The 112,018-nt window shown below is 62.5% G+C and carries 111 protein-coding genes and 3 pseudogenes (2 of these 114 only partly in view); 67 read left to right on the forward strand and 47 right to left on the reverse strand.

Annotated elements, in window-relative coordinates; all coding sequences use genetic code 11:
- The 4 genes in view from hpaD to QEH68_RS19785 are tightly spaced (at most 37 nt apart) and all read right to left on the reverse strand, a layout consistent with a single transcriptional unit that may run on beyond the window.
- A protein-coding gene (hpaD, locus tag QEH68_RS19770) for a 3,4-dihydroxyphenylacetate 2,3-dioxygenase (protein ID WP_280624449.1) crosses the window boundary here: on the reverse strand, nucleotides 1-479 show its 5' end (the start). 613 nt of this gene lie to the left of the window's left edge; the window shows 479 of its 1,092 coding nt (coding positions 1-479); the start codon lies at nucleotides 477-479; its stop codon lies beyond the left edge, outside the window.
- 37 nt (nucleotides 480-516) lie between these two features.
- Nucleotides 517-2,028, reverse strand: coding sequence for a 5-carboxymethyl-2-hydroxymuconate semialdehyde dehydrogenase (hpaE, locus tag QEH68_RS19775; protein WP_207595374.1), 1,512 nt, complete (start codon nucleotides 2,026-2,028; stop codon nucleotides 517-519).
- 35 nt (nucleotides 2,029-2,063) lie between these two features.
- Entirely contained in the window at nucleotides 2,064-2,750 is a 687-nt protein-coding gene (locus QEH68_RS19780) for a GntR family transcriptional regulator (protein WP_207595375.1), read from the reverse strand.
- On the reverse strand, nucleotides 2,743-4,215 hold the full coding sequence (locus tag QEH68_RS19785) for a fumarylacetoacetate hydrolase family protein (protein ID WP_280628054.1): 1,473 nt from the start codon (nucleotides 4,213-4,215) through the stop codon (nucleotides 2,743-2,745). Before QEH68_RS19785 ends, QEH68_RS19780 begins: the two co-directional genes overlap by 8 nt.
- A 231-nt stretch (nucleotides 4,216-4,446) precedes the next feature.
- On the opposite strand from QEH68_RS19785, the gene QEH68_RS19790 reads away from it, so the two are divergent.
- Nucleotides 4,447-5,175 carry an alpha/beta hydrolase gene (locus QEH68_RS19790; RefSeq protein WP_207595377.1) on the forward strand — a complete coding sequence of 243 codons (729 nt, stop codon included), beginning with the start codon at nucleotides 4,447-4,449 and terminating at the stop codon, nucleotides 5,173-5,175.
- Nucleotides 5,176-5,231: 56 nt separating this feature from the next.
- On the opposite strand, the gene QEH68_RS19795 is transcribed toward QEH68_RS19790, so the two are convergent.
- Nucleotides 5,232-5,678, reverse strand: coding sequence for a hypothetical protein (locus QEH68_RS19795; RefSeq protein ID WP_207595378.1), 447 nt, complete (start codon nucleotides 5,676-5,678; stop codon nucleotides 5,232-5,234).
- 583 nt (nucleotides 5,679-6,261) lie between these two features.
- On the opposite strand from QEH68_RS19795, the gene QEH68_RS19800 reads away from it, so the two are divergent.
- The 3 genes from QEH68_RS19800 to QEH68_RS19810 all read left to right on the forward strand — a co-directional run bounded on the left by QEH68_RS19800 (nucleotide 6,262) and on the right by QEH68_RS19810 (nucleotide 7,948).
- Nucleotides 6,262-6,531, forward strand: coding sequence for a GlsB/YeaQ/YmgE family stress response membrane protein (locus QEH68_RS19800; RefSeq protein ID WP_089596629.1), 270 nt, complete (start codon nucleotides 6,262-6,264; stop codon nucleotides 6,529-6,531).
- Nucleotides 6,524-6,784, forward strand: a complete 261-nt coding sequence (locus QEH68_RS19805) for a hypothetical protein (protein ID WP_207595379.1) — start codon at nucleotides 6,524-6,526, stop codon at nucleotides 6,782-6,784. Before QEH68_RS19800 ends, QEH68_RS19805 begins: the two co-directional genes overlap by 8 nt.
- Before the next feature lie 294 nt (nucleotides 6,785-7,078).
- Complete coding sequence (locus QEH68_RS19810; protein WP_280624461.1) at nucleotides 7,079-7,948, forward strand: AraC family transcriptional regulator; 870 nt, start codon at nucleotides 7,079-7,081, stop codon at nucleotides 7,946-7,948.
- On the opposite strand, the gene QEH68_RS19815 is transcribed toward QEH68_RS19810, so the two are convergent.
- The 6 genes from QEH68_RS19815 to QEH68_RS19840 all read right to left on the reverse strand — a co-directional run bounded on the left by QEH68_RS19815 (nucleotide 7,945) and on the right by QEH68_RS19840 (nucleotide 13,092).
- Nucleotides 7,945-8,514, reverse strand: coding sequence for an isochorismatase family cysteine hydrolase (locus QEH68_RS19815; protein ID WP_207595381.1), 570 nt, complete (start codon nucleotides 8,512-8,514; stop codon nucleotides 7,945-7,947). The genes QEH68_RS19810 and QEH68_RS19815 overlap by 4 nt on opposite strands.
- Before the next feature lie 22 nt (nucleotides 8,515-8,536).
- Nucleotides 8,537-9,463 (reverse strand): SDR family oxidoreductase, encoded by a 927-nt coding sequence (locus QEH68_RS19820; protein ID WP_089596635.1) that lies wholly within the window; start codon nucleotides 9,461-9,463, stop codon nucleotides 8,537-8,539.
- A gap of 104 nt (nucleotides 9,464-9,567) precedes the next feature.
- The gene (locus QEH68_RS19825) at nucleotides 9,568-10,368 is read right to left on the reverse strand and encodes a DUF1206 domain-containing protein (protein WP_280624465.1); all 801 of its coding nucleotides are present in this window, start codon (nucleotides 10,366-10,368) and stop codon (nucleotides 9,568-9,570) included.
- A 138-nt stretch (nucleotides 10,369-10,506) separates the two neighbouring features.
- Nucleotides 10,507-10,695 carry a hypothetical protein gene (locus QEH68_RS19830; RefSeq protein ID WP_280624467.1) on the reverse strand — a complete coding sequence of 63 codons (189 nt, stop codon included), beginning with the start codon at nucleotides 10,693-10,695 and terminating at the stop codon, nucleotides 10,507-10,509.
- 119 nt (nucleotides 10,696-10,814) lie between these two features.
- A complete protein-coding gene (locus QEH68_RS19835; protein ID WP_280624469.1) occupies nucleotides 10,815-12,716 on the reverse strand; it encodes a DUF2264 domain-containing protein in 1,902 nt (633 codons plus the stop codon).
- A gap of 97 nt (nucleotides 12,717-12,813) precedes the next feature.
- Nucleotides 12,814-13,092, reverse strand: coding sequence for a hypothetical protein (locus tag QEH68_RS19840; protein WP_280624472.1), 279 nt, complete (start codon nucleotides 13,090-13,092; stop codon nucleotides 12,814-12,816).
- Between the two features lie 186 nt (nucleotides 13,093-13,278).
- Between QEH68_RS19840 and QEH68_RS19845 the strand changes: the two genes are divergently transcribed.
- From QEH68_RS19845 to QEH68_RS19910, 14 genes and pseudogenes are all read left to right on the forward strand, one after another.
- Nucleotides 13,279-13,779: an Asp23/Gls24 family envelope stress response protein gene (locus QEH68_RS19845; RefSeq protein WP_280624474.1), complete on the forward strand. Its 501-nt coding sequence runs from the start codon at nucleotides 13,279-13,281 to the stop codon at nucleotides 13,777-13,779.
- Entirely contained in the window at nucleotides 13,776-13,967 is a 192-nt protein-coding gene (locus QEH68_RS19850) for a DUF2273 domain-containing protein (protein ID WP_207595387.1), read from the forward strand. The genes QEH68_RS19845 and QEH68_RS19850 overlap by 4 nt, the downstream gene beginning before the upstream one ends.
- Nucleotides 13,964-14,341 (forward strand): hypothetical protein, encoded by a 378-nt coding sequence (locus QEH68_RS19855; RefSeq protein ID WP_280624477.1) that lies wholly within the window; start codon nucleotides 13,964-13,966, stop codon nucleotides 14,339-14,341. The genes QEH68_RS19850 and QEH68_RS19855 overlap by 4 nt, the downstream gene beginning before the upstream one ends.
- The gene (locus QEH68_RS19860) at nucleotides 14,338-14,919 is read left to right on the forward strand and encodes a hypothetical protein (protein WP_280624479.1); all 582 of its coding nucleotides are present in this window, start codon (nucleotides 14,338-14,340) and stop codon (nucleotides 14,917-14,919) included. The genes QEH68_RS19855 and QEH68_RS19860 overlap by 4 nt, the downstream gene beginning before the upstream one ends.
- Entirely contained in the window at nucleotides 14,916-15,557 is a 642-nt protein-coding gene (locus QEH68_RS19865) for a hypothetical protein (protein WP_280624481.1), read from the forward strand. Before QEH68_RS19860 ends, QEH68_RS19865 begins: the two co-directional genes overlap by 4 nt.
- A 78-nt stretch (nucleotides 15,558-15,635) precedes the next feature.
- Nucleotides 15,636-15,866: a CsbD family protein gene (locus QEH68_RS19870; protein WP_280624483.1), complete on the forward strand. Its 231-nt coding sequence runs from the start codon at nucleotides 15,636-15,638 to the stop codon at nucleotides 15,864-15,866.
- A gap of 82 nt (nucleotides 15,867-15,948) precedes the next feature.
- Nucleotides 15,949-16,532 (forward strand): annotated as a pseudogene (locus QEH68_RS19875) (RNA polymerase sigma factor).
- The gene (locus tag QEH68_RS19880; RefSeq protein ID WP_280624485.1) at nucleotides 16,529-17,164 is read left to right on the forward strand and encodes an Asp23/Gls24 family envelope stress response protein; all 636 of its coding nucleotides are present in this window, start codon (nucleotides 16,529-16,531) and stop codon (nucleotides 17,162-17,164) included. Before QEH68_RS19875 ends, QEH68_RS19880 begins: the two are co-directional and overlap by 4 nt.
- Nucleotides 17,161-17,523 carry a hypothetical protein gene (locus QEH68_RS19885; protein WP_280624487.1) on the forward strand — a complete coding sequence of 121 codons (363 nt, stop codon included), beginning with the start codon at nucleotides 17,161-17,163 and terminating at the stop codon, nucleotides 17,521-17,523. Before QEH68_RS19880 ends, QEH68_RS19885 begins: the two co-directional genes overlap by 4 nt.
- A gap of 79 nt (nucleotides 17,524-17,602) precedes the next feature.
- Complete coding sequence (locus QEH68_RS19890; RefSeq protein WP_280624489.1) at nucleotides 17,603-18,706, forward strand: substrate-binding domain-containing protein; 1,104 nt, start codon at nucleotides 17,603-17,605, stop codon at nucleotides 18,704-18,706.
- A gap of 141 nt (nucleotides 18,707-18,847) precedes the next feature.
- Nucleotides 18,848-20,161, forward strand: a complete 1,314-nt coding sequence (locus QEH68_RS19895; protein WP_280624491.1) for a sugar ABC transporter substrate-binding protein — start codon at nucleotides 18,848-18,850, stop codon at nucleotides 20,159-20,161.
- Nucleotides 20,162-20,221: 60 nt separating this feature from the next.
- The gene (locus QEH68_RS19900; protein ID WP_280624493.1) at nucleotides 20,222-21,202 is read left to right on the forward strand and encodes a sugar ABC transporter permease; all 981 of its coding nucleotides are present in this window, start codon (nucleotides 20,222-20,224) and stop codon (nucleotides 21,200-21,202) included.
- On the forward strand, nucleotides 21,199-22,110 hold the full coding sequence (locus QEH68_RS19905; protein ID WP_280624495.1) for a carbohydrate ABC transporter permease: 912 nt from the start codon (nucleotides 21,199-21,201) through the stop codon (nucleotides 22,108-22,110). Before QEH68_RS19900 ends, QEH68_RS19905 begins: the two co-directional genes overlap by 4 nt.
- Complete coding sequence (locus QEH68_RS19910; protein WP_280624497.1) at nucleotides 22,107-23,111, forward strand: hydroxyacid dehydrogenase; 1,005 nt, start codon at nucleotides 22,107-22,109, stop codon at nucleotides 23,109-23,111. The genes QEH68_RS19905 and QEH68_RS19910 overlap by 4 nt, the downstream gene beginning before the upstream one ends.
- A 116-nt stretch (nucleotides 23,112-23,227) precedes the next feature.
- Here QEH68_RS19910 and QEH68_RS19915 read toward each other — a convergent pair whose 3' ends face one another.
- Both QEH68_RS19915 and QEH68_RS19920 read right to left on the reverse strand, forming a co-directional pair.
- A complete protein-coding gene (locus tag QEH68_RS19915; protein ID WP_280624500.1) occupies nucleotides 23,228-23,605 on the reverse strand; it encodes an STAS/SEC14 domain-containing protein in 378 nt (125 codons plus the stop codon).
- A 150-nt stretch (nucleotides 23,606-23,755) separates the two neighbouring features.
- Nucleotides 23,756-25,165, reverse strand: coding sequence for an MFS transporter (locus QEH68_RS19920; protein WP_280624502.1), 1,410 nt, complete (start codon nucleotides 25,163-25,165; stop codon nucleotides 23,756-23,758).
- A 78-nt stretch (nucleotides 25,166-25,243) separates the two neighbouring features.
- Here QEH68_RS19920 and QEH68_RS19925 point away from each other — a divergent pair, with 78 nt between their 5' ends.
- On the forward strand, nucleotides 25,244-26,473 hold the full coding sequence (locus QEH68_RS19925) for a GAF domain-containing sensor histidine kinase (RefSeq protein ID WP_280624504.1): 1,230 nt from the start codon (nucleotides 25,244-25,246) through the stop codon (nucleotides 26,471-26,473).
- Nucleotides 26,474-26,522: 49 nt separating this feature from the next.
- Here QEH68_RS19925 and QEH68_RS19930 read toward each other — a convergent pair whose 3' ends face one another.
- Both QEH68_RS19930 and QEH68_RS19935 read right to left on the reverse strand, forming a co-directional pair.
- Nucleotides 26,523-27,908 carry a serine/threonine-protein kinase gene (locus tag QEH68_RS19930; protein WP_207595402.1) on the reverse strand — a complete coding sequence of 462 codons (1,386 nt, stop codon included), beginning with the start codon at nucleotides 27,906-27,908 and terminating at the stop codon, nucleotides 26,523-26,525.
- A 231-nt stretch (nucleotides 27,909-28,139) separates the two neighbouring features.
- Entirely contained in the window at nucleotides 28,140-28,781 is a 642-nt protein-coding gene (locus tag QEH68_RS19935; protein WP_280624509.1) for a TetR family transcriptional regulator, read from the reverse strand.
- A gap of 112 nt (nucleotides 28,782-28,893) precedes the next feature.
- Between QEH68_RS19935 and QEH68_RS19940 the strand changes: the two genes are divergently transcribed.
- The 5 genes from QEH68_RS19940 to QEH68_RS19960 all read left to right on the forward strand — a co-directional run bounded on the left by QEH68_RS19940 (nucleotide 28,894) and on the right by QEH68_RS19960 (nucleotide 34,858).
- Nucleotides 28,894-30,351, forward strand: coding sequence for a cytosine permease (locus QEH68_RS19940; RefSeq protein WP_280624511.1), 1,458 nt, complete (start codon nucleotides 28,894-28,896; stop codon nucleotides 30,349-30,351).
- Complete coding sequence (locus QEH68_RS19945; RefSeq protein WP_280624513.1) at nucleotides 30,348-31,586, forward strand: serine hydrolase; 1,239 nt, start codon at nucleotides 30,348-30,350, stop codon at nucleotides 31,584-31,586. The genes QEH68_RS19940 and QEH68_RS19945 overlap by 4 nt, the downstream gene beginning before the upstream one ends.
- A complete protein-coding gene (locus QEH68_RS19950; protein ID WP_280624515.1) occupies nucleotides 31,583-33,208 on the forward strand; it encodes an amidohydrolase in 1,626 nt (541 codons plus the stop codon). Before QEH68_RS19945 ends, QEH68_RS19950 begins: the two co-directional genes overlap by 4 nt.
- A gap of 123 nt (nucleotides 33,209-33,331) precedes the next feature.
- Nucleotides 33,332-34,183, forward strand: coding sequence for an alpha/beta hydrolase (locus QEH68_RS19955; protein ID WP_280624517.1), 852 nt, complete (start codon nucleotides 33,332-33,334; stop codon nucleotides 34,181-34,183).
- A gap of 81 nt (nucleotides 34,184-34,264) precedes the next feature.
- Nucleotides 34,265-34,858 (forward strand): histidine phosphatase family protein, encoded by a 594-nt coding sequence (locus QEH68_RS19960; RefSeq protein ID WP_280624519.1) that lies wholly within the window; start codon nucleotides 34,265-34,267, stop codon nucleotides 34,856-34,858.
- Between the two features lie 146 nt (nucleotides 34,859-35,004).
- Here QEH68_RS19960 and QEH68_RS19965 read toward each other — a convergent pair whose 3' ends face one another.
- Entirely contained in the window at nucleotides 35,005-35,613 is a 609-nt protein-coding gene (locus QEH68_RS19965) for a TetR/AcrR family transcriptional regulator (protein ID WP_280624521.1), read from the reverse strand.
- Nucleotides 35,614-35,714: 101 nt separating this feature from the next.
- On the opposite strand from QEH68_RS19965, the gene QEH68_RS19970 reads away from it, so the two are divergent.
- Together QEH68_RS19970 and QEH68_RS19975 are read left to right on the forward strand one after the other, a co-directional pair.
- Entirely contained in the window at nucleotides 35,715-36,935 is a 1,221-nt protein-coding gene (locus QEH68_RS19970; protein ID WP_280624523.1) for an MFS transporter, read from the forward strand.
- 104 nt (nucleotides 36,936-37,039) lie between these two features.
- On the forward strand, nucleotides 37,040-37,744 hold the full coding sequence (locus QEH68_RS19975) for an SDR family oxidoreductase (RefSeq protein WP_280624525.1): 705 nt from the start codon (nucleotides 37,040-37,042) through the stop codon (nucleotides 37,742-37,744).
- 82 nt (nucleotides 37,745-37,826) lie between these two features.
- On the opposite strand, the gene QEH68_RS19980 is transcribed toward QEH68_RS19975, so the two are convergent.
- Nucleotides 37,827-39,599 carry a heparinase II/III family protein gene (locus tag QEH68_RS19980; protein WP_280624527.1) on the reverse strand — a complete coding sequence of 591 codons (1,773 nt, stop codon included), beginning with the start codon at nucleotides 39,597-39,599 and terminating at the stop codon, nucleotides 37,827-37,829.
- A gap of 281 nt (nucleotides 39,600-39,880) precedes the next feature.
- The gene (locus QEH68_RS19985; RefSeq protein WP_280624529.1) at nucleotides 39,881-40,705 is read right to left on the reverse strand and encodes an AraC family transcriptional regulator; all 825 of its coding nucleotides are present in this window, start codon (nucleotides 40,703-40,705) and stop codon (nucleotides 39,881-39,883) included.
- A 228-nt stretch (nucleotides 40,706-40,933) separates the two neighbouring features.
- On the opposite strand from QEH68_RS19985, the gene QEH68_RS19990 reads away from it, so the two are divergent.
- From QEH68_RS19990 to QEH68_RS20035, 10 genes are all read left to right on the forward strand, one after another.
- On the forward strand, nucleotides 40,934-41,680 hold the full coding sequence (locus tag QEH68_RS19990; RefSeq protein ID WP_280624531.1) for an RraA family protein: 747 nt from the start codon (nucleotides 40,934-40,936) through the stop codon (nucleotides 41,678-41,680).
- Nucleotides 41,664-42,809, forward strand: coding sequence for a glycoside hydrolase family 88 protein (locus QEH68_RS19995; protein WP_280624532.1), 1,146 nt, complete (start codon nucleotides 41,664-41,666; stop codon nucleotides 42,807-42,809). The genes QEH68_RS19990 and QEH68_RS19995 overlap by 17 nt, the downstream gene beginning before the upstream one ends.
- Complete coding sequence (locus QEH68_RS20000) at nucleotides 42,806-43,819, forward strand: ABC transporter permease subunit (RefSeq protein ID WP_280624533.1); 1,014 nt, start codon at nucleotides 42,806-42,808, stop codon at nucleotides 43,817-43,819. Before QEH68_RS19995 ends, QEH68_RS20000 begins: the two co-directional genes overlap by 4 nt.
- A 50-nt stretch (nucleotides 43,820-43,869) precedes the next feature.
- Nucleotides 43,870-44,736 (forward strand): carbohydrate ABC transporter permease, encoded by an 867-nt coding sequence (locus QEH68_RS20005; protein ID WP_280624534.1) that lies wholly within the window; start codon nucleotides 43,870-43,872, stop codon nucleotides 44,734-44,736.
- 89 nt (nucleotides 44,737-44,825) lie between these two features.
- Nucleotides 44,826-46,460 (forward strand): extracellular solute-binding protein, encoded by a 1,635-nt coding sequence (locus QEH68_RS20010; RefSeq protein WP_280624536.1) that lies wholly within the window; start codon nucleotides 44,826-44,828, stop codon nucleotides 46,458-46,460.
- A gap of 80 nt (nucleotides 46,461-46,540) precedes the next feature.
- Nucleotides 46,541-48,577: a heparinase II/III family protein gene (locus tag QEH68_RS20015; RefSeq protein ID WP_280624537.1), complete on the forward strand. Its 2,037-nt coding sequence runs from the start codon at nucleotides 46,541-46,543 to the stop codon at nucleotides 48,575-48,577.
- Nucleotides 48,578-48,663: 86 nt separating this feature from the next.
- Nucleotides 48,664-50,079, forward strand: a complete 1,416-nt coding sequence (locus QEH68_RS20020) for a right-handed parallel beta-helix repeat-containing protein (RefSeq protein ID WP_280624539.1) — start codon at nucleotides 48,664-48,666, stop codon at nucleotides 50,077-50,079.
- Between the two features lie 101 nt (nucleotides 50,080-50,180).
- Nucleotides 50,181-51,254 (forward strand): cellulase family glycosylhydrolase, encoded by a 1,074-nt coding sequence (locus QEH68_RS20025; RefSeq protein ID WP_280624541.1) that lies wholly within the window; start codon nucleotides 50,181-50,183, stop codon nucleotides 51,252-51,254.
- A complete protein-coding gene (locus QEH68_RS20030) occupies nucleotides 51,191-51,373 on the forward strand; it encodes a hypothetical protein (RefSeq protein WP_280624543.1) in 183 nt (60 codons plus the stop codon). Before QEH68_RS20025 ends, QEH68_RS20030 begins: the two co-directional genes overlap by 64 nt.
- Nucleotides 51,374-51,443: 70 nt before the next feature.
- Entirely contained in the window at nucleotides 51,444-52,259 is an 816-nt protein-coding gene (locus QEH68_RS20035) for an NAD(P)-dependent oxidoreductase (protein ID WP_280624545.1), read from the forward strand.
- Nucleotides 52,260-52,273: 14 nt separating this feature from the next.
- Here QEH68_RS20035 and QEH68_RS20040 read toward each other — a convergent pair whose 3' ends face one another.
- Genes QEH68_RS20040 through QEH68_RS20055 form a run of 4 tightly spaced genes read right to left on the reverse strand, consistent with a single transcriptional unit; the run spans nucleotide 52,274 to nucleotide 55,720 of the window.
- Nucleotides 52,274-53,296 (reverse strand): LacI family DNA-binding transcriptional regulator, encoded by a 1,023-nt coding sequence (locus tag QEH68_RS20040; RefSeq protein WP_280624547.1) that lies wholly within the window; start codon nucleotides 53,294-53,296, stop codon nucleotides 52,274-52,276.
- A gap of 27 nt (nucleotides 53,297-53,323) precedes the next feature.
- A complete protein-coding gene (locus tag QEH68_RS20045; RefSeq protein ID WP_280624549.1) occupies nucleotides 53,324-54,253 on the reverse strand; it encodes a ribokinase in 930 nt (309 codons plus the stop codon).
- 1 nt (nucleotide 54,254) lies between these two features.
- On the reverse strand, nucleotides 54,255-54,380 hold the full coding sequence (locus QEH68_RS20050; protein ID WP_280624550.1) for a hypothetical protein: 126 nt from the start codon (nucleotides 54,378-54,380) through the stop codon (nucleotides 54,255-54,257).
- Entirely contained in the window at nucleotides 54,377-55,720 is a 1,344-nt protein-coding gene (locus QEH68_RS20055) for an ADP-ribosylglycohydrolase family protein (protein ID WP_280624551.1), read from the reverse strand. Before QEH68_RS20055 ends, QEH68_RS20050 begins: the two co-directional genes overlap by 4 nt.
- Before the next feature lie 411 nt (nucleotides 55,721-56,131).
- On the opposite strand from QEH68_RS20055, the gene QEH68_RS20060 reads away from it, so the two are divergent.
- From QEH68_RS20060 to QEH68_RS20080, 5 genes are read left to right on the forward strand one after another with little or no spacing between them, the layout of a single operon-like run.
- The gene (locus QEH68_RS20060) at nucleotides 56,132-57,223 is read left to right on the forward strand and encodes a Gfo/Idh/MocA family oxidoreductase (protein WP_280624552.1); all 1,092 of its coding nucleotides are present in this window, start codon (nucleotides 56,132-56,134) and stop codon (nucleotides 57,221-57,223) included.
- A gap of 15 nt (nucleotides 57,224-57,238) precedes the next feature.
- Nucleotides 57,239-58,051 (forward strand): sugar phosphate isomerase/epimerase family protein, encoded by an 813-nt coding sequence (locus QEH68_RS20065; protein ID WP_280624554.1) that lies wholly within the window; start codon nucleotides 57,239-57,241, stop codon nucleotides 58,049-58,051.
- 23 nt (nucleotides 58,052-58,074) lie between these two features.
- A complete protein-coding gene (locus QEH68_RS20070; protein WP_089596711.1) occupies nucleotides 58,075-58,974 on the forward strand; it encodes a YhfZ family protein in 900 nt (299 codons plus the stop codon).
- Complete coding sequence (locus QEH68_RS20075; protein ID WP_280624555.1) at nucleotides 58,949-60,061, forward strand: Gfo/Idh/MocA family oxidoreductase; 1,113 nt, start codon at nucleotides 58,949-58,951, stop codon at nucleotides 60,059-60,061. The genes QEH68_RS20070 and QEH68_RS20075 overlap by 26 nt, the downstream gene beginning before the upstream one ends.
- Entirely contained in the window at nucleotides 60,058-61,167 is a 1,110-nt protein-coding gene (locus QEH68_RS20080) for a Gfo/Idh/MocA family oxidoreductase (RefSeq protein ID WP_280624580.1), read from the forward strand. The genes QEH68_RS20075 and QEH68_RS20080 overlap by 4 nt, the downstream gene beginning before the upstream one ends.
- Nucleotides 61,168-61,203: 36 nt before the next feature.
- On the opposite strand, the pseudogene QEH68_RS20085 reads toward QEH68_RS20080, so the two are convergent.
- Nucleotides 61,204-62,043 (reverse strand): annotated as a pseudogene (locus QEH68_RS20085) ((Fe-S)-binding protein); the annotation flags it as partial.
- A 177-nt stretch (nucleotides 62,044-62,220) separates the two neighbouring features.
- On the opposite strand from QEH68_RS20085, the pseudogene QEH68_RS20090 reads away from it, so the two are divergent.
- Nucleotides 62,221-62,493: pseudogene (locus tag QEH68_RS20090) on the forward strand (FCD domain-containing protein).
- Here the strand turns inward: QEH68_RS20090 and QEH68_RS20095 are convergent.
- A complete protein-coding gene (locus tag QEH68_RS20095; protein ID WP_280624583.1) occupies nucleotides 62,490-63,086 on the reverse strand; it encodes an XRE family transcriptional regulator in 597 nt (198 codons plus the stop codon). The pseudogene QEH68_RS20090 and the gene QEH68_RS20095 sit on opposite strands and share 4 nt — an antisense overlap.
- Before the next feature lie 77 nt (nucleotides 63,087-63,163).
- On the opposite strand from QEH68_RS20095, the gene QEH68_RS20100 reads away from it, so the two are divergent.
- Nucleotides 63,164-64,093, forward strand: a complete 930-nt coding sequence (locus tag QEH68_RS20100) for an NAD(P)/FAD-dependent oxidoreductase (RefSeq protein ID WP_280624585.1) — start codon at nucleotides 63,164-63,166, stop codon at nucleotides 64,091-64,093.
- A gap of 43 nt (nucleotides 64,094-64,136) precedes the next feature.
- Nucleotides 64,137-64,394, forward strand: coding sequence for a hypothetical protein (locus QEH68_RS20105; RefSeq protein ID WP_280624587.1), 258 nt, complete (start codon nucleotides 64,137-64,139; stop codon nucleotides 64,392-64,394).
- Between the two features lie 161 nt (nucleotides 64,395-64,555).
- Here QEH68_RS20105 and QEH68_RS20110 read toward each other — a convergent pair whose 3' ends face one another.
- The 6 genes from QEH68_RS20110 to QEH68_RS20135 form a co-directional block, all read right to left on the reverse strand.
- Nucleotides 64,556-64,696 carry a hypothetical protein gene (locus tag QEH68_RS20110; RefSeq protein ID WP_280624589.1) on the reverse strand — a complete coding sequence of 47 codons (141 nt, stop codon included), beginning with the start codon at nucleotides 64,694-64,696 and terminating at the stop codon, nucleotides 64,556-64,558.
- Nucleotides 64,697-64,837: 141 nt separating this feature from the next.
- A complete protein-coding gene (locus QEH68_RS20115) occupies nucleotides 64,838-65,686 on the reverse strand; it encodes a hypothetical protein (RefSeq protein WP_280624590.1) in 849 nt (282 codons plus the stop codon).
- 9 nt (nucleotides 65,687-65,695) lie between these two features.
- Nucleotides 65,696-66,358 (reverse strand): HAD-IA family hydrolase, encoded by a 663-nt coding sequence (locus QEH68_RS20120; RefSeq protein ID WP_280624596.1) that lies wholly within the window; start codon nucleotides 66,356-66,358, stop codon nucleotides 65,696-65,698.
- A 78-nt stretch (nucleotides 66,359-66,436) separates the two neighbouring features.
- A complete protein-coding gene (locus tag QEH68_RS20125) occupies nucleotides 66,437-67,231 on the reverse strand; it encodes a sugar isomerase domain-containing protein (protein WP_157731945.1) in 795 nt (264 codons plus the stop codon).
- Nucleotides 67,232-67,327: 96 nt separating this feature from the next.
- Nucleotides 67,328-68,350: a hypothetical protein gene (locus QEH68_RS20130; RefSeq protein ID WP_280624598.1), complete on the reverse strand. Its 1,023-nt coding sequence runs from the start codon at nucleotides 68,348-68,350 to the stop codon at nucleotides 67,328-67,330.
- Nucleotides 68,351-68,352: 2 nt separating this feature from the next.
- The gene (locus tag QEH68_RS20135; protein ID WP_280624599.1) at nucleotides 68,353-69,717 is read right to left on the reverse strand and encodes an FAD-dependent oxidoreductase; all 1,365 of its coding nucleotides are present in this window, start codon (nucleotides 69,715-69,717) and stop codon (nucleotides 68,353-68,355) included.
- A 131-nt stretch (nucleotides 69,718-69,848) separates the two neighbouring features.
- Here QEH68_RS20135 and QEH68_RS20140 point away from each other — a divergent pair, with 131 nt between their 5' ends.
- From QEH68_RS20140 to QEH68_RS20150, 3 genes are read left to right on the forward strand one after another with little or no spacing between them, the layout of a single operon-like run.
- Nucleotides 69,849-70,613 carry an SDR family oxidoreductase gene (locus QEH68_RS20140; protein WP_280624601.1) on the forward strand — a complete coding sequence of 255 codons (765 nt, stop codon included), beginning with the start codon at nucleotides 69,849-69,851 and terminating at the stop codon, nucleotides 70,611-70,613.
- Nucleotides 70,614-70,660: 47 nt separating this feature from the next.
- Nucleotides 70,661-71,224 (forward strand): bifunctional 4-hydroxy-2-oxoglutarate aldolase/2-dehydro-3-deoxy-phosphogluconate aldolase, encoded by a 564-nt coding sequence (locus tag QEH68_RS20145; RefSeq protein ID WP_280624602.1) that lies wholly within the window; start codon nucleotides 70,661-70,663, stop codon nucleotides 71,222-71,224.
- Nucleotides 71,221-72,138, forward strand: a complete 918-nt coding sequence (locus QEH68_RS20150) for an ROK family protein (RefSeq protein WP_280624606.1) — start codon at nucleotides 71,221-71,223, stop codon at nucleotides 72,136-72,138. Before QEH68_RS20145 ends, QEH68_RS20150 begins: the two co-directional genes overlap by 4 nt.
- A gap of 30 nt (nucleotides 72,139-72,168) precedes the next feature.
- Here the strand turns inward: QEH68_RS20150 and QEH68_RS20155 are convergent, their stop codons facing one another.
- Nucleotides 72,169-72,909: a GntR family transcriptional regulator gene (locus QEH68_RS20155; protein WP_280624608.1), complete on the reverse strand. Its 741-nt coding sequence runs from the start codon at nucleotides 72,907-72,909 to the stop codon at nucleotides 72,169-72,171.
- 272 nt (nucleotides 72,910-73,181) lie between these two features.
- On the opposite strand from QEH68_RS20155, the gene mmsA reads away from it, so the two are divergent.
- The 3 genes from mmsA to QEH68_RS20170 all read left to right on the forward strand — a co-directional run bounded on the left by mmsA (nucleotide 73,182) and on the right by QEH68_RS20170 (nucleotide 77,282).
- The gene (mmsA, locus tag QEH68_RS20160; RefSeq protein WP_280624610.1) at nucleotides 73,182-74,732 is read left to right on the forward strand and encodes a multiple monosaccharide ABC transporter ATP-binding protein; all 1,551 of its coding nucleotides are present in this window, start codon (nucleotides 73,182-73,184) and stop codon (nucleotides 74,730-74,732) included.
- Nucleotides 74,732-76,084: a multiple monosaccharide ABC transporter permease gene (gene mmsB, locus QEH68_RS20165; protein ID WP_280624614.1), complete on the forward strand. Its 1,353-nt coding sequence runs from the start codon at nucleotides 74,732-74,734 to the stop codon at nucleotides 76,082-76,084. The genes mmsA and mmsB overlap by 1 nt, the downstream gene beginning before the upstream one ends.
- Nucleotides 76,085-76,181: 97 nt before the next feature.
- Complete coding sequence (locus tag QEH68_RS20170) at nucleotides 76,182-77,282, forward strand: sugar-binding protein (protein ID WP_280628055.1); 1,101 nt, start codon at nucleotides 76,182-76,184, stop codon at nucleotides 77,280-77,282.
- 79 nt (nucleotides 77,283-77,361) lie between these two features.
- Here QEH68_RS20170 and QEH68_RS20175 read toward each other — a convergent pair whose 3' ends face one another.
- Nucleotides 77,362-78,087 carry an SDR family oxidoreductase gene (locus QEH68_RS20175; RefSeq protein WP_280624616.1) on the reverse strand — a complete coding sequence of 242 codons (726 nt, stop codon included), beginning with the start codon at nucleotides 78,085-78,087 and terminating at the stop codon, nucleotides 77,362-77,364.
- Between the two features lie 52 nt (nucleotides 78,088-78,139).
- Here QEH68_RS20175 and QEH68_RS20180 point away from each other — a divergent pair, with 52 nt between their 5' ends.
- From QEH68_RS20180 to QEH68_RS20195, 4 genes are all read left to right on the forward strand, one after another.
- The gene (locus QEH68_RS20180) at nucleotides 78,140-79,003 is read left to right on the forward strand and encodes an SDR family NAD(P)-dependent oxidoreductase (protein WP_280624618.1); all 864 of its coding nucleotides are present in this window, start codon (nucleotides 78,140-78,142) and stop codon (nucleotides 79,001-79,003) included.
- On the forward strand, nucleotides 79,000-79,698 hold the full coding sequence (locus tag QEH68_RS20185; RefSeq protein ID WP_280624622.1) for an FCD domain-containing protein: 699 nt from the start codon (nucleotides 79,000-79,002) through the stop codon (nucleotides 79,696-79,698). Before QEH68_RS20180 ends, QEH68_RS20185 begins: the two co-directional genes overlap by 4 nt.
- 164 nt (nucleotides 79,699-79,862) lie before the next feature.
- The gene (locus QEH68_RS20190) at nucleotides 79,863-81,032 is read left to right on the forward strand and encodes a Gfo/Idh/MocA family oxidoreductase (protein WP_280624624.1); all 1,170 of its coding nucleotides are present in this window, start codon (nucleotides 79,863-79,865) and stop codon (nucleotides 81,030-81,032) included.
- A 3-nt stretch (nucleotides 81,033-81,035) separates the two neighbouring features.
- Nucleotides 81,036-82,070, forward strand: coding sequence for a LacI family DNA-binding transcriptional regulator (locus tag QEH68_RS20195; RefSeq protein ID WP_280624626.1), 1,035 nt, complete (start codon nucleotides 81,036-81,038; stop codon nucleotides 82,068-82,070).
- A gap of 304 nt (nucleotides 82,071-82,374) precedes the next feature.
- On the opposite strand, the gene QEH68_RS20200 is transcribed toward QEH68_RS20195, so the two are convergent.
- Nucleotides 82,375-83,742 carry a polysaccharide pyruvyl transferase family protein gene (locus QEH68_RS20200; RefSeq protein ID WP_280628056.1) on the reverse strand — a complete coding sequence of 456 codons (1,368 nt, stop codon included), beginning with the start codon at nucleotides 83,740-83,742 and terminating at the stop codon, nucleotides 82,375-82,377.
- A gap of 65 nt (nucleotides 83,743-83,807) precedes the next feature.
- On the opposite strand from QEH68_RS20200, the gene QEH68_RS20205 reads away from it, so the two are divergent.
- Nucleotides 83,808-85,001 carry a cellulase family glycosylhydrolase gene (locus QEH68_RS20205; RefSeq protein ID WP_280624628.1) on the forward strand — a complete coding sequence of 398 codons (1,194 nt, stop codon included), beginning with the start codon at nucleotides 83,808-83,810 and terminating at the stop codon, nucleotides 84,999-85,001.
- A gap of 91 nt (nucleotides 85,002-85,092) precedes the next feature.
- Here QEH68_RS20205 and QEH68_RS20210 read toward each other — a convergent pair whose 3' ends face one another.
- The 7 genes from QEH68_RS20210 to QEH68_RS20240 form a co-directional block, all read right to left on the reverse strand.
- Complete coding sequence (locus tag QEH68_RS20210) at nucleotides 85,093-86,526, reverse strand: right-handed parallel beta-helix repeat-containing protein (protein ID WP_280624630.1); 1,434 nt, start codon at nucleotides 86,524-86,526, stop codon at nucleotides 85,093-85,095.
- 147 nt (nucleotides 86,527-86,673) lie between these two features.
- Complete coding sequence (locus QEH68_RS20215; protein WP_280624632.1) at nucleotides 86,674-88,299, reverse strand: extracellular solute-binding protein; 1,626 nt, start codon at nucleotides 88,297-88,299, stop codon at nucleotides 86,674-86,676.
- A 53-nt stretch (nucleotides 88,300-88,352) separates the two neighbouring features.
- Nucleotides 88,353-89,309, reverse strand: a complete 957-nt coding sequence (locus QEH68_RS20220) for a carbohydrate ABC transporter permease (protein WP_280624634.1) — start codon at nucleotides 89,307-89,309, stop codon at nucleotides 88,353-88,355.
- Nucleotides 89,306-90,289, reverse strand: a complete 984-nt coding sequence (locus QEH68_RS20225) for an ABC transporter permease subunit (RefSeq protein WP_280624636.1) — start codon at nucleotides 90,287-90,289, stop codon at nucleotides 89,306-89,308. The genes QEH68_RS20220 and QEH68_RS20225 overlap by 4 nt, the downstream gene beginning before the upstream one ends.
- Nucleotides 90,290-90,602: 313 nt before the next feature.
- Nucleotides 90,603-91,607: a LacI family DNA-binding transcriptional regulator gene (locus QEH68_RS20230; RefSeq protein WP_280624638.1), complete on the reverse strand. Its 1,005-nt coding sequence runs from the start codon at nucleotides 91,605-91,607 to the stop codon at nucleotides 90,603-90,605.
- A gap of 66 nt (nucleotides 91,608-91,673) precedes the next feature.
- Nucleotides 91,674-93,638 carry a DUF2264 domain-containing protein gene (locus QEH68_RS20235; protein ID WP_280624640.1) on the reverse strand — a complete coding sequence of 655 codons (1,965 nt, stop codon included), beginning with the start codon at nucleotides 93,636-93,638 and terminating at the stop codon, nucleotides 91,674-91,676.
- Nucleotides 93,635-94,663 (reverse strand): hydroxyacid dehydrogenase, encoded by a 1,029-nt coding sequence (locus QEH68_RS20240; RefSeq protein ID WP_280624643.1) that lies wholly within the window; start codon nucleotides 94,661-94,663, stop codon nucleotides 93,635-93,637. The genes QEH68_RS20235 and QEH68_RS20240 overlap by 4 nt, the downstream gene beginning before the upstream one ends.
- 248 nt (nucleotides 94,664-94,911) lie before the next feature.
- Here QEH68_RS20240 and QEH68_RS20245 point away from each other — a divergent pair, with 248 nt between their 5' ends.
- Nucleotides 94,912-95,421 carry a TetR/AcrR family transcriptional regulator gene (locus QEH68_RS20245; protein ID WP_280624645.1) on the forward strand — a complete coding sequence of 170 codons (510 nt, stop codon included), beginning with the start codon at nucleotides 94,912-94,914 and terminating at the stop codon, nucleotides 95,419-95,421.
- A complete protein-coding gene (locus QEH68_RS20250; protein WP_280624647.1) occupies nucleotides 95,418-96,080 on the forward strand; it encodes a GAP family protein in 663 nt (220 codons plus the stop codon). The genes QEH68_RS20245 and QEH68_RS20250 overlap by 4 nt, the downstream gene beginning before the upstream one ends.
- Before the next feature lie 22 nt (nucleotides 96,081-96,102).
- Here QEH68_RS20250 and QEH68_RS20255 read toward each other — a convergent pair whose 3' ends face one another.
- Both QEH68_RS20255 and QEH68_RS20260 read right to left on the reverse strand, forming a co-directional pair.
- Nucleotides 96,103-96,387 (reverse strand): hypothetical protein, encoded by a 285-nt coding sequence (locus QEH68_RS20255; RefSeq protein ID WP_207595412.1) that lies wholly within the window; start codon nucleotides 96,385-96,387, stop codon nucleotides 96,103-96,105.
- Between the two features lie 34 nt (nucleotides 96,388-96,421).
- Nucleotides 96,422-97,099, reverse strand: coding sequence for a TetR family transcriptional regulator C-terminal domain-containing protein (locus QEH68_RS20260; RefSeq protein ID WP_280624650.1), 678 nt, complete (start codon nucleotides 97,097-97,099; stop codon nucleotides 96,422-96,424).
- Between the two features lie 73 nt (nucleotides 97,100-97,172).
- On the opposite strand from QEH68_RS20260, the gene QEH68_RS20265 reads away from it, so the two are divergent.
- The 3 genes from QEH68_RS20265 (at nucleotide 97,173) to QEH68_RS20275 (ending at nucleotide 100,541) form a co-directional block, all read left to right on the forward strand.
- A complete protein-coding gene (locus tag QEH68_RS20265) occupies nucleotides 97,173-98,741 on the forward strand; it encodes an APC family permease (protein ID WP_280624652.1) in 1,569 nt (522 codons plus the stop codon).
- A complete protein-coding gene (locus QEH68_RS20270) occupies nucleotides 98,742-99,641 on the forward strand; it encodes a carbon-nitrogen hydrolase family protein (protein WP_280624654.1) in 900 nt (299 codons plus the stop codon).
- 102 nt (nucleotides 99,642-99,743) lie between these two features.
- Nucleotides 99,744-100,541: a ZIP family metal transporter gene (locus tag QEH68_RS20275; protein ID WP_089596784.1), complete on the forward strand. Its 798-nt coding sequence runs from the start codon at nucleotides 99,744-99,746 to the stop codon at nucleotides 100,539-100,541.
- A 115-nt stretch (nucleotides 100,542-100,656) separates the two neighbouring features.
- Here the strand turns inward: QEH68_RS20275 and QEH68_RS20280 are convergent, their stop codons facing one another.
- A complete protein-coding gene (locus QEH68_RS20280) occupies nucleotides 100,657-100,917 on the reverse strand; it encodes a DUF6458 family protein (protein ID WP_089596786.1) in 261 nt (86 codons plus the stop codon).
- Nucleotides 100,918-101,037: 120 nt separating this feature from the next.
- Nucleotides 101,038-101,934: an SDR family oxidoreductase gene (locus tag QEH68_RS20285; RefSeq protein WP_280624657.1), complete on the reverse strand. Its 897-nt coding sequence runs from the start codon at nucleotides 101,932-101,934 to the stop codon at nucleotides 101,038-101,040.
- A 130-nt stretch (nucleotides 101,935-102,064) separates the two neighbouring features.
- On the opposite strand from QEH68_RS20285, the gene QEH68_RS20290 reads away from it, so the two are divergent.
- Both QEH68_RS20290 and QEH68_RS20295 read left to right on the forward strand, forming a co-directional pair.
- Nucleotides 102,065-102,688, forward strand: a complete 624-nt coding sequence (locus QEH68_RS20290) for an XRE family transcriptional regulator (RefSeq protein WP_280624659.1) — start codon at nucleotides 102,065-102,067, stop codon at nucleotides 102,686-102,688.
- 50 nt (nucleotides 102,689-102,738) lie between these two features.
- A complete protein-coding gene (locus QEH68_RS20295; RefSeq protein WP_280628057.1) occupies nucleotides 102,739-103,611 on the forward strand; it encodes an EamA family transporter in 873 nt (290 codons plus the stop codon).
- Nucleotides 103,612-103,677: 66 nt separating this feature from the next.
- Here QEH68_RS20295 and QEH68_RS20300 read toward each other — a convergent pair whose 3' ends face one another.
- Entirely contained in the window at nucleotides 103,678-104,730 is a 1,053-nt protein-coding gene (locus QEH68_RS20300) for an NAD(P)-dependent alcohol dehydrogenase (protein WP_280624661.1), read from the reverse strand.
- 136 nt (nucleotides 104,731-104,866) lie between these two features.
- On the opposite strand from QEH68_RS20300, the gene QEH68_RS20305 reads away from it, so the two are divergent.
- A complete protein-coding gene (locus tag QEH68_RS20305) occupies nucleotides 104,867-105,538 on the forward strand; it encodes a TetR/AcrR family transcriptional regulator C-terminal domain-containing protein (protein WP_280624663.1) in 672 nt (223 codons plus the stop codon).
- Nucleotides 105,539-105,548: 10 nt separating this feature from the next.
- Nucleotides 105,549-107,408, forward strand: coding sequence for a glycoside hydrolase family 15 protein (locus tag QEH68_RS20310; RefSeq protein ID WP_280624665.1), 1,860 nt, complete (start codon nucleotides 105,549-105,551; stop codon nucleotides 107,406-107,408).
- Here the strand turns inward: QEH68_RS20310 and QEH68_RS20315 are convergent.
- Together QEH68_RS20315 and QEH68_RS20320 are read right to left on the reverse strand one after the other, a co-directional pair.
- Complete coding sequence (locus QEH68_RS20315; RefSeq protein ID WP_280624667.1) at nucleotides 107,377-107,652, reverse strand: hypothetical protein; 276 nt, start codon at nucleotides 107,650-107,652, stop codon at nucleotides 107,377-107,379. The genes QEH68_RS20310 and QEH68_RS20315 overlap by 32 nt on opposite strands.
- A 113-nt stretch (nucleotides 107,653-107,765) precedes the next feature.
- Nucleotides 107,766-108,641, reverse strand: coding sequence for a PRC and DUF2382 domain-containing protein (locus tag QEH68_RS20320; protein ID WP_280624669.1), 876 nt, complete (start codon nucleotides 108,639-108,641; stop codon nucleotides 107,766-107,768).
- Between the two features lie 379 nt (nucleotides 108,642-109,020).
- On the opposite strand from QEH68_RS20320, the gene QEH68_RS20325 reads away from it, so the two are divergent.
- The 3 genes in view from QEH68_RS20325 to QEH68_RS20335 are tightly spaced (each overlapping or abutting the next) and all read left to right on the forward strand, a layout consistent with a single transcriptional unit that may run on beyond the window.
- Nucleotides 109,021-110,373 carry an MFS transporter gene (locus tag QEH68_RS20325; RefSeq protein WP_280624671.1) on the forward strand — a complete coding sequence of 451 codons (1,353 nt, stop codon included), beginning with the start codon at nucleotides 109,021-109,023 and terminating at the stop codon, nucleotides 110,371-110,373.
- The gene (locus QEH68_RS20330; RefSeq protein WP_280624673.1) at nucleotides 110,373-111,392 is read left to right on the forward strand and encodes a C-terminal binding protein; all 1,020 of its coding nucleotides are present in this window, start codon (nucleotides 110,373-110,375) and stop codon (nucleotides 111,390-111,392) included. The genes QEH68_RS20325 and QEH68_RS20330 overlap by 1 nt, the downstream gene beginning before the upstream one ends.
- On the forward strand, nucleotides 111,389-112,018 hold the 5' portion of the coding sequence (locus QEH68_RS20335) for an alcohol dehydrogenase catalytic domain-containing protein (protein ID WP_280624675.1). Its footprint extends 447 nt past the window's final position; only the first 630 of its 1,077 coding nucleotides appear in the window; the start codon lies at nucleotides 111,389-111,391; the stop codon falls past the right edge of the window. The genes QEH68_RS20330 and QEH68_RS20335 overlap by 4 nt, the downstream gene beginning before the upstream one ends.

Below are 112,018 nucleotides of genomic sequence, written 5' to 3' on the forward strand. Positions count from 1 at the left end.
TTGAAGTGGTCCAGGCGGACCAGCTCACCGGCGGAGTAGAGGTCGTAGCGCTGAGTGAGGCGTTCGACGTGCTCCACGTCGTAGAAGAACTCGTACGGGAAGCCCAGCGGGTCCTCCACTCGGACGGAGTCGCCCACGCCCTTGGTGAAACCTTCCTGGCGGCGCTCCACCCGGCAGCCCAGTTCGCGGTAGTAGGCCTCGGCGGCGTCCACCTCCGCCGGGGACTTTACGCGGTAGGCGAAGGCTGCAGCGGCTGCGACCGGGCCCTTGCGGAGGACCAGGTTGTGGTGGATGAACTCCTCGAAGGAGCGCAGGTAGATGGTGTTCTCGTCCTCTTCGGTGACGTGCAGGCCGAGGAGGTCCACGTAGAACGCGCGGGACTTGGCCAGGTCCGTGACCACCAGTTCCAGGTAGGCGCAGCGGACGATGTCCGGTGCCGGGACTGTGGGGGTGGGGATGGGGCCGGTGAAGTTGCTCATGGGATTCTCTCTTCGTTGAAAGGTCTGGTGGGAAGCGCTAGGCGCCGAATTTGGGAGTGTGAACAGCTCCGAGGGTGATGTGCACGGCCTGCTGGTCGGTGTAGAAATCGATGGAGCGGTAGCCGCCCTCATGGCCCAGTCCGGAGGCTTTCACGCCGCCGAACGGGGTGCGGAGATCACGGACGTTATGGCTGTTGAGCCACACCATGCCGGCTTCCACGTTCTGGGAGAAGTTGTGGGCCCGGGTCAGGTTTTGGGTCCAGATGTAGGCCGCCAGGCCGTACTTGGTGTTGTTGGCCAAGGCGAGGGCTTCGTCGTCGTTCTCGAACGGCGTGATGGCCACGACGGGACCGAAGATTTCCTCCTGGAAGATCCGCGCGTCAGGCGCGACGTCGGCGAACACCGTCGGTGCGATGTAGTTGCCTTCGGGCAAGTGGTCGGGCCTGCCGCCGCCGGCGAGGAGCCGACCTTCGGACTTGCCGATCTCCACGTAGGACGCCACCTTGTTGTAGTGCTCCGGGTGAACCAAGGCACCCACCTGGGTCTTGGGGTCGTGGGGATCGCCCACCACGATGTTCTTGGCCCGGGCGGCGTACTTTTCGCAGAACTCGTCGTAGATGGCACGTTCCACGAGGATGCGTGAGCCGGCGGTGCAGCGTTCGCCGTTGAGGGAGAACACCCCGAACAGCGCCGAATCGATTGCGGCGTCCAGATCGGCATCGGCGAACACGACGCACGGGGACTTGCCACCGAGCTCCATGGACAGGCCTTTGAGGTTGGCGGCGGCGTTGCGGAAGATGGTCTGGCCCGTGGTGGTCTCGCCGGTGAAGGAGATCAGCGGCACGTCCGGGTGCTTCACGAGGGCATCGCCGGCTTCTTCGCCCAGGCCGTTGACCAGGTTGAACACGCCGTCGGGCAGGCCCGCATCCTTGAAGATCTGCGCCCAGAGCGAGGCGGACAAAGGCGTGAACTCGGCCGGCTTCAGCACCACAGTGTTGCCGGTGGCCAGCGCCGGGGCGAGCTTCCAGGACTCAAGCATGAACGGGGTGTTCCACGGCGTGATCAGGCCTGCGACGCCAATCGGCTTCCGGTTCACGTAGTTGATCTGCGAGCCGGGGACCTTCATGGCGTCGTCGAACTGCGCCACGATCAGATCAGCAAAGAAGCGGAAGTTTTCGGCAGCCCGGAGTGCCTGGCCCTTGGCCTGGGTGATTGGCAGACCGGTATCGAACGTCTCCAGCTCGGCGAGGCGGGCTTCCTGTGCCTCGACGGCATCGGCGATCTTGTTCAGCACCCGGGCGCGTTCGCGCGGCTTCATCTTCGGCCACGGGCCATTGACGAATGCCTCACGTGCCGCGGCGACGGCGAGGTCGATATCTTCCTTCTGGCCGGCGGCAGCGGTGGCGTAGTTGCCGTTCGATACCGGGTCCAGGACATCGAAGGTCTTGCCGGATACCGAATCAACGAACTCGCCGTTGATGAAGTGCTGGATGTGGGACGGCAGGTTCTCTGGGATGTAGTGCTTGGCGGTCTCTACTGAGGTCGTCATCGTTGAAGTCCTAACTAGCGATCAGTGGTTGGTAGTTATTGCTTGGCTTGGGCCAGGTAGGCGTCCAGGGTGGAAGCGCGGTGCTGGCGGGCTGCTTTTTCGATGGTGTCGGCGTCTGCACCGCTCTCGATGAGCTGCAGCAAAGCTTCGTGTTCCCGTACCGATTCCTGCGCTCGGCCAGGGACGAAACGGAAGGTCGAGGACCGGATGGAGGCCAGCCGGTTCCAGCCCCGGTGGACCAGGTCAAGAATGTGCGGGTTGGGGCAGTGCTCAAACAGGACACTGTGGAAGTCCTGGTTCAAGGAGGTGAAGCGGACCGGATCAAAGTGCTCCAGGCACTCCCGCATCTCCTCGTTCACCGCACGGGCACGGGCAATGGAGACCGAGTCAATCAGCGGCGCGGACAACGCCGTGGCCGCACCTTCCACGATGCTTAGGGTCTGCATGGTGTACAGGTACTCGGTGGGGTCGATTCCGGACACAGTAGCGCCCACGTTCCGCTCGAACTTCACCAGCCCTTCGGCCTCCAGGCGGCGGATCGCTTCGCGAACCGGGACCACGCTGAAACCCAAGTCCTCAGCAATCTTGGCGAGTACCAAGCGGTAACCCGGCGTATAAGCGCCCTCAACGATCCTCGCCTTCACGGCGGCATACGCCTGCTGGGACTTACTTTGGGCTCCGGCGTTTTCGACGGCGGTACTTCCGACGGCGGTTTCAGTCACTGTGGGCTCCTTGCCGGCTCTGCCACTCCTGGAAGCGTGCCTGCCAGTCCTTGTTCATCGGGTACAGCCCGTCCACGCTGTTGCCTTCCTGGACCATCTGGAAAATGAAGGTCTCTTCCTTTTCCTGCTGGATGCAGTCGTCCACCAGTTCCTCGGCGATGGCCGGGGGAATCACCAGGATGCCGTCGGAGTCGGCCACGATGATGTCGCCGGGCTGGACAGTTGCACCACCGCAGGCGATGGTGATGTCCGTGTCCCACGGGATGTGCCGGCGTCCGAGGACTGCCGGGTGCGGATTGGCGAAGTAGGTGGGCATCTCCAAGTCGGCCACAGCGGAGTAGTCGCGGACGCCGCCGTCGGTAATGATCGCCGCAGCACCGCGGACCTGGGCCCGCAGTGCGAGGATGTCCCCAACAGTGCCAGTCCCCTTCTCTCCCCGGGCTTCCATGACCAGGATTTCGCCTTCGTTGACGGAATCGATAGCGCGTTTCTGGGCATTGAACCCGCCGCCGTGGGTCTTGAAGAGATCCTCCCGGTTGGGCACGTACCGCAGCGTTCGCGCGAGGCCCACGACTTTGCGGTCCGGGCGCGTGGCCTGCAGGCCGTCGATGCTCACATTGTTCAGCCCTCGCTTGCGGAGCTGGGAGGACAGGGTGGCGGTGGCGACGGACTCCAATTTCGCCTTCAACTCCGGCGTCAGGACACTCTCGGCAGCTGCCGGTCCCGAAGCCTCCAGACCGGCAGCTTCCCGCGATCCGTAGGCCTCCTCACGCTGAGTATCATCAGTCTTGGGGCGGGCACCAAAGTCCGCGAACGGCGTCGTGCCTTCCGTGACTTTGGTGGCCAGGCGGCCACTGCTGAAGTCACCGCCGGTGACCTCGATTTCGACGACGTCACCCGGCTTGGCCACCGAGGCGCCTGCCGGTGTTCCGGTGAGGATGATGTCGCCCTCCTCGAGCGTGAGCAGCTGCGAAAGGTCCGCAACGAGCTGCGCGAAAGGGAAGAGCAGGTCCTCGGTGGTGTCATCCTGGACGAGGTGGCCGTTGTGCCAGGTGCGGATCCTTAGAGCAGCGGGATCAACGGCGTCGGCCGGAATCAGCGCCGGGCCAACGGGGGTGAAACCATCGCCGCCCTTGGACCGGACGTTGGAGCCCTTGTCCGCATAGCGGAGATCGTACACACCAAGGTCGTTGGACGCCGTGACCCACTCGACGTGGCTCCATGCATCCTCGAGACCCACGCGACGGGCGGACTTGCCAATCACCAGCGCGATCTCGCCCTCATAGCCAAGCAGTTCGCAACCTGCGGGACGCTCAACAGTGCCCGGGGCGTCGGCGGAGCCGAGCGCCAACGACGACGGCGGTTTCAGGAAGTACGACGGCTGATCGGGAGTGCGCCCGCGCTGGGCCGCGCGGCTGGGGTAGTTGATGTGGACGGCAATGACTTTGCGCGTCCGGGCCAGCATGTCCTGGCTGACTTCCTGGGTCCGGAACTCCACTGTCACGGCGCCTCCTCTTCCTCGAGCTGCATCAGGTACGAAATCGTATACGATAACTATGAACCCGATATGTGACCCGCGTCAACCCCCCTTTCCGCGCCCAAGCGGGTGGGAATGCTGGTCCTTGGTGGGGGCAGTGGGAGGCCGCTTAGCCGACCACCCTTACATCCTGTCGGAGGCCTCCCGTAGGGTACCGGCATGGACATCATCCTCGTACCCGGTTTCTGGTTGGACGCATCGTCGTGGGAGGAGGTGACTCCCCCGCTGGTTGCCGCCGGCCATACAGTTCACCCACTGACCTTGCCCGGCTTGGAATCTGCCGATGCTCCACGCGCCGGCATCGGTCTTCGGACGCACATCGAGGCGGTGGTGGCGAAAGTGGACTCGCTGGAGGGCAACGTTATCCTGGTGGGCCACTCAGGCGGCGGCGCCATCATCCACGGCGCAGTCGACGCCCGCCCGGACCGTGTGGCCCGCGCCATCTATGTGGACAGCGGACCACTTGGCGAGGGTGGGGTCATCAATGATGAGCTGCCCGACGACGGCGACGACATCCCGCTGCCGCCTTGGGAAGCGTTCGAAGACGAAGACCTGGTTGACCTCACCGATGACCTGAAGGAAACTTTCCGCGCCCGCGCCATCCCCGAGCCCAAGGGAGTGGCACTCGACCAGCAGCACCTGAGCGACGTCCGCAGGTACGACGTTCCGGCCACGATCATCGCGTGCCAGTTCCCGTCGTCGCTCCTCAAGGAATGGATGGACGCCGGGCACCCATTCACCGCCGAACTCGCACGGATCCGGGACGTGGACTACATCGACCTTCCCACGGGCCACTGGCCGCAATTCACCAAGCCGAAGGAACTGGGAGAGGCGATCCTGACCGCTGCGGAGCACGCCAAGCAGCCCCCGACGCCGGCCCTCCCCTGACACCGAAGCCCAGGGACCGGGGCCGTCCAACGTGAGGGGTACTACGCTCGAGGGATTTAGGCCTTGGGCGGCGTGTTCGTGGCGGGCCCCTCCGGCACTGCGCCACCCTCATCCGCCCAGTCACTTCCGGTGGTGTCATCACGGGCTGGGTCCGACACGACGTCGGACGTGACCGTGGGGACGGTGGTGACAGTAGGGCCAGTGGAAGAGTTGCTGGTATGTGAGGGACCAGACCGCTGGTCCGCCTTCGGCGAGGTAATGCCGGGGAACATGCTCTCGGCCTTCTCCATCAGCTTTTTGCCGGCCTCATAGAGGTTGTCCAGGATGTCCGGAACCGACTCCTGGACAGCTTCAGTTGCATGGTGGACGTTCTCCTGGACTTCCGGATTCTTCCAGACCTTTTCAGTGCCTCCGCGGAGGCGCCGATACACCTCCGGCCAGGACTTGGATCCCCAGACGTAGCCAACGGCCACTCCAACGGCGAACAATGCTTTCCCTTTCACAGGAATCACTCCTTTCGAGGCGGTATTCTTCGACACTAGTCCCGGCGGGCATGACCTGTCACCTGCCCATTGATTACGGCATGCTCAATAGTAATTTGCCGAAATAGAACATTTGGAATAACCGCAAAGCCAGCCAGCGGGTAACCGCGGGAAGCAACACCGGTGACGGCGGCCTCCAGGCCGGGGCGCGGCGGGCCATCTGAGGCAGACCTCCAGCAGTCGGGTGGGAAAATCGAGGCTGCCACCAAGGACGTAATGGACTCCCCCGAGGGCCACTGGAGCGCGGATCCCCGGCATTCCGGGCCCGCAAGCAAGGCTGAGCTAATAGTCAGGTTACTTGCTACTAGCCCCGGGAGCCGCTAGCGTTACTGGTGTAGTACCGAGACCGACCCAATCGGCAGGAGTGCTTTATTGGCTGCTTTTCATAAATTCATCGGGGTTGCATAAACAGTTCCAATCCCCACATTCCATAGGGCCTCCAGGGGCCCCATTACGGTGCCTATACCTCGGAACAGGCACCCGGTGAACTTACTCGCTTCATCACGTTCATGGAATTTCCATCAACAAGAAAGTAGGACCAAAAATGGGTTTCTTTGGTTTTCTTCTGCTCGGTCTTCTGGCCGGCGCTATCGCTAAACTTATCCTTCCGGGCCGCCAGGGTGGCGGCTGGCTGATCACCCTCCTGTTGGGCGTCGTCGGCGCTCTTCTGGGCGGCTGGATCGGTGGCCTGATCTTCGGTACGGGCCTGCAGGAATTCTTCTCCTTGACCACTTGGCTCCTGGCTATCGGCGGCTCCATCATCGTGCTGCTGATCTACGGCCTGGTCACCAGCCGCAGGACCCACCATGGCTAACAACCAGAACCGCGACGCCAACGGCGACGACCTCGAAGGCCAGTACTCCGAGGGCGACTACGGCGATTCCGGGGTATCCCCGGAAACCCTGAAAGAAGACGCCGGAGGCGACTACACCGCAGGGGACTACGCCGAGAAGACGGTACCCTCGGCCGACGCTGAGCTGGACGAGCACAACACGGAAGACATCCCTGAGGACCGGCCCTTCTCATCCGAACCGGATGAAGAAGCATCCGGCTCCAGTCGCCCGTAAGAATGAACCGGTTGTCACCTAACCGGCAGTAACTGAATAACACCAAGGACCCGGAGTGCTGCAGCCGCAGCCTCCGGGTCCTTGCGTTGCATCGGATTCCGGCAGCGGAGGTGGCCCCGTTTCGGGGCTTCGCTGCGCGGCGTGCCGTCCGATCGGCTCTGATCGCAACGGGCCATCGAAGCGGGCCCTGATATTTTCGGGCAAGGATAGGTGGGGCATCGGTCCCAAGCCCTCCGTAGTGTCAAGGGCAGGAATGAAGACACGGTAGGGAAACAAGGCGAGGAACAGGTCAGCATGCAGGAGTGGAACCGGGCAATAGAGGCAATCGAGCAGGACCTCACGGCAGACATTGACGTGGCGACTTTGGCCAGGCTCGCCTTGACGTCCGAGTATCACTTCCGGCGGATGTTCTCCTCTTTGGCCGGGTTGCCGGTTTCGGAGTACATCCGGAGGCGCCGCCTGACAGCGGCCACGGCGGAGATCATCGACGGCGGCACAGTCCTGGCCGTTGCTGTCCGCTACGGCTATGCCTCTGCTGAGGCGTTCACCCGTGCGTTCAAGGCCATGCACGGCCTCACGCCGTCTGAAGCGAGGCAGGCCGGCGCCGTGCTTCATTCCCAACCTCAGCTGAGGTTCCACCTGCGAGTCGAAGGGAATACCGACATGAAACACCGTATAGAAGACAAATCCGCTTTCCGCCTCATTGGCCTGAAAGCACGCGTCCCCCTGGTCCACGAAGGACCCAACCAGGCCATCATCGAATTTCAACGGGGCCTGGATCCCGCTGTCACCCACCGCCTGCTGGGGCTGTCAGACATGGAGCCGGCGGGCCCGCTGTCCGTCACTGACAACATCGATGAGCAGCGGAGCGAGGGAAGCGGGCTGGACTACTGGCATGCCGTGGCGTCCAGCCAGCCGGCACCGGAGGGGTTTGACGTCCTGGACATTCCAGCGGGCCTGTGGGTGGTTTTCGAAACCGAGGGGAGTTTCCCGGAGGTCCTGCAAAGCATGTGGGCGGACGCTGCTACTGAGTGGTTTCCGGCCAACCCGTACAGGTGGGCACCGGGGCCGGAATTGCTCAGCGTCCAGGCGGAGGAAGGGGGCAACCGCGGCCGCGGACAGCTCTGGATTCCGGTGGAGCGGGAAGAACCAGGCGATCGCTAGGACCAGGCTGGGGGCCCGGCTTCGAGGAACCGCAGGATCTCCTCCAGCGGCAGCACGGCTTGCCGGTATTCGCGGGTAAAGACCCGCAACACCGACTCGGCGGCCTCGGCGTTCTCCGTGCCGGTGGCCTCTGCAGCATAGATCACCCTGATGTTGTGGGCGAAGGCGTCGGCCGCAGTCTGCGCGATGCAGTTATGGGCGGAGATTCCGGCCAGGATCACAGTGTCCACCTCCCAGTTCCGGAGCCGCATGGCGAGGTCTGTCCCGAAGAAGGCGCTGTCCCGGGTCTTGAAGAGCCGGGGAAGGTCGGCAGTGAGCAGGCCGGCTACGAACTCCGCCTGCCCACTGCCCCGGAAGATGAAACCTTGATCGTCGTCCAGCATATTCAGGCTCCACGTGGATTTGTCCCGTTCATGCACGGTTCCCACCAAGAGCACGTATGCGCCCGCTTCACGCGCTGCGCTGGTCAGGGAGTTGCAGGCAGCAACAACTTCTTCCTGGCGCGCCTTCAATGCGGGGTCCTCGAAGTAAGCGTTCTGCATGTCGATGACCAGCACGGCGATCATGGGCGCCCTCCGGCCAAGCAGTTCACAATCCCTTGCCTCCCGTCACAGGAAGCACGGCCCCGGAAATGTAGGAGCCTTCATCCGAGGCAAGCAACACGTAGGCCGGGGCCAGCTCAGCAGGCTGCCCGGCCCTGCCCAGCGGCGTGTCCTGGCCGAACGTGGGAAGCTTGTCCGGCCATTCCGTAGCGGGAATCAGCGGAGTCCAGATGGGTCCCGGGGCCACGGCGTTGACCCGGATTCCCTTGGGCCCCAGTTCTTCGGCCATGGCCTTGGTGAAGGCCACCTGGGCAGCCTTGGTCATGGCGTAGTCCACCAACTGGGCGGAGGGGTTGAAGGCCTGGATAGAGGCCGTGACAATGATCGATGCTCCTGGCCTCAGGTGGGGAATGGCCGCCTGCGCAGTCCAGATGAGTGAGTACAGGTTGGTCTTGAAGACGCGGTCGAACTCCTCCGTGGGGATGGTTTCCAGGCCTTCACGGTTCTTTTGGTAAGCGGCGTTCAACACCACCACGTTGAGACCGCCGAGTTCCTGCACGGTCCGCTCCACGATCTCGGCCGCGAACGCCTCGTCCCGCGCATCACCGGGCAAGAGGAGCACCTGCGAGCCGCACTCGCGGATCCATTCCGCCGTCGACCTTGCGTCTTCTTCTTCCTCCGGCAGGTAACTGATGGCTACCTTCGCGCCCTCGCGGGCGTAGGCGATAGCCACAGCGGCGCCGATCCCGGAGTCTCCGCCCGTGATGAGCGCGGTTTTGCCTTGCAGCCGACCGTGTCCCACGTAACTCTTCTCGCCGTGGTCCGGCTGCGGATCCAAGGGCCGGGTCAGGCCCGGTTGTTCCTGCTCCTGTTGTGGGAACTCGCCGGAGTGGTATCCGCGACGGGGGTCCGCCGGCGGAGAGGTGAGACGGTTCTGTGGCTGGCCGGAGTTGTCCGGATCATGATGAGTCATGATTGTTCCTTACCCGCATTCGGCGCCGCCTAACCGCGCTGACCGCTTCTCTCACTTACCGCTGAATCCGTATCCGCCCTTCCCGCCATAACAGTCCGGAAAAACTAGGTCCGCAGGGTCCGCGCCTTGACCATCAGGAACAGGCCGTACGCGATCAGCCCCACTGCCACGGCCGCCAGCAGGTACACCCCGTAGGGCTGCTCCCTGAGCGCCTTCAAACCGCCGTCGAGCCCGGTTGACTGTTCGGGTTGGGCCCGCACCGACGCGATGACCACCAGCAGGCCCACCAGGAAGAGGGCGATCCCCTTGGCGATGTACCCCACCACGCCTACCCCCATTTGGAACTTCTTCACCGAACTGTTGGAGGACAACGCCAGGTCCTTGGTGAATTTCCGGCGGAATCCCCGCACGGCGAAAACGATTCCCGTGATGGCGATGCCGGCACCAACGGCGACCAGCAGAAACACCCCAAACGGGGCCTTGAGGAGCGTGACGGTGAAGTCACTGCTGGACTCCCGGCTGTTCTGGCCCTTGCCGGCAATGAAGGAGACGATGGTGGTGGCGAGGGCGGCGAAGACGATCGCCTGCCCTATGGCGGACAGCTTCTTGGTGATCTTGTCCGAGCCGTTCCGGTGGCCAAGGATGGCGTTTCCCAGTTGCCACAGTGCCAGCGCGGCGCAGGCAGCGAAGCACGCCCAGAGCAGCAGCGGCCCATAGGGCTGGCTGGCTAGGGACGTCACGGCCCCGCTGACATCGGCTTCGCCGCTGCTTCCGAACGCCAGTTGGAGGGCAATGACGCCAATGAGCACGTGCAGGATTCCGCTGACCACATACCCGCCGCGCGCAACAGCGGCAAAGGCCTGCGAATTCGACGCTTCCTCAGCCACTTCGGCGGCCTTCCTCATCTCTTCCTTGATGACAAGCCTCCTTATTTATTGAGCTGCATCCATCGTCCCTTAAAGGACGCCGGGCAGGGTACCTCCCGGATGGGGGAGGTGCCTGCCCGCTTTAAAGCTCCAGGTTTCTGGGTCAGTACGACCCTTTTAGAAACCGACCACCGACTGCGGCCAGATGCTGCGCAGTCCTACGCCCAGCGGGTTGAACTGCTCACGGACGGCCACACGCGTCTGGCCGAGAACCTCGCCGGCATGCCGGACGACCTCTGCGGTGCCTGACAGGGCGTCATGAACGACGCTGGCGTTCTGGGACTGGGTGGAGATCTGGTCAGTCATTTGGGTGGTCCTTCCTGGAAGCTCCGTCAGCGGTTGGCTGATGTTTCAACCATCGGACGGAGCCCTCAAGAAGGGCGCCGGGTCATCTCAAGATTCGCTCAAGATTCCGGGCCGGCACTTCAGAGGGCGAACTCCACTTCCAGCACTTGGTCCGGGCCCAAGGCGAGGCGGGCGCTGACGCTGGCGCCGTCGTCGAACAGCTCAAAAGCGGGAGGAGGCCCGACGGCGGGAGGAACCCAGGCAGGCGGCTCGCCGCCGAGGTACACCAGGGAGGCGAAACAGCTGCGCTCCCCGGACAGCCTGCCCTCCAGATAGCGGCAACTGGCAAAGGCGCCAAAAGGGGACACCCCATGGGCCTGATACGTGCCGCTGTCCGTGTAGCCGTGGAGCGGCCAGATGGCTGTGTGCAGCCGGCCGTCAGCAAGGACGCCGCTGCTTGGCATCGGCTGATCACCCGCGAGCGCATAACCGCCGTCCCGGACCGCGAGGATGGAGCTGTCCGGCGCCTCCACTGCGTGCACCCGCAGTTCGTATCCGCCTGCAGCGGCGGTCCCCGTCGCGGCGCGCCAGTCCGAATCAGCGGGATCCTCGGCATCGTTCCACACCGGGGCGTGCCAACTGGCTGCCTGCCCCGGCCCCGCAGGCAGCCGGTGGATCCGCGAGCGCCGGCTTGGCGTCCCAGCATCGTTGAGGAGGGCGAAGTGGTTGTCGACGGGGTGCTCCGTGAACAGCGGCGCCGTATGGCTTGAATAGGCGAGGCGGCGGTAGAGGGGATCATCCGGGCCGGGCGCATAGTACTTGTCGCTGCCATGGTTGAGGAGGCGGGCGATGCCGTCCGCAGCAGTGGAGTGGAGCAGGTAGTTGGGGGCCTCGGCATGCTTTAAGCCGTCTGTGGCTTCCAGGGGCGAAGGCTCCTCAACGGCGGTCCACACCGGGTGGTCGGCGGGAAGGAGCAGCCCGACGAATGCCTTGGAGGTCCAGTACGGCGAGGCCGGCCCGGAGTATTCCTGGGTCATCGGTTCAAAAGCGCCGAGCCATCCCAGTGACGGCAGGCCGTCGTCGTAGGCTCCGTTGTCGAGGAAGTACTTTGCTGCACCGCTGGCGATCCTGCGGGTCTGGCCGGGGGCGAGCGGCGTTGCGCAGACCGCCTCTCCCATGAAGAGGGGCGCGACGGCGGCGTAACGGTAGATCAGGGAGCGGCCTTGGAACATCGGGGCACCGTTGGCGCCGAAGAACCTGACATGGTCCTCCAGGAAGGTGGCGAGGCGGCGGCGGGAGATTTCAAGCCGGTGATCGGCTTGTGGATGCCGGCCGGCAGCAAACTCGGCCCACAGGATGGGGTACAAGTGCATGGCCCAACCGCAGTAGTAGTCGAAGAAGTCGCCGGTGCCGTCGTTGTCTCCGTCCCGGTACCAACCTCCGCCCGCGTACCAGTCGTCCAGCCTGTCCAGGCCATGCCCTATCTGGGCTGCGTTGTACTCAAAGCCCGCACCGGCCAGGAATTCGGCGATCATCACTTGGAAGAGCACCCAGTTGTTGTCCACACAGGTGCTGCGCGAGGAACCCCGCAGCCAGGCAGCCACCCGATCCTGTTGCGCAGCGGACAGCGTGTCCCACAACCAGGGCTTGGTGAGCTGGAGCCCCAGGACCACGGAGGCGGCTTCCACCATGGGTTGGGAGCGGTCGGTGATGGGCAGCCACGCTTCAGGCCCGTTGTTCTGCGTGCCGTGAAGCAGGCCCTCACGGTAAAAGTCCAGATGCCCGAAGGGGTCGCTGCCCTGCTCCCCCGCCACCCGGAAGGCCGCCAGCAGGAACGTCCGCGCGAAGCCCTCCAGGCCGTCGGACACAGCTCCCGACGACGACGGGCGGCCACCCAGCCGGATGGCCGCCTTCAGCGGGGAGAAGTGGGGGCGCACCGCGAGTAACTGCTGATCAGCGAAGGCTACCCAGTGTTCCCGGGTCCAGCCCGTGATGGGGCTGAGGTTATAATCCGGGGCGGGCATGGTGATTGCGGTTGCCATGATTCTCCTGCAGGGGCACGTAGTAGTAGCCCCACCACACTAGGAGTTCCATCCTTCGCATGACGCGAGTTGAACAATAGTGAACCCGACGCCAGGCCTACTGCATGAGGCGCTCGATGTCGGCAAAGCCCAGGCCCGAGGCAATCGCAAGGTCCGGAAGGCCCGCTCCCGCCGCCGTCGCGTTTCGCATGGCCCGTACCAGGCAATCCTCAGCCTCGTCCATTTCCCACTGCAACCCCTCCACCCGGGCGGCAGCTGTCCACACTTCGTCCAACACTCCGGTTCTTCGGGCCGTAGCGGCCTCGGTGATCAGTACTGGGGGCGTTACTTCGAGGGAAGCTCCACCTTGCGATTCCCTCACAACTACTGCAGTCACTTGGTGCCTTCCCGTGTAAGAATGTGTCTCGACAAACTAGTTATATGTGAATCTAGCTAAATTGGCGAGTTGCGGTGGGGGTGATGCACATCACTAAAACTCGAGCGTGAGGAATCCCTGCATCTGCACGTCTTATTCATGACGGCGCACAACAAGCGCTGCAACCAACGGACAGGAGCAATCGCCATGACGATCCAGACGCACACCCCCGCAGATGTCCCGGCCAGGAACACCACGGCGGGCGACAAACCCACAGCGGCCCATGACACCACCACTCCTGCACTGAATAAGGGCAAGGATGGCCGCGGGGCCACCACGGTTGCCGACGGCGTCGTCGCCAAAATCGCCGGCATCGCCATCCAGGAAATCCCGGGCGTCTACGCCCTCGGCGGCGGTGCTGCCCGCGCCATCGGCAACCTGCGCGAGAAGGTGGGCCAGAAGGACCTCACCCAGGGCGTCAGCGTTGAAGTGGGCCAAACCCAGGTGGCCGTAGATGTCACCCTGGTTGTTGAGTACCCGCACCCGCTCCAGGAAGTAGCGGACAACGCCCGCGACGCCGTCTACACCGCCATCGAGGACCTGGTGGGCATGGAAGTGACCGAGGTCAACATCACCATCACCGACATCCACGTTCCTTCCGAGGATGAAGACGCAGACGACGCCGGGCGCGAGCCGAGGGTCGCATGAACCCCACCATCGCCGGCATAGCCATCGGAGCTGTCCTGGCCCTGGCAGGGTTGGCCTTTGGTTTCTGGGGCCTCCTGCTGACGGCACTGTTCATGGGTGCCGGGGCTGTGCTGGGCCGTTCCGCCGAAGGAAAGCTTGACCTGCGTGGCGTGCTGGATGCACTGCGGGGCAAGCGCTCCTCATCATGAACCGCGCCGGAACGAACCGCGCCGGACATACCCGCATCACCCAGCACGCCCTCCGGAAAACCCTGGAAGCCGTCACCGCCCAGGCGTTCCGGGTGGGAGCGGGAAACGTGGCAGCCGAGCTGGAGGACGATGCCGGCAAGCTCGGAGTAAGCCTCTCCGTCAAGCTGTCGCTCGCGCCGCTTCCGGGCCCGCGGAAAACCACAGCCACCGTCTTTCAGCAGGCTCAAACAGCACGAACACAACTGGTGTCCCGCGGCCTGGAGCTGACCGGGCTCGAGATCGGCCGGGTGGATATCCGCCTCGCCGGAGCCAAGGAGCAGCCCCGCACCAAGGAACACTCCACGGAACGACTCAAGGAAAGGAGGGTGCTGTGAACCAGGGCCGAACCCAACGGCGGATGATCCGTCGGGAAACGCACTCTTCGCGGGCTCTTCCGTCCATCCTTTCCGCCTGCATCCTCATGGTCGTCTTCCTCTGGCTCGCAGTGGAAGCCGTGCTGTGGATCCTTAAGGACCAGGCGCTGCTGGCAAGCCCCGCACAGATGCTCCAGTGGCTCGTGGACCTTCCGGTCACCACAGTCCCGGTGGGAATGGCAGCTGCGGGAGCGGGCCTTGGAATTCTGGGCCTGCTGTTGCTGGGACTTGCCGTGGGCAAGGGACGGAAGGCCCGACGCTCCCTGGCGAGCCGGCGCGCCGCCGTGGTGGTGGACGACGACGTGATCGCCGCAGCTCTCTCCAACACCACCCGGCTCGCCGCCGGCCTGGCCCCCGGGCAGGTGACCACCACCGTCGGTGGACGGTCCGTACGCGTCCGGGTGCGTCCGACGTCGGGCGTTCCGTTGGACCTTGAGTCCGTGACAACAGTGGTCGACGGCGAACTGGCCGCCTTTGCGCTGGACCGCCGGACCTCATCTGATGTCCAGGTATTGAACCAAGGAGCAGTGGGGCAATGAGGCAAACAAACCGTGCACTGAACCGTATCCTGCTTGCGCTCCTGGGCCTTGCACTGCTGGGAGCCGGTGGCGCAGTCATTGCAGCTGGCACCATGCCGGGAGCAGCGGATACCTGGACAGCAGTGGCATCGTCCGTCCGCGAATCCGCCAGGAACCTCGTGGGCGCCGCACCTCTACCGGACCCCGTCCGGAGTTGGTGGCTGGTGGCAGGAATCGCCGTGTTGCTTGTGGGGATCGCCCTCAACGCAGCCTGGCTCGCCTCCCAAGGCGGAGGACGCACTCCTCGCCTCGCCGAGCAACTGGACGGGACGGTCGCAGGCAACGGACCCCCGGGGACAGGCGGAGCCCGGGGCCGGACAGTGGTGGATGTCAGCCTGGTCTCCACAGCCCTCCGGGAAGCCCTAAGCGGGAACCGCGACGTCCTTGCCACGTCCGTTTCGGCGTGGGAGTCACGGCGGGGAACCGCCCTCCGGCTCCGCGTGGAAGCCCGCAAGGGAAGCTCGCCACGCGAACTTGCCGACACTGCCGAAGAACTCATCCGCGAAATAGATGCCCTGCTGGGACATCCCATCCCCGTCCTGATCCGAATTACCAGCGGCGCCCGAACCCAGGTGTCAGGATCCCGACGTGCACGGTAACCGCTGGAACGCACTTCTCTCCACTCAAACCATGCGCGGCACCACAGAGCACGCGCACTGAAAAGAAAAGGGAACACCATGGGAATCAACGACAAGATCAACAACGCTGCCACCGAACACCTCGGCGCTGCCAAGGAAGGTGCCGGAAGACTGACCGGCGACCAGTCACTGGAGCGCGAAGGCCAGCACGATCAGGCCCAGGCAAAGCTCCAGCAGGCAGGCGAGAAGGTCAAGGACGCTGCCGCCGACATCGGAGACAACATCAAAGACGCGGCCCGGAAACTCAAAGAGGGTTTCACCGGGAAGTAGGCCCCTCCCGGGCCGGCCCCTTACCGATGGCGGGGCCGGCCCCTTTCCTCCACTAACCTCGACCCCACTGGGAAGGCAGAACGTGACTGGTTCACCCGTGGCGCAGCACCAACTGGACCTCGTTCCGGATGCCTTGCTGGCCGGCCGGGCAGCAGACGGTGACACGGCAGCGTTCGAAGCGCTTGCCCGTCGCCACGGCCCTCTGATGCGGGCCACCGCCCGCCGGTTGACCGGCAGCCTGGCGGACGCCGATGACGTGGTCCAGGAAACACTGGTGCAGGCCTGGAAACAGCTGGACACCCTCCGGGAGCCTGCCGCCGTCAAAGGCTGGCTGTTGAGGATCCTTGGCAGCCGCAGCATCGACCACCTCAGGAAACGACGCCACCACATGGATCTGGACGACGTGGAAAACCAGCGCGATGACAGCCCCCGGACGAGAACCCAGGATCCGGAAAACAACGCAGTCAATGCCTCCCGGGTGGAAGCCCTCAAGGCCGCACTGGCCGCACCCCCGAGGAACAACGACGCTGTTGGGTACTCAAGGAGTTCAATGACCAGAGCTACGAAGAGATTGCGCTGACGTTGAACATCAGCCCAGCCAGTGTCCGCGGCCGGTTGGCCCGGGCACGGATCACGCTCGCACGCACCATGGAGGAATGGCGATGAACACCCCCAGCGACACCCTCGAATGCGGGCACAGCCTTGCGGATCTCAGTGCCTACCTGGACACGGGACAGATTGATGATCCCGCCCACCTGGAGAGGTGCCCCGAATGCCAGGCCGCGTTGGCCTCCTTGCGCCATCTCTCCCAACTCGGCGGAGAGTTGCTCCGGTCCGATGTAGCAGACGCGGGCTCAGGCAATGACGACTGGATGCAGTCCATCCTGGACAACCTGCGCCTGGAACTGCGGCCCGGACGGAGCATTCCCTTGCAGGCGGAACACCCGGATGACACGCTCTGGGAATCCGAAGGAGCCATCTCCGCCCTGATCCGGTCCGTGACCGATGCACTCCCTGGAACAGCCGCCGGCAAATGCCGGCTGCAGGGAGAGGTGACCACCATGGGAGCCCCCATCACCGTGGAGGTGGAAGTGGCCGTGGTGTACGGACACCCCATGGAAGAACGCGCAGCCACCCTCCGCGACGAGCTGGCAAGGACCCTGGCAGCCCAGACAGAACTGAACATCCAAGCCATCAATATCACCGTGACGGACGTCCTTGAGCCGCCGGCACCGCCGGTCCAGCCCACAGATACACCCGCCACCACCGGACCGCTGAGCACGGAGGACCAGCCATGACGGAGTTTTTGGAAGCCGCGAACACTTCCCCTTCAGGCGGGTCGGCAGCCGCGTCAACCACCCTGGCTGAGGAACTGCTCGTGCTCGTCCAGGCGGTGGAAGGGGTCCACTCGGTCTATCCCGCGCAGCCGTTGTGGCAGTCCATAGCCGGCGCCGCCTTGGCCGCGGTCACCGGCGAGACACTTCCCCTGATCGGCCTGGCGGGGACCGCCGACACACTGGCAGTGAAAGTCAGGATTGGCGTGGATGCTTCCCGTCCTGCTCCGGCTGTGACGCGCGAAGCAGCCGCCGCGATCCGCAGGCACCTTCTCCCCCGGGCCGCCGTCGTCGAGATATCCGTGGTGAAGCTGGGCAGTTAGCCGATAGGGTCCACGCAGCCGGGTTCTGGTTCATAATGAACAAACTGAACACAAGTGAACTTGATAGGCGGACACCTGCATGCTGACCGAGGATCGTCAACAGCTCATCCTGAGGGAACTCGCCCTGAACGGTTCCCTCAATGCCAGCGAATTCGCGGCGAAACTGGGCACCTCTGGGATGACCGTGCGGCGGGACCTCGCAGTGCTCGCTGAACAGGGCCTGCTCGAACGGGTCCACGGCGGCGCCATCCCGGTGGGCGGCAAGCCGTCGGCAGGACCCGCTACACAGCCCTCCACGTCCTGGCGTCCTGGCGGGAGGCGGCCTTTGGCCACCATCGGGATGATCGTGCCGTCGGCGTCGTACTATTTCCCGGGCGTCATTCGCGGCGCCGAAGCCGCCGCGCAGGAAGCAGGCGTCCGCTTGGTGCTGGGCGTCACCAACTATTCAGACGCGGAAGAGCGGCGGCAGCTGCGGCGGCTTTACGAACACGGCGTGGATAGAATCCTCATTACGCCCAGCGGGCAATCGTTGGCAGGTACCGAAACACTGGACCTGCTGGCCGAGGCAGAGGTGCCGGTGGTAGTGGTGGAACGGTCCATCGACGACGCCTTGGACCACGGCCGGCTCGAAGCCGTGCGGAGCGACCATGTCCGCGGCTCGGAAATCGCCGTGAACCACTTGTTGGGCCTCGGCCACCGGAAAATCGCCATTTGCCTCCGTGAAAACAGCCCCACCGCCCCACAACTCATCGATGGCTTCCACCTGGCCATGCACCGTGCCGGACATGCCCGCGACGACTCGATGGTGCGTGCCATGTCCCGCGCCCAAAACGATCCCCAAGCCCACCGTGAACTGGTGGACCGGATCCTGGATTGGTGCGGATCGGCGGAGGTGACGGCCGCTGTTGTCCACACCGACGAGGACGCGCTCCAGTTCGTCAGTGCCTGCCTGGAACGGCAGATCCGCGTGCCGGAGGACTTCGCTATCGTTTCCTACGACGACGAGATCGCCGCCCTCGGCGCCGTCCCGCTGACCGCTGTGGCACCGCCAAAATACGACGTCGGCCACCAGGCTTTGGTGATGTGCCTGAGCCGCATCGGGGCGCGGCGCGGAAGCACGTCCGCGCTGCAACGGGTGAACCTGTCCCCGGCGCTGGAGGTGCGCGGCTCCACGCAGGTGTAGCCTGCCCACACCTGCGATTCGACTGTTTACTTCTGTTCATTTTGTTGATGATGTTCACTTTTGTGGATTTCATGGTGCCTAGTCCGAAAGTGCCCCCAGAGCACCACGACTTTCGCATCGTGAACTTCAAAGGAGAACAGAATGAAGCGTCGCCAGCTTCTGCTTGGAGCAGCCAGCCTCATGGCCAGCGCTGCACTCGTCACCGGCTGTGGCAGCACCCCCGCCGCCACGCCAGCCCCAACCCCGGTGGAAGACCCCAGCGGTAACATCACGTTCTGGTCCTCCATGGCCGGTATGGACAAGGTGGCGGAAGCGTTCAACGCCAGCCAGGACAAGATCAAAGTCACGTTTGAAACCATCCCCAACGGCGGAGCCGGCGGTTATGCCAAGCTCTCCACTGCCATCACCGCAGGCAACGGCCCGGACGTCGCCACCATCGAATATCCGCAGTTGCCCCAATTTGTCAGCAACGGCCAGCTACAGCCTCTTGACGGCTACATCAACAAGGCTGAAACCGTGGACAAACTCACGGATGAAACCAAGGCTCTGGTGCAGTTTGGCGAGCAGACCTACGCACTCCCCTACGATGCCGCGCCGATGATCATGTGGTACCGCAAGGACATGCTGGACAAGGCCGGAGTCTCCACACCCAAGACCTGGCAGGAGTTCGAGGAGGCCGGTAAGAAGCTCAAGGCCGTTGCCCCCGAAGCGCATTTGGCCAGCTTCAACCCGAACGAGGCTGCGCTGACTGCTGCGCTGTCCTGGCAGGCGGGCGGCAAGTGGTTCGGCACCGAAGGCGACAGCTGGAAGGTGGGTGTTAACGACGAAGCCACCCGGAAAGTCGCCACGTACTGGCAGAAGCTTATCGACCAGAAGATCGTCAAAGTCCAGCAGTCCTTCAGTGACGAATGGTCCGCAGACCTGGCGAGCGGCGCCGTCGTCGGAGTCCTGGGTGCCAACTGGAGCGCCACCGGTATCCAGAAGCGGACGGAGGCCAGCGGCCAAAAGGGTCAGTGGATCGCTGCCGAGGTGCCCAACTGGGGCACTCCGGCGGACGCGTTCTACGGCGGCTCCAGCTTCAACATCACCAAGAGCAGCAAGAATCCGGCCGCCGCGGCGAAATTCATCGAGTTCCTTGCCACCAGCAAAGAGGCCATCTCTGCCCGCGGCAACACCGGCTCTGCGTTCCTTGCCTACCCGGGCCTGACCCCCGTGGCGCAGAAGGCCTTCGATGCCAGCTACTTCGGCAACGACATCTACGAGGTCTTCGACAAGGCATATTCCACCATCACGCCGGGCTGGCAGTGGGGTCCCAACTGGGACATCACCAACACCGCGCTCAAGGACGCCTACGGCACGCTGACCAGCGGCGGCAAGGTCCTGGACGCCGTCGATACCGCCCAGGACGCCACAGTGGCCGGGCTCAAGCAGAACGGCCTCTCCGTCAAGGAGTAGGCCCGCACAGTGGGGCGGCTCCGCACTTACGGAGCCGCCCTGCCAGCGAGGAGAATCATCATGGCCGACCGTGCCACACCGTCCACAGCAACTACTTCACCCACACTGCCCAAGGCAGCCAACGCCGTCGAGCCTCGAAACCCGAAGAAACCCCGTGCAATGTCCGGAACCGGGGGCCGGACGGCTGCACTGTTCCTGACGCCGTTCTTCACCATTTTTGCCCTCGCCATGGTTGCGCCAGTGATCTACGCGATGGTGCTCAGCTTCTTCGCCCAGCAGAAGTCCGGGCTCGGCTTCGGTGAGGCCAAGACCGCGTTTGTGGGCTTCGAAAACTACGTCCAGGTCCTGCAGTCCGAGAGCTTCGTTGGCGGCATCGGACGCCTTGTCCTGTACTGCCTGCTCTACATCCCCTTGATGATGGGCGGCGCCCTGGCATTTGCGCTGCTGCTGGATTCGGCCGTCGCGCGGGCCAGGAAACTGTTCCAACTGCTCGTCTTCCTCCCCCACGCAGTGCCCGGCGTCATCGCCGCATTGATCTGGGCCTACCTCTACACACCCGGAGTCAGCCCGATCGTCTCAGTCCTGGAAACCGGCGGAATCTCGCTGAACTTCCTGGACAACCAGCTGATCCTGCCGTCCATCGTGAACATCGCCGTGTGGGAGTGGACGGGCTACAACGTCATTGTGCTCTTCACTGCCCTGCAGGCAGTGCCCCGGGAAATCCTGGAAGCTGCCCGCGTGGACGGCGCAGGGGAGATCCGTGCAGCCATGAGCATCAAGCTGCCCCTGATCCTCCCGGCGCTGAGCGTGATCATGCTCTTCACCGTGATCGGCACGCTGCAGCTCTTCACCGAGCCGAACATCATCTCCAAGGCCACGGCATCAGTAACCAGCACGTGGGTGCCCAACATGTGGGCCTACGACGCCGCGTTCAACCGCCACAACCTCAACCAGGCCGCGGCTGCCTCCATCATCATCGCGCTCATGGCCGCAGTCCTGTCCTGGGCCGTGACCCGCTTCAGTTCAAGGAACACAGCATGAGCACCGCCACGATGTCCCGCACCCCAGCCGAAGCCCCCGCGCCGTCACAGGGCAGGCGCCGGCACGCCCGCAACGGCGGCTTCGCGAGCACGTTCACCGTGAATGCCCTGCTCATCCTGGGCTGCGCCTACATGGTGCTTCCCGTGGTGTGGCTGTTCTTCGCCTCCACCAAAAACACTGCGGATCTCTACGGAACAGCCGCCTACGCTTTTGGTGAACCGGCCTTCTTCGAGAACGTCCTGGCGGTCGTGAACCAGGACGGCGGGATGTTCCTCCGCTGGATGGCCAACTCCATGTTCTACGCCGCCTTCGGAGCAGTTCTTGGCGGCCTCATCTCCGTCATGGCCGGTTACGCATTCGACAAATTCCAGTTCCGCGGCAAGGATTCGTTCTTCGGGATCGTCTTGGTGGGCGTGCTGATTCCCAACACGGCCACGGTTCTGCCCATGTATCTCTTGGCCTCCGTTTTCGGCATCACCAACACCATCTGGGCCATCCTCATCCCGGTGCTCTGCAACCCGTTCGGGGTGTACCTGGCCAGGGTGTATTCGGCGGCCTACGTTCCTGCCGAGACCCTGGAGGCAGCCCGCGTTGACGGAGCCGGGCCCATCCGGTCCTTTTTCTCCTTGGGCCTTCCCATGATGATGCCCGGGTACATCACCATCGCCCTGTTCCAGTTTGTGGGCGTCTGGAACAACTTCATGCTCCCGCTGGTGATGCTCCAGGACCAGAAGCTGTTGCCCGTCAGTGTGGGTATCTCCATCTGGCAGGGCTATTCCATCCCCCAGCCCGAATTCACACCCATGGTCATTACCGGTTCCTTGCTCTCGATCATCCCGCTGCTGCTCGCGTTCGTCATGTTGCAGCGGTTCTGGAAGTCCGGCCTCACAGCAGGGAGCGTCAAGTGAACTTGAACGTTGCCTTGGCCATGCCGTCCCACACAGCACGGGCGGTGTTCCCGCCCAGGAGCCTGGATCCCCTGGAGCCAGCACTGACGCTGCTGAGCCGTGACCCCATTCAGGACTTCACCACTGCGGAAGGCCGCGCCGTATTGGCGGAGGCCGATATCCTCATCACCGGTTGGGGGTGTCCGATGATCGACCACACCGTCCTGGATGCCGCACCCCGGCTGCGCTATGTCCTGCATGCCGCGGGCAGCGTCAAACACCACATCGGTGACGCCTGCTGGGAACGGGGCATCCAGGTCAGCTCCGCCGCGGACGCCAACGCCATCCCGGTGGCCGAGTACACCGTGGCCATGATCATCCTCGCCAACAAGCGCGTCCTCCAGATCGCCCGCGCCCTGCACACCACCCGGACCGACGTCCTGGCTGAGCAACTCTTCCCGGACATGGGCAACTACCGGAAGCGGGTCGGCATCATTGGGGCCTCGAAGATCGGCCGGCACGTGATCAGGCTGCTGGCCCCGTACGAGCTGGAGGTAGTGGTGGCCGACCCTTACCTCTCCCCCGAGGAAGCGGCCGTCCTCGGCGTCGGGCTCGTCAGTTTGGAGGAGCTGGTGTCAGGCAGCGATGTGGTCAGCCTCCATGCGCCGTCGTTGCCCTCCACCAGGAACCTCATGGACGCGGGGTTGATCGAGCGGATGCAGCGGGGCACCACGTTCATCAACACCTCCCGCGGCGAACTGGTGGACCAGGATGCACTGCTCGCACGGATAGAACGCGGCGACCTCTACGCGGTCCTGGACGTGACCACCCCGTGGGTGCTGCCCGCCGAATCCCGCTTCTACACGCATCCCAACGTGCTGCTCACCCCGCATGTGGCGGGGTCACTGGGCAATGAGCTGGAGCGCATGGCGGCGAGCGCCGTGAACGAGGCCCTGCGGTTGTCCCGCGGGGAAACGCTGCGGTTCCCGGTGAGGCTGGAAGACCTGGCGTTCACAGCCTGACCGCACCACAGCGCAGCCGAAACAGCGCACGACGGCGGCCTCCCGCCGTCGTGCGTTTGCCGCTTTTGCTGGTGGCCGGCTCAGCGCGCGTCATTCTTGGCTTGGCGTTGGGCGCTTTAAGACCCATCGGAGGTTTCCCGGAGCCAGGAGAGAGCTTCCGTGTGGGAGGTGAAAAAGCGCGTGGGGCAGGGCGGTTCTTGGACGGCCAATTGGTAGTCGGCGAGCATGCGGTCCACGGGATTGTTCCCCAGCAAAGCAATCCTCGAGGCAGCGCAGGGTTCAACAAAGACGTCGCGGGCTGCGCGGCTAAGATGCGCGGTCTCGGCCATGGTCACCAAGAGGGGGTACCTGCTGCCTGCGGCGAGGTCGTTCACAGCCTCGACGGCGGCCCGCGCGTTGGCAGCTTCGATGCGGACCCCGGAATTCCACACCAAAAACATCACGTCGTCCGGTTCAAAGCCAATGACGTAGTCGCAGGGATCCTTCTCCTCCATGGAAGTACCTCCCTCTCTGTGGCGCTGCCCCCGGCGCCACGGTCTGACTCAACCCTGCACCCAGGGACAATCATGCCCTCTCATCCGAAAAGAGTGATCTTTGGGTGCTCGTCTGCCCTGGTTTCGGGTCAGTCAGGCGGAATCAACACCTCAACCTGCCGCTGAAGAGTCCGCGTTCTCGGGTTCCTCCGATGCTGTCTGCGCATACGAGGCCGAGACACGCCGGTAGACCGGGGTCAGGAAGGCAAGCAGCGCCACGGCAATCATGATGAGGCCGGCCACCAGGAATACCAAGGCGATACCACGGGAAATGCCCTCACCCAGCAGCGGTTCCAGTTGTGCTGCCCCCTCGGACGAACGGGCGTAGGGGATGATCCAGAACTGGGCGATCGGGGCAATGAGGAAGGCGGTGATGGGTGCGGCCGCCGACTCGAATGCCATGGCGAAGCCGAACACCCTTCCTTGGCGGGGCAGCGGAACCACCTTCTGGATAACTGTCTGCTCGGCTGCTTCCACTACCGGAACCAACGCCATGTACAGCCAGATCCCCACGATGTAGAGCCAGGCCCATTCCCGCAGCGTAAATACGGCACCGATGAGGCCCATCAGCCCCACCGCGATGAGCATGGTCCGCAAGGGGTTGGGTCCCAGGCCAAACTTGCCGATCAGCGCGCCGCCCACCACAAACCCGGTGGCTCCTATCGCGAAGACGGTTCCCCACATCTCCACGGAGAACATTTCCAGGCCGTAGGGGTCCATCAGCGCCATGTAGACGCCGCCGATGAAGTTGTTGAACGTGGAGAAGAGAATCAGTGCGAACAGTCCGGAAATTGCCATAACGGCAGCCCAAGAGCCGCGCAGGTCGAATCCACCTTCGGCGTCGGAGGCGGCTGCCCGTACTTCTTCCGGCAGGCGCAGCGTCAGCAGATGTCCGAAGGCCAACGCCGTAAGCACCAGGGCGACAACCACGGTCCACCCCATGCCCAGCAGCCCCACGGACAACCCGGACAGCACCGAGGTAACAATGAACATGAGCCCCTGCACCATACCCACCAGCCCGTTGGCGTTGGCTCGGCGGTCAGGCTCTATCAGGATGGTGACCGTGGTGGACAGCGCGATGTTGCGCATGTTCTCCACCACCGCGCCGATCAGGATGATCATGGTGAAGATCCAGAACCAGGGCTGTGTCAGGTCAAGCAGGGCTTCCTCCGGTGTCAGGAGGAACATGACCCCGGACAGCACGAACATCACAAGGGTGAACGCGGCGGCGAACCGCATCACTGCCAATTTCCTGTAACGGTCCACGAAGGTTCCGAAGCTGATGCTGGAGAGGGCAATCAACAGCATGTAGGCGCCGCCGATTACCCCCGTGGCAATGACGTTGCGGGTCTCCAAGTACACCCAAAAGGTCAACGCGAACCAGAGATAGCTCGTGGTGATGTTGGCCATGGCTGTATTGACCAGGATCCCGGTGAACGTGCGGGATCTTTGTGCCGGGGTCCGTAGGGAGAGATCGATGTTGTCAGTAGACGCGGCGGTGGCCGGTTCCTGCTCGGTCATGCGTTCCAGTAAACCACCGGGTCCAACCTCCCGGTAGTATCGGCAGGGAATTCACGAGACGCTGGGGGGATTGTTTTTATGACGGAAATTCAGGGGCAGCTGTCCTTCACCAAGGACGCCGGCAGGGACTTGGAACTCCAGGAATACGGGCTCGACCCCGCCATGGATTCGACGCTCCTGCCCAATGCCGCCGTCATGAGCGCCTTGCAGAACCTCGTGAGGCTGGCCACGGAGCTGTGCGGGGCGCCGTTTGGCGTGGTCAACATCATCAGCGCCGAGTACCAGCACCAGATAGGGGCCTGGGGCGTGGACCCGGGGGTTTGCTCCCGCGAAGACTCCATGTGTGCCAAGGTTTTCCTCTCCCGCGAGAGGACGGTGGTGGCGGACGCATCCAAGGATCCGCGCTTCGCGGACAATCCCTTTGTCACCGGGGAAATCGGCCAAGTCCGCTTCTATGCCTCGGTTCCCTTGCAAACAGAGTCCGGGTTTGTCCCCGGGACCCTGTGTGTTTTCTCTGATAAGACCCAGGAGCTCCGCCCCGAACAGGTCAGCATGCTGGAGGTCCTGGCCAAGCAAGTAGTGGAGTTGCTCGAGCTGCAGCACCGCACCGTCCAGTTGGACCGCACCTACACCGAGTTGAGGGACAGCAACGCCAAACTCGCCGGATTTGCGGGCCGCGTCAGCCACGATCTCCGCATCCCGTTGACCACCATCCTCGGCTACGTGGAATTGGTGGAGGATGATCCGGACGTGGAACCCGACAGCACTGCTGCGCGGTACCTGGACCGCATCGGTGCCAGCGGCCGCCGGATGCTCGGGATGCTCGAAGATGTCCTGAGCTACTCCCGCGTGGGCGGTGGCATCCAGCCCACCAACGTCTCCCTGCACGAGGTCACCCAGGAGGTTGCCCGGGACCTTGGCATCGAAAACGATGGCATCGTGGAGGTCCAGGAGCTCGGGCTCCACGCGGACCGCGGCCAGCTCCGCACCCTGCTGCAGAACCTCCTGTCCAACGCCATGAACTACCGCAGCCCGGACCGCGACCTCCGCATCCGGATCAGCGGCGTTTCCAACTACCATGGGGCCACCATCTACGTTGCGGACAACGGCAAGGGGATCGCCCCCGAGGACCGCGCCAAGGTCCTGGAACCGTTGGTACGCCTGCGGAGGCAGGGCGATGGCCCGGGTTCCGGCCTGGGACTGGCCACCTGCAGCAGCATCGCCAAAGCCCACGGAGGCGACCTCACCCTCGCGGAAACCCCGGGCGGCGGAACCACCGTGGCAGTGAGCTTTCCCTCCGGAAGTTGATGCACGACGGCGGCAGGTCGCCGTCGAGCGTTGGCCACCAGCGCTTGGACTACTTCCCGTTGCCCTTGCTGTTCTCGGACTTTTTGTCGTTCTTGCCCTCGCTTTTCTGGCCTGCGAGGTCCTTGCCCGTGAGGGGCGCCTGCTCAACGGCGGGCGGGTTGGCGGGCGCTGGAACCTGCTCCGGGCGGGTTGCCTCCGAGAGGTCCACCACTTCCGCCTGCACGCTCCCACCTGGCGCAGTCTCCGCAGGGACCGGATCCGCGATTACCGGATCCACGGGCGCGGCCGGGGCGGCAGGACTGCTTGGCTGCGGCTCGGCCTGCGATACGCCGGGATCAGCGGGCTGTGACGGATCGGCAGTGTTGTTGCCGGACGGATTGATGCCCTGCGAGAAAATCAGCAGCGCCAGCGGGATGGTGACGGCGGCTGCTGCGACACCCCTGACCGTCTTGGGCCGGCGCCTGCCGAAGTCAAGGATGCTGGTAACCGTCGCCTGCTTCCGGGTCGACGAACGCAGCGGACGCTTCGGAAGCACGGTCGGCAGCACGGTCGGCAGCAACGCAGTCCTGCGGCCGGACTGGATGCCTTCTTTGGCCAGTGACTGTTCCACATGGTGGGCGCTGGGACGCTTGTCGGGATCCATGTCCGTCATGGCTTCCAGGAGCTCCCTCAGCGGGGCGGGCAATTCCATGGGGACCTGTGGCGCGCGATGCAGGCGCGCTGATGCCGTTTCAATGGGCGTCCCCGGGTATTCTGCCTTGCCGGTGAGGCATTCAAGGAGCACCAGGCCCAGCGAGTAGATGTCGCTCGCGGGGGTCAGATGCAAACCCTGGGCTTGTTCGGGACTCAGGTACTGTGCCGTGCCCACGGTGAATCCGGTGGCGGTCAGGCGGTTGTCGTTCATCACCAGCGCCACGCCGAAGTCCGCCAACTTCACCGACTCCCCCAGCGCGTCGTCGTCGGATACCAGAATGTTGGCAGGCTTGATGTCACGGTGGATGACGCCCTGCTTGTGAACCTGGGACAGCGCCCCGGCCAACCGGATCCCTATGCGGGCGGTCTCAGGAACGGTGAGCGGTCCATCCGACAGCACGGCCCGCAGGTCCCGGCCTTCCGCCAGTTCCATGACCAGATAGGCGCGCTCTTCATCGTTCCTGGTGTCCACGCCGGCATCGAATGCGGCCACGAGCCCTGGGTGGTCAAAGGCGGCGAGGAGCCGCATCTCGTTTTCCTGGCGGGCCCGGAATGACTCGTCGCCTGAGCCGGGCAGGAAGATCTTGATGGCCACCTCGCGGCCCAGCAGCAGGTCTGTCGCACGGTAGACAGCCGACATGGCGCCACGGCCAAGGACGGGCCCCAGCTGGTAGCGGCCGTCAAGTGTGTCGTCAATGGAATCAGGGACGGGGGAGTCCACAGCCTCGTCAATGGTGCCCACGAATGTCACGTCCTTCAGGCAAACCTGGAGCCCCGGACCCAAACGCTGTCCTTGCGTCACCAAGCAATGCCGTCAATCAAACTTTCACGATGGCCGCGCGGCCGACTGCTTCAGCCACGTGCGGCCCAGGCAAGGAGCCCGAACAGCATCATCCGGTTTCACCAGATAAGTCATCAGGATACTGATTAAGGAGCTGGAAGGACAATGCGGAGTGCTGCGTTACGGCGGGAATCAGGCCTCGCGCACCTGATCCACCGCCGCCCGCATCGTTCCCGCGGGCACGCCAAGGGACCATTCGGCAACATCGGCGACGAACCGAGTGAACGCTTCATAGTCGAAGGTTCCGGGGTTGTTGACGTAGGAGCCGACACCGTCGATCGCCACCCAGATCCGGATGCAGGCCGCGAAGGGGTCATCCACGACGAAGTCACCGGACGTCACGCCATGCTCAATGAGGGTTGTAAGCCGCGTCCGGTCCAGATATTCCTGGGCCAGCATGGCCTCCGCCAACGCTGGCGTGAAGCGGCAGAGGTGCCTCGCATTGAGCCAAAGCCGGGTGAGCTCCAAGGCGCCGCCGCCCTCGATGCGGGAAATCAGGTGGGCCATCCGGGCGAGCGGCGTTCCGCCGTCGGGAAACAACTCTTCCCGCTCTTCCGATACCGCCAGAACAAAGGCTGCGACCACCAGATCCTCGGCAGCGGGGTAGTAGTGGCTGATCAGGCCGGGTCGCACACCCAACCGGTCCGCGACAGCACGGAGGGTTATCCGCTCGAGCCCCTCACTCAGGGCAATCGACGCGGCCTCGGCGAGGATTTCGGCACGGCGCTCGCCGGGTAATTTTCGAACGCGTTGGGATGTGGGGCTTGACACCATGCTCCTCAGTCTATTGGATTAGTGACCAATAGCACGTTGGTCGCATGACCAATAGCACCAATGGCCCGGTATCCCATCGTCGTGAGCCGGACCTTGCCCGAGAGGAACAGCGTTGTCCCAGCCCCATGTCACCGATCCGGTCAGCTACCCGGAACCCCTTGCCCATCCCGAAACCCGCGGCATCGAACTCATCGAAGCCTCCGAACGGCACGGCCGCGCCCGCGACCTCTTCCCCGTGTGGGCGGCCCCCAACGTCAGCGTCCTGAATTTCACCGTGGGTGCCTCGCTGATCCTGCTCGGCCTGGAACTGTGGCAGGCCCTTCTGGTCATTGTTGCCGGCAGCCTCCCATGGATCCTCACCGGGATCGTGGCCACCAGCGGCCCGGCCGCCGGAACATCCGGCTCCGTCATCACCCGCGCCATTTACGGAATCCGCGGCAACAGGGTTGTCGTCGCCTTCTTCGGCTGGTTCATTTCCGCCGTCTTCCTGGCCCTGAACTGGCTCGCCTCTTCCTTCATGGGCGCTGAACTCCTGGCACAGCTTGGCTTCACGGATCCCGTAGCCGGCCCGGTGATCGTCACCATCGTTGTTGCCGCGGTTACCGTGCTGGTAGCTGTTTTCGGCCACAGCCTGATCCTCCGCAGCTACCCCGTAGTGGCCTCGGTGCTGCTGGCCATCTTCCTGCTGGTCACAGTGTTCGTCCTGCCCCACATGCAGTGGGGATATGCGGCTCCGGAACCATTGGAAGGAGCACCGCTGTGGTCTGCCGTGACCATTGGGATCGCCATCCTGGCCTCCACTCCGCTTTCCTACACCAACAGCCCGGATCTGGCCCGCTACCTCCCGGAGACCACCAAACGCTCCCACATCATCGCGGCCACGGCCTTTGGCGGCGCGTTGCCCTGCATGTTCTTCACGGCCGTGGGAGCCTTGCTGGCCACCGGCATCAGCCCAGCAGCCATGGACCTCGGCATCGAGTCGGCACTCCTGGCCCTGCTCCCTGCCTGGTTGGGACCAATCTTCGTGGTGGGGGTCATCATCAACACGATCTCGCTCAACGGCATGACCACCTACACCGCCAGCATGGCGTTCCAGTCCATCGGCGTCCCGATCAGGCGCATCCCCTCGGCCATCGTGGTGGGGGCCATCGGCACAGCACTGACCATCTACCTCGTCAGGTCCACCAGCCTCCTGGACGCCGTCAACCTGATGCTGCAACTGCTGGTCCTGATCTCCGGCCCCACCATGGCCATCTTCGCCGTGGACGTCATCCTTCGCCGCAATCGATACAGAGGTGAAGACCTTTTCAACGAGAAACCGGGCGGCCCGTTCTGGTACAGCCGTGGCTGGCATATCCCCGGCTTGCTCGCGGTGGTCCTCGGCGCCACCGTGGCCTCGCTCTTCCTCACCAACGCCGTATGGACCGGACCCGTCTCGGCAGCCATGGGCTTCCTGGATCTCTCCGTACCCGTTTCCATGATCGTCACCGCCGGCGCGTACGTCGCTTTGACCCCTTCCCTGCGCCGCAGTACCACCACACCATCCGTCATCCAAGGAGCGCACGCATGACCGCCCCCACCGGCCACCACCCTGACCGCTATCCCGGCGCCACCGGCCAGCCGACGCTGGACACCTGGCAGGAAGGACCGCACAACCGTTGGACGTTCGCGCACCTTGGCGAGATAGTCCCGACGGCGGTAGTTGCCCGCCGCCGTCGGGACAACCGCGTTGCGGCTGCTGACAGCCTGGACGGCCTGGGGCTCCCGGGCCTGAAGCGCCGGCTCGAAGAGACCTATACCGATGCCTTCCTGGTCCTGCATCACAACCAGGTCATCGGAGAGTACTACCGCCCCGGCTTCGCACCGGATGACCTGCACCTGGTAATGAGCGTATCCAAGTCCATGTGTGGCCTGGTGGTAGGGGCCCTGATCGATTCGGGAGAGATTGTCCCGTCCGCCCGCGTGGTGGACTACGTTCCAGAGCTGGCCGGCTCCGCCTACGACGGGCCCACCATCCAGCACGTGCTGGATATGGCCATCCACCTCAATTACAGCGAGGACTATGTGGACCCAGCGTCCGAGGTTCAAACCCATGACCGCTCCGCAGGGTGGCGCACCCGTCGTCCCGAGGATCCCCAGGACACCTACGCGTTCCTGACCACGCTCACCGGCAACGGCACAGTGTCCGAATTCCAGTACTGCTCGGCCAACACCGATGTTCTTGCCTGGATCATCGAACGCGTCACAGGGCTGCGCTACTCCGAGGCGCTGTCCACGTATCTGTGGTCCAAACTCGACGCCGACCGGGATGCCACCATCACCGTGGATTCCGCCGGCTTCGGCTTCGCGAACGGTGGGGTCTCCTGCACCGCCCGGGACCTCGCCCGGGTGGGGCAGTTAATGCTCGACGACGGCAAAGGTCCCCTTGGCAGGGTGGTTTCCCCGGAATGGGTGGGGAGCATCCTCAACGGCGGGGACCGTGAAGCCATGGCAGACTCCTCTTTCACAGCCATCCACCCGCAGGGCTCCTACACCCGTCAGTGGTGGTGCACGGGCAACGGGAGAGGCAACGTCACCGGCATCGGCATATACGGTCAGTACCTCTGGATAGACCCCGCCACCGATACCGTGATCGTGAAGATGTCCACCTGGCCTGAGCCCGAAAGCGAGCACCTCCACCAACTCCAAAACGAGTTGCTCCTGGACGTGAGCCATTCCCTGGACAGCCGGATTGCGGCAGAAGCAGCCGCCACGGACGAAGCAGCAGCCGAAACAGCACCCGAAAGCAAGGACAACGCAGCGTGACCACCCAGCTCTACACCAACGCCCGCATCTTCACCTCCGACACCCGCCGCTGGGCCGAGGCCATCCTCGTCCAGGGCGGGCGCATCCTGTACGTCGGCGACACCGATACCGCCGAACGCCTTTGCCCGGACGCCGAACTGGTGGACCTTGGAGGCCGCCTGGTGGTCCCCGGATTCGTGGACGGTCACGCGCACGTCGTAGGTACTGGAGAAGCCCTGGGACAGGTCAGCCTGTGGGGAGCCAAATCCGTGGAGGACATCCAGCAACGCATCAAGGCAAGGGCCACAGAACGCCCGGACGCTGACCGGATCCTGGCCACCGGCTGGCTGCACGGCGCCATTCCGGGCGGCGTGCCGGACGCGGCGATGCTGGACGCCGTAGTTCGAGACAAGCCCGTGTACGCCTTCGCCTACGACTTCCACTCCGTGTGGGTCAACACTGCGGCGCTGGCTGAACTCGGCATCGACCACCACACCGAGAACCCGCACGGCGGCACCATCAAGCGCGATTCCCGCGGGAACGCCACCGGCTACATCGACGAGAACGCCTTCTACGACATCGTGCTCCCCTACCTCGATGCCCAGGTCAGCGAAAACGAACACGAGGCCAGCATCGCCGCAGTCCAGCAGGCCTACCGCGAAACAGGCGTGACTACCGCCTGCGACATGGGCTTCAACGAGACCGACCTTGAGGCCTTTAAGCGTGCGGACAAAGACGGCACCCTGACCAGCCGGCTCATCGCCTACTGGAGGGTGAACAACGCGGGATCGGCCGAGGAGAACATCGCCCAGGTCCAGCGGGCGGCCGCGCTCGCCGTCGAGCATGAATCTCCTTTCCTGAGCGTGGTGGGCATCAAGGTGATCATCGACGGCACCATCGATGGCTGCACTGCCACCCTCGGGATGCCCTACGCCGATGGTTCGAATGCGGAACCGATCTGGAGCCTTGCAGAACTCGCGCCTGTGGTTGCCGCGGCAGACGCTGCCGGTTTGAAAGTTGCCATGCACGCGATCGGCGATGAATCCGTGCGGATCGCCATCGGCGCCGTGGAACACGCAGTGGCGGAGAACGGCCCCCGCGAACGCCGTCACCGCATTGAGCATCTGGAGTTGGTGGACAGGGCCGACGTCGATCGCCTCGCCGCACTGGGTATTACCGCGAGCATGCAACCGGTCCATGCTGATCCCGCCATCAGCGAAAACTGGTGCGCCAAGCTGGGCGATAACCGCGTGGAACGCGGCTTCCCATGGCCTTGGATCACCGCTGCCGGCGCCCGGCTGGCTTTTGGCACGGACTCGCCCACCTCCCCGCACGCGCCGCTGCCCAACATGTACGTGGCCACCACGCGGGCCTCAGCCTTGGATGCCACGGTCGGAACCAACGTCCCGGACTTCGCGCTGCCACTGGCCGAATCGATCGAACACGCCACCCGTGATTCGGCCTGGACGTGCGGGGCGGAACACAACATCGGCCGCCTGGCGGCTGGGTTGTACGCGGACTTCGTGGTCCTGGACACCGACGTTTTCACTGCAGAAGCCCCGCGTGCGCTCCTGGACGCAAAGGTCCTGCGGACAGTGGTGGGCGGGCGCACGGTTTACGAACAGGACCCATCACCCGCCTGAAACCACCGCGCCGATCCAGAACGCCCGCTGCTCCGAATCACTGGCAAAGACCAGGAGCAGCGGGTGACCACGGAAGTTCAACAGGAAGCGTCCCTACCGGGCAGCGCAGTTTTTAGGCGGGAGGTGATTCCCACCCAACTGGGTCCGTGCGCTGTACGCGTTCAGGAAGCCCCGAGGAGGCGTGACCACATCGCCGACGTCTACCTCCACGGCGCCGCGGGATCGTGGACGACCTTCCAACCACTGCTCCCCGGCTCCCCTGAACGCGACCAAATCCTCCTGGACCTGCCCGGCTGGGGTGACTCCACCGTAAGTGCGCGGCTGGAGTCCGCTACCGTCGAGGCCATGGCGGGTGCCGTGGTCGAGGTTCTGGACAGCCTCGGTTACCGCACGTGGAACCTGGTGGGCCACTCCATGGGTGGCGTCATTGCCTTGCATCTTGCTGCGGCGTGGCCTGAACAAACACGCAGCGTTGCGGCTATATCGCCCACGGCCTTCGGCGTTGCCCACTCTGTCCGGCATCCGTGGCGCGGGCTCGCGACGCTGCCGTGGTTTGTCGGGATGCTCCTGCTCATGCGTGCCATGGCAGCCCCGGGCGCCTGGGGCCTGGCCCTGATCCGGGGTGTCGGCGCCACTCCACTGATGCGGCTGCTGTTGTCGCCCCTCTTCGCGGACCCTGCGGCCATTCCGGCGGACGTCATCCGCGGGTTGGGACACAACGCCCGCCCACGGGCCTTCTGCGCAGCAACGCGGGCCGTGGCGCAGTACGACTTTGCCCAGTGGAACGGCATCAGGTGTCCCATCCTTGCAATCCGCGGGGACAGCGATGCGTTCACTCCCCCATCCGATCTTGATCAGCTGGCCTCCATTGGGCCGCATGTCAGGACCATGACAGTGCCGAACTGCGGCCACTTCGCGATTGCCGAGCAACCCACCCTAGTCAGGGAACTGCTGGACGAACTGCGGCACCGCTGAACGCCCGACGGCGACCTCCCGCCGTCGTGCGCTTCCTTACGTGACGTACGGAACTGCGGTCCCGCAGGTACGCAGGGCACAATGGAAGGCATGACCCTCACAACTTTCGCCCTCGTCCGCCATGGCCAGACCGACTGGAACGCGGAGCGCCGGTTGCAAGGGTCCACCGATATTCCGCTGAACGACGTCGGTCGCGGCCAGGCGCGCGAAGCCGTCGCCTTCCTGTCGGACCAGCCGTGGGACGCCGTGGTGTCCTCGCCGTTGGGCCGTGCCGCCGAAACTGCGGAGATCATCGCCGAAGGGCTTGGCTTGAAGGTTGCCCGGCTGGTTCCTGAGCTCACCGAGCGCAGCTTTGGACCCGCCGAAGGATTACAGGCCGGCCCGGAACTGGAGGCCCTGCGCATCCCGGGCGGTTTCCGCGGCGGCGAAAGCGATGAAGCCGCAGCCGATCGAGGAATCGCAGCGTTGGAAGAATTGGCTCAAGAATTCGCCGGCAAGCGCGTCCTCGTGGTCGCGCACGGCACGTTGATCCGGCTGACCCTCAGCCGCGCCATCGGCCGCACCTTGGACAGCGTCCAGAACGCGGTGCTGAATCTGGCCCATCACCACGTGACCGACGGCTGGCAGCTGGAGTACTTCAACGGCGAGCGCGTCACCGCCGACGTCGAGGCCTGATTCCGAGCGTCCTGTCAACGTCGCATCGAGCAACGGGTCAACGCTGGCAAGTCCGATCGGAGCCTGGTGGGGAGGCAGGTGGTGGCGTCATTACGCCGCCCGGTGAAGGGGAGCCCGGCAAGGAAAATGCTCCCCAAATGCCCAGGTCACACGGATAGGGGTTGAGGGACGGTCGGCATAGGCTCATCGGCGCGCGGTGCAGTCTCCAGCACCATTGATGCCAACTCCTTGGCCAGACCAACGGCGCTAGGCTGTGCATCGAGGTTTGAGCTGGCGACCGCTCCGTCGTACAGGAGGCACAGGCGGGCTGACACGTCAGCCGGGTGGACATAGCCGGCCTCCCGGCAAAGGGACAGCATGGCGTCGGCCAGCCAGTCGCGGAATGTGCGCAGCGCAGCGGACTCGACGCTGCCGGGGCGGGCTTCGGCATTTGCGTTGGCGAACGGGCAGCCTTTGTAGCCCGGCTCCGCTACGGCTTCGCCAAGGGCCTCAAAGATGGCCAGCAGCTTGTGGACGGGGTTGTCCAAGCCTTGCTGGAATGAGGCGATTCGATCGCGGCGCCGCTGGTCACGGCCCGCCAAGTAGGCGGCGATGAGATCGTCTTTGCCGGAAAAGTTATAGAACAGCGAGCCTTTAGCGACTCCCGCTTCTTCGATAACCCGGTCAATTCCCACAGTGTGGACGCCCTCGGAGTAGAACAACCGGTCCGCAGCCTCGAGAAGTCGCTGACGGGCGGGAACCTTAGAGGTAGCCATGGAAACAGCATATCAGACAGGTCTGTCTAAATTATCTTGACTTTATTGAACAGACCTGTCTAACTAAAGATTCCAGACAACACCACTCAAGGAGCCTTCTCTTGACTCGTTCCGCCTCCTCAAAGTCGACATTCATCGGGCTGGCCCTGGTGTTCGCAGCGTTCTTTTTTGCAGCAGGAGCGCCCACACCCCTACTCTCCCTTCGCCAACAGGAGTGGGGCTTTTCGGCCGCCGCGCTGAGCATCGCCTTCTCCATCTACGCGATCGGCTTGTTGGCAGCGCTCCTCATCGGCGGGTCATTATCCGACCATTTGGGACGCCGTCCTGTCATGCTCATGGCCCTTTACGGCGAACTGCTTTCCATGGCCGCCTTCATCTTTGCCCCCAACATCGCCTGGGTGATCGCGGCCCGGGCACTGCAGGGTGTGGCCACGGGGCTGGCAACCAGCGCCTTCAATGCCGCCATCGCCGAACACGCACCTCCTCACCGCAAGAAGCTGGCCGGAGGGCTTACGGGTGCATCCGTAGCCGGCGGCCTGGGCATCGGGGCCCTGGTCACAGGAGCTGCGGTTCAATTCACGCCGGACGCCAACACGCTGATCTTCGCCATCCTTGCTGTGGTCATGATCATCGCAGTGGTTTACGTGAGCCTTACGGCGGAAACCGCCATCACCAGGCCGGGCGCCCTGCGGTCACTCGCCCCGCGGCTTGGTCTGCCTGCGTCGATTCGTCGCGAATTCGGAGCCGGCCTGCCCGTCCACATCGCCGGCTGGATGTTTCCCGCACTGTTCCTGGGGCTCTCGCCCGCTTTGCTCCGGCTTCAATTCGGACTGGAAGGCGGACTCATCGCAGGTTTCACGGCTTTTCTGGGGCCGTTCTCCGCAGCGGTGGCAAGCTTTTATTTCGCCCGGCATCCCGCCCGTCACAGCACCCTGGCGGGAGCGTCCCTGATCCTCGCCGGAATCGTTGTGGTCCTGATAGGACTCAGCGCACCATGGTTGCCTGCCATCTGGATTGGTGCGGTGCTGGGAGGCATCGGCTTCGGTGGATCTTTTGGCGGCCAACTTCGCCTGATTGCACCCTTGATTGAACCGCAGCAACAAGCGGGGGTATTCGCCAGCATCTATACAGCCGCATACCTCGCGTTCAGCGTCCCGGTCGTCATTGCCGGCCTGCTGGTTCCCGTGTGGGGACTGGTTCCTACACTCCAGGCCTATGCAGTGACCCTCTTGGCATTTGCTGCCTTAGGCGCCGTCATTCAGTTCATCCGCTTGCAGCAATCAACGGCTGAGGGTGCGCCGGAAAACGCGCTCGTCAACTAGATGCATCGTCGAATTGTGCAAAAGAAAGTGCCGCGGGCAATGGTTCCATGCCTGTTCCCAAGGGGAGACTGGACGGGACTATTCACACTAAACAGGAGTTATCAGTGCGCTCGGATCAGTTCAAGGGAATTCGCGTGGCCGTCACCGGAGCAACCGGCGGCATCGGAAGAGAGCTGGTTTCCGCCCTAGTGGAACTCGGCGCCGTGGTGGCCGCCACAGGTACCTCGGAAGAGCGACTGGCCGAGTTGGGCAGCAGCCAGGACGGCTTATTCACGCATGCGGCAGACATCACGTCCGAGGCTGACGTGGAAGGCTTCTTCAAGGAGATCCGGTCACGTTGGGGCGGCGTCGATGCCGTCATCAACCTCGCCGGGGCATCAATACCAGGCAAGGTAGAGGAAATGCCGGCTGCCGACTTCATGAAAATGCTGGAAGTCAACGTGCTCGGCACGTTCCTGGCCTGCAAGTACGCCATCCCGCTACTTACCGATAACAAAGGCCTTGTCATTAACGTCAGCTCGTTGGCTGGCTCACGCCCCAATGCTACGGCGCCAGGGTATTGCACAGCGAAAGCCGCCGTCTCCATGTTCAGTGATGCGTTGGGGTTGCAGATCAAGGACCGAAACCTCAGGGTGAGTAATCTTTCCCCTGGAGGAGCAGATACACCTTTCTGGGGTGACCGGCCTGTCAAGCGCGAAGCGCTGATGTCTGCCGCTGACGTGGTCTCGGCAATACTGTTCGTCCTCGGCACCCCGCCACACGTCGTCGTGCGTGAACTCAGCTTCGAATCTTCCGGCCTTCCGCACTAACTGCAAAGAACCAACCGTAATGAATCACCCCCTCGCAAGCCGTGAGGGGGTGATTCATTACGTCGGGTAGTTCTTACAGCGTCTACTGCTGGTGGCGGGGCAACGCAAACCCTTGATTGGTTCGATGTTCCGCGCTGCCAGGAATAGCCCGGACCCGTAGCTTGGCGGTTGTGCCGGCGGGCGTTGATAAGCGGATGACGATGCGGCTCAGTCCTGGATTGGACGAATCCTGGAGCTCACGGGCTCCGGAAACGTCCTCCACCGCAACCGTAGTATTCGCCAAAGGTTCTACCGTCAGCGCCAACGACTCGCCGTCTTGTCTGAGCAGCAGTCCTTGTGGGGTCACACTCACTTCGGCCTCGGTGAGCCATTGCCAGGCTGCCTGGACGGGCTGGGGGCCGGTCGTCCACTCATCACTGATAAGGACCGAGTTGTCAGTATCCAGCAATACCGTCCGTTCAACCCGAGCGACCTGCCCGGTGTAGAGAGACGTCAGGTCCACCACGTTTGCCGGTGCTCCTGACTGAGTGGCCATCTCAGCAATTTCACCTTTGCCGGCAACATCCTGGGCCGCACCATTGAACCGGAGGATATTGTGCCCTTCAGGGCCCTCGCGGAAGGTATCCCAGCGGGTACTGCCTTGCGAATAGTCCCAAAGGGTGATCCCGGCAGCCCGCATCCTGTCATAGCTCTCCGTTCCCGGATCCACTGCCCAGCGAACTCCGTCTGCATCTAAAACGAAGCTCCCCACGTCCATGTGAGCATGAGAATGGTCAGGGGAACCACCCTTGACCGCAACGAAGGTGGCCCGTGGATCGGTCCAGCTTGACCGCATCACCGCTACTGGCAAGACTCCACCGGCTGTCCAATAATGCGAGCGCGTCTTTCCCGGGCCGGTCAGCTCTGGTTTCCACCATAGAAGTTCACATGGCAGAAGTCGGTTGGGGCGGAGTGCTATCTCGTCCTCTGACGACCGGGACAGACGTTGAATCACCGCCAGCTCGTCGACCGCCAGATCCAAGCGACCCAGTTCGCTGGCAAACCACAGCATAATAGGCTCGTTCTGGTTCTCAAGGTGGTAATCGGCGTAAGTGAAATCGAGACCCGTCGGTCCGGACATGTGGAGTTTGAAGTCGGCGGTTTCAAGGAATCCCGGCAGTTGTTCCAAGCCCCGGCTGTCTCCTGTTACAGAACGCAGGGCCTCGATCAGAATGACGTGGAACGAAGTCCCGTAAGCCCAGTAACTGACACCCTCCGGGTAAGACCCATCCGGAGCGTAAACCTTTCCAGCGATCGGCACGTTCCTGATAGCCCGGTTTACGATCCTTGCGGCGAGGTCAGGATCACGTTCCGCCACAGCCAAGGCGCCCACGCTCAGGCCGGCGTTGCAGACCTGGTTCCAGTTGTAGTCTCCATCAACCCAACCGTTAGTCCCCTCCACCGCATCCAGCGAAGGTTCCAGGGCATTCGTCCTGATCGCGGAGGCTATGTGATCCCTTTCCTCCTCCGGGATCTCGTCGTAAAGCCAGTCCAAGCCGATGCCCGCGGCCACCGCAGCTTCCCCAACACTCAAGAAGTGGCCGGTCCCCCAGTTCTTCAAAGCGCTTAACCTGCGAAGCTCGTCCCGCGCCCGTGCCAGGTACCGGGCATCGTCACTGAGACGGTAAGCCATGGCCAAAGCAAGGACGCGGCCCTGAACTTCACGCACGGGATACAACAGGATCGGGACGGATTCATACTCCACTGGACTCGCGATCAGGACCTTTTCGGCTATCTGAAAGATGAGCGCTTTGATCGCGCGGGAGACGTCGTCGTCCTGGGTCTTCAGGGTGGCAAATCGCGCCGCATCAGCCAAGATTCGTGGGTGGCCAGGCAAGAGTCGTAACTGCTCTTCAGAAATCGTGCGGCATTTGGGCGCAGCTTGTTTTGACATGACGTTGTGTCCTTGGGGGTACAGGAGTGTTGGGACGAGCCGTCGCGGGGGAGCGCAAGTCCCAACCCGAAGGAGGTGAGGATTTGCCCCGGCGGTGGGCGACGGCGTCGTTTCCTAGGTTGCGCCACTCAGGCCACTGTTGCCAGAGGCATCAGCGGAATGTGCAAAATAAAGTCCGATGGGCAACTGATCGGAAAGCGATGTCAGCCCTTCGCCAAGCGCGAGGGGTTGATTCCTGTGACCCGCTTGTAGAGGCGACTGAAATAGTAGACATCCCGGAACCCCAACAGCCGGGCAGTTTCCGTGACATTGTGTTCGCCGCTGCTTAGGAACTCCGTGGCCTTGGTGATCCTTATGTGCTGCTGGTAGTTGGTCGCCGTCATGCCCGTCACTTTCTTGAAAACCACCCGGAAATGCGAGGGGCTCAGTCCGCTCATTTGTGCCAGTTCCTCGACGGAATAGACGCTGTGGTAATTCTCCAGCAAGTGGGCGGTGACTGTAGCTACGCGACGGGCATGCGGCGCCGACAGTGCAGGACGCGTGTACTCTTCAACGGCCCTCGAGAGAACAAGTGAGAGGAGGCCCCGGATCTGAAGCTGATGCCCCGGCTGTTTTGCCTCCCAGGCCACTCTCATCTGATAGAACAAACTTCCCACCTCGGCCGGCACGTTATGCGTGATGGGGGGAAGGTCCTTCAGCAGATTGGCCGACTCCTCATCCAAGGCTGCCAGCTGGAAGGCAGCAGACACAAAGTGCCACGGGTCATCACGGTCGCTGCGGCCCGTGTGCGGCATGCCTGCGGGCAGGAAAATCAGGGTCCCGGAGACTACACGGTGAGAGGTGCCATTCACCCGGTAATAGGCCTTACCGGACACGCAGTAGGCAAGAATGTGCGAGCGGGAATTGACGAAATCCTTGATTCCCCAAGCAGGGTTGGGGGTGCGATTGATCACGTAGTCCACGCCGGTAACTGCGCAGTCGTAGGACATGGCGATGCCACTGACAGGACCTTCCTGAAGCTCTTCCATACGCTCGTCTCTAATGGCTTTGTTCCAACCCTCATGTGGGCGACTGGCCTGTACATTAGCATGCTGCCCGCAGAAGCTGGAGCGTCGTCGAATAGTGCAAATTTACGGCACGGGAGGAATGGGAAAACCCACCCCGACTTCCTAGAGTTGATACCCAAGGAGCACGCCCCGGCGGGGTGAGTGAATCCACATTCGGCTACCGCAATCAACGACGAAAGGCGGACAAGCATGTCCCCGAACACCTTGGGCACCGACCCAGTACACGTCATGGAACGGACGGACTCGGAACGATCGGGCTCCGCCAAGCCGGCCGCCACGACCGCACTGTCGGACCGCGAACTTTGCGATCGTTTTGAAGTCATCCCTACTGCAGCCATCAACGATGTGCTTCGCAGCAAGGGCCTCATCCAGCAGGTCCTTCCGCCCAGCGTTGAGGGGCTTGAACCCAGCATGCGCGTGGCCGGCATTGCCTTCACCATCAAAGGGTCAAAGAACCTTCAGCTGGCAAATGAGATGGAAGAGCGGGCTGCAATGCTCGAGGCCATTCCGCAGGACGCTGTCTGTGTCTGGGATACGTCCAACGACGACGAATCGGCCCAGTGGGGCGAAGTCATGACCATGGCGGCGCAACGGCAGGGATGCCGAGGCGCCATTGTAGACGGCGGAGTGCGCGACACCGACAAGATCCTGGAACTGGACTTCCCCGTTTTCTGCCGCTACCGCACATCCAACGGCATGCTCGGCCGTTTCCGAATGTCGGCCTGGCAGGTGCCGGTCCGCATCGGACAAGTCACCATCCATCCAGGCGACATCACTGTGGGCGACATCGATGGAGTGATCATCGTCCCTCGCGCCCTCGCCGAGGAAACGCTGGTTGAAGCGGAACGGATCCAGTTCGACGAAATCAGCCTCAAGAAGATGATCACCGACGGCATTGCTCCGAGGGAGGTGGTGGAGCGTGGAGGTTACTTCTAAACTCCCAACCGAGCGGTTAACGAGCTTTGACGCCGCGTCCAAGACACCGCACCAGATCGCCGTCGGACTTTACAACCACTACAACGACATTGAGGAAATCAAGGCCTACTACGGTGTATTGGCGATCTACGGCCTGGCCCGTGCGGCAGTTGCAGCCACTGACGAGGCCCTGCTGGACAGGGTTGAAGAGATCGTCCGGCGCTTCCCCGACGAAGTGTCCCATCCTCACTACAACTTTCCCAGCTACAGCATCGGCGGAATCGCCCAGGCTTTTCTGAGCTCCATCGGCCGGACACCGGACCGCGCGGTGCTGCTGCGTGACTTCGCAGAAGAACTCATGACAGCACCGCGGAACGCTGAAGGGATCATCAAGCTCCCCGGTACAGATGATTCAATCTGGATCGACGCCGCCATGGCTTCCTCGCCGTTCCTCCTGTATGCGGGCCTGGCACTTGATGAACCCCGGTACGTTGACGAAGCCATCACCCAGTCCGTCAAGATGTACGATGCCTTCCTCAACAAGGACAACGGCCTCCTGCATCAGTGCCGGAGCTTCGTTGCCCCGGGAGTGCTTTCCCAGGATCACTGGGGACGCGGCAACGGGTGGGGCATCTTCGCCCTTGCGGAACTGCTCCGCGGGCTTCCCGTCGATGCCCCCCGCCGCTCTGAGGTTGAGAGCCGCTTCGTTGCCCTATGCACCGCTCTCCTCCCCCACCAGACCCTTCGTGGTTTGTGGCGTCAAGAGATTCCGCTTCAGAGCGCCTGGGAGGAAGCCTCCGGAACCGGACTCATCCTCTACAGCATCGGCGTAGGCATCGAACAAGGGATTCTTACTGGCACGACGTGGGCCGACGCCGTGGTCCGCGGCCTCAACGGCCTGAGCGAATGGTGCATCAACCAGGACTATTCCACCGAAAACAGCTGTCCAGGAACCCTGTGTCCCGGCACCGGGGACAGCAAGGGAACCGTCCAGGCCTACGTGGAGCTGCCCGTACCCCACCAGGATGAGCACCACAGTTTCTCCGCACTGATCCTGGCCTTATCCGTTGCCCCGGTTGTGGGCGTTGAAGATCTTCAGCTGAGAGCCACTCCGCAAAGCACCGCCTACCTTCCGGCGATGACGTCATGAGCCTCCAGAAAACAGCCTCCACCATGGCCAAAGAAGAACTCCCGCCAGTAGACAAGACTAAAACCAGGCGCCCCGGGCCCTCAGCAAAGAACACCCAGCAGCCGAAAATTTCTGTTCGTAAAAGGCTGCGGCGGGACCTGACGCTACTCCTGCTGCTCACACCCGGCCTGCTGTTCTTCCTCATCTTCCAGTACTGGGCGCTCGGTGGATACGTCATCGCATTCCAGGACTACGTCCCGTTCCTTGGAATTGAAGGCTCCGATTGGGTGGGCCTGGAGAACTTCCAGGCGTTCTTCGGCGGCCCGGCCGTCTGGCAGGCAGTCAGGAACACGCTGCAGATCTCGGCACTGCAGCTGATCTTCTTCTTCCCGGCACCGATCGCACTGGCGATCTTCCTCCACAGCGTTCAATTCGACTGGGCGCGGAAAATTGTCCAGAGCATCGTCTACCTTCCGCACTTCATCTCCTGGGTGATCGTGGTGGCGCTCTTCCAGCAGGTTCTGGGACCTGTAGGCGTTGTCAACGGATGGCTGTCCGACGCAGGCCTTTCAACCATCGACGTCATCGGCAACCCCTCGGCATTCCAGCCGCTGATGGTCGCACAGTTGATCTGGAAAGACTGCGGATGGGGCATGATCATCTTCCTCGCCGCCCTCTACCGCGTGGATGAGCAGCTGTATGAAGCTGCCGCGATCGACGGAGCCGGCTGGTGGCGGCGACTATGGCACGTCACCCTCCCGTCCATGCGCCCCATCATCGTCCTGCTCTTCATCCTGAAACTCGGGGACATCCTCACTGTCGGATTCGAGCAGATCTTCCTCCAACGCAACGCCGTTGGCCCCGAAGCTGCCGAAGTCCTGGACACCTTTGTGTACTTCTCCGGCGTCATTGACGGCAACTGGGGCTATGCCACGGCGGTAGGACTGCTGAAGGGCATCATCGCCGCAGTGCTCGTTTACCTGGCCAACAAGGCCGCCCACAAACTAGGAGAACAGGGGCTGTACCGATGAAAGCCTTGCTGAGCCGGACGATCCTTGCAAGAAGCGAGCGACCCGCGTGGATGAAAAAGCCGCATCCCGCCATCGTGGCGCTCAAGGGAATATCGCTGCTGATCATCGCAGCGCTGATCATCTTCCCCTTCCTGGTGGTGGTCTCAACCAGCCTTGCCAGCAAGGAAGAAGTGATCTCCAGCGGCGGCTGGGTTGTTTGGCCGCAGTCCATCAGCTTCGAAGCCTATACAACCATCTTGTCCGGCGGCGTCGTCTCCCGGGCCACCATGGTCAGCTTGGGGATCACGGTTATAGGAACAGCGTTGTCCTTGCTCGCGACGATCGGCATGGGCTACGCACTGGCCCGCCCCCACCTTTTCGCCGGAAAACCGATCCTGCTGATGGTGCTCCTGACCTTCCTGTTTACGCCCGGCCTTATCCCGACGTATCTGGTGGTCCAAAGCCTCGGACTGATCGATAACTACGCTTCCCTGATTCTTCCCGTGCTGGTCAATGCCTTCAACCTCATTGTGTTGCGCGGCTTTTTCCAAGGCATCCCGGAGGAACTGTACGAGGCTGCGCGCATCGACGGCGCAGGCGAACTTCGTACGCTGTGGAACGTCGCCCTCCCTTTGTCCAAGGCCGCCATCGCTGTGGTGGGACTCTTCTACGCCGTCGGGTACTGGAACTCGTTCTTCAGCGCCATCCTGTACCTCAGCGACTCAACCCGATGGCCGCTCCAAGTGGTGTTGCGCCAGTACGTGCTGGAAGGCTCACCCCTTGCCGGCAACGTGTCCAGCGCCGAGGCAATGCTGAGCTCCCCCACATCCATCCAAATGGCCGTCGTGGTTCTGGCCATGATCCCCATCCTGTGCGTCTTCCCCTTCGTGCAGCGTCACTTCACCCAAGGCGTCCTGACCGGCGCCATCAAGTCCTGACCCACATTCCACTTCACTCACAACCTCGCGTTGAGAGCTTAACTTGCCCTCTCCACGTACTCGGATGAATCACATCAAAGGAGATTTCGATGAATCAGCCCTCCCGTAGAAGCGTTCTGCAGTTCCTCGGCGCCGGCGCCCTGGGTGCAGCCTTTGGCCCCGCACTGGTTAGCTGCTCCACCGGTGGCGGGTCAACTGCCAGCAGTTCCAACGTGGCCCCATGGCCTACGTTCGCCAAGGCGGTTGGACCTAAACCTGACCTTCCCAGCACCTTGGGCCCCAACGGCATTGATGGCTTTTTCAAGTACCCAACGGACTTGGCCCAGTCAGTGACAAAAACAGTGGGTGACGGCAGCAAGGTTTCATCGCTGATCCTTAGTTACAGCCCGCCGCCCAACCCCGCTCCCCAGAACATCCGTTGGGCGGCCATTAACAAAGCCACGAACACAGACATTCAGCTCAACATCGTTCCGGCCTCCGAGTACACCCAGAAACTATCCACCATCACGGCGTCCAATGACCTGCCGGACACCATGTTGATTCCTGCCTCACCGCCCATGCCGCGGGCCAAGCAGTTTGTGAAGGCCAAATGCCAGGACCTCACCGAATACCTGAGCGGTGACAACATCCTGGAGTACCCCAACCTGGCAGCACTTCCCCGCTACGCCTGGGAAGCCATGGGACGCATTGACGGCGGCATCTACGGTATCCCCAACCCGCGCGCGAGGGCCGGAGGGGTCCTGCACGTCAACCGGGACCTGTTCGACGCAGCCGGTGCTCCTGAACCGTGGACCAAGGAACAGTTCACCCAGTCCCTGCGTGACATCACCAAGGGCTCCACCTACGGCCTTGGTGCCTTTGCCGGCTGGGACTTCTCCCTGGACACGATGGCCGGTCCCTTCGGAGCACCGAACCAGTGGAAGGAAGAGAACGGAGAGTTCACGGCCACCCGCCAGACAGCAGAGTTCAGGTCCGGCATTGAGTTGGCACGCGATCTCTATAAGGAGGGGCTGTACCACCCCAGCTCCAACACGGCGTCCCAGAACGACATGATGAATCAGTACTATGCGAAGAATGTCGCAGCAGTGCCGGGCAACTTCATGAACTACGGCAACGGTACCTTCTTCGACCGGGTCGGGGGCAACTTCCGGACCGACATCGCAGTTCCTTTCGGTACGGAGATGCAGAGCTGGCTTGGATCTGGAATCTTCGGTTACACCGTGTTCAAGAAGGCCGATCCGGAGCGTATCAAGATGCTTCTGCGCCTCTGTGACTACATGGCCGCCCCGTACGGCACCGTGGAATGGGAACTGGTTCAGAAGGGTGTTGAGGGCCAGCACTTCAAGCGCACCCCTGATGGCCTGGAAATGACCAAACTGGCGTCCACCGAAAATGCGAACACCACCCCTGTTTCCTACATTGCCAAAGCCCAGGAATTCATCCAGGTCCCCAATAAGCCTGAAGCCACCAAACGTGCCTTCGAGGTTTACGAAAAGATCGTTTCCAACGGAACCGCGAATCCTGCGCTCGGCCTGGACTCCGAAACCATGGAGCGCGAAGAGTCTGACATCCTGCGCAAACTTTCGGACGTCAGCAACGCGGTCGTCACGGGACGCTCGGACATCTCCGCTTGGGACTCGGCAATCGAGGTCTACAACAGCGGAAGTGGAAAAAAGATCCGGGAAGAACTGGCCAAAGCGTACGCCGACCAGAAAGACGCCTAGCAAGAGGGCGGAACACCCCCCGATCTGTATCAGCCAGCTCCGGCCAGCTACCCCATCAACCTGTATAGGACCTTGGCAGAATGTCATTTGTAATCGATCCCGCCCCTACCTTTCGCCTGACCGGTCGACTCGATGTGGAAAAGATCGCCGCCTCGTGCGCTTCGAACCCCCGCGCCGCCCGGATGGTGGACGTTCTCCTTGCCCGTGCCACCAAATGGTCATCCCAAGAGACAGTTAGTAACCCGGGCGAGCTGGCCGAGTGGTGGCATGTCTGCTGGGAACGGATCAGTGACGTGGCTTTTGCCCACGCGTACCGGCCCGATCCCGTTCTTGAAGGTTGGCTTCGGGGCGAAGTGCTGCGGATCTGCGCCCTGAGCCCCGACGAATGGGTGGGCCCGTCCTTCCGGGCTAAAACACGCCCCACCATTGCCTACCTCGAGACCGCGCACGTAGGGCTGGCTGTTGCCATCGCTTTGGAGCTCTGCCCGGAAATCTTCAGCCCGGCTGAGCGTCAAACCATTGAAGAGGCTGTGATCACCAAGGGCTTGGAACCCAGCCGACGCTGGCTCGAAGCGCAGGATCGGCTTCCGGTCCGTGGGGCTGAACCCGGCCGGGAACTGAACAACTGGTACATGGTGCTGCTGGATGGCTACGCAGCCATGGCCCTCGCCGTCGGTTCGGACCAGGACATCGTGACGCTTCCGGATCGCTTCAAAAAGACTGCAACCTTGTACCAAAGGGACAGCTACCCGGAATCCCTGCAGTATTGGGGCTACGCGACTCTCCATCTGACCCACCTTTACGAGTTGATGAGCGCAGCCGGGCTTCCAGGAACCGATCCTGGGCTACTGGTTCCAGCAGCCCGCAGCCTACCTTGGGTGGCCCATTCGGTCATGTTCTCCACCAAGGAAGGCCTTTGGGGTGAAGGCAAGCACCTGACCTTGCTCAACTTCGGTGACTCGGCCATGACCGGCCGGCCTCCGGCAGACTCACTACTCTGCATGGCACACCATCTTGAGGACCCACAAGCAGCTGGCCTGGCCCGTTGGCTGTTCGAACAGGGTTACGCCGATCTTGAGTTGGCTCCTACCGATCTTGCCTCGTTCGGGTTCTTCAATCAGATCAGCTGGATCAGCTTGTCTCATCTGGCGGATGCGGCGGATGCCGTATCGCCGGTGGCAGCAGGCCTGCCTGAGGTTCAGAGCTTCGCAGAAGGAACGGTGATTGCGCGGGACAACTGGACGGACACCCGAACTGTCGTTGCGGTCCGCAACGGCCACGACAAACTGCCGACGGCGTCACACCGCCAGCGCGATCAGGGCAGCTTTATCGCTGGTCATGGCGGCGAAGTGTTCTTCACTGATCCCGGTCACTGCTGCTACCGGCTGCGCGCCTACCAAGACGCCAAAGATAGTAGCGCCCACAGCACCTGGTCCTTCTCGGACCCGGCATCCGGACAAACCATGCACCAGAAACAGAGCCTCGGTATTGATGCCCTGGGCCTTCGCCGTGCGCCGGAAACTGTGGAGAACGTCTTTCCCGGCCCAGCTTCAGTGTTCGGCGCCGACATCGCGGACGCTTACGGAAAGCCGGTGACGCGTGCACAACGGACGTGGGTAACCTGGCTGCCTCATGTGGCGGTGATCGTTGACGACATCGAGACCGCAAGGCCCATGGTGGTCAACTCCCAGTTCGTCCTGAACAACCGGGACAACAAACTACGGACCAATCGCGCCACTGATACCCGGCTGGTCTTCCGGCGCGGGGATGCTGCAGTGAAGTTCTTCCAGCTCAGCGGCGAAACTGATGGGCTGGCGTCTGCGGCCCCCGTGGAAACAGAGCTCTCGGCATTGCATGACGTCTATGACCCCCACCCGAATGCCCCGGGGCAAGGCAAGGAAGGCAGCGGCCACGTGCACACCTTCTCCACGGCCACTGCCGGCACCCGTCACCGGGCCGTGTACATCATCATCATGGACCACGACTCACAGATTCAGAACTGGCACGCCTACGCCCAGGCCGACGGCAGCATAGAACTGGGACTGCCGGACCATACAAAGGTTCTGCTTCCCTTGACGCGGCTCCTCAAGGAAACGCCGGCGAAATCCGGCAAGTAACCCCTTCCAACCAATCAAACATTCCGAACTGCTCCTTGAATCAATGAATAAGTGCAGTCACTTGTGGCTGCCCGAAAGGACTACGCATGGAAAAGATCTCGAACGACACGTCAACGAAGATGAGTCCCGGACGGAGGGATGTTTTGCGGTTGATGGGCATTGGTGCAGCCGTGGGAGCGGTGGGCTTCACCATTGAGGAAGGTGCGCTGCTGACCAAAGCGGCCATGGCCTCCGCTGGACGTAAGATCTACGTCCGTGCTGACGCCGGTACAGGCCCTGACCATGACGGCAGCTCCCCGGAGCGGGCGTTCAACACTTTGCAGGCAGCCTCGAACGTGACCGAGCCCGGGGATACTGTCCTGATCATGAATGGCACCTACATCGACGACGGTGCCCCGGGGAACCAAGGCACACTGATCATCACCCGCTCGGGCACGGCCGGGCAACCGATCACCTACACCGCGTTCCCGAACCACACACCCGTGATCACAGTGACCCGGAACTCCTGGACCGGCATCAGGATCACCAGCGCCAGCTACATCACCATCGAAAACCTGACCCTGAGCGGACTCAGCGCCGGACTGAAATACGAAGACGCCTACGAACTGCGCCTCAAAGCCACCCCCACCTACAACGCGAACGGCATCGCCATCCAACCGGCCGCCGGGAACGCCGGCGGAGCCGGCTCCCACCACATCACGGTGCGCAACAACCTCGTGCACCACTGGCCAGGCGGCGGCATCGCAGCAACAAAGGCGGACTACCTCACCGTGCACGGGAACACGGTGCACTCCAACGCCTGGTATTCGATCTTCGCCAACAGCGGCATCTCCACCCTGGTCCCGTCAAACTTCGACTCCAGCACCGGGTACAAACACATCTTCACGAACAACCTTGTCTATGACAACCAGTCCTTCATCCCCTGGCGGCAGCAGGGAAAGATCTCCGACGGCAACGGCATCATCGTCGACTCCACCCTGGGCACCGAAGCCGGCGGAACCCGGTACAAGGGCCGGACACTGGTAGCGAACAACATCGTGATCAACAACGGCGGATCCGGGATCCACTCCTACAAAGCCAACGGCGTGGACATCATCAACAACACCGCCTACCTCAACGCCGCCAGCCCCGCCCTGGACTACGGAAACATCGGCGCCTGGGTCAGCGAGGACTGCAACGTCCTGAACAACATCTCCTACGTCCGGACCGGTAAATCCACCAACTCCGCCTACAAAAACATCAACGTCCTCTACGACCACAACATCTACTACAACGGCCGGGCCCCGGAGGTCGTTGGTCCCAACGACCTCATTGCGGACCCCCAGTTCGTTAGCCCGGCCCTAACCCCAGCCGACGCAGACTTCAGGCTGCAAGACGGCTCCCCCGCGATCGGCAGCGGCACCAAGAACCTGGCTCCAAAAGACGATTTCACGGGCAAGACGCGCCCGCCAGGACGTGGAATCGACCGAGGCGCCTACAGGGCAAACGGCTACGGGTCCTGACCTTACCGGCGCCGATGCCCGGTCCGGCAGGTAGCCCCACCGCCGGACCGGGCACTTCCTAATCCCACTCCGGGAACCTAGACACCGCGAAAGAGATCGACATGACGCAGGCAACCCGTTTCGGGGTCAACTACGTGCCCAGCAAAGGCTGGTGGTACTCGTGGAATGACTGGATCGACCAAGATTTCCAGGACGATTTCCAGGCCATAGCCCAGCTCGGATGCGACCACGTACGCGTGCACTGCCTTTGGCCGCTGCTGCAACCGAACCCGGGGATGGTGAGCAACACCATGCTTGATCGCCTTGTCCGCCTTCTGGATCTGGCCGAGGCCAACGGCATGGACGTCATCGTGACGGTTTTCAATGGCTGGCTTAGCGGATTCGATTTCCGCCCCTCGTGGCTGCACGACAACGTCAACATCTTCACCGACGAGGCAGCCATAACCGCTCAGCTGTCGCTCCTCGATTCGCTGGCGAAGCGGGTAGGTACCCACCCGCGTTTCCTGGGCTTCGATGTCGCCAACGAACCCTGCGTCCTGGCCACTTCAACAAAAAATGTCACAACCCAGCCGCAAGGGGACGCCTGGGTCCGGACCCTCCTGGACCATTGCCAGCAGCTTGCCCCTGGAAAATTGCATTCCGTTGGCATGGATCACGCACCGTGGCTGGCAGCCGACGTTCCCTTTGGTCGGCCCACGCTGGCCAACACCGGTGGGCTCACGCCCATCCACGCCTGGAGCTACTTCACCGGTGCACTCGAGCAGTACGGCCCGCTCGGTACCGGCACACTCCATCTGGCCGAATTCATGCTCGAACTCGCCAAAGCATTCCAGGACGACCCCACCCGGCCCGTCTGGCTTCAGGAATACGGCGTCGCAAACGACTGGATGACAGCTCAAGAACGCGAAACATACGTCGACAAGCAACCCGATCCGCGCTCAGCGTCGAAAATCTATGGGGCATTACCTGGTGGTGTTCTCACGACATCAACAGAGAGCTCACAGGCTTCGTCGAACTCGAATACGACCTCGGCCTCCTCACCGTGGACAACCACGTCAAACCCACCGGCGCCCGTTTCGCGAGCATCATCGCCGAAGTCAAAGCGGGAAGCGTGGCCGAACCCCAACCACGCAATACGGCACTTATCCTTGACGACGACCAGACGCCGGACCTGACCTTCGCGGACCGCTTCTTCGCCGTCATCGACTCCGGCGAGTCCCCGGCGATCATCCTCAGAAGTAAAGCCAACGATGACCGCTACCTGGCCAGCCGCGGGATCACCGCCATAGTTTAATGGCATGCTGCCCTGAAGAAGCTCAAGTCCCGGCATCGAGACCTCAGCAGGTCCCGCAGAAGGAGGAACAATGCCACCGGAAACGATCGTCATCACTGGCGGTGCTGGGCGCATCGCTACCGCGCTGCGCCCACGGTTGAGGAAATCCGGCCGGACCATCCGGCTTCTGGATGTGACCGCACCGGAGGGACCGCTGGACGTCAACGAGGAATTCCACCATATTCCGGTCACCGACCTCGACGGCACCACCAGGGCATGCTTGGGAGCCCGGGCCCTGGTGCACCTGGGCGGGGACCCCTCGGAACGGCCTTGGGCCGAGCTTGTGGACACGAACATCACCGGAACCTACACGGCCTTTGAAAGTGCGCGCGCAGCCGGCGTCCCCAACGTGTTCTTCGCCAGCTCACTGCACTGCGTCGGCTACAACACGTTCGAATCCGCAAGCCAAAGCCCGGTTGCTCCGCCACGACCTGACACCCTCTACGGCGTGACGAAAGCGGCAGGAGAAGCAATCGGCAGCCTCTACGCCGACCGCTTCAGCATGCGTGTGGTAGCAGCACGGATCATGGAATTCGGTGAACATCCGTCCGGGCAACGGCAACGGCTCACCTGGTTTTCCCACGACGACGCAGCACGCCTTGTAGAAGCAGCCATACAACTGGCAGAACCGGGCTTCCACATCGTCTGGGGAAGCTCACGGAACAGCAAAGGGACCGTACCCTTGGGACCCGGAGAAGCAATCGGGTTCTTCCCGCAGGACGACGCCGAAGACCACCTCCAGAGCATGGCTTCTTCTCCCAAGGATGACCCCAAGGACCCTAAAACCGAGCTCATCGCCGGAACGTTCATTGATCCCCAACACCCCATCAACACCGACTGGACCTAGGGAACGGTTCCTGGCTACCCCTTAGGCGGGGCGCAACTACCGCCTACCACCAAATTTCCTTGGAAAACAAGGTTTTCCTTTGGCTCCTTGGGTGATGCGATCCTCGCCAGCAACAGCCGCACTGCGCTGGCTCCGATGTCTTTGAGGGGTGGCCGCAGGGTGGTCAGCGGCGGTTGCGTGAAGCGCGCGGACTGGGTTCCGTCGAACGAGACAATGGAAATGTCTTCGGGGACGCGCAGTCCCAGACTGCTGCAGGCGTGCAGGACCCCATGGGCCTGCGCGTCGGAACTGACAAAAACGGCAGTGGGAACGTCGTATCCAGGCATCCGATGCTCCGGACTCAGGAGGCTGGTGGCTGCCTCCGCGCCGCCTTGAGGAGTAAACGCCCCTTGGGCCACCAGATCCGGTGAATGGGGCGCCGAGGCCCGCCGTTGCTGTTCCCGCCACCCTTGCACCCGGTCCTTGCTGGTTCTCAGGGGCCAGGGTCCGCTGATACAGGCGATACGCCTGTGGCCCCAGCTTTGAAGATGTTCGACGGCGGTGGCCGCACCCTGGATATTGTCCACGTGGACACAAGAGGTGGAATCTGTGTCGTCTACGCGGTCAACCACCACAATTGGCGGCAGCTGTTCCTTGTGTTCACGGATCTTCGCCAGAGCGTCCGAAGAGATCAGGAGCAGTCCGTCCACCCTTCGGTCAATCAAGGAGCGGACATGGGTTCTTTGCAGCTTGGCATCCTCGTGGGTGATCCCGATGGAAAGCAGAAAGCCGGCTTGCAGAAGCTCGTGCTCAATGACCTCGGCCAGCTCCGCGAAGTAGGGGTTGACCGGGCTGGGGATAAGGAGGCCCACGTTCTTAGTGGATCCTCCCCGGAGAGCGGATGCCACTGCGTTCGGCCGGTAGTCCAGTGCTTCGATGGCTGCGTTGACCCGTGCCCGGGCTTCCCGGGATACCGGCCTGGGGCCACCATTGATGACGTAGCTGACGACTGCCGGCGAAACATTCGCCAGTGACGCAACGTCTGCTCGCGTCACCATGTCCTGCTCCTTTTTGACCCAGTTCTTCTAAGAATGACCAGCTGTCACCGACCCCAGTTCATCACGCATCGGGTAGGAAGACTGCGCGCCGAACCGGCCCACAGCGAAGCTTCCTGCTTCAACGCCGACGGTAGTTGCTTGCTCGAGGCTTGCGCCGGCTGACAGTTCCGCAGCCAAAGCCCCCACGAAAGCGTCGCCGGCGCCGGTGGTATCCACCACGGCGTCCACGGTGGGGGCTCCAACGAGTCCTTCCCCGGAGCTGTCGGACCAGCAGGCTCCTTGGGCACCCATGGTGATCACAGCCGAGCGCACTGAATCACGCAGGACTTTCAGGGCACGCTGTGCCGAGTCAAGATCGCTCACGGGAAAGCCAACCATAGCGGCGGCTTCGGATTCGTTGACGATGAGTGGATCGCAGAAGGAGAGGGTCGCCTCCGGCATCGCCTGATAGGGAGCCAGGTTAAGGACAATACGACTGTGCGCCTCCGCCGCCGCATCGATGGCCGCGTGGATGACCTCCGGCCTGATCTCCGCCTGCAGGACCACCACGGGTGGCAGGGTGTCTGACCCAATCGCCCGGCGGACCCTGTTCGCATGCAGGGCGTAGTTCGCGCCGGGGACTACTGTGATGGAATTTTCGCCGCTCTGGAACACGGAAACCAGGGCCAGCCCGGTTTGCTCGTGTGCCGCTATTTCCACGGCTGCCGCATCGACGCCTTCCTGGCGTAAGGCACGCAACAGGTTTTCGCCGTCTCTGTCGTCTCCGACACATCCGACGAACCGGACCTTGGCGCCCATGCGGGCAGCGGCCACGGCCTGATTGGCGCCTTTTCCTCCTGCGTGCTTGACCAGTGCTTTGGCCAGGACGGTTTCACCGGGTGCTGGTGGAACCACGACCTTGACGATGTAATCCATGTTCGCCGATCCCACCACCAGCACGGTGCTGTTGCTGCTCACGCTATGAACCTCCTAATCCCGACGAGGCAAGTCCGTCGATGAAGCGACGCTGAAGTATCGGGAACAGGATCAACATCGGTGCGATCATGATGATGCCCGCTGAGCTGATCAGGGAAAGTTCGGTCACTTAAGGCCGTTCACGGCGAGGCTGAACGTGCGCTCTGCGAGGTCGGAGATCCGTGCGTTGTCGAAGCCGAACAGCGCGGACCGGACCCTGTCCTGCAGGGGATCGATAAGGTGTGAGGGCAGCTTCGCCGTTCCCGCGAGGATTCCGGCTACGGAGCCGACGGTGGCGCCGTTGGAATCGGTATCCCAACCGCCCATCACAGTCAGTCCCACCGATCGGGTGTAGTCACCTTCGCCCCACAGGAGTCCGGCGACCACCAGGGCCGCGTTATTGACCGTGTGCACCCAGGAGTAGTGCCCATACAGTGACTGGATTTGCTTCAGGGCCTGGTCCCAATCAAGGCCATCCTTGTGCAGTTGCAGCACGGCGTGGATGGCCTCGGCAAGCCGGGATCCGGGCGGAACCACCGACAGCGATACCTTGATGGCTTCGGTGGCATCGTTGGAAGTGAAGGCGGCAGAGATGAGGGCAGCAGCCCACATCTCGCCGTAGACCCCATTTGCCACATGTGACAGTGACGCATCCCGGAAGGCCAGCTCGGCCGCCTTCCACGGGTCTCCGGGGAAAACATAGCCATACACATCACCACGGATTTGGGCGCCGATCCATTCACGGTAGGGGTTGCGGTAGTTGGCAATGTCCGGGCCCGTCAGGCCATTGGTGATATTGATGTACGCGGCTCGTTCTGCAGTGAACACCTGACGCAGCGGCAACAGGGCCGTCCAGGCATCGGCCACATGCTCGGGCGACAGGTCCGCGCCGTGTGTTTCCAACAGGTGCAGGGCAAGGATCGAATAATCGATGTCGTCATCGCGGGACGAGCCGTTGACGTTGCCCAAGGTGGTTTCAGTCCAGCATTCACGCAACTCGAAACCAGCGGGCATGGGGTCCAGCGCGGGCACGTAGTCACGGAGCGGGTAAGCGCCGGCAAGCTGCAAGTAGGCCTTGATGTGGTCCGAGGTCCAGTAGTCGCCCAGTTCCACCGGCTTGCCGAGATTGCAGCCTGCGATGCGACCCAGCCAAGCAGCATGGATCTTGTCAGACAACGTTGAGGCTTCCACCTCAGCAACGGGCGGAGCAGTGGGCAAGGAAGACCGTATGGCTTCCACGCCTTCCGGCTCCACGTACTGCCATTCAGCTGAACGCTGCACGGATGCGAGCTCGTCAACGAGCAACAACACCTGTTCACGGTTGTGGGGGTCTGTAGTTTCCGCGCGGCGGGCGACATCCGCGACGTCGTAGCCGGTTTCCTGGCGCTGGCGGATTTCATCGCGCAATAGATCCCAGGCCGAAAGCGGATCAAATGCTGTGGAGGGGAAGTGGGGAGATGGTGCAGCCATGGAACAAATCCTTCTTGGGAGAGGGCACGGAGGCGCATCTATGCGCGCTGTATCCGAAAAGGGAAGGGGAAGCAGCGTGGGGGGCACGGCTTGGGCAGCGGGGACACTGCCCAGGGCCATCAGAGTGGGGTGGTCACTCGATGCTTCGTTGAGTCCTTTGTTTAGAGGACTCAACACGTGTTGACTCGATAAGTGTACGTCGCCGTGACGCAGGGCACAAGGCATTAGTTTTCACTATTTACTATTGGCCCGATTCCTCGTCGACAGGCAGTCAAACCATTGACTTTTCAAAAAAATGAATATAACTTCAAACACGCACTGCCACCCATCGCCCGCACACGCCACACCCCGGCCTTTAGCGCGGCACCACCCACAAAAGACGTGCTGCTTGGCGCGTTGGAAGGAAAATCCATGACAGCTCCAACAACGCGCGTAGCCTTCGTAGGCACCGGTAATATTGCCGGGCCCTACGCCCAAAGCCTGGCCACGCATCCTGAGCTTGAGCTCGTGGGCGTCTTCGACGTCATGCAGGACAAGGCGAAAGAGTTCGCGGCAGCTCACAGCGTGGACAGCTACACAGATCTGGAAGCGTTGTCTGCAGCACGTCCGGACATCGTGGTAAACCTGACCAGCGCTCCCTACCACTACTCCACCACCAAGGCACTGCTCGGTCACGGCCTGACCGTGTTCAGCGAGAAGCCGCTGGCCATGACGGCAACCGAAGCTGCTGAACTGGTGGACCTTGCCCACACGGCTGGTGTCCGGCTCTCCTGCGCCCCTTCACTGTGGCTGGGTGCAGCCAGCCTGGAGACCGCGCGGAGGGTACGCGCGGGAGAAATCGGCGATGTCCGGCTGGTCACTGCCGAGGTTAACCAGGGCAGGATCGAAACCTGGCACCCGAACCCGGACACTTTTTACCAGGTAGGGCCCGTGTTCGACGCCGGCGTCTACCCCCTGACGTACCTCACCGCGGTTTTGGGTCCCATCGTCGAGGTCACTGCCACTTCGGTGAGTATGCTCCCGGAGCGCACTACCCTCTCCGGCGAAACGCTGCAGTTGAGCACTCCGGACGGATGGGTGGTTGTTGCACGTTTTGGCAACGGTGCCGTCCTGCGTTTGACCTGTACTTTCTTTGTTGACTCCGCAACCATTCCCCGTGCCGTGGAGTTCCATGGCGTGGACGGTTCGCTTCGGCTCGATGACTGGCTGCGGGCGGACGCGGGCATTCACCGCGCAGAGTACGCCCGGAAGTTTACCGAGCTGGTGCCGGGCGAGAGCACCGCGGACATTGACTGGTGCCTGGGGCTGGCTGACCTTGCCGCGTCCATCCAGGAAGACCGCCGGCACCTGGTCACAGCAGAGCATGCCGCCCACGTGGTGGAGGTCCTTGAAGCAGTCAAGGCGTCCGCCGAGGCCGGTACCCGCATTGCCGTGACGTCCACGTTCGTTTCGCCGCTTGAAGCAAGCCAGCCCTCCAACACTCCCGCCTTCGCGGACAACTGAAAGGACTTCCATCACATGACGAGCACAGAGACGTACGAGTTGTCCTATATGGGCGCCAACCTCGTTGCCCAACAGCTTGCCTGGAACATGACCGAAGGCTGGATGCAGGGTGACGATGCTGCCAACGCCTACTACCGTCCGGTGGAGACGTTCGAAGAGCGTTTCGGAGCGTTTGTCGACCTCGCGGTCGAAGCGGGCTTTAAGACCATCGATGTCTGGACAGGCCAGTTGAACTGGACCTGGGCCACTGATGCCCATCTCTCTGCAGCACGCCGGGTACTTGATGCCCGGGGCGTTCAGGTTGCCAGCTACGCGGGAAGCTTCGGCAAGACCGCAGATGACTTCCAGCGCGTGTGCGACGTCGCCGCGGCCCTGAACACCACCATCCTCGGGGGAATATGTGAAGCATTGGCCCAGGACCGCGAGGGAGTGCTGGAGATCCTTCGCCGCACAGGCCGCATTCTCGCCCTTGAAAACCACCCCGAGAAAACTCCCGCGGAAATCCTTGCGAGGATCGGCGATGACCATGACGTGCTGGGCACTGCAGTGGACACCGGCTGGTGGGGTACCCAGGGTTACAGCGCTGCCGACGCCATCCGCGAACTGGGTGCTACGGTGAAGCACGTCCATCTCAAGGACATCAAGGCCGAGGGCGCTCACGAGTCGTGCGCACTGGGCGACGGAGTGGTTCCCATTGAGGGTTGCTTGAAGGAAATGGCCGCCATGGGCTACAACGGCCCGGTTAGCATCGAGCACGAGCCCGACACCTACGACCCCACTCCGGAGGTCATTGAGAGCAAGCGCCGGGTTCTCGCTTGGACTAGCTGAACCAGGCAGGAACCAGGAGAACAATGGGGAAATCGATTGACGCTGTCAGCGTCCTGGCCAACGCGGCGCTCTCGCTGCCGCTGGGCGCGCAGGTTCCGACCACTGCGGAGCTGGCCCGCATGGCCGGCACCGGGGCGGGAACTGTACAGGCAGCGCTGCGAACCCTTGAACTGTCAGGCGCCATCCAGACCTCCTCACACGGGAGCTCGGGGAGGCGCCTGACGGCCAAGGTTCTTCCTGACCTTTGGGCTGCAAGTGGCCGCGGCATCCTGACCGGAGTCCTGCCGCTGCCCGACACCCGCGAGTTCACCGGCCTTGCCACCGGATTGAGCGAGGCGGCCGAGCGCGCAGGCATACCTCTTCAGCTTCTCTTCCGGCAAGGCAGCGCGGTGCGTCTTCGCTTCCTGGAAAGCAAGCGGGTGGATTTCACAGTGGCGTCGGCCGCCGTCGCCCATTCCATCGGCGAGCAGACCACCAGCCTTACCTTGGGCCCCCACACCTTCTACCGTAAACAGTCCGTGGTGGTGATCACCCGCACGGGCCAGGAGGTGGGGATCCCTGCCCGGGTTCCCGTGGACCGAAACTCCACTGACCATGTGACCCTCACGCAGCGTGAGTTTCCCAACGCTGAGATGGTGGATACTCCCTATGCCTTCATTCCCGAATCAGTAGTCAACGGAAACTTTGACGCCGCAGTCTGGCATCAATCAAATTCCAGCCCGCTGCTGGTGGCCGCCGGCATCCGGATCCACGCCTTGCAACACCCGCCCACCTCGGACAATGAAGCCCTCGATAGGGCCTCGATCATCTGGGGCAGCCATGATGCGGCTGTGGGCGGAATCATCACGGGGCTCTTCGACCCCGCAACCTTGGAAACAATTCAAAAGGAAGTCATGGATGGACGCCGCATCCCCCAGTTCTAAGCAGATCGATCCCTGGCGCATCGCCGTGGTCGGATTCGACCATATGCACGCCGGCGATCAGATCAGCGTTATCAAAGACCATCCCCGCGCCCTGTTGGTGGGAGCCTGGGACAGCAACCCGGACCGAATGCAGCAGGTGTGCGCGGAACTCGAGGTCCCGCCCCACCTTCAATACGGTGACCTGGACGCCCTCATCGCAGAGACAGCTCCGCAGATCGCCGTGGTCTGCTCCACAACGGCGGACCATCGCCGGTACGTGGACTACTTTGTGGAGCGGGGGATCCACGTGCTCCTCGAGAAGCCCTTGGCGTCCACCGTGAACGACGCCAGGGCAATCGTGGGTGCGGCAGCCTCGGCTCCGGGCGTCTTGGTGGGGGTCAATTGGCCGCTGGCGTGGTACCCCGTCCACAGAACAGCGCGCCGCCTTATCAGCGAAGGCGTGATCGGTTGCGTTCTCGAAGTGCATTACTACGACGGCAACAGGGGCCCTTTGTTCCACACCCATGGCAAGCATGAGGTGGACGACGCAGAGGTCGCCAAGGCGAAAGCTTCAACGTGGTGGTACTCGGCCGCTGAAGGCGGTGGTTCCCTGCGTGATTACCTCGGCTACGGCGCTACTCTTGCTACCTGGTTCCGTGACGGCGAACTTCCCACGGATGTTACGGCCCGCACCCACATCAGCCCCGGGGATGAGGTGGACGAACAGTCGGTGGTGATTGCTTCCTACCGCTCAGGCTTGTCCACCTTCCAGACCCGTTGGGGCACTTTCACCGACCCGTGGACCCACCAGCCCTATCCACGCTGCGGCTTCGTGATCGTCGGCAGCGCCGGAACCATCGCCAGTTTCGACTACGCCGAAGCCGTCCAGGTTCAGGACAACGCGCATCCTGAGGGACAGGCCATTCCGGTGGACGAGCTTGCACCGGGTGATACCGGCGGAGTGCCCAACCTGATCCACGCATTGGATCACGGGCTGCCCCTGGAGGGCCCGGTGTCGCTGGAAGTCAGCATGGCGGGCCACCTGATTGTCGAAGCAGCTGCTCAAAGCGCGGCTGATCAGACGCCGGTTCGATTGGACACACTGTGACCACCAACAGCACTGCAACCACCAACAGCGCGGAAGCCTTCACGTCGGCAGCCCGGTACCTCCCCCCTGTTCCCCGGACCGCGGGGCACGGAATTGGGCTGATAGGCTGCGGCTTCATCAGCGAAGCGCAACTGGCCGCTTACCAAGAGGCGGGGTTCGACGTCGTGGTCCTGTGTGACCGCACCCTCGCCAAGGCAGAAGCCCGGCGAGAAGCGTATGCCCCGCAGTCCCGGGTGACCACCGACGTCGAAAACGTCCTTTCGGATCCGGCCGTGGACATTGTGGACATCGCCACCCACGTTCCCGGCCGCCCGGAACTCATCCGCCGGGCGCTGCGGGCCGGCAAGCACGTGCTGAGCCAAAAGCCGTTCGTCAGCAGCATCGCCGACGGCGAGCGCCTTGTCGAGGAAGCGCGGACGACCGGCAGAACCCTCGCGGTCAACCATAATGGCCGGTGGGCGCCGCATTTCGCCGCCGCCCTGGCTTTGGTGTCCGATGGTGCTGTGGGCGAACCGACGTCGGCTGACTTCACTGTTTATTGGCCGCATGATCAGGCTTTCGAACATGATCCCCACTTTTCCACCATGGAGGATTTGATCCTCTATGACTTCGGGATCCACTGGTTCGATGTTGTGGCCCAGCTGATGAGCAAAGCAGGCGACGCCCAGCGCGTTTATGCCAGTGTTGGCCATCGCCGCGGTGCGAAGGTTCCGGTAGCAACAGATGCCGACGTCGTTATTGAGTACGCGGCGGCGCGCGCCACTATCTCCTTCCGGGCTTCGGCCCCGCTGGCGGAAAAGGGCATGTACCGTATCGAAGGCACGGAGGGCACCATTGCACATGAGGGGCACAGCCTTGGCGGCGAGGTGGTGACCTTGACGCGCCAAGACGGCTCCTCAGCCATTGATCTCCAGGGAGACTGGTGGAGCAACGGAATGCGCGGCACCATGGCCGAACTGATGGACGCTGTGGAGACGGGCCGTTCCGCTCGAAACTCTGCGGAGACTTCCCTTGCCAGCTTGCGGCTCTGCTTTGCTGCCCTGCATTCGGCCCGCACGCATGTGCCGGTTGACCCGGCCACCGTCGATGCTCGTCACGCAGATTGAGGTTCCCGCCGGCGTGACTTGCCAGCACCAAGCCCCTTAACGGGTGACCTCTTTAAGGAGCTCCAGTACGTGCCGGTTTCGGGAACCTGTTGCCTGTGTCATGCCGAGCTCACAGGTTCTGTTGCAGGAGGCATGGGCAGCAGCGTTCAGGTCCGCTACGTCCGCGGCCTGACGCGCTGTTGCCGACGCCGTCAGTTCCGGATGCAACATGCCCCTGTCACCGGCAAACGCACAACAACCCCAGTTCTCGGGAATGTCCACGCGTTCCGCCACGGCACCGGCAACCACGCCCAGCGCATCATTAAGTCCCATCCGCGTTGACGAGCAGGTGGGATGCAGCACCAATGTTTGAAGTTTCCCGTGCTCGGGCAGCAGGGGCAGTATCCGTTCTGCGGCGAAGTCCACGGCGTCAACGATGCGCAGGGGAAGCTGACCCTCGGCGGGGACGTCGGATTCCACGGCATGGCGGAGGCCCTCCGTGCAGGAAGAGGCGTCGCAGACGATGGGCAACTCGCCGTCACGGGTGGCGTGCCGGAGCGCTGCAACTGTTTTCGCTTCCATGGTTTCCTGGCCGTCAGCCATCCCTTTGGAGGACCACGGCGTCCCGCAGCACAGGCCGTCAATACCTTGTGGAACCAGGAGCGTTAGCCCTGCCCGGGCAGACAGTTGTTCAAAGCTGTACTGCACGCCGCGTCCGCCGGCTTCAGGTGATGCCCCTGCCGGACCGAACATGGTGTTGACGCAGGCAGGGAAATAGACGGCATCAACATGCCCCGAAGGAGCAGGGCGTTTCCGCGGTGAACCTCCGCCTGGAAGCTCAGTGGAGTACAGGGGTACAGCATCTGCCCCCAGGACAGCCCGCGCCGCTGTATTGGGTGGCTTGATTCCGCCGGATCTGAATGTCAGCGACACGCCCCGGGCTGCACTGGCACGCAGCAATCCTGCAAGCGGCGGCTTGCCCTCCGGAAAAAAGTGCCCGAGGCTGCCGTCCAGGCCAACCGCGACATCGCCGCGCTGCAGAGCGGCACCCCCTTGGACGTGGTGGAGCCCGACATGCGCTTCCATACGAGTTTGATTGACGCAGTGGGAAACGAACGTATCAGCCGGATGTACCGTTCCCTGGTGGGCTAGGTCCGGCTATGCATGGTCCGGGTACAGACCCTGAACCTCCTGGATACTTCCTTGATTCACGCAGAACACCAGAAAATCCTGGAGTTGATTGAAGCCGGGGAGCCCGACGCCGCTGCTGCGCTGCTGGATGAGCATCTGGGCCGTGCACGGGACCGTCTGGCCGAAGCCATGGAAGGGCAACCCGCCGCAGGCTAGTGCTTGTACTCCTTACTGGACTTGGCCCTGACATGCAGCCGCTCCCCCTGCTGCCCGAAGAGGCTCAGAACTTCAGCCCCATGCCCTCCCGTACTGCCGAACCAGTGCGGGACGCGGGTGTCGAACTCAGCCACCTCGCCCGGCCCAAGCGTCAGGTCATTGTCTCCAAGGACAAGGCGCATACGCCCGGACAGGACATAAAGCCACTCATAGCCCTCATGGGTCTTGAGTTCGGGCTCCTTCTTGGCAGCGGGGATCACGATCTTCCACGCCTGGACGCCTCCGGGGTGCCTGGTCAGCGGAACAACTGTCCTCCCGTTCGCCACCCGTGGTTTAAGACGAATCCGGGGATCGCCGACTTCCGGAGCACCCACTAGATCATCCAAAGGGACGTTGTAGGCCTGCGCCAGCGGAAGGAGCAGTTCCAGGCTGGGGCGGCGTTGACCGGTCTCCAGGCGGGACAAGGTGCTTTTGGAGATGCCGGTCGCAGCTGCAAGGCTGGTCAGAGTTACCTGTCGCTGGTTACGCAACCGTTTCAGCCTGGGACCCACCTGATCCAAGGCTGACGCGATCACTGCTGCAGTAGGGTCCATAGCCCAATCCAACGCGGGATTCCCGGAAACAGCAACGTTTGTTGTCGAAACCGGGAAGCCCGGACAGCCTTGAAGGCATGAGCAACTACGAGGTCATTATTGTCGGCGGAGGACCCGCCGGCCTGTCCGCGGCGCTGGTCCTATCCCGGGCACGCCGACGTGTCCTGGTCATGGATACCGGGGAACCGCGCAATGCCCCGGCCGCGCATCTGCATGGCTTCCTGTCCCGAGACGGCATGCCACCGGGCGAACTGCTGGCCACCGGACGGAACGAGGTGGAGGCGTATGGGGGCGAAATCCTCAACGCCACGGTGAGCGACCTCGTGCAGTGCGGAAAGTCATCCTTCTCGGTCCTGCTCGCCGACGGCCGGCGGATGACCGCCCGGAGGCTGCTGATCGCGACGGGTCTCAACGATGAGCTGCCGGACATACCGGGGCTTCAGGATCGGTGGGCCCGTGATGTTCTGCACTGCCCCTACTGCCATGGATACGAGGTTCGCGACCAAGCCTTGGGCGTTATAGGCGGATCGCCGGACGCAGTCCGTTATGCGCAGATCGTTCGTCAGTGGAGCGACGACGTTGTGCTGTTCACGCCGACTGACAGTCTTTCGATTGATCAGCGATCCCAACTCGTCGCCAGGTCCATCGGCATCGTGGAAGGCACGCCGGAACGTGTCCTGGTGGAGAACCACCACCTCAGCGGAGTTCGCATGGAAGACGGGCGCGTCATCCCCCGTACCGCCTTGTTCGTGCCCCCACGGTTTGTACCCAACAACCATCTGCTGCTTCGCCTCGGCTGCGAAACAGACGGCGACGGTTGGCCCGTCAAGGATTCCCAAGGGCTGTCGTCCGTTCCAGGAGTTTGGGTGGCCGGAAACGTGGCCAACCCACGAGCCCAAGTCATTACCGCCGCGGGTGAAGGCTCCGCCTCGGCCATCGCCATCAACGCCGACCTCGTTGCCGAGGACATTCGGATCGCCATGGAGGCCTTCGCCCTTGGCCACTGACCCTCTACCACCCCCCTCATCACCACACAACCCAGGAGTACTCATGACCAACCCCACCACGTCCGCAAAAGTCCCGCCTCCCACCAAGCACCAACTCGCCATCATGATCTGGCTTGCCGTGTTTCCGACCCTGGTGGTCATCAACCTGGTGCTCGGCGAATGGCTTGGGACGCTGACTCCCGTCCTCCGTACTTTCATCCTCGCCACCATTGCGGTGCCGATCGTGATCTACGGCCTCATGCCACAGCTGCACCGCGCCCGGGTTCGGCTGATGACCCGACGTTCATCAGCCAAGCAATAACGGTGAAGGCCGACGGCGGTGCGGGTGCGGGAGACAAGTGCCCGCACCGCCTTGCACTCTGACCCGCTCCCGGGCGCCGGCCACTAGCCCACCGTGTGCAGGGAGGTCGAGGCCAAGGGGCGTCGCGCGTCCTTGGAAATCTGCCAAGCTGCACCGATGATTTACCCGCTACCCGTTCCCACAGCTTCAAGGCCTACCCCTTGGTAGGCGCGAAGGGCGGTTCGGGACGCGAGGTACTTGACGAGCGTCATGGCCGGGGCCGCATGAGGAGCTTGGGAAGCCACTCCGGCGGAGAGAGTCATGTGGTTCGCGGTCCCTGCCGGGAAGGGTCCCGGGACACCATCGCCATGAGATACCCGACGACGACGACGCCGAGCCCGGCGCCGACTGGCAGGGCGGCATCTTCGCTGAGAAGTCGTATCGGGGTGGTGCCGGCTAAACAGCTACTTGCCGTGGATGCGTAAACGGCACGAATACTCTTTGCTTGCTCCCGGCATCAGCAGTTCAGTCGGGACCGAAGAGAGTTCCCGCCGTTCTCCCTCTTCATGCGGCAGGTCCGACCACGGTTCCAGGCAAACGAAATCCGCCCCGGGCTTTTTCCATACCGCCAAATGGGGAAATCCCCGGAAAGCCATGCTGAGTACCGGACCATCGGAGGAGACCAGCCTGACGGTGCGGCTGTTCAATGACTCGAAGATCAAGGCCCCTTCGCTCAGCAGTTCCTCCGTCAACCTCAGGGAATTGCCTTTGAGCGGAGAGTCATAGCGTTCATGCGTGAGGTGCACTTCGCTGTTGACCCTCCGGGTAGAGCCCGTTTCGGGACGTTCAAAAACCAAGTCCAAATCCTCATCCCTTTTCCAGCCAAATGCGGGGTGCCAGCCCAGCGAGGCCGGCAGGGGGGAATGGCCGGAATTCGTGAGGATGAACGTCACGGTCAGTTGCCTGGCCGCAAGATGCCACTGTGTTTCCAGCGCGAAGGGAAACGGAAACCCTGTAGCGTCCTCCGGATGGTGGTCCAGGCGCAGGTGGGTGGAGTCCGGAGCGGACCGGACCACTGTGAAGCCGCTGTCCCGGACGAAGCCGTGCTGGGTCACTGGGTAGCGTAGGCCGTTGTGCCGGATGACATCCTCTGCAACCCGGCCGATGACCGGGCAGAGAATAGGGGCGTGGCGAGCCCATTCGGGCCCTGCCTCCCAGAGCAGTTCCTGCTCTCGACTTTGAAGGGAAATGAGCTCTGAACCGGTGCTGTCGATGACTGCACTGAGCTGATCATTGCCTATACGGATCTGCATCGGCGCCTTTCAGGCTGCTCGGACGTAGAACTGAAGGCCGCCGTCGATGACCTCCACCCGAACGGCGTCGAGCCCGCTGATGACCAGATCCGCTTCGGCGAGGTCAGCGGCGCGCCGTGTTCCTTCGATGGCAACGACGAATGATCCTGCTGCACGTGCAGCGGCGATTCCCGCGGGGGCATCTTCAAAAACAACAACCTTCCTCGGGTCCACTTTCAATCTTTGGGCCCCCAGGAGAAAAGGTGCCGGGTCCGGCTTGCCGCGGCTCGTTTCGCCGGCAGTGACCAGCACGGTAGGCGCGATGATGCCCGCGGCGTCCAGCCGGGCGGCGGCGACGGTCCTGACACTGGAGGTGACGATTGCTTTCCGGGTATCAGGGATGCTGGCCAGGAGTCCGGGCACGCCGGGAAACGCAGTGATGCCGTGGGTTTCCGTCGCCTCAATCCGAACGATTTCCGCCAGTGCGGCGTCCACTTCCACCGCCGGGACAAGTGCTTCCACTATTTGGCGTGCGGGGATGCCTTCGTACCACTCCTGGAAGGACCGGTCCGCAATACCTCGCCGGTCAGCCCACCGGGACCAACAATGATGGCTGTTGGCGGTGGAGTCGATCAGGGTACCGTCCATGTCGAAAAGAACCGCTTGTACGGCAGGAATTGTTGTGGTGATCATGCCCTTTATCCGTTCCGGGATGGCCCGCAGCCCGGGGACCGGAACAGCTTGTCCTGGCCCCCGCGGCGCATCTGGTGGTCAGCTCTGGTCGGCAGTGGCAACCAATTCCTCACTGACGCGGAGCACGTCGGCTTTGCGACGGGCGTGTTCCAAGTAGGCGCTTTCGAACAAGTGGTGGGATTGTTCGGCGCCGACGATCTGGGCACCCGTGAGGACGGGCAGCTCGATTCCCTGATCCGCGAGCTTTTGCGCAGTAAGGACCTTGAGGGTGTTGACGATCGCAATGTTGGAGATGCTGCTGACCGGGCCTACCTTGTTGGCCCAGCCATCGATGGTGACGGCTGCGTCGCCCAGGGGCGTGCAAATATCGATGACGACGTCGGCATGGTCGGCCAGGATGGTGCCTGAGGCGTGCGTCGGGGGAACCGATCGCGCCTCACTGATGGAGGTGACGGCAATGACTTTCAGGCCGGCCTTTTTGGCGATCATGGCAGTCTCGACCGGGACCGCGTTGCGGCCCGTCGCGCTGAAGATCAGGATGGCATCGGTGGGACGGAGCTTGAAGTTGGAGAAGATCACTTCTGCCAGCCCCGGAACACGTTCAATGAACATGGCCTGCCGCTGCCCGTTGGCCCCTGCGATTTCAGTGTGGAATGTCATCGACAGCTCTGCAATCGGGTGCCAGCCGGGGTATGAACCGTAGCGGGGAAACATTTCCTCGACAGGAATACGAGAGTGTCCCGTGCCGAAAGTGTGGACGACTCCGCCGCCACCAATGGCCTCCGCTGCAATGGCCGCAGCGGTCTCGAGGGCTTCGGTTTGCGTCGCCTCGATGCGGTCGAGGACGTTGCGGGCTTCCGCGATCCAACTCATGAGATTGGTCCTTTCACATTTGTCATTAGCCATACCAGCGGTTCCGATACAGCTGAGGTAGTAGTGGGGCCGCGGGAAGCATCCCGCAGCCGATGGTCAACGGGTCAGTTCTTCCGCGAAGTCGCCTGCACGCTCCGAGGCAGGTGGCCTCCAAGACAAAGCACTGATCGCGTTATTGCGCATGATGTCCTGGATCGCATTGTCGGTGAGGCCAGCGGACTTCAGGAGGACCGGAAACTCGCTTGCCAGCCAGGAAAGGCCAGGCGCTCCGCCCAGTGATGCCCAAAGGTCCCGCCGTGCGCCGTCGGTGCCCACGATGATTTGATGCCCGAAGCCCTCCTCCACCAGGGAGTAGACCGCGCAGACGGTGACGGAGGACAGTCCGCGCTCCCGCTGCCGCAGTCCCTGGTCCAACTCCAGGATGACGCCACTGGACGCCAACTCCTTCAGGTAGTTCAGAGCGTGGCTCTTATCCACGTGGCTGAGAATGATCGAGCCGGGCCGGACGCCCATGGCAAGGAGGAACTCCACCTGGGCGAGCCCTCCCAGCCCACCCTCGCAATGCGTGAGGATCGGCGCCCCAGTGAGGTTGCTCGCGTGGGCTGCCGCTTCCAGATTGCGGAGGTCCCGCTGATCCGGCGTCTGCCCACTGGTGGCTACCTTCACGATGCCCGCCTTGTAGGCACTGCGTCGGACTACAGGTCCCGTGTAGTCGAATTCGTCGATTCCTTCCACGAGGTCGGCAACGAACAATTTGACCAGGTCGTCCATATCCACCCGGTTGCTCCAGTGAAGGGGCCCGTAGTAGCGGTCGTGGTGCAGCCCGGTGGCGGAAATGATGTCCACCCCGGTTCGCCGGGAGATCTCAGCCAGCCTGATCGCGTCCCTTCCTGCGGCGACCGGCATGGCGTCGACCATGAGGGCTGCGCCGGCATCGCGGCATGCGCTCACCTCATCAACTGCCGTGTCGACGTCGTAAAGGTGAATATGGGGAAACCTGTCATGGATCAGAGGGGAGTCGATGATCAGGTGTTCATGTCCGAAGACCGAACCCGCTGGTAGTTCTTCCCGGTCCCCCAGAACGGTGCGGATGAATCCTGCTTTATGTGGTTGCATCATGGTCAGCGCGCCGATTGTGGTTGGAGCTGCACTTCGAGGATGGCGCCGGCAGCCCGCAACGTTTCACGAATCGCGGTGGCGGGCACGTCGCGGACGAGTCCCCCTGCGGCGGCCGCGGCCATGGCAGCCGCTGTTCCGGCGGCCTGGCCCATGGCCATCGTCTGGGCCATGGAACGGATGCTGGCTTGGGCATCATGAGTTGCCGAGAAGCATCGTCCGGCGACCATGACGTTTTGCGCGTCCCTGACGATCAGGGACCGCAGGGGAATACCCGCGGCACTTCCCTCCGGGAGGTACGCCCACGCGGTTCCATCTCCCGAGTGGTGATCCTCGATGGGTGCCGCGCACAGGGCGATTTGATCGTCGAACTGGTTGGCACCCAGAACGTCCTCGCGGGTGACGCGGTAGTCACCATAGATCCGGCGGGTTTCGCGCAGGCCGATCTGGGTGCTGAGACCCACCAGGGACGAATTTTCATACCCGGCTACCTTGTCGGTCAGGAAGCGGGCGTACTCCAGAACCTGGCGCCGACCTGCCATCTCGGCCTTGGTGAGGTTCTCCGGGTCCAACACGGTCTGCAGCGTCCCATCGGCGTCGCGGGTGGCCGAATCGAGGCGGGTCATAACTGTTGCCGTCATGCCCTCGATGGGTGTGATGTGGTCGCTGCCGTCAGTCCTGGGAAGGAGGTAGCCTTCAGCTGAGGCAGCCAGCATGAGCTCCCGCAGGTCTTCCTTCGTCAGCTTTTTGCGGGCGGCGTGATCGACGTTGATCATCCGGAACGTTGTGGTCAGGGTCTGAGCCGGAGCGATCTCACCGGCAACCTCGTACCCGAAACCGGCGAAGTGGCTAAGGTCCCCATCGCCGGAGGCGTCAACGAACGTCGTTGCGGAGACTTGCCGCAAACCGGCCTTGGTCGCGAGCAACAGGTCCGTGACCCGACCGTCGCTGACCTTAACCTCCTGCACAAAGCTGTGCAGGAGGACCCGCGTTCCGGCACTCGTGACCAGATCCTCCCAGGCCACCTTCAAGTGGTCTGCATTGTAGGTGACGCCTGTTCCGGCGCCGTAGGTGTTGGGCCGTTCAATGACCGGGCCGAGCGTACGCAGCTTCTCGACGACCTCGCCGGGAATGGAGTCCACCACCCGGAACGGGCGCGAGCCCGGTGAGTAAAAGCCGTAGAAGGTATCCAGCACGGCGGTGCTGTTGCCTCCCAGGAAGGGAAGCTTTTCGATGAGCAGCACGCGGGCTCCCTGACGGGATGCAGCGATGGCTGCGGTGGAGCCAGCCGAACCGGAGCCGACCACGACGACGTCGAAGTGGCCGATGGACGGAACGGCGGCGGACCAAGCGGTTGCGGGGGTTGCCACATGTCTCCTCAAGTAGTTACGAACTTGTTGGTATTTGTATATACTACTATGACACTGGTTGTTGGCCAATGCCTAGGTTGATTGATAAGCATTTTCCAGCACGTGCACTGTCAAATTTGAGGAGATGCGAAATGGATGGAACCGGCCGATCCGTAGTCATTACGGGAGCCTCGGGCATAGCCGCCGCGGCAGCCCGGCAACTAGCGGAGGCGGGAGATGCAGTTTTTGTCATTTCCCGCGACCCCAAGTCGTGTGCCGCCTTGGCGAACAGCCTCGGTGCGGGGAGCGCCGGATGGTACGCGGCGGACCTGCGGGATGAAGAGGCCACAGTGGCCGCCTTCGCGGCAGCGGCGCAAAAAATGGGCGGCATTGATGCCGTCGTCGCCGTTGCCGGCGGCAGTGCACGTCGATTCGGTGACGGCTGGCTGCACGAAATGACCCTGGATGCGTGGAACGCCTCGATCAGCTTGAATCTCACCACCATGTTCCTGACAGCACGCGAAGCCATCCGCCACATGCAAGGCAACGGCGGTTCCCTGGTCATGACCTCAAGTGTCCTGGCCACCTCGCCCCAACCGGACAACTTCACCACCCACGGGTACGCCGCGGCCAAAGCCTCCATCACAGGCTGGACGGTTCCTCTCGCCGCGGCCTACGCCAAGGACAAGGTGCGCGTGAACTGTGTTGCCCCCGGACTCGTACGAACTCCCATGGCCGCCAGGGCAGCAGAAGACCCCGCGATCGTCAGCTTCGCCGAACGCAAGCAGCCCGTAGCCCCGGGGATGTTGACCGCCGGGCAGATCGCCAAAGCATTGTGCTGGTTCGTCGACGCTGATGGGGTCACCGGCCAGGTCCTTGCCGTCGATGGTGGTTGGGCGGTGACTTCCACCTCATGAGCCGGCCTACTCTTCCCCCAGCAGTCACAGAGTCCAGACTCGTCATTGTGGCCCGTCGCCTTGGCAACCAGACACTCCAATCCCTGATGTCCTTGTCGCAGACCCCCCGGGATGTCGTCTTTGAAATCACCATGGACTCGGAAACCGCCGTGGCAGACATCACCAAGCTCCGCAACGCCGGAGCCACAGTCGGAGCCGGCACTGTCCTGGACAAGGAGCAAGCGGCCGCCGCCCTTGATGCCGGCGCGGAATTTCTGGTGTCGCCCTACCTTGACGAAGACCTGGTGGGATGGGCGTCCGCCCAAGGCATACCGGTCTCCCCCGGCGCGCTGACTCCCACCGAAATAGTCAGGGCGTGGAATGCGGGGGCGGCCGCAGTGAAGGTTTTTCCCGCCTCAGTGGCAGGACCACAGCTCATTCGGGAATTGCGCGGCCCTCTGGGACATATTCCGTTGATGCCTACGGGCGGTATGACTGCTGAGAACGTGCGTGGTTTTATCGACGCCGGTGCAGTAGCCGCCGGGGTAGGGGGCTGGTTGACTGGAGCCCCGCCGCACGAGATCCCTGTACGTTGGGAAGCGTTGAAGAAGGCGGTGGCAAGATCTCAGTGAGTACTTCTGTTGGGCATTTGGCGTTGGGGTTGGACATAGGTGGCAGCTCCGTAAAGACAGCATTGCTGCGTCTTGACGGTTCAGCCCCTCCGGAGACCGTGAATACCGATCTCTTCCACCTGGACCAGTCACGGGAACCGGGCTTAGTGGTGGGGGAACTCGCCAGGATCACCACTCAACTGCGGACCCAATACGGACCGATCGCTTCCGTGGGTGTGGGCATTCCGGGCATGTTTGACGAGGCCGCAGGAACCCCTACGCTGCTACCCAACTTCCCGATCTCCTGGAAGGGCTTCCCCTTTCGGCAGGAAGTGGAAGGCAACTTGGGCCAGAAAATTGCCTTGGTCAATGACGCCAAGGCATTCAGCCTGGCCGAATCCGTAGTGGGCTCTGCAGCCGGCCTGGAAACCGTCGTATGCGTGGTGCTGGGTACCGGCGTCGGCGGCGGCGTTGTACATCGCGGCAAAGTATGGAAGGGGCTCGGCTCCGCGGGCGAGCTCGGCCACCTCACGGTTGAACTGGATGGACCGCCCTGTGGATGCGGCAACAATGGATGCGTTGAGTCCTTTGCGAGTTCCGCAGCGATCTCGACGGCCGGCGGACAAGAGTCCGTGCAGGCCGTCTTCGCTGCAGCCGCCACTGGTGACACCCGAGCACAGGTTGCCATAGACCGGGCCATCAAAGCCCTTGGCGCAGGCCTGGCGAACGTCTTCATCACATTGGCACCGGACACTTTTGTTATCGGCGGTGGCGTCGCCGGGGCGGGAAAACAGCTTATAGCCCCCCTTGAAGCAGAGATCCGCCGCCGCATCCGCGTGGCACCGGGCACGGACATTCACGTGGTTCCCGCATCCCTCGGCAGGCACGCCGGAGCCATCGGGGCCGCCCTTATGGGAGCCGGCACCCAGCTTTGATCCGGCGTGCGCCGGAGGGCCGGACGGGCCCTACTTAGCCTCGTCCGCCTCCGGCGCGGGTGCGAGCGTGAACACCGCATCAATGACGTAACGCTCAGGGTGGTAAATCGTCGTGGTGAATTCAAGCGGTTTCTCGTTTTGGTCAGAAATAATCCGGCGTTCAACAAGTACCGGTGACTTAGGCGGAAGATTGAGCAGGTTCGCTTCCGCAGGAGACGCGGTACGGGCGCTGATCCAGGACAAGGCGGTGGTCGGCTGACGCCCAAGACTCCGCAAAGCATCATGCAAGGAGCCGGTTTCAAGATCCTCAGCCAGAACCGAAGCACAGTCGGGCGTGAGGCTGGTGGTCTCAATCGCCATCGGAGTTCCATCCGCGAGGCGGAGCCGGTGAATGGCCACCACGCGACTTTTTGGTTCCTGGCGCAAGGCATCCAGCTCGGCAGCCGTTGCCTCGCGGAGTTCCGCTGACATCAATTGCGACGACGCCGTCAGTCCTCGGCGGTGCATGTCCGAGGTGAAGTTCATGAGTGGACCCGCATGGCGGTGCATCGGCCGCGGAGCGATGTATGTTCCTGATCCGCGCTTTCGCCGAACCAGACCTTCCGCCGCCAGGTTCTGCATGGCTTGCCTGGAGGTCATCCGGCTCACTCCAAACTGGGTGGCAAGCTCGGCTTCGGACGGCAAGGGATCACCCTCCCGACCCGCCATGACCTTGGCGCGGAGCCACTGCTCGATCTCCATATACAAGGCTTGAACGGCCTGATCAGTCATTCCGATCACTCATCCGGGAGCTCCTGACAGAGGGTTGTACTTCCATGCACTCCAGCCTATAGTAGACAACATCGCTCAAGCACCCTATACATTTACTTTCTAAGGTACATACCTTTCATGGTGAAAGGTACAACAGCCTGATTCGCCAACAACAGCGAGGACATCGCCCCAAAGAATTCGCCGTCCTCCTCCAAACGACAAGGAAGTCGCCACATGTATTCATTCATTTCCGGCACTGACTACCCCTGTGTCTCGTCGCCGGGGTGGCAAGCATGACATCGGCTCACCCGGCCATCCTTGAGATGCGCTCCATCACCAAAGAATTCCCCGGGGTTAAGGCTCTCGACGGCGTTTCCCTCACAGTGGGCGCCGATGAGATTCACGCAATTTGCGGAGAGAACGGTGCCGGCAAGTCCACCTTGATGAAGGTGTTGTCGGGCGTTTATCCCTACGGGTCTTACACGGGCGAGATAGTGTTCCGGAACGAGGAATGCCGTTTCAAGGACATCCGTTCCAGCGAGCATGCCGGGATCGTCATCATTCACCAGGAGTTGGCGCTCATCCCGGAAATGTCAATCACCGAGAACATTTTCCTCGGCAACGAGCCCTTGAGAGGACGGCGGATCGACTGGATCGAGGCCAGAAAGCGCTCCGTTGAACTCCTCGCCCGCGTGGGCCTCTCGGACAACCCCGATACCCAGGTCAAGCACCTCGGCGTAGGTAAGCAACAGCTCGTGGAGATCGCCAAAGCCCTGAACAAGTCGGTCAAGCTCCTCATTTTGGACGAGCCCACAGCCGCCTTGAATGAAACGGACTCCCAACACCTTCTTGACCTCATCCTGGGCCTGAAAAGCAAGGGCGTCAGCTCCATCATCATTTCCCACAAGCTCAATGAAATCGAACAGATCGCCGACTCCATCACCATCATCCGGGACGGCAAGGCGATCGAGACCCTGGATGTGAAGGCTGACGGGGTCAATGAGGACCGCATCATCCGGGGCATGGTGGGGCGGACACTCGAGAACCGTTTCCCGGACCGGCACCCCAAGATTGGCAAGGTGCTTTTCGAGGTGCGGAATTGGACGGTGCAGCACCCCCAAGTGCCGGAACGACTGGTAGTGAAGGGTTCCAGCTTCACTGTGAGGCGCGGCGAGGTGGTGGGATTCGCCGGGCTCATGGGTGCTGGCCGCACCGAGCTCGCGATGAGCCTCTTTGGCCGGTCTTACGGGAACTTCATTTCCGGGCAGGTGATCAAGGACGGCAAGGAAATCCAGCTGCGAACAGTTAGTGAAGCCATCAGCCACGGACTTGCGTACGTCAGCGAAGACCGCAAAGCCCTGGGGCTTAACCTGCTCGATGACATCAAACGCTCGGTCGTCTCAGCCAAACTGGGCAAGATCTCACGGGGCCAGGTGGTCAATGACGTGGATGAATTCAAGATCGCCGAGGAATACCGCCAGACCCTGCGCATCAAGGCACCCACGGTCCACGAAGGCGTCGGGAAACTTTCCGGAGGGAATCAACAAAAGGTTGTCCTGGCCAAGTGGATGTTCAGTGACCCCGATCTGCTGATTCTTGACGAACCAACACGCGGCATCGACGTCGGCGCCAAGGCAGAGATCTACACGATCATCCGCAACCTCGCCAACCAGGGCAAGGGCGTCATCATGATCTCCTCCGAACTGCCTGAACTCCTGGGTGTCTCGGACAGGATCTACACCCTGTTTGAAGGTTCCATCACCAACTGCATCCCGGCGGCCGAAGCCAACCCGGAAACCCTAATGAAGAGCATGACTTCAATGAGGAAGAAAGTCACGACGTAATGAGCACACAATCCAGCGCCCCCAGATCACGCAACTCCTTAAAGGACATCACCAAGGTTTTCGGATCCGGACAATCCAACGTCCGCCAATTCGGCATCCTTTTCAGCCTCATCGCCATTGTTGTCCTGTTCCAGGTCCTCACGGACGGTCTGACTCTGTCGTCGGGGAACCTGATCAACCTGGTCAGCCAGTACTCCTACATCCTGATCCTCGCCATCGGCATGGTTCTGGTCATCATCGCTGGACACATCGATCTTTCGGTCGGCTCTGTCGCTGCTTTCACCGGGATCGTCGTCGCCACCGCAATGCAGCAGTGGAGCCTTCCTTGGCCGGTGGCTTTCATCCTGGGACTTGTAGTTGCAGCACTTATCGGTGCCTGGCAGGGCTGGTGGGTGGCTTATGTGGGAGTGCCGGCCTTCATCGTGACCTTGGCAGGCATGTTGATTTTCCGCGGCGGCAACCAAATGATCGGTAATGCGAACACCGTTCCTGTGCCTGGTGAATTCACGTTCATCGGGGCAGGGTACTTCCCGGAAATCGGCCCGGATACCGGCTACAACAATCTCACGCTGCTGTTGGGTGCCGTACTGGCAGTCGCAGTGGTCGTGGCCGAATGGCGGACCCGCAAGAAGCAGGCGGCCATGGGCTCAGCTGAAGCTCCACTGTGGGTCAGTGCCGTGAAGGTGATCGTCCTGGCCGGCGTGGTTCTCTACGCCACCATCCTGTTCGCCGGCGGTCGTGTAGGCACCAGCTTCCCCATCTCCGGCGTCATTTTGGGCGTGCTGGTCCTGTTCTACTCGTTCATCGCCACAGACACCATCACCGGCCGCCACATCTACGCAGTGGGCGGGAACAAGCACGCTGCCGAGCTCTCCGGCGTCAAATCCCGCCGCATCGACTTCCTGGTCATGATGAACATGTCCATTCTTGCCGGACTCGCCGGCATGATTTTCGTGGCCAGGTCGGCAGCCTCCGGACCCCAGGACGGCCTCGGCTGGGAACTGGACGCCATCGCCGCAGTATTCATCGGCGGAGCGGCAGTGGCCGGTGGCATCGGAACCGTCGCTGGTTCGATCATCGGAGGCCTCATCATGGCCGTCCTGAACAACGGACTCCAGTTGCTCGGTGTCGGCGCGGACCGTGTGCAGGTCATCAAGGGAATCGTGCTTCTGGTGGCCGTGGGACTGGACGTCTGGAACAAGACCCAGGGCCGCCCGTCAGTTATCGGCTTCTTCACGAAGAAGCGCAAGCCGCCTCAGGACCTGCACTCCCCAAACACGGTTCCGGCACCCGAGCCAACCATCACGGAAGAAGTGCCGCGGCCGGTTCCGGCCGGCGAACAGAACCGCTGACTCACCCGACCCCCTTTCCCCGGACCACCCCAACGAATATCCCCACAACGAGGCATACGCCTTAGATATCCCCAGAGAAAGAAATGAATCAATGACGATAAGAAAAGCTCTTCTCGCGACCACCGCACTGGCTGCGGCTTCTGTTCTGGCCCTCACCGGTTGCGGAGGCAGCAGCAGCCGAACCGAGGCAGGTAACGCTTCAGCGGCATCCGGCTTTGCAGCCGATTCCACCATTGGTGTGGCATTGCCCTCGAAGACCTCGGAGAACTGGGTCCTGGCCGGTGACCTGTTCTCTAACGGGCTTAAAGAAGCAGGGTTCAAAGGTGATGTCCAGTACGCCGGGGCCAGCACCACCGTCAAAGACCAACAGGACCAAATCAATGCCATGGTCACCAAAGGTGCCAAGGTTATTGTTGTCGGAGCCGCCGACGCCGGTCAGCTCGCTACCCAACTCAAGGCGGCCCGCGACGCCGGCGCCAAGGTCATCGCCTATGACCGCATCATTACCAACACCCCGGACGTGGACTACTACGTTGGCTTCGACGCCAAGAAGGTCGGCCAGCTTCAGGCCGAGTCACTGATGGAGGCGTTGAAGGCCAAGAAGCCCTCAGGCCCGTACACCATCGAGTTGTTCTCGGGTTCTCCCGACGACGCCAACTCCGCCGTCTTCTTTGACGGCGCGATGAGCGTTCTGACACCGCTCATCGCAGACGGGACGATCGTCGTCGGGTCCGGTCAGAAAGACATCAAGCAGACCTCAACGGCGGGCTGGAAGGCCGAGAACGCCCAAAGCCGCATGGACTCGCTGCTCACCGGCACCTACGGTTCAAAAGAGCTCGACGGCGTCCTGTCCCCCAATGACACGCTGGCCCGTGCCATCCTTACCTCAGTCAAGGCCGCAGGCAAGCCGATTCCGGTGGTTACAGGACAAGACTCCGAGGCTGAATCCGTGAAGTCCATCATGGCCGGAGAGCAGTACTCCACCATATACAAGGACACACGCCTCTTGGTGGCCCAGGTCATCAAAATGACCCAGTCCCTGCAGAAGGGCGAGGCCCCGGAGCTCAATGACACCAAGTCCTACAACAATGGTGCCAAGGTACTCGAGTCTTATCTTCTGGAGCCCGTCATCGTAACAAAGGAGGACGCGGCAGAGGCCTATGCAGCCAATCCCTCACTGGCTCCCTTGACCAAGTAGTCAATGAGCCCGTAGTCAATTGCAAGGCCGGCGCCCTATGGTGGGTGCCGGCCTTGCAAGCGCGACGGGCTTCTTCTGCTTACTTCTGACCTATGGGACTCAGGGCCAACTCGTCGATCCGGACGTGGCGTGGGCTATCAAGGATGAATTGAACGGAGCGGGCAATATCCTCGGCGCTGAGCATTCTGGCACGCTGATTCTCGTCCGGCACCTCCGGTCTCATGGACAGGAAGTCAGTGTCGACGTCGCCGGGGCAGAGATGGCAGGCCTTGACGCCATTGACTCCCTCTTGGTCATTGAGGGACGCCACCAGCGCCGACAGGCCGGTCTTGCTCGTCATGTAGGCCACCCCCGAACCAGGCGAGAACCGCCAGGCAGCCCGGGAAGAAACGACCACAATGTTGCCTTCGCCCGCGCGTCTCATCCCTGGAAGGACCAGATGGATTGCCCGGGCGACGCTGGTCAGATTGGTCTCTACGATCGATGCGAATTCTTCAATGTTCTGATCGGCCCAGGTTCGGGCCGGAGTGTTCAGGCCGGCAGCAAGAACGACGGCGGTCACGGGACCCCATTGCGTCACGATCCTTGAGTGGGCCTCCTCCAGGGAACCCGCTTCGTTTGCGTCCGCCGGCACTTCGAGGCCGTCACCGCCGGCTTTGACGATATGACCTACTGTCTCTGCTACGGCGTCCGGGCGACGGCCGGTTACTGCTACGTGCCAGCCGGCTTCCGCCGCCACCTTCGCAGCAGCGCGGCCCATGCCGCTGCCGCCTCCGATGACCCAAAGGACCTTGCGCGCGCCCATAACTTACTCCGCATCAATAGTATGATCTTTAATCTGAGTGTAATCTAATCATATGACTATTGACCAGGCAGTACAGTGGGGCCTCCGGGGCCGCGTGGTAATCGTGACCGGTGCGGCAAGCGGGATCGGCCGCGTCATCGCAGAGACGTTTGCCCGTCATGGCGCCAAGGTGGCAGCCCTGGATGTCTTTCACGACGGCGTCGAGAATCTGGCGGAAGAACTCCGGGCGGGCGGCGCCGAAGCGCTCGGGCTTTCCTGCGATGTCACCAACCAAGAGTCTGTGCGCGCGGCAGTTACGGCGGTCGCGGATCATTTCGGAGGCATCGACGTCCTGATTAACAACGCAGGCATCAATGTGGAAGGAACGGTCGAAGAACTCGAAGATTCCGCCTGGCAGCGCTGCTTCGATGTCAACGTCACTGGCGTCGTCCGCGTATGCAAAGCAGCTATTCCCTACCTCAAGGAAAGCAACCATGGCCGGGTAATCAACGCGGCATCATTCGCCGCAATCGTTCCCAGCATAGGCAGCGCCGCCTACGCGGCTTCCAAGGCCGCCGTCGTGCAGTTCACCAAGGTACTCGCAGGAGAACTTGGGCCCTGGAACGTGACGGTCAACGCCTACGCTCCGGGAATGATCCCCACCGGCATGAACGGCTTTGCGGAGATGCCGAAAGAGGCACAAGACCGTCTGCTCGGCACGCTGACACTACGGAAATGGGGAGAAGCCGCGGAAGTAGCCGATCTCCTCCTGTTCCTGGCCAGCGACGCTTCCCGCTACATCACCGGAACATTGATTGATGTCAGTGGCGGCAAGCTGGCTACCCAAATTCCAGCGAAGGCCTACGAAGCTATGGCAACCGCTGCGGGGGCCGAGAACACCAGCGCAACCCAAGTTTCGCCGTCGAGCATCGCATGAACCAACACCCGCGCACGGCGCCGGGACTGCACAATCAACTGCTCGACCGGCTCGGAATGGAGATCTGCTCCGGAGAACGGGCACCGGGGAGCACGTTGACCCTGGAAGAACTCGAACGCACCCACGGCGTCTCAAGATCAGTTGTCAGGGAAACCGTCCGGGTCCTTGAGTCCATGCAACTCCTCGTTTCCAAACGCAGGGTTGGCATCATGGTGCTCGAGTCCAGCCAATGGAACCAGTTCGAGCCCAGGGTCATCCGCTGGCGCATGCAGTCGCCGGAGCGTCAGGCACAGCTGGATGCCCTGATCGGTCTCCGTCTCGCTATTGAGCCTGAAGCTGCACGACTGGCAGCCCTGCAGGCGTCCGCCAGCCAGGCCGCCGAGTTGGTGGGAATAGCCGGCAGGATGTGGGCAGCGAGCGAGGAGAACAACCACAACGCCTTCCACGAGCTCGATCTCCAGTTCCACGCACTCATCCTCGCCGCGTCAGGCAACCCGATGTTTGCCCAGCTCGAAGACATCATCAGCGAATTCCTGGAGGGTTGGCATGCCCGCGGGCTGGGCCCGGGACATCCTCACCCCATCGCGCTACAACTCCATGCGGACGTAGCCGCGGCCGTACAGCGCAGGGCACCCGATGAGGCGTTCGCCGTTATGCGTTCGCTCCTGACTCGAAGCGCCGGGGAAGCGTCCTGATCCTCAAATAGTTTTGGGCGTGAACTATAAGGGTGGAGGCCTCGGCAAGCAAGCATTCCTGCTCGTATGAAACCGCTTCTCAAAAAAAGACAGGAAGGCTTGCCTGTGGTTTTGATAAGCGGTTTCATAGACACCTAGCCCACCCCGAACCGAAGGAAACAACTGTGGAACCAATCACGGTCGAAAATGATCGTCGCCCTGTAGTGGCAGTCGCCGGATTGGGATTTGGTGCTGAATTCGCGCCGATCTACCGCGATCACCCGGACGTTCAGCGAGTGGTGATCTGTGACGGTGACGAGGAAGTTCTCAACCGGGTAGGCGATGAGCTCGGAATCGAGGAGCGCTACCTCAGTCTCGAAGACGTTCTGGCTCAGCCGCACATCGATGCAGTCCACCTCGTGACTGCCCTCCCGGACCACGGCGAGCAAAGCATCGCCGTCCTCAAAAGCGGCAAGCACTGCGCGAGCACTGTTCCCATGGCCATTTCCCTCGAAGAAATGAGCGAAATCGTCCGGTGGGAGCGGGAATCCGGAAAGAACTACATGATGATGGAGACAGCGGTTTACACCCGCGAGTTCCTCCACTGCCAAGAGCTGTTCCAAGCCGGCGCCTTCGGACCCATCACCTTCGGCAAAGGCGTGCACTACCAGGACATGGAGGGCTGGCCCAGCTACTGGGAAGGCCTTCCTCCCCACTGGTACATGACCCACGCAATCTCACCGTTACTTCGATTGCTGGATACCAGGGCAACCACCGTCCGCTGCCTGGGTTCAGGTCAACTGCCCGCCAATAGGCAAACCCACTACAGCAACCCGTACCCTGCCCAAACGGCGATCTTCGAACTCGAGGGAACCAACGTCTCCATCGAAGTGTCCCGGACCCTTTTCCAAGCCGCCCGCTCATACACCGAGGCTTTCTCCATCTACGGGGAGAACTACGGATTCGAGTGGCCCCAGATCGAAGGAGAGCCGCCGGTGCACTACATGCTAAAGGAGGCGAACGGCCGGCGCGGAAGGACCATAGAGTCCCTGAGAATCGAAGCGCCGGAACGAACAGACCTTCTGCCGTTATCCATAGCCCGCTACACACAGGACAGTGTCTACTCGGACGGCTCGCACTCATCGTTCATCCAGGGCAGCGGTCACGGCGGATCCCACCCCCATTTGGTGCACGAGTTCGTCACCAGCATCGTTGAACAGCGGCCCTCCTCCATCAACGCCGTGGTGGCAGCCAACTGGACGGCTGCCGGGGTTGCAGCGCACCAGTCTGCGATGAATGGCGGAGAAACGGTCCACATTCCAAGCTTTGAACTCCACCCCGCACCGGCCGGATAAGTCATGTCCCGTACAAGCCCCGGGAACGCCCCCAAGATCGTCGACGTCGCACGCGTAGCGGGTGTCTCTGTTCCCACGGTCTCGCGGGTTCTCAACGGCAGCACGCCGGTCAGCGACCGCCTCAAGGAGCGGGTGTCAGCGGCCATAAAGGAGCTCGGATACAGGCCCAACAGTGCTGCCCGGGCACTGGCCCTGGGGAGCCGATCCATGATCGCGATTCTCGCGGGGAACTCGTCACGTTACGGCTGGGCACGAACCATCCAAGGCATTGAGGTCACGGCACGCCAACGAGGTTTCTCCTCGATCGTCTCCGTGGTGGAATCCGCGGAAGAATCCGACGTGTCTGTAGCGGTGGATCTGGTCCTGGCAGAAAACGTCGCCGGGGTCATCGTCCTCGAGTTTGATGAACCGGGCCGTGCACTGCTGCGCGCCCTGAAAACGGCCATCCCGATCGTGGGAGTGAGCGGTGGAAACCACTCTGAGGGACCAGTCCCCCACGCAACGCTCGAAGAATTTGCGGCAGGCAAACAAGTGACAGAGTACCTGCTGTCGCTGGGACACGAGACTGTGCACCACGTATCCCAACCCACCATGGGACGGCCCCTGGGGCGGACCGACGGATGGCAGTCCGCGCTGGAAGAAGCCGGGGCCCCAGTGCCCGCGATAGTCCACTGCGATTGGGAACCGCGGACCGCCTACCGCGCGGGCCAAGGACTTGCCACCGCCAAGGACGTGTCCGCTGTCTTCTGTTCCAACGATGACATTGCCATGGCTGTGATGCGGGCATTCGCCGACAACCAGATCACGGTGCCCGGCGATGTGTCCGTCATGGGGTTCGACGATCAGCCCCTGGCAGAGTTTTGGGCTCCGTCGCTGAGTACGGTCCGTCAGGACTTTGATGATTTGGGCTCCAGGGCATTTCGGCTTCTTGAAGCGCTCATGCAGGGCGAACCGGCACCGGGAAATTCCGTTGCAGTACCGAAGCTGATTCTGCGTGAATCGACCAACCCGCACTACAAAGACCGCACGACACTATGAAACGGAGAACGACATGGCGCAGGGAGGAATCACCCGTACAGCGGATGTCCTGGTTGAAGAGCACAGCTGGGGACGGCCCCGCATCCTTCGCTGCCTGCCATCGATGTCCCGTCCCATCACGGAGGTTCGCACCCTCACCTGGTTCACGAGTTCATCACCAGCATCGCCGAAGACCGGAAATCCCGGATTTTCGGCTGTCCTCGTCAGCGTGGAGGTAGAAACGCCTATGCGGTTGCCGTCCCTGAGGCCTTATTGGCCCAGCAGGGCCGGCAACCGCCGGACTTTGCCTTCGGCAAGAGCCGAACTATGACTTCAGCCCACTGCGTTCGCTGACCACAGCGATTGTCTCCTCAAGCCGGCGTCGAGCCACATCCCTGGCGGCAACGGCCTTCAGCCGAGCCTTCTCCGGTTCCTTAGCCATTTCAAGGACTACCCCGGGGAAGCGTGCAACGTCCTTGTCGTCATCGAAGTTGAACAGCCAGTCATCCAGCCCGATGTCTTCCCACATCCGGCCCTTGCTGCTCTGCTCAACCCAGCGATTCACGATTGCCGGCACACCATTGGCGATCGCCATGATGGGACTGTGCATCTCGTTGCTGAACAGCCCCGCCGACCGCTTGTAGACTCCTACTGCTTCTTCCAGCAACCACGTGCGATCCAGCCAAGCGACATTTTCTTTCACGTCCTCGGGGAGATGGTCCAGAACCCAGGTCTTGCCGATGGGCAATTCCGTCTCGTCCTCATTGCAGATCAGGACTTTCATGCCTGTTTCACGCACGACGGCGGTAATCGCCTCCCGCAACGGGATGTGGTCGTGTTCCTTCATCTCTTCGTTGCGCTGATGAAGGCGGGAATCAAACGGGCGGTTCTTCGCTTTATGAAGCCAGGTGGGCGTGAAGCGTTGCTTCGGGAAACAGCACATGAAGTTCCCCTCCACCAGGCCATACTTTTTCATCAGGCGCTCGGCAGCCTCGTCGTCGGCAATATCCAGTGCAAACACTACGTCCGGGGAATATTCCATAACCGGGGCGCTGACGCCGTCCTGGAGCGCCCTTTCAAGGGACACGGAATCCCTGAAGTACACGAACTCCGCGTTACTGAGGGCCTCCCTTTCTGCATTGCCAAAGACCCAGTGTCCATAAGTGATGCCGTAGAACCCGAAGGGATTGCCGGTCCGCTCCCGGAAGGCAACCAGGTCTTTCCAGGCAAGTCCGAACGGGCCGGAATTGTGCAGCATGAAGTCTGCAGACGCGATGGCCGCTTCCAGCTCGGGAGTGGAGGCGACGCCTCGCTCATCCAAGGAACCTTGGACAATGTTTAAGCGCGGGAAACGCTTCATCAACATGTCGATTTCGAACTGGGGCAAGACCGAATAGAAGGGCCAGAAAGTAACCTCGACCTCGGGCAGATATTGTTCCAGCAAAGCCAATGCGCCGGGGGTGTGGGCGACATCGCCGATGTTTTCGATTTGCCACCCGGACCTCAGGATCAGGTGGCGCCCCGGGGTGGAAGCGCTGTGCTGCGACTGCGTTCCGTCCGCATCAAGGGCTGCTTCCAACGTGTTTGGAAATGACGAACTGTGGGCCGGCATGGTTCTCCAATATTCAACGGCAAGGGGTGAGTAAGCTCTAGATTGGCATTGATTTAACGCAAAATCAAGGGCTAGCATCATTGTTGGCACCGCAAATCCCCCGCATCCCGGAACAATCCGGGCCATCAACCCCACGAAAGAAGATCATGACCCGCTTCGGAGTTAACTACGTACCGAGCAAGAACTGGTGGCACTCATGGGTGGAATGGAACGAAGCGGAGATCACCGAAGATCTGCAGGCCATCGCCGATCTGGGCTGTGACCATGTGCGAATCCATTGCCTCTGGACCCTGTTTCAACCTGATCCCCGCGCCGTCAGCCGGACAATGCTCACCCGGCTGGAGCAACTCCTCGACATTGCAGAGAACGAGGGCCTTGATGTCATCGTGACCGTGCTCAACGGCTGGTTGAGCGGGTTCGATTTCCGCCCCGCCTGGATCCCGGAAAAGGCAAGCATCTTTGGCGACCAGGAAGTGGTCGCCGCAGAAAAGCTGCTCTTCACTGCCATTGCCGAACGGGTCGGCGCCCACCCCCGCTTCCTCGGTTTCGACGTCGCAAACGAACCTTCGGTACTCATCACGGAGACAAAGAACGTCACCAGCCGGACGGAAGCGGACGCCTGGGCCAGGGACATCCTGTCCCACTGTGAGGAGGTGGCTCCTGGAAAGTTCCACACCATCGGCATGGACCATGTCCCCTGGCTTAGCGAGCGCGCCTTTAGCCGGGACGTCCTGGCCGAAACGGGCTCCGCCACCCCGCTCCATGCATGGATCTTCTTCACCGGCGCCTTGGAACGTTACGGGGAATTCGGGACCGGAACGCTTCATCTCACCGAATACATGCTGGAACTGGCCAAGGCCTATTCCCCGGAGCCCACCCGACAGGTCTGGTTGCAGGAATTCGGCATTGCTAATCAGTGGGCAAAGGACCTTGAGCACGACGACTTCGCAGAAAAAGCGGCGCTCTCAGCCCTTTCCGTGGATGGCTTGTGGGGCATCACCTGGTGGTGTTCGCATGACATCGACCGCAAGCTGGGGGCGTTCGTGGAGCTGGAATACGACCTCGGTCTCTTCACCACAGACAACCAGCTCAAACCAACTGGTCAACGCTTGAAGAGCGTCATCGAATCCTTCAAACAGGGCCGGCTTTCCGGCCCCGCCGAGCGCACCGTAGCCATAGTGCTTCCAGAGGGACAAACACCGGGATTGGACTTCGCGGATACCTTCTTCGCCCTTATCGATGATGGCAAGAAGCCCGCGATCGTGCTCGAAGGCAACGCCCTGAACCACGACTACCTCAAAGTCAGGGGCATCGAAACGCTCGTCAGGGTTGCAGAATAGCCACGTAGAAAGTCCGACGCCGGAACCACCGCGCCGTCTTCAGGGGAAACGGCGCGGTGGCAGGGTGTTTCACCGGGGTTCCGGTGAGGTGTTAGTAGCCCTTGTGGGGGTTGCGGTATTTGTAGGCGCCGCGGTCGGGGGTGAGTCCTGGTGGGCGGGTTTTGCCGGTGAAGTCGTCTTTTGGAGCCAGGTTCTTGGTGCCGCTGCCGATGGCGGGGGAGCCGTCTTGCAGCCTGAAGTCTGCGTCGGCTGGGGTTAGGGCCGGGCTAACGAACAGGGGGTCGGCAATGAGGTCGTGCGGTCCTGTGACTGCGGGGGCCGTGCCGTTGTAGTAGATGTTGTAGTCGTAGAGGACGTTGATGTTTTTGTAGGCGGAGTTGGTGGACTTCCCGGCCCGGACGTAGGAGATGTTGTTCAGGACGTTGCAGTCCTCGCTGACCCAGGCGCCGATGCTTCCGTAGTCCAGGGCGGGGCTGGCGGCGTTGAGGTAGGCGGTGTTGTTGATGATGTCCACGCCGTTGGCTTTGTAGGAGTGGATCCCGGATCCGCCGTTGTTGATCACGATGTTGTTCGCTACCAGTGTCCGGCCCTTGTACCGGGTTCCGCCGGCTTCGGTTCCCAGGGTGGAGTCGACGATGATGCCGTTGCCGTCGGAGAGTTTCCCGTACTGCCGCCAGGGGATGAAGGACTGGTTGTTGTAGACCAGGTTGTTGGTGAAGAAGTGCTTGTACCCGGTGCCATCATCGGCATTGATCGGCGTGAGCGTGGTGATGCCGCTGTTGGCGAAGATCGAGTACCAGGCGTTGGAGTGCACCGTGTTGTGGTCAACGGTGAAGTAGTCCGCCTTGGTTGCCCCGATCCCGCCGCCGGGCCAGTGGTGGACGAGGTTGTTGCGCACGGTGATGTGGTGCGCTCCGGCGTAGGGAGCCGAGCCGGGAGGCGGCCCGACGAAGATGCCGTTGGCGCAGTACGTGGCAGTTGCTTTGAGGCGCACCGCGTAAGCGTCCTCGTAGTTCAGTGTCGCTGCCAGTCCGCTCAGGGTCAGGTTCTCGATGGTGATGTAGCTGGCACCGGTGATCCTGATTCCGGTCCAGGAGTTCCGGGTCACCGTGATCACCGGTCGGTGGCCCGGGAACGCGGTGTAGGTGATCGGTTGCCCGGCCGTGCCTGAGCGGGTGATGTTCAGTGTGCCCTGGTTGCCCGGGGTGCCGTCATCGATGTACGTGCCGTTCATGATCAGGACCGTGTCTCCGGGTTCGGTCACGTTCGAGGCCGCCTGCAAGGTGTTGAACGCCCGCTCCGGGGAGCTGCCGTCATGGTCGGGTCCTGTACCGGCGTCGGCCCTGACGTAAAGCTTCCGCCCGGACGAAGCCACCGCGGACCCCGCCCCCAGAACACCTTCCCCCACACCAAAACCAACAGCACCCACCACGGCGCCGACCCCCATCAACCGCAACACATCCCGCCGGGCGGGAGCACTGAAGGGGTTTTCTGAATTTGCTGGGAAAATGTTTACGTGAGTCATGTCTTCCTATCTCTCTGAGGGAGCACTGCTTCTAACTCTGGGGCGCGGTTGTTGCCGCATCCGGACGCCAGGGAAGTCCGGCAAAATGGGTACTTCACAGATGCCCCTGCCGCGCTGGCGGCAGGGGCATCTGTGCAAAAGGAAGGGCTAGGCCTTCTTCTCTTCGAGTCCCTTCTGGAACTCGTCCCGGATCTTGTCGCCGCCGTCGGCTTTCCACGTGGTGACGAAGTCCTTCCAAGCGCTGACCGGCTTCCGGCCGAGGATGATGTCGGCACGAACTTCTGCCGCCTTGGACGCGAGCTGTGAGGACTTGGCCGCCTCGGTTTCAGAGTAGAGACCGGCGAGGGGATCAGGCGTCACCAGGGCCAGTGCCTGCTCCTGGTACTCGAACTGGCGCTTGGCATCGCCTTCGTCCAGAGGCTGGAAAATCACCTGCGATGAATCGGTGACGTATTTGAACGGAACAAGCTTTTGGTTCTGGCCTGCGCTGTTGACTACGGGGTTGGTTCCTTCGAGCGCGAAGGTCTTGCCTTCGACGCCGAAGTTCCGCAGGGTGTACTCGGCGCTGCCGAAGGGAGCTGCCAGCCAGTCAAGAACCCGGAGGAGTTCCTTGACCCGAGGCTCATCCGCCTTGGTGATGGCAGTGAAGTGCGGCGCGACTGCGGCACCCATGTGGGCAGGCTTGACCGTACCGTCGTTGCTGAACGGGAGCATGCCGGTGAACTTGAAGCCCGGGACAGCTTTGCCCCACTGCGTGTACTTGGACCAGCCGGTGAACCCGATGGCGGCGATCGGAGCTGCTCCGTTGAGGAACCAGTCGTTGCGCTGGGTATTGGAGGAACCCACCATGTTGGGGTGCATGACTCCCAGTTCCACAAGTTCGCGGGTCTGGGCCAGGGACTGCTCGTACTCGGGGAGCTCGTACTCGGAAGTGAGCTTTCCGTCCTTCTCGATCCACGGACCAGGAATGCCGTGGGTGCTGCGGAGGAAGTCGAAGGCGCCTACAAAGTCGCCCAGAGCCCATCGGCCTTCCCTGTCGTTGGTCAAGCCGACAAGAACTTCTTTGAATTCCTTGAAGTCCTTCGGGGCTGTGGTCACCGAGTATTTGTCGAAAAGGTCCTGTCGGACGATGACTGCGGCACCGATGGCGGGGCGGGGCATCGGGACGCCCCAGATGCGGTTGTTGACTACTGATTCGGCCCAGGAAACCGTGGGAAGGCCTGCAAGGTTGGGGTATTCCAGTACGGCGTCGCCGGAAAGGTGATCGGTCAGGTCTACGAACTTGGACTGAAGCAGGGCGGGCAGTTGCTGGACAGGCTGCCGTACTGCAACGAGGTCGGGAAGGGACCCGCCGGCAATGGTCGTGGCAAACTTTTGGCCATAGTCCGCGTAGGGCGTGTAGACGATGTCGAGCTTTCCACCGAGGCTCTCGTTGACAGCCTGCCAGAGCGGGTTGGAGTCAAGGCCCGGGGCCACGGGATCGAAGCTGTATGTCAACGCGGTGACGCTTCCCCCTGACAACGGAGTCTTGCTGACTGACGCTACCGGCTTAGCCGGGTACTTCAGGAAGCCCGGCATGCCTTCCTTGGCACTGACCAGATCCGGCTTGACGGCGGAGAAGTCTTTGAACGTGGGAAGTTTGACGGTGTTTCCGACGGAGGTGCTTCCCGTGGGGCCTGTGCTGCAGGCGCTGATTGAGCTGCCGACAAAACCTACAGCAACGGCCAGGCTGCTGGCCTTGAGGAGATTGCGGCGTGAAAATGTCATGGACATGACGGCTTCCTTACGACGTAAATGTGAACCGGGTGGTGGTGTAGCCCGGGGTCTTAGCCCTTGACTGCACCGACCATGAGGCCCTTGGCGAAATGTTTCTGGATGAACGGGTAGAGCACGAGGATGGGGATCATGGACAGCACCAGGATTGCCATCTGGATGGAGAGCTGCGGAGGAAGGGCACCGGCTCCTGCACTGAGGTCTTCGGTTCCCATGGGCGTTTGGTTGACCACGAAGGTGCGAAGCACCAATTGCATGGGCCAAAGATCCGGGGAGTTCAGGTAGAGCAGTGCGGAGAAGAAGGCATTCCAGTAGCTGACTGCATAGAAGAGTCCGACGACGGCAATGGCGGCTTTGGACATCGGCAAGACGATGGAGACAAGGATTCTGAAGTCACCTGCGCCGTCGATCCTGGCGCTTTCAATGAGTTCTGCCGGGATGTCCAGGAAGAACGCCCGCATGATGATCACGTTGAAGGCGTTGATCAGAACCGGCAGCACCAGTGCGGCGAGGTTATCGATCAGGCCCAGCTGCTGCACGATCAGGTACATGGGGATGATGCCGGGGCTGAAGAGCAGCGTGAACAACGTCACCAGCAGCAGAGGCTTATGAGCCAGCGACCCTGGACGGGATAGTCCATAGGCCAGGGCTATGGTGGTCAGCAAGCTCAGGAGGGTGCCGATCACGGTAACGCCGATGCTGACGAACATGGCGCGGGTGACCACTCCACCTGCCAGCACGGCCTGGTACGCCTCGAACGACGGCGACGACGTCCACAGGACGAACCCGCCACTGGCCGTGATCTCGTCTTGTCCGGCCAGGCTCGTCATGAACACCGCAACGAAGGGCACCAGGACGGCGGAGCAGGCAATTACCAGTACCACTGCCCGGAAGATCAGGAAGAGGGGGCTGGGCTTGCCCATCCACGCGGGCCGGGGATTGGCCTTCGCCTTGTTGGCTCTCTGGGCCTTCCTCGCCCGATACTCGGTTTTGCTTTCAAGAAGGCTCATTTGGAGTACACTCCCCTTTCACCGAAGAGGTGGGCTATTTTGTTCGCTCCCAGTACCAGAGCCACGCTGACAATGCCCTTGACGAGTCCGACGGCGGCGGCGACGCCCCAGTTCCCGCCCAGGATGCCGTTGTTGTACACATAGGTATCAAGCACTTCACTGACCTGTGTTCCCACCGCCACCTGTTGAAGGATGATCTGCTCGAACCCTACGGTGAGCGAGTCACCGAGGCGGAGGATCAGGAGAAGGACAATGACGGGACGGATGGCCGGCAGGGTTATGTGCCACATCCTCCGCCAAGCCGGCGCCCTGTCGATGGCAGCGGCCTCATAGAGGGACGCGTCCACCTTGGAAATCGCGGCAAGGAAGATGATGGTTGACCAGCCGGTATCCTTCCAGATGATCTGGGATGTCAGGAGCGCGTGAAAGAGCTCTGGTACACCGATGATCTGGAAGGTGGACATATCCGCCTGCCGCAGCCACGTGTTCACCAATCCGGCGTTACCCAGCATCTGCTGGAACAGCGCAACCACAATCACCCACGACAGAAAGTGGGGCAGGTACAGAATCGACTGGATGGTCTGCTTCCACTTCTCGCTCATGAAGCTGTTGAGCAACAGCGCCAGGGCGATAGGGAGCGGGAAGACAAAGACAACCTGAATCAGGGTCAGGATCAGGGTGTTACTCAAGGCTGACAGGAAGGCTGGATCGCCGTTGAAGATGACCCGGAAGTTGTCGAAGCCAACAAACGGGCTGGACGTAATTCCCAGGAACGGCTGGAAGTCCTGAAACGCGATGACGTTCATCAGGAGCGGAATGTACTGGAAAACCAACAGAGCCAGAATTCCCGGCACCGCCAGGAGCAGAAGAACTTTGTCCTTCTTGAACCGCGACCCCAGGCTCGCTTTGGGTGCCGTAGGAGTTGGGTCCTTCTTTTCCGGGGCCGCGGAGTCCGCAGCTTTGCGCGCAATCACCGTCATGATTGCACTCCTGACCTAGTGGCAAGGAATGCACTGGAAGCGACGCCGGTGATCTTCTGGTCGATGCCAGGTATAGAGGCGACACCTCCGAGGTTGAATGTTCGCCGCGTTGAGGCAAGAAGCACTCGGCAGCGGCGTGGAGGAGACGCAAGGTTGGCATCCATCAAAAACTCCGTTGTTTGCTAGGGCTTAAGGTGCCGAAACATCCGGCAGAGCAACTCTCGCATTGATTAATCGCAAAATCAATAGGAAATCCAAAACTGGGGGGAATTATTGTGATCCCACTCACCGGCGGGAGGCGTAACAAGGACGGCTAGATCGCTGCCGTGGAACCGCGATCGATGATCTTCGGAGCTGGTCGCCGAACGATGTGGCTCTTGACCTTTTCGCCCGCAATCATGCGCTGGAGAACCTCATAACCCTTCACTCCAGCCTCATACAGCGGCATCTTTATGGTGGTCAGCGCCGGCCGATAGTAATCCGCTTGCGGGATGTCGTGGTATGCGACAACGGAAAGATCATCCGGCAGGCGCAGGCCCAAATCCGCCACCGCTGCGATCAGCCCGCGGGCGGCCACGATGTTGTCGATGATGATGGCAGTGGGAGGCTCTGAGGACTGCATGAGCTGCGAAACCGTGGAGCGTATGGCCGTGGGGTCGTAGCCACGGACAACTGCGTCGGCAGGGGGCGGCGTAAGATCCCGGGCCGAGAACGCGTCACGGAACCCGGCGCCTCGGGTATCTTCAGTGAAAGGCGTGGGGGGTCCTCCCAGCATCGCTATGCGCCGATGCCCAAGTTTCAGGAGATGAGTGGTCCCAACGAAGATTCCGCGGTAGTCGTCCACCCACACGCATACGTTGACGCCGTCGGTGGGACCGTTCAGAACGACGCACGGAACGTTTCGTTGCTGAAAGATACTGATGTTCTCTTCCGCTGCCGTAAGGAAACGGACCAGGAAGCCGTCCACCATGCCGGTACCCACCAGCCGGCTCAAGAGGTTGCTGCCGGGGGAAACCCTGTCCGAATCAGAGAGGAGGATGGCTCCCCGATTGGCGTCAGCAGCATCCTGCACACCGCGCAACGCCTCGTCGAACACCGGGTTCGAAAGATTGGGCGTAATGGTTGCCACCAGCCCGGTCCGGGACGTTTTCAGGGCCTTGGCTGCGTGATTGGTGACATACCCCAATTCACGGATCGCTTCCTCTACCCGTTTGCGCGTGCTGGGGCTCATCCGGACGGATTTACTACCGGATACGGCTGCCGAAACCACGGCAGCTGAGACACCCGCGCGCTCGGCCACGGTCTGCAAAGTCACCATGGAGTAAATGTACCGCTTCTGCCGGCTCGAGGAGGCGCCGGCCCAACGCTGCTCATAACGCCACTCCTAGAGCCCCGTTGGTTCCGGCAGGCTGGTTGTGCTGACACATCCATCGGGCCATTCGATCGTGACGCGATCGCCCATTATGCGCACCGATGGCGGAATTGTTGGAGCGACCCCGCTTAGCTCGCTGGCGGCAATGAGCCATCGGCCCGCCTCCGCGGCATCAACAGCCGCCCAGGGCGTACCTGTTTCGCCTGGCAGCGGAGTGGAATCATGGCTGCGTTGAACGCCGGTCTCCGGTAGACCAGCGAGCCCCACTATCCTGCTTCGGAGAACGCCACTGGCTGCGGTTGCTTGCTCGGCATCGATCTCCACCTGGCCCGTCACGGGCCAGCCGGTCACCACCACGCTGACAGGCACAGAGGTATCGGCGCTCGGCTCAACCAGGGTAAGACGAACTTCCCACTCCCGGCGAATGATCGATCCAACAATCAGCGTGGGACCGTACGTGTTGGTCCCAAGAAAGCCGTTGCCGTAGTCTCTCTGGCCCTCGGCAATGTCCATCCAACGGGCGCGCCACCGCGAAAACGCGAAGGCAGTTTCGTGGTCCGTTCCACCGCTGAGGAGTTCAAACCCCGACCGCTGACTCGAGTGGCCATTGCGGTTCACTAAAACCACTGACGAATCAGGCAGCGGATCGCCCGCTGTGGTGATCAGGGGGAACGTAGCGGTGGAATAGGCCAAATGCGCGTAGACATCAACGTCCGAGAGTTCGTTTCCGGGAAGTGCGTGGTCCGTACCGTGGTTGTAGATGCGCACAATGCCATCCTGCATTGTTGAACTGAGCAACCAACCCGGTGCCTGCAACCATTCCACTCCCCCAAGCCGCTCGATCGGCAAGGGTTCCTCGGTTGCTGCCCAGAGGGGATGCTCTTCCGGAAAGACCAGGCCTAGCAGGCCTTTCGCGGCCCAGTACGGTGAGCCGGTTCCCGAGTAGTCCTGGGCCAGGTCCGGCCACTCGTCGAACCAACCCAACGTCAACAGTCCGCGCTCGTCAGGAGCTCCCCGATCAACGAAGTGCTTCACCGTTCCCATTGCGGCGCGCCGTAGTTCCCCCAGGGACATGACGTCTGTTTCCACCAGGGCTCCGGTCCAGAAGGGGGCTGCGGCGGCGAAACGGTAGATGAGGCTCCGCCCCTGGGCAAGGGGCGCACCGTCGCCTCCCACCAAGCGGGCGGCGTCGCTAAGGAACGCGTCAAACCGGTCCTTGTACGCCGTGAACCGGCTTCGATCCGGGTGGTCTGCATCGAGCATGTCCAACCAAAGGAACGGATACAGCTGCAATGCCCAGGAGTTGTAGTAGTCGAAGGCGCGTGTGACTCCATCGGCGTACCAACCTCCCTCCCTGACGAATGATTCGTGAGCCTGGAGATCAGCGGTGATTTCGCCGTCGTCATAGGGACCGCCAACGCTGGCGAGGAACTGCTCCACCACAAGACGGAACCACACCCAGTTGGTATTGGGCCCAACGGTGCCGATCACACGGGCGAGATAGTCCACCACGTTGCGCTGGTCGCCGTCGTCGAGGTGGTCCCATAGCCACTTCCGCGTCAGGTGCAGGCCGACAACCAAAGCCGCGGCCTCCACCTTTGCCTGCGGCTGCTCGTCCGGCAGCGGCCAACGGTCCGGGTTGCCGGGATCAACGCCCGCAACCAGGCCCTGGGAATACCACGGGATGAGGCCCAGAGGATCGTTGCCCTTCTCCCCCGTCAGGCGGAAAGCTGCCAGCATGAAGGTCCTGGCAAATCCTTCCAGGCCGTCGATGGGACTGATCTTCCGCCCATCCCGGGCAGGTATCAGTATGTGGGAGTGCGTGGCGTTGGCATAAGGTCGCACTGCCATCAGCAGTTCATCTGCCAGTACGGCGAGGTGTTCGCGGTTCCAGCCGGTGTAGGGAGACCGGACGCGGTCCTCCTCCAGTTCAGCCAGTCTCCGGCGCAGGGCGGTGGATTCGTTGACGATGGTCATGCTTGGTACTCCAAATCAGAAACGGTGATGGGACTTGCCAGGGCCAGCCCAGAAACAAAGCGCTCCATCTCCTGAAGGGCTTGGTCCGTCATCCGAAACGTCTCCGTTCCAAGTGACCCGGCAATGTGCGGGGTGATGGAAACGTTCTGCAACCCCCACAACACGCTGGAGGAAGGGAGTGGCTCGGGATCGGTGACATCAAGAACGGCGTTGAGTCGACCACTGGCACATTCAGCCTCAAGAGCCGCCGTATCAACGAGGCTGCCTCGGGCGGTGTTGATGAGGGTGGCGTGATCCGGGAGCATTGCCAGCTCTTTTGCCCCGATCATGTGGCGGGTCTCTTCCAGGGCCGGAGCATGGATCGAGAGAATGGAGACTTTTGGAAGCATCTCTTGCAGAGAGCACAATTGTCCGCCAGCCAGTTCAACTGCCTCGCGGGACGCGTAGGGGTCAGCAACCCAGCAAGTGGAGCGGTGCAGACGCGACACCTGCTCGACTACCCGCCGGCCTATCCTCGAGAAACCAATGATGCCAATGCTCTGCTGATAATTGCTCACCGTACCGAAGGGATGCCGCGGGTGGTTCACACCGAGGGGTGGCCTGCTGGCAACCGCCTCGCGGGAGTAGAACTGTGCCTTTTTTCCCGCGAGGACTATGGACGCGAAAGTAAATTCTGCAACGGGAATGGCATTCGCGTCGGCGGCGTTGGTCAACTGGATGCCCCTGGCCCAGAACGAGTCTCCGACGAGGTGTTTGACCGTGCCGGCACAGTGGAACACGGCCTTCAGCCGGGGCATGCGGTCGAGAATGTCGTCCGTGAGAGACGGAGTACCCCATGACGTCAGGAGCAGCTCTGCCGTCGCCAACCGCTCATGATGAACAGGGTTGTGCAGGTCTTCAACGAGTTCCGGCTGGGACAGGTCAGCACACCTCCGCACGCGGTCAAGGTGGGTCCCGTCAAACTGCTGGGCGAATGCCTCGCGGCTCATGGCAATAACGACGACGGGCCGGCGCTGCTCATTCATGCGTCGGCCCGGTATTAAGTGGCGGGCGGGACGGACCCGTCCGGACCCACCGCGGACGCAAGTGCCGTGCGGACTGGCAATAGGACATACGGAGGCTCCATTGTGGTAGTAGTTCGGTCTGCCCCCTCAGGGGCTTTTCTTTAGGTTTCCATTGATTTAACGCAAAATCAATAGCCGGAAGCAGTTCGACTCGGGGCTGCTCTTGAAAAGAGTAGCCGACCGACTAGTCGGTCTGCTACTGTTTTCCCATGTCCATGAGGGAACAGATTCTCGCCACAGCCCGTCAGCTCGCCATCAGCACCGGATCCATACCGTCCATGGATGCCGTGGCAGCCGCGGCGAAGGTGTCAAAGGGTGGCTTCACGCATCACTTCAGAACCAAGGCTGCATTGCTCGAAGGCTTGGCAGTCCAGGCCATCGAATCCTTGGATGAGGCCCTCAACGCGGCCGTCACCAGGGGGAACGTGGTTGAGACGTGGCTGCGCATCTCGAAGTCACAAGATGACGCAGATCTCTACAGGGCGCTCCTCGTGTCCTTCACGGACCTGGGAGAGAACGCAGACGGGCTGTTGAGCCTTTCAGCGGAGGCATCAAAGCGCTGGGAGCAACTCCTGGCAGCCGAGCTCGGAGACCCCGTGGCAGCGTCGATCGTTCGACTCCTTGGAGATGGCATGGTGATGAACTCCCTGACGAGGGAGGCTCTTCCCCCGGTCGAGAACATCCTGACGTGGCTGGAGCCACGAAGGAACGCCGAATGACCGCCGGCCTGCTGTGGGCGATCCTTGGTCTCGGCTTGGCGGACAGCCTCAATCCGGCGACAATCGTGACCATAACCCTCATCCTGCTCACGGTCCGCAAGCACCCGGTGACCTCGGCATTGTCCTTTGTCGTGGGCGCCTTGAGCACCGTGTTCATTCTGGGTACGGTGATCTTCCTCGGCGCCGGAGCAGCAGCAGACACCGTCAGTGACGGACTTGTCTGGCTCCGGAGAATCGTCTTCCTTGTGGCTGCCGTAACACTGTTCATCACCGGCTATCGGCGCCTCAAGGATCGCCCTCGAAAGGGAATCGGCTTGCCATCCTGGTTCGGGATAGGCACAGCATTTCCGTTCGGTGTACTGGTCACCGGCGCCGATCTTCCCAACGCGTTCCCCTACTTCATTGCCATTGAACGGATGGTGGACGCAGATACATCCACGGGAACGGGCCTGCTTGTCCTCGCCGGATACGCGATCATCTATTGCGTGCCATGCCTGATTCTGCTTGCCCTCGGCATCGCTCACGGCGACAAGGTCCGCGAAAAACTTCAAAAGGTCTACGACCGATTCGCCACGGGCACCACCCAACGATCGGTTGCTGCAGCGGTGCTCTATCTTCTCTTGGGGGTCGGCGTCCTCGCGATCGCCCTCTGGCCTTAACGGGCGGGCATAGACCCGCCGGCTACCGTGCTTCCAGCCGCGCCTTCAGCTGTTCAGCGTAATCCGTATAGGCGGCAGCAATCTCTTCCAGGTCCACTGTTTGGGGGAAGTCGATCACCGGCTGGTGCTCGGCCAGGTACGACGTGGTTTCTTCAACAACGAGCTGCTCGTCGAATCCGCCAAGGCCAGCCTCGGCAAGGAACTCCGGGTTGGTGTGGACCAGGGATTCCCCGGTTTGGCCTTCCGAGGCCCAGCGCACCAAGTATTCGTTCTGATTGACCAGTTCAATATCGAATGACTTCTCCATGCCAGCAGCCTAACGCCGGGCGCGCCGTTCGCCGTTACGTGGCCGGTGCCGATCGTGCGCCCATGCGCTCCAGCAGCGCCCCAGCCGGCAGCCCCAGAAGGGCGGACGCCAGGCTCCCCATTAGATCCAGCACGTACTCACTGCCGGCACTTCCGGCCAGCACATCCATCACCAGCCCGTCTTCCTGGGCAACCAGGGTCCTGGCGATCTTGGCCGGATCCAGAAGGGGAGAGAACTCGCCGGAGCGGGTTCCGGCGTCGATGATGTCGCGGTAGATCTGCTCTTGGGCGCTGGTGAGCTCGTCCTGGATGCGCCGCTGCTCGGGGTCACGGAGCATGTGGGGCCAGTATTCGTAAAGGATCCGGGAGACGTCGTCGTCCAGTCCGGCAGTAGTGCCCGCGCTCATGACGGCGGCGAGCCGCGCCGTCGGGCTCATGTCAGGGTCAACGGATTCGGCGAGTTTCTCAAGAAACCTGCCGGAGGAAGCGCGCACGGCTGCAGCGATGATCTCGGCATGGCTGCCGAAATAGTAAAGGACAGCGTTGGCGGCCATGCCGGCTTCGGCTGCGATGGCGCGCAGGGTGGCCCCTTCAGCGCCGTCGCGGGCAGCTACAGCCTGGGCCGCAGCCACGATTTCCCCACGCCGGATTTCCTTCTTGTCTACCTTGGCCACTACTACCCCCGGGGCGCTCGCGAACATTTCTGTTGACATTGACTCTAGACCGGTATTGAATGGCATTCAAATTTGAATGTGATTCAAATAATTGATTCAACGAGGAGTCTCCGTGTCATTGCCCCCAACCCCACCCATGGCCACCCAAGAACCCACGAACCACGCTTCGAAGGGCCTCAAGGCCGGGTCCATCGGCATCGGCCCCACGGTCGCCCTCGGCCTGGCCGCCGTCGCCCCCGCCTACAGCTTGGCTGTGACGCTGGGCTTCGTGGTTCTTGCCGTAGGACAGAGCACTCCGGCCGCCTTCCTGCTGGGATTTGTGCCGATCCTTTTCACCGCACTCGCCTTCCGGGACCTCAACCGGGAGATGCCCGACTGCGGTGGCGTCTTTGTCTGGATCACCCGCGTCTTCGGGCCTGCTGCCGGCTGGTTCCTCGGTGGCTGGGTACCGCAGATGGCCACCTTCATTGCGGGCGCCGCCGTGGCCCAAGTCGCCACCACTTACCTGCTCACCTTCTTCGGTTTGGCAGCGATCGCCGCAGAACCCCTCGCCGTCGCGGCCATCGCGTGCGGGCTGATCGTCCTGAGTGCATGGATCGCCGCGAGGGGAATCGAACTCTCAGCGTGGGTCCAGTACGCGCTGATTGGCCTCCAGCTGGTGGCACTCGGAGGATTCTGCGTCGCGGCCTTCACCGCCATGGCCACGGGCACCTCCCCCGGAATGGCAGACGGCGCAGACAAGCCAAGCCTGGAGTGGTTCAACCCCCTTGCCTCCGGCGACATGTCCGGGCTCGTCTCCGGCGTCATTCTGTGCCTGTTCATTTACTGGGGCTGGGATGCCTTGATAGCCGTGAACGAAGAGACCACCGACCGCAAGGGAACGCCCGGAAAGGCTGTAGTCATCACTACCGTCATCCTGCTGTTCTCCTACGTTGTGACAGCCACCGCCGCCGTCGGATTTGCGGGAACTGCGAGCATCACCGATCCCGAAACCGTCTCCGACGTCCTCTCAGTCCTCGGTCCGCAGGCGACAGGAGCCGTGTTTGGCCACGTCATCGTCCTTGCAGTGGGCCTGTCCGCGCTGGCAGCACTGATGACAGTAGCCGTCAGTACGCCCCGGACATGGCTCAGCATGGGCAGCTATGGCGCGCTCCCCAAGGCGACCACAAAGATGCACCCCAAACGCGGAACACCCACCACGTCCATCGCTTGGTGGGCGGCCATCACCATGGCCATCACTCTGGGATTGACGGCAATCAGTGCCGATTTCATCGGCCTGGCCATCCTCTCGGTGGGCCTGATGATCGCCGCGTACTATGCGGCCACAGCTTTGGCCTCGGTGGTGTATTTCGCCCCGTTGATGCGCACCTCCATATCCGCCCTGATCCTGAAAGGCATCCTTCCTGGCCTCGGAGCACTCCTGATGATCGGAGCGTTCGCGTACAGCGCCGTGGACATGCTGTCCCCTGAGTACGCGGGACTGTCCTGGCTTGGCATCGGCTCGGTGTTCTGGATCGGCATCGGCGCCCTGTCTTTGGGCTTGATAGTGACGGCGCTTCTGCGGACCAGGCTGCGCCGCTTCTTTTCCGGCGAAACCATCCCCCGCGGAAACTTCAGTACCCGCAACCACCTTCCATCCATTCTCAGCAACGAGACTCCCAGCAACGAAACCGAGGCATAAATGCGCATTCTGTCCATCGCAGCAATCCAGACCAACCCCGTTCCCCACGACCTGGATGCCACGTGGGCCCGGTTCGAAGCACAGGCCGAGTCAGCCAAAAGGCTCGGCCCCGACGTGGACGTCATCGTAGTTCCGGAGTTGCTGCTTTCCGCACCAGGCGAGTTCCTGCTCCCGGATCCAGAGGGCGAAACCCGTTCCGCCGCGCCCATCCCCAGCCCACTCACGGATCGCATTTCCGCATTGGCCCGCAGGCTCAACGTGTGGCTCGTGCCCGGCTCCTTGCTGGAAACAGAAAACGGAAACACCTATAACACCGCCATCGCAGTGTCCCCGCAGGGCGAGATCGTGGCACGCTACCGGAAACTGTTCCCGTGGCGCCCGTTCGAGACCACCACGCCCGGCGATTCCTTTGTCACGTTCGACATCCCTGGCTGCGGACGCGTCGGCCTCGCGATCTGCTTTGACGGCAGCTTCCCCGAAGTTGCGCGGCAGTTGGCCTGGTTGGGTGCGGAGGTCATCATCCAGCCCACCCTCACCACTACCCGGGACCGGGCCATGGAAATCGTCATGTCCCAGGCCAACGCTTTCGCCAACCAGGTGTTCGTGGTGAACGTCAACGGAGCCTCCCCATCGGGTGTGGGCGAGAGCGTCATCGTGGACCCCGAGGGCACCATCATGCAGCATGCCAAAGGCGGCGAAGAGATTCTGTTCGCTGTGCTGGACCTGGACCGCGTCACGCAGCTCCGCCGCTATGGAACACACGGCATCAACCGCCCCTGGGCCCAACTCCGGGACCAGGAAGGCGTGCTGCCCTTCCCGATGTTCGGCGGCGCCCACTTCCAGTCGCCGGACTGGAGCGAGGATTCACCCGGTGCGCGGCAGGGCACCGGAACGGCCTGACCGCCCGCCCAAGGCAAGCAGCGTTCGACGGCGGGCTGCCGCCGTCGAACGCTGCTTCCTCACCCTAGAGAAGATCAGGTTACTTACTTCTATAATGGCATTGTGATGGCATCACTGTGGTTCGGATTGATTGCCTCCAGTGCCTTGGTGATAGGCGCGCTCATCGGTGTGCGTTTCGAGCTGCCGAAGCGGCTCCTCGCCATCCTGCTGTCCTTCGCGGCCGGCTCACTCATTACCGCGCTGGCGTTCGAACTGTTCGAGGACGCCTACCAGCAAGGCGGAATTGTGCGTGCGGCCGTGGGGCTCCTTGCCGGGGCCATAGTGTTTACCGCGCTCAGCGCCTTCCTGGATCGCCTGGCCCAACCCGGCCGCACATCGAAATCCAAGCCCGCAGACGAAGTGCAGGGCAGCCCGAAGCTGGACACCGACGCCGCCGCGTCGGATAGGGCAGCCACGTCAGCCTCCACACGCGGGGCTGCCGGAATGGCGTTGCTGGCCGCAGTGACCCTGGACGGCGTACCGGAAAACGTGGCGTTGGGCATCTCCCTGGAAGAAGGATCCGGCGGCCTGGCACTACTGGCGGCCATCTTTGTGTCCAACTTCCCCGAGGCCCTGGTGGGGGCCTCGTCCATGCGCAGCCAGGGGCGCAAGGCCGGGTCGATCATGCTGCTCTGGAGTGTGTGCGCCGTGCTGCTGGTGGCAGCCGTGGTCCTTGGCGCCGGGCCCCTGTCCTCCGCCGAACCCGCCACCATCTCCCTGCCGTTGGCGTTCGCCGCCGGCGCGGTGATCGCGTCGCTGGCGGACACCCTCATGCCCGAGGCCTACGAGCATGGCGGCCCCGCAGTGGCACTGAGCACGGCAGCGGGCTTCGTCCTTTCGTTCACCCTCTCACTCGTGTGAGCGGTGAGCGACCGGACTGCTGGACGACGGCCGACTGGGCGCCCGACGCAAGAAGCCCACGACGGCGGCAGTCCGGCGTCGTGCGCTACTTGTTGTCTTGCTGGTGCAGCGGCTGCTAAACCTCCGGGCGACGCTCTACAACCGTTTCGGGGGCGGCGCGCCGCTCGACCACTGTTTCAGGGGCGGTGCGGCGCTCGACGACCGTCCGGCGGGTCCTGTTGGACATGGCGATGGAGATGATGAGGCCAATGACGCCGACCACCATCAGGATGTAGCCCACCAGGACTTGGTCCAGGAAGGGAATGAGTCCCGGGGCGAGCGCGAAGGCCAAAATAGCGCCGATGGCAATCAGGGCAATGGAAGAACCAATTCTCATAGCGTGCTCCTCGTGTCCGTTCGGCGCGTGGTCAGGGATCGTCGGCCGAATCTATACAGTCAGCATACTTATGAACCACGGCTCCCACCAGCCATACGAAGCCCTCCGACGGGCCCTGCGTCAGTGGCCGTACCGTGCGGCCACCCGGGCGATGGCGTCCTCGGGAGTCGGCGCGGGCCCGAACACCTGCTCCTGGCGGGTGGTGTCCGCAACATATTTGCCGGTCTCGAACCACGCCACCATGCTGGCCATGTCTCCTACCAGCGGAAGGACTTTCGAGGTCACCTTGCCGAGCCCGGCAATGGCACCCGCGGGAATGGACATCACCTTGATCTGCTTGCCTGCCCGCTGGCCGGCAATGTCCGCAGCGTCCTGAATGCTGACGGGGCGGCTCCAGCCAACATCAATGTGCTCCCCCTCAACAATGTCCGCGTCAACAGCCTCCGCGAGGTACCGTGCCACATCGCTGGCCAGGACAAAGGTGAGCCTGGCGTCCTTGGAGCCAAGCCATACAAAGCGGCCCTTGGCGAAGGGGTCGCCGCCCATGCCCACCGCCTGGTCAAAGAAAGCACCCGGGCGGAGAGCCACAAAGGGAACGCCGAGCTCCCGGAACTTGTCCTCAGCCAGCTTCTTGTTCCAAAAATGCGGGATCTGTGGTGTTTGGTCGCTGGTGACGATGCTGATCAGCACGAAGCGGGGCACGCCGGCATACTTGGCGGCGACGGCCAGGTTGCTGTTGCCAAAGGTGTCGATGGCCTGGGCGTTCTTGTCATTTCGCGTATAGCCGGCGGCTGTCGAGACAACCGCCGAAACGCCCGTCATCGCGGCGATCAAGGAGGCGGCGTCCAGCATGTCCCCGCGGACGATCTCAACTCCCTTGGCCTCGACCTTGGCGGCGTTGGATTTGGGCCTCACCAAGGCCCGGACGTTCTTGCCGAGCTTCAGGAGCTCATCCACCACTTGGCCACCAAGGAATCCCGTGGCACCAATAACAAGGACAGGGTGGTCTTCGGCCACGATTTCTCCTTTGATTTTGTTCCTAGGGTCAGTGGTAGCACGAGCGCGGGACGGCGGCCAGCCCCCGGTTCACCCCGCCTCGGGCCTCGCTGATAGAGAGAGTGCACCGAAAGTGCAGTATGCTGCACTTATGGATGACAGCACTACCACCCTCTCCCTGGCCATCGGCACCCGGGTCAAGCAGGAACGCCAAGCCCGGGGATGGACCTTGGACCACCTGGCCGAGGCTGCAGGCGTGAGCCGCCGGATGATCGTCAACGTGGAGCAAGGAGCCGCGAACCCCAGCATCGGAACACTGCTGCGGATCAGCGACGCCCTGGGAGTTGGGCTCCCGGCCCTGGTGGAGTCCCCGCGCCCCAAGCCCGTCAAGATCACCCGCAGCGGCGAAGGCGCAACACTCTGGAGCAGCGGACAGGGCGGCCAGGGAATCCTGGTGGCCGGGACCGACTCACCGGACGTAGTGGAACTCTGGGACTGGACCCTGGGCCCCGGCGACAGCCATGCCAGCGAGGCCCACACGGCGGGCACCAAGGAACTCCTGCAGGTTCAAGCCGGTGCGGTGACCGTAGATGCCGGGGAGCACCCAGTAACCCTCGAAGGTGGTGATGCCATGACCTTCCCAGGCGACATCGCCCACTCCTACGCCAACCTTGGCGCTACGCCGGCCCGATTCATCCTTGCTGTTTTTGAGCCCGGCGTGGGCTCAGGGCATCGGCAGGACACGGATCCCAGCGGCATGGGAATCAACAAGTGAGCGCCCGCAAAGGCGGCTCCATTCCGCCTTGGGGCCTTGCTGTTGCAGCCATGTTCTCGGTGCAGCTCAGTTCCGCCCTCTCGGTGGGCCTCATCGCGGAGGTGGGTGCGGCCGGAACAGCATGGTTGCGGCTCAGCCTGGGTGCCATCATCTTCCTTGCCATCGCGCGCCCACCCCTGCGATCGGTTCGTCGGCCGGACATCCTGCCACTCCTGGGCCTCGGCATCGCTACCGGGCTCATGACCATCATGTTCCTCGCTGCCGTGGAGCGGATCCCGTTGGGCACCACCGTCGCCATCGAGTTCCTGGGCCCACTGACGGTGGCGGCCATCCGCAGCCATAACCGCCGCGCCTTGGCATGGCCGGTGCTGGCGCTGCTGGGAGTGGTCCTGCTGACCGAGCCCTGGCATGGCCGCGTCGACTTCCTGGGAATCATGTTCGCGGCCATCGCAGCCGCTGGGTGGGGCGCCTATATTCTTCTGACGCAGCTGATCGGCGACCGTTTCACCGGCATCGGAGCGCTCTCCCTGACAGTCCCCATCGCCGCCGCGACGGCCGCCGTCGTCGGCATTCCACAGGCTGCCGGGCACCTCAACTGGGGCATCCTGGCAGGTGCCTTGGGCGTCGCCATCCTGATGCCGGTCCTGCCGTTCGTGTTGGAGCTGAAAGCACTGCGCCGGATGACGTCCACGGCTTTCGGCACGCTGATGTCGCTGGAACCTGCCTTCGCCGTTCTCCTGGGACTGCTGGTGCTGCACCAGCAACCCACCATCGTCCAATTCATCGGTATCGCGCTGGTTGTTGTTGCAGGCGTCGCCTCCCAGCGCGGGGGCGAGAGGAAACTGCCTCCCCTGGCCGAGCCCACCACCATGGGACCCGCACCTGAGACCTTATCCGCAACCGGTCCCGGCAAAGAGAACTGACGCACGACGGCGACCTCCCGCCGTCGTCCGCCTCTTTCTTTTGGCTCTTGCCTTGCACCCACCGGCTTAGAGGGTGATGGCGACCTTGCCGCGGACCTTGCCGGCATCCAGGTAGCGCATGGCGTCCGGGACCTGGGCCAGCGGGTACGTCCGGTCGATGACGGGAGTAATGGTTCCCGCCTCGAGAAGTCCGGCCAAGTACTCAAGATCCGGTGCGTTTTGGGTACCCACGATCATGGTGAGGCGCTGCCGGATGAAGGGCGAGAGGGCCACGGCGCGCAATTGCCTGTCCATGCTTCCCGTCCACGAGCCGCCCTCCTCGCCGCCGGTGATCACGGCAGTCCCGGACGGGGTGAGTGACCGGCGTAAACGTGTAACCGACGGGTTGCCCGCGATGTCGATGATGACGTCGTACTGCTCAGTGCCGTCGAGGAAGTCCTGGGTGGTGTAGTCGATCACGTGGTCGGCACCGAGGGTCCTCAGCATCGGCACTTTCGCAGCACTGGCCACTCCGGTGACCTCAGCCCCGGCAGCTTTGGCGAACTGCACCACATAACTGCCTACGCCGCCCGAAGCTCCGGTGACCATGACCTTGAGCCCTTGCGCCGGGTGGTCCTGGCTGGGCTCGATGCCGCCCGCACGCAGGGCGATCAGCGCCGTGCACGCGGACACCGGCACCACCGCGGCCTGCTCGAAGGTGATGTTCGCCGGCTTGTGGGCCAACTGGTTTTCGCGGGCTGCGGCATACTCGGCAAACGTTCCCCTGCCCGAGCCGAACACTTGGTCACCTACCGCAAAGCGGGTCACCTTTGCTCCCACCGCTTCAACGGTTCCCGCGAGGTCCAGCCCGGGGACGGGCTGCCTGGGAGCCTTGAATCCATACACCAGGCGCAGCGCATAGGGCAGGCCGGTGGCTATGTGCCAGGTGCCGCGATCCAGCCCGGCCGCCTGGACTTTCACCAGTACTTCGTTCTCCGCGATGACAGGACGCGGAACCCGGGCCTCGTGGAGAACGTCGGCGGAACCGTAGCCGTCCTGCACGATGGCACGCATGGTGGGACCCGGCAACGCCCGATCCTTGTGGCGACGGGATTCTTTGGCTTGCTGACCAGTGGTCATGGCCGGACCTTTCAGTGCTTGTGCGGTGGGTGAGTGATGCAGCAGTGGTTTGGTGTGGTTTTCGTACGCTGTACCAATGAGATTACCGTACACTGTACTAATCCGCTAGAGCCCAGCAACCAGTCGAGGAGTGCCCGTGCCCGTGCCCGCCGCAGCATCGCAGCGAAGCCCGCTGAGCCGGGAGCGGGTCCTTGAATGCGCCGTCACCCTCGCCGACGAGTCCGGAATCGACGCCCTGACCATCCGCACGCTCGCCCTCAGCATGGGAACCAAACCCATGTCCCTCTACTACTACGTCGCCAACAAGGACGAGATCCTGGACGGCATCGTGGATATGGTGTTCAGCGAAATCGAGCTGCCGGCACCTGACGGGGACTGGCGCAAGGAGATGGAGTTGAGGGCCCACCGGATGCGGTCGGCACTCAGGCGCCACCCCTGGGCAGTCGGGTTGCTGGAGAGCCGGTCCGCGCCTGGCCCTGCAACGCTCCGGCATCACGAAGCAACGCTCGCGACGCTGAGGACCGCAGGATTCTCCGTCCAGCTCACTGCCCACGCCTACGCCCTGCTGGACAGTTACATTTACGGCTTTGCCGTGCAGGAAGCGGCCCTCCCGTTCGAGGGGCGGGACACCGCAGCCGAGATCACCAGCCCCATCCTGGAGCGCTTCGCCACCGGCGAGTATCCCCGCATGGTGGAGATCGCCGTCGAGCATGTCCTTAAACCCGGCTACGACTTTGGCGACGAATTCCAGTTCGGCCTGAACCTCATTCTGGACGGCTTGAGCCGTCTGGCGGGAGACGCGGACTAGGATCTGATCCATGGCCAGGATTGAGGACTACGCGATCATCGGGGACCTGAACACCGCTGCCTTGGTAGGGCGGCGCGGGTCCATTGACTGGATGTGCCTGCCACGGTTCGACTCCCCCGCCTGCTTCGCGTCACTGCTGCACACGCCCGACGCCGGCCGCTGGCTTTTGGCGCCCGCCGGCACACCCGACGGCGGCAACTGCACCCGACGCCGCTACCGCGAGGACACCCTCATCCTGGAGACAGAGTGGGAAGTGGACGGCGGCAAGGTCCGGGTGATCGACTTCATGCCGGTCCGGGACGACGCCGTGGACCTGGTGCGGATCGTGGAGGGCATCTCCGGCGAAGTCACCATGCAGATGGAGTTGGTCCTGCGCTTCGATTACGGCCGCGTGGTGCCGTGGGTCCGGCACGGCAAGCACGGCATCAGCGCGGTAGCGGGTCCCGACTCGGCCTACCTCACCACCCCTGTCCCGCTCGAGGGCCGGGACAAGCGCACCTACAGCGAATTCACGGTCCGCGAGGGTGATCGGGTCCCGTTCGTGCTGCGCTGGGCGCCGAGCCATGAGCGGGAGCCGCGACGGATCGACCCCTTCCGTGCACTCTCAGTGACCGAGTCGTTCTGGCTGGAGTGGATTGGCCGCAGCGAAATGGCCGGGAAGTACAAGGAACCGGTGGAGCGGTCCCTCATCACCCTCAAGGCACTGACGTATGCGCCCACCGGAGGCATTGTGGCAGCGGCAACCACGTCCCTGCCCGAGCAGATCGGCGGGCCCCGGAACTGGGACTACCGCTACTGCTGGTTGCGCGACGCTACCCTGACCCTGCAATCACTGCTCGCCGCCGGGTACACGGAGGAGGCGTCCGCATGGCGGGACTGGCTGCTGCGCGCTATCGCCGGCGACCCGTCGGAGCTTCAGATTGTGTACGGGCTCGACGGCGCGCGGAGACTCCCCGAGGCAGACATCCCGTGGCTCTCCGGTTACGAAGGTTCACTGCCCGTCCGCACCGGAAACGCCGCAGCCCCGCAGTTGCAACTTGATGTGTGGGGCGAGGTCCTGGACGGCCTTTCCCTGACCCGGGCGGCTTTCCAGGACGGCACCGTGGACAGTTCCTGGGACATCCAGGTGGCCCTGATGGAGTATCTCGAAGGAGCCTGGGACCAGCCGGACAACGGGCTCTGGGAAATGCGCGGACCGAGGCAGCATTTCACCCATTCCAAGGTCATGGCATGGGTGGCAGCAGATCGCATGGTCAAAGGCGTCCGGACCTCCGGACTACCTGGCCCACACGACCGCTGGGCAGCACTCCGTAGCGAAATCCATCACGACGTCATGACCAGGGGGTTCGACGAGGAACTCAACACCTTCGTCCAGTCTTACGGAAGCAAGGAACTGGATGCCAGCCTGCTTCTGGTCCCCCGCGTCGGCTTCCTCCCGCACAGGCATCCACGCGTCGCAGGGACAGTGGAAGCCATCCAAAAAGGACTCACGGATGACGGCCTGGTCCTCCGCTACAGAACCCAGTCCGGGCACGACGGCCTGCCTGGCGACGAAGGAGTTTTCCTTGCCTGTTCATTCTGGCTGGTGGATGCGCTGCTGGGCATCGGCCGCTCCACCGAGGCAACCAGGCTCTTTGAGCGGCTCCTCACCCTGCGCAACGATGTGGGTTTGCTGAGCGAGGAGTGGGACCCCCGTGCCCAACGGCAACTGGGCAATACTCCCCAGGCCTTCAGCCATTTCCCCCTCATTCACAGCGCCTTGCAACTGCATCAGGGAGAGGCGCACAAGAGCGACACCCCGCTGGGGCACCCAAAACATCCGGGGCACTCCAGCGGTTCTACCCTTCGGAATGACCCTCGCCTGCGTTAGGCGGGGTTTCGCCTTTATGGCTCGCTTCTTCCAAGTGGATATCCAACTTGCGTTCGGCCTCACGCCGCCGCTGGCCGACGGTCCTCAACTGCTGGGTGGTGGGGTCTGCCCTGTCCTCCGGCGCGGCGGCTGATGGCGCGGCGGCTGTTTGTGCGGCGTCCGTTTGTGCGGCGGCTGTTTGTCCCGTGTCCGTTTGTGCGGCGTCCGAGCGCGCAGCAGTCCGGTCCTTCTCATGTTCGCCCATAAGGAGATCGTCCCATCGCCCGCCCTTTTGCGATAGCGAAATTCGCGATGCGGGGCCCGCTCTGCGCCCATACCCGGGCACGTGGGACGTAGAGCGGGCCTCACACCATGCGTTTAGCGGCGGACGTCGTCCGAGCTGGTTCCCTCGGTTTCGATGCGCTCCTTCCGGACTTCCTCGTCCACCCGAACATCCTCGGTCACTGTGTCCTTTTCGAGGCGGACGCGCTCCACCGGGACGGTCTCCTTGTCCACCACGGGCCTCTCCTCGTGGAGGGTGACCTCGTGCTCACTCTCCGTCAGTTCGGCACCGGACATGGCATCGCCTGCGTTCGCGTCCGTAATGGGCTCCCGCTCCACACGGACCTCCTCGCGCTGCACGGGGACCGTCGTGGTGACGTTCTCAGTGGTGATGTACTTCCTGAGGCGTGCCCGACCCGTGGCTTGCTTCTCCGTGCCGACGTTCAACCTTTCTTCAGAGCGGGTCATGGCGTCGTCGTCGTCCCTGTCAGCCTCCGGACGATAGGCGCCTCCCGTGTCCATCGCGTCCCTGGTGCCGAGCGTATCCTGGGTTCCCACCGGGTCCCGCGTACCCACTGTGCCGGCGAAATGTGCATCACGATCAGTTGTCGAGTCGGCGCGCAAATCATCGCCGTGACCGCTGAAGCCGCGCTCGCCCTCGAGTCCGTAATGGTTGTACAGGCGACTCTCCTCACCCGGATCCAAGTGCCCGTCTTCGGCCACCCGGGGAGCATCTTTGATGTGGTCCTTGCTGTAGGGAACCACTACGTCGTCACCATCCACGGCGGCGTCCTGAAGCGGTATGAACGATTCCGAACTGCCAAAAAGTCCGGTCTTGACGGTCACCCAGGTGGGTTCGCCGGTGTCATCATCGGTGTAAAACGTGCCGATCGAGCCCACCTTGTCACCTTCAGTGGTACGGACGTGTCCGTTGAGGCCCATCAACCGGTCAATGTTTTCCCTAGCGAGCATGATGTCTCCTTGGAATGCGGTTCTCTTATGTGGTTGCCAAGCGGGCTGCATCACCAGGCATGGTTTCCGAACGCCGGAGCGGGGAAGAAATTCAACCCGTCGGCTTTAAGGAACACCAATACAGTAAGCATGCTTAGCGTTTGCTTGGCAAGACCCAATGTGAGAACCGGGGGAATCTCCGCGCAGACCGGCGAGGGGCCCTCGACGGCAGGCCGCCGCCGTCGTGCGCCTCTTTCACATTCTTAGAAATCGCTTTCTTCCAGCCCCAGGATGCATTACATTTATCTCCAGCGGTTTTCGGGATGCTATCCCTATAATCGGAATCTTATGTAAAACTCCTCATCCACGGCTACGAGCCACCACCCGCTTGGAGACAAGATTGACTGAGAACAGCGTTGTTCAGAATGCCGGCCGGCCAGGTACAGGCACCCCGTCCGAGGTGAAAAACGTCCGTCGGGCCGCTTGGGCCGGACTGATCGGCACTGCCCTGGAGCAGTACGACTTTGTGATCTATGGAACCGCCTCCGCGATCATCTTCAACACGATCTTCTTCCCCAACGTCGACCCTGCGATCGGCATCCTGGCCGCTTTCGGCGCCTACGCCGTCGGCTTCGGCGCCAGGCCCTTGGGCGGACTCTTCTTCTCCAAATACGGCGACCGCCTGGGCCGCAAATGGGTGCTGGTGGCCACCCTCTTCCTCATGGGCATCGCCACATTCGCCATTGGGCTCTTGCCTACCTACGAGCAAGCCGGACTCTTGGCGCCCGCGCTCCTGGTGGCCTGCCGATTCCTGCAAGGCTTCGGCGCCGGAGCTGAACAGGCCGGCGGCGTCGTCCTCATCGCGGAAACCGCGCCCAGGGGTCAGCGCGGCAAGTACTCCTCACTGGTGTTCGTCGGGGCGGCGGCGGGGACGGCACTTGGAGCGGTGGTATGGATCCTGGTGCAGATGATGCCCAAGGAAGCGCTGGAATCCTACGGATGGCGGCTGGTCTTCTTCTCGTCGATTTTCGTGACGATTGCCGCCTACATCATCCGCCGCAAGCTCAAGGAGTCCCCGGTGTTCCAGGAGCTCCAGGAAGAAGGCGGCATCGGCAAGCGGGACACCCCCGTGGCAGATGTCATCAAGAATGGCCGCCCCAACCTGTTCCGCGTGTTCTTCATGAACGTCGGCGCCAACGCCCATTCCTACCTCTTCCAGGTGTTCCTGGGCTCCTACCTCATCAGCCAGCTCAAGATCGACTCGACGTTCATTCCCAAGGTCCTGCTGGTTGGCGCCCTGTTCGCCTGCGTGTCCGCCTACGTGTTCGGAAACCTCTCGGACAGGTTCGGCCGGCGCTCCATGTACCTGGTGGTGACCACGTTCCTGTTCATCTTCCCCATCCCGGCCTTCCTGCTGATCAACACGGGCAACCTGTTCCTGATCTCCGTCGTCATTGTCCTGGGCTTCATTTTTGCCGCCCAGGGGTCCGTCGGGGTCCAGGCTGCGTATTTCCCCGAGCTCTTCGGCGCACGCTACCGCTACGCCGGCGTGGCACTCGGCCGCGAATTCTCCTCCGTTTTCGGCGGTGGCATCGCCCCGCTGATCTGCTCCGCGCTGGTCACGGCCTTCAGCGGATCCTGGATCCCGGTAGCCATCTACATGATGGCCATCATGGGCATCAGTCTGTTCACCACCATCAAATCCCCGGAGACGGTCGATCGTGACCTTCTCCTTGAAGAGGACGCCAAGTAATGTCAGAACCCATCACCCCCTCCGCCAACCCCATCAACCCCACCAAAATTGTCATCACCGATTGCGATCACGATTCCATCGATATCGAACGTGCTGTCGCTGAGGCTGCCGGCGTCGAGCTTGTGTTGGCTCAGTGCCGCACTGAAGAGGAAGTCGTCACTGCAGCGGCCGGGGCGGACGCGATCGTTGTCCAGTACGCGCCCATCACCGCCAAGGTTTTGGATGCTTTGCCGGGGTTGAAAGCGATTGGCCGTTACGGCGTCGGGGTTGACACGCTCGACGTCGAAGCCGCCACTGCGCGCGGCGTCGCCATCTGCAACGTCCCCGACTATGGCACCGAGGACGTCAGCGACCACGCGATTGCCTTGGCCGTCAGCCTGGCCCGCGGCATCACGCAGCTGGACCGCGGTGTACGCCGTGGCGATTATTCGCTGGGGCCGGTGCAACCGTTGCACCGGATCAGCGGGCGGGTGTTCGGGGTGGTGGGCCTGGGCTTGATCGGTGCGGCCACGGGCCGGAAAGCAAAGGGGCTGGGCTACGAGGTCATCGGTTCGGATCCGCTACTGACCCCCGGGTCTGTCACGGAGGACGGGATCACCGTAGTTGGCTTCGAGGACCTCATCGCCCGTGCTGACGTGATATCCCTGCATGTGCCGCTCAACCAGTACACGCATCACCTGATCAACAGCGAGGTACTGGGCAAGGTGAAGCCGGGGGCTGTGCTGGTCAATACCTGCCGCGGAGGTGTGGTGGACACGGATGCTGTGGCGGCGGCCCTGAAGGACGGGCGCCTTCACGCTGCGGGTTTGGATGTCTTCGAAGTGGAGCCCTTGCCCAGGACCAGCCCGCTGCTGGGAGTGGAGAACGCGGTCCTGACCCCGCACGCGGCCTGGTATTCCGAGGAGTCCTACGCGGAGCTCAAACGCCGCACGGTGGAGAACGTGGTGGAGGTCTGCGCCGGCCGCGCGCCGCGCAACATCCTCAACAGTGAAGTGCTGAACGGGAGCGTGCCGGCATGAGCGTCGAAACAGCAGCTGAATCCACGTCGCTGACGATGCGCGCAGCGGTCTGGACGGGTCCGGACACCATTGAGTACCGGACCGTGCCGCTTCCCGAGGTACCGGAGGGCTGGGCCTTGGTCCGGTCTGAGCTCACCGGGATTTGCGGCACGGACTTCTCCATCCTGCACGGAAGCCACCCCCGGGCTGAAGCGCCCGTGGTGATGGGCCATGAAATCACCGGCATCGTGGAAATCGCTGCCGCTGGAGGCCCTGCGGCGGGCACCCGCGTGACGGTGGAGCCCTTGATCCATTGCGGGAAGTGCCATCCCTGCAGGGAGGGGGACACTCATGTTTGTCGCAGCCTGAAGCTGTACGGGATCGACGTCGCCGGGTCCTTGGCCGAGTACGTGGCTTTGCCGGCAGAGACCCTCATTCCCGTCAGCTCGGCTGTTCCGCTGCATGAAGCCGCGCTGGCCGAGCCGCTGGCCGTGGCAGTACATGCCGTCTCCCGTTCCGGCCTCAAGGGCGGAGAGCGGGTGGTGGTGTTCGGCGCGGGTCCCATAGGCATCCTCACTGCCCTTGTTGCCCGGGCTGAAGGGGCCGGCAGCGTGCTGATTTCGGAGCCTTCCGAAGAGCGCCGTTTG

The organism is Paenarthrobacter sp. OM7, from assembly GCF_029873575.1.
GTDB lineage: Bacteria > Actinomycetota > Actinomycetes > Actinomycetales > Micrococcaceae > Arthrobacter.

Excerpts from the sequence above, each read along its gene's own strand:
- QEH68_RS19960 (WP_280624519.1), top strand. The coding sequence starts at position 34,265 with ATGGAAGGCATGACCCTCACAACTTTCGCCCTCGTCCGCCATGGCCAG.
- hpaE (WP_207595374.1), bottom strand. The coding sequence starts at position 2,028 with ATGACGACCTCAGTAGAGACCGCCAAGCACTACATCCCAGAGAACCTG.
- QEH68_RS20210 (WP_280624630.1), bottom strand. The coding sequence starts at position 86,526 with ATGACTCACGTAAACATTTTCCCAGCAAATTCAGAAAACCCCTTCAGT.
- mmsA (WP_280624610.1), top strand. The coding sequence starts at position 73,182 with ATGACATCGGCTCACCCGGCCATCCTTGAGATGCGCTCCATCACCAAA.
- QEH68_RS20180 (WP_280624618.1), top strand. The coding sequence starts at position 78,140 with ATGACTATTGACCAGGCAGTACAGTGGGGCCTCCGGGGCCGCGTGGTA.
- QEH68_RS20000 (WP_280624533.1), top strand. The coding sequence starts at position 42,806 with ATGAGCCTCCAGAAAACAGCCTCCACCATGGCCAAAGAAGAACTCCCG.
- QEH68_RS20290 (WP_280624659.1), top strand. The coding sequence starts at position 102,065 with ATGGATGACAGCACTACCACCCTCTCCCTGGCCATCGGCACCCGGGTC.
- QEH68_RS19965 (WP_280624521.1), bottom strand. The coding sequence starts at position 35,613 with ATGGCTACCTCTAAGGTTCCCGCCCGTCAGCGACTTCTCGAGGCTGCG.
- QEH68_RS19790 (WP_207595377.1), top strand. The coding sequence starts at position 4,447 with ATGGACATCATCCTCGTACCCGGTTTCTGGTTGGACGCATCGTCGTGG.
- QEH68_RS19830 (WP_280624467.1), bottom strand. The coding sequence starts at position 10,695 with ATGACTGACCAGATCTCCACCCAGTCCCAGAACGCCAGCGTCGTTCAT.
- QEH68_RS19785 (WP_280628054.1), bottom strand. The coding sequence starts at position 4,215 with ATGCTGGCCCGGACGCGCAAAGTCATTGCCGTCCACATCAACTACCCC.
- QEH68_RS20100 (WP_280624585.1), top strand. The coding sequence starts at position 63,164 with ATGAGCAACTACGAGGTCATTATTGTCGGCGGAGGACCCGCCGGCCTG.
- QEH68_RS20070 (WP_089596711.1), top strand. The coding sequence starts at position 58,075 with ATGGGGAAATCGATTGACGCTGTCAGCGTCCTGGCCAACGCGGCGCTC.
- QEH68_RS20215 (WP_280624632.1), bottom strand. The coding sequence starts at position 88,299 with ATGTCCATGACATTTTCACGCCGCAATCTCCTCAAGGCCAGCAGCCTG.
- QEH68_RS20260 (WP_280624650.1), bottom strand. The coding sequence starts at position 97,099 with ATGTCAACAGAAATGTTCGCGAGCGCCCCGGGGGTAGTAGTGGCCAAG.
- QEH68_RS19805 (WP_207595379.1), top strand. The coding sequence starts at position 6,524 with ATGGCTAACAACCAGAACCGCGACGCCAACGGCGACGACCTCGAAGGC.
- QEH68_RS19845 (WP_280624474.1), top strand. The coding sequence starts at position 13,279 with ATGACGATCCAGACGCACACCCCCGCAGATGTCCCGGCCAGGAACACC.
- QEH68_RS20010 (WP_280624536.1), top strand. The coding sequence starts at position 44,826 with ATGAATCAGCCCTCCCGTAGAAGCGTTCTGCAGTTCCTCGGCGCCGGC.
- QEH68_RS20035 (WP_280624545.1), top strand. The coding sequence starts at position 51,444 with ATGCCACCGGAAACGATCGTCATCACTGGCGGTGCTGGGCGCATCGCT.
- QEH68_RS20270 (WP_280624654.1), top strand. The coding sequence starts at position 98,742 with ATGCGCATTCTGTCCATCGCAGCAATCCAGACCAACCCCGTTCCCCAC.
- QEH68_RS20025 (WP_280624541.1), top strand. The coding sequence starts at position 50,181 with ATGACGCAGGCAACCCGTTTCGGGGTCAACTACGTGCCCAGCAAAGGC.
- QEH68_RS20300 (WP_280624661.1), bottom strand. The coding sequence starts at position 104,730 with ATGACCACTGGTCAGCAAGCCAAAGAATCCCGTCGCCACAAGGATCGG.
- QEH68_RS19935 (WP_280624509.1), bottom strand. The coding sequence starts at position 28,781 with ATGGTGTCAAGCCCCACATCCCAACGCGTTCGAAAATTACCCGGCGAG.
- QEH68_RS20015 (WP_280624537.1), top strand. The coding sequence starts at position 46,541 with ATGTCATTTGTAATCGATCCCGCCCCTACCTTTCGCCTGACCGGTCGA.
- QEH68_RS20250 (WP_280624647.1), top strand. The coding sequence starts at position 95,418 with ATGACCGCCGGCCTGCTGTGGGCGATCCTTGGTCTCGGCTTGGCGGAC.
- QEH68_RS19835 (WP_280624469.1), bottom strand. The coding sequence starts at position 12,716 with ATGGCAACCGCAATCACCATGCCCGCCCCGGATTATAACCTCAGCCCC.
- QEH68_RS20140 (WP_280624601.1), top strand. The coding sequence starts at position 69,849 with ATGGATGGAACCGGCCGATCCGTAGTCATTACGGGAGCCTCGGGCATA.
- QEH68_RS20020 (WP_280624539.1), top strand. The coding sequence starts at position 48,664 with ATGGAAAAGATCTCGAACGACACGTCAACGAAGATGAGTCCCGGACGG.
- QEH68_RS20065 (WP_280624554.1), top strand. The coding sequence starts at position 57,239 with ATGACGAGCACAGAGACGTACGAGTTGTCCTATATGGGCGCCAACCTC.
- QEH68_RS19945 (WP_280624513.1), top strand. The coding sequence starts at position 30,348 with ATGACCGCCCCCACCGGCCACCACCCTGACCGCTATCCCGGCGCCACC.
- QEH68_RS19905 (WP_280624495.1), top strand. The coding sequence starts at position 21,199 with ATGAGCACCGCCACGATGTCCCGCACCCCAGCCGAAGCCCCCGCGCCG.
- QEH68_RS20245 (WP_280624645.1), top strand. The coding sequence starts at position 94,912 with ATGTCCATGAGGGAACAGATTCTCGCCACAGCCCGTCAGCTCGCCATC.
- QEH68_RS20205 (WP_280624628.1), top strand. The coding sequence starts at position 83,808 with ATGACCCGCTTCGGAGTTAACTACGTACCGAGCAAGAACTGGTGGCAC.
- QEH68_RS20040 (WP_280624547.1), bottom strand. The coding sequence starts at position 53,296 with ATGGTGACGCGAGCAGACGTTGCGTCACTGGCGAATGTTTCGCCGGCA.
- QEH68_RS20060 (WP_280624552.1), top strand. The coding sequence starts at position 56,132 with ATGACAGCTCCAACAACGCGCGTAGCCTTCGTAGGCACCGGTAATATT.
- QEH68_RS20110 (WP_280624589.1), bottom strand. The coding sequence starts at position 64,696 with ATGACTCTCTCCGCCGGAGTGGCTTCCCAAGCTCCTCATGCGGCCCCG.
- QEH68_RS19870 (WP_280624483.1), top strand. The coding sequence starts at position 15,636 with ATGGGAATCAACGACAAGATCAACAACGCTGCCACCGAACACCTCGGC.
- QEH68_RS20155 (WP_280624608.1), bottom strand. The coding sequence starts at position 72,909 with ATGACTGATCAGGCCGTTCAAGCCTTGTATATGGAGATCGAGCAGTGG.
- QEH68_RS20235 (WP_280624640.1), bottom strand. The coding sequence starts at position 93,638 with ATGACCATCGTCAACGAATCCACCGCCCTGCGCCGGAGACTGGCTGAA.
- QEH68_RS20220 (WP_280624634.1), bottom strand. The coding sequence starts at position 89,309 with ATGAGCCTTCTTGAAAGCAAAACCGAGTATCGGGCGAGGAAGGCCCAG.
- QEH68_RS19855 (WP_280624477.1), top strand. The coding sequence starts at position 13,964 with ATGAACCGCGCCGGAACGAACCGCGCCGGACATACCCGCATCACCCAG.
- QEH68_RS20225 (WP_280624636.1), bottom strand. The coding sequence starts at position 90,289 with ATGACGGTGATTGCGCGCAAAGCTGCGGACTCCGCGGCCCCGGAAAAG.
- QEH68_RS19925 (WP_280624504.1), top strand. The coding sequence starts at position 25,244 with ATGACGGAAATTCAGGGGCAGCTGTCCTTCACCAAGGACGCCGGCAGG.
- QEH68_RS19900 (WP_280624493.1), top strand. The coding sequence starts at position 20,222 with ATGGCCGACCGTGCCACACCGTCCACAGCAACTACTTCACCCACACTG.
- QEH68_RS20005 (WP_280624534.1), top strand. The coding sequence starts at position 43,870 with ATGAAAAAGCCGCATCCCGCCATCGTGGCGCTCAAGGGAATATCGCTG.
- QEH68_RS20255 (WP_207595412.1), bottom strand. The coding sequence starts at position 96,387 with ATGGAGAAGTCATTCGATATTGAACTGGTCAATCAGAACGAATACTTG.
- QEH68_RS19880 (WP_280624485.1), top strand. The coding sequence starts at position 16,529 with ATGAACACCCCCAGCGACACCCTCGAATGCGGGCACAGCCTTGCGGAT.
- QEH68_RS20320 (WP_280624669.1), bottom strand. The coding sequence starts at position 108,641 with ATGCTCGCTAGGGAAAACATTGACCGGTTGATGGGCCTCAACGGACAC.
- QEH68_RS19800 (WP_089596629.1), top strand. The coding sequence starts at position 6,262 with ATGGGTTTCTTTGGTTTTCTTCTGCTCGGTCTTCTGGCCGGCGCTATC.
- QEH68_RS19920 (WP_280624502.1), bottom strand. The coding sequence starts at position 25,165 with ATGACCGAGCAGGAACCGGCCACCGCCGCGTCTACTGACAACATCGAT.
- QEH68_RS20310 (WP_280624665.1), top strand. The coding sequence starts at position 105,549 with ATGGCCAGGATTGAGGACTACGCGATCATCGGGGACCTGAACACCGCT.
- QEH68_RS19885 (WP_280624487.1), top strand. The coding sequence starts at position 17,161 with ATGACGGAGTTTTTGGAAGCCGCGAACACTTCCCCTTCAGGCGGGTCG.
- QEH68_RS20095 (WP_280624583.1), bottom strand. The coding sequence starts at position 63,086 with ATGGACCCTACTGCAGCAGTGATCGCGTCAGCCTTGGATCAGGTGGGT.
- QEH68_RS20115 (WP_280624590.1), bottom strand. The coding sequence starts at position 65,686 with ATGCAGATCCGTATAGGCAATGATCAGCTCAGTGCAGTCATCGACAGC.
- QEH68_RS20125 (WP_157731945.1), bottom strand. The coding sequence starts at position 67,231 with ATGAGTTGGATCGCGGAAGCCCGCAACGTCCTCGACCGCATCGAGGCG.
- QEH68_RS20200 (WP_280628056.1), bottom strand. The coding sequence starts at position 83,742 with ATGATGCTAGCCCTTGATTTTGCGTTAAATCAATGCCAATCTAGAGCT.
- QEH68_RS20330 (WP_280624673.1), top strand. The coding sequence starts at position 110,373 with ATGTCAGAACCCATCACCCCCTCCGCCAACCCCATCAACCCCACCAAA.
- QEH68_RS20315 (WP_280624667.1), bottom strand. The coding sequence starts at position 107,652 with ATGGGCGAACATGAGAAGGACCGGACTGCTGCGCGCTCGGACGCCGCA.
- mmsB (WP_280624614.1), top strand. The coding sequence starts at position 74,732 with ATGAGCACACAATCCAGCGCCCCCAGATCACGCAACTCCTTAAAGGAC.
- QEH68_RS20055 (WP_280624551.1), bottom strand. The coding sequence starts at position 55,720 with ATGGCTGCACCATCTCCCCACTTCCCCTCCACAGCATTTGATCCGCTT.
- QEH68_RS20130 (WP_280624598.1), bottom strand. The coding sequence starts at position 68,350 with ATGATGCAACCACATAAAGCAGGATTCATCCGCACCGTTCTGGGGGAC.
- QEH68_RS20230 (WP_280624638.1), bottom strand. The coding sequence starts at position 91,607 with ATGGTGACTTTGCAGACCGTGGCCGAGCGCGCGGGTGTCTCAGCTGCC.
- QEH68_RS19985 (WP_280624529.1), bottom strand. The coding sequence starts at position 40,705 with ATGGAAGAGCTTCAGGAAGGTCCTGTCAGTGGCATCGCCATGTCCTAC.
- QEH68_RS19890 (WP_280624489.1), top strand. The coding sequence starts at position 17,603 with ATGCTGACCGAGGATCGTCAACAGCTCATCCTGAGGGAACTCGCCCTG.
- QEH68_RS20195 (WP_280624626.1), top strand. The coding sequence starts at position 81,036 with ATGTCCCGTACAAGCCCCGGGAACGCCCCCAAGATCGTCGACGTCGCA.
- QEH68_RS19895 (WP_280624491.1), top strand. The coding sequence starts at position 18,848 with ATGAAGCGTCGCCAGCTTCTGCTTGGAGCAGCCAGCCTCATGGCCAGC.
- QEH68_RS20240 (WP_280624643.1), bottom strand. The coding sequence starts at position 94,663 with ATGAATGAGCAGCGCCGGCCCGTCGTCGTTATTGCCATGAGCCGCGAG.
- QEH68_RS20120 (WP_280624596.1), bottom strand. The coding sequence starts at position 66,358 with ATGATCACCACAACAATTCCTGCCGTACAAGCGGTTCTTTTCGACATG.
- QEH68_RS20185 (WP_280624622.1), top strand. The coding sequence starts at position 79,000 with ATGAACCAACACCCGCGCACGGCGCCGGGACTGCACAATCAACTGCTC.
- QEH68_RS19850 (WP_207595387.1), top strand. The coding sequence starts at position 13,776 with ATGAACCCCACCATCGCCGGCATAGCCATCGGAGCTGTCCTGGCCCTG.
- QEH68_RS20280 (WP_089596786.1), bottom strand. The coding sequence starts at position 100,917 with ATGAGAATTGGTTCTTCCATTGCCCTGATTGCCATCGGCGCTATTTTG.
- QEH68_RS19825 (WP_280624465.1), bottom strand. The coding sequence starts at position 10,368 with ATGAGGAAGGCCGCCGAAGTGGCTGAGGAAGCGTCGAATTCGCAGGCC.
- QEH68_RS20105 (WP_280624587.1), top strand. The coding sequence starts at position 64,137 with ATGACCAACCCCACCACGTCCGCAAAAGTCCCGCCTCCCACCAAGCAC.
- QEH68_RS19865 (WP_280624481.1), top strand. The coding sequence starts at position 14,916 with ATGAGGCAAACAAACCGTGCACTGAACCGTATCCTGCTTGCGCTCCTG.
- QEH68_RS19820 (WP_089596635.1), bottom strand. The coding sequence starts at position 9,463 with ATGACTCATCATGATCCGGACAACTCCGGCCAGCCACAGAACCGTCTC.
- QEH68_RS20295 (WP_280628057.1), top strand. The coding sequence starts at position 102,739 with ATGTTCTCGGTGCAGCTCAGTTCCGCCCTCTCGGTGGGCCTCATCGCG.
- QEH68_RS19915 (WP_280624500.1), bottom strand. The coding sequence starts at position 23,605 with ATGGAGGAGAAGGATCCCTGCGACTACGTCATTGGCTTTGAACCGGAC.
- QEH68_RS19990 (WP_280624531.1), top strand. The coding sequence starts at position 40,934 with ATGTCCCCGAACACCTTGGGCACCGACCCAGTACACGTCATGGAACGG.
- QEH68_RS19815 (WP_207595381.1), bottom strand. The coding sequence starts at position 8,514 with ATGATCGCCGTGCTGGTCATCGACATGCAGAACGCTTACTTCGAGGAC.
- QEH68_RS20175 (WP_280624616.1), bottom strand. The coding sequence starts at position 78,087 with ATGGGCGCGCGCAAGGTCCTTTGGGTCATCGGAGGCGGCAGCGGCATG.
- QEH68_RS20075 (WP_280624555.1), top strand. The coding sequence starts at position 58,949 with ATGGACGCCGCATCCCCCAGTTCTAAGCAGATCGATCCCTGGCGCATC.
- QEH68_RS19810 (WP_280624461.1), top strand. The coding sequence starts at position 7,079 with ATGCAGGAGTGGAACCGGGCAATAGAGGCAATCGAGCAGGACCTCACG.